Annotated in this window: 124 protein-coding genes, 2 tRNA genes and 3 pseudogenes (1 of these 129 running past the window's edge); 37 read left to right on the top strand and 92 right to left on the bottom strand. The window is 43.5% G+C overall.

From position 1 onward, the window contains the following. The 12 genes from FTT73_RS09710 to FTT73_RS09655 form a co-directional block, all read right to left on the bottom strand. Positions 1–676, bottom strand: partial view of a M48 family metalloprotease gene (locus FTT73_RS09710; protein ID WP_218944592.1) — the 5' portion only. 767 nt of this gene lie to the left of the window's left edge; the window shows 676 of its 1443 coding nt (coding positions 1–676); it begins with the start codon at positions 674–676; its stop codon lies off the left edge, out of view. Positions 677–762: 86 nt separating this feature from the next. Further along, positions 763–1731, bottom strand: coding sequence for a D-glycerate dehydrogenase (locus tag FTT73_RS09705; protein ID WP_005096586.1), 969 nt, complete (start codon positions 1729–1731; stop codon positions 763–765). Between the two features lie 21 nt (positions 1732–1752). Continuing rightward, the gene (locus FTT73_RS09700) at positions 1753–2394 is read right to left on the bottom strand and encodes a hypothetical protein (protein WP_100329781.1); all 642 of its coding nucleotides are present in this window, start codon (positions 2392–2394) and stop codon (positions 1753–1755) included. Positions 2395–2599: 205 nt separating this feature from the next. After that, positions 2600–4489 carry a M48 family metalloprotease gene (locus tag FTT73_RS09695; protein ID WP_100358068.1) on the bottom strand — a complete coding sequence of 630 codons (1890 nt, stop codon included), beginning with the start codon at positions 4487–4489 and terminating at the stop codon, positions 2600–2602. Positions 4490–4579: 90 nt separating this feature from the next. Then, the gene (gene purF, locus FTT73_RS09690) at positions 4580–6115 is read right to left on the bottom strand and encodes an amidophosphoribosyltransferase (protein ID WP_005096582.1); all 1536 of its coding nucleotides are present in this window, start codon (positions 6113–6115) and stop codon (positions 4580–4582) included. Positions 6116–6139: 24 nt separating this feature from the next. Then, on the bottom strand, positions 6140–6721 hold the full coding sequence (locus FTT73_RS09685) for a CvpA family protein (RefSeq protein ID WP_005096581.1): 582 nt from the start codon (positions 6719–6721) through the stop codon (positions 6140–6142). Positions 6722–6726: 5 nt separating this feature from the next. Then, entirely contained in the window at positions 6727–7728 is a 1002-nt protein-coding gene (locus FTT73_RS09680; RefSeq protein WP_005096580.1) for a quinone-dependent dihydroorotate dehydrogenase, read from the bottom strand. Between the two features lie 90 nt (positions 7729–7818). Further along, positions 7819–8298, bottom strand: a complete 480-nt coding sequence (gspM, locus tag FTT73_RS09675) for a type II secretion system protein GspM (RefSeq protein ID WP_005096579.1) — start codon at positions 8296–8298, stop codon at positions 7819–7821. After that, entirely contained in the window at positions 8298–9437 is a 1140-nt protein-coding gene (gene gspL, locus FTT73_RS09670) for a type II secretion system protein GspL (protein WP_100534937.1), read from the bottom strand. Before gspL ends, gspM begins: the two co-directional genes overlap by 1 nt. A gap of 30 nt (positions 9438–9467) precedes the next feature. Continuing rightward, a complete protein-coding gene (sixA, locus tag FTT73_RS09665) occupies positions 9468–9923 on the bottom strand; it encodes a phosphohistidine phosphatase SixA (RefSeq protein ID WP_180191355.1) in 456 nt (151 codons plus the stop codon). A 76-nt stretch (positions 9924–9999) separates the two neighbouring features. Continuing rightward, positions 10000–11073 carry an NAD(P)H-dependent glycerol-3-phosphate dehydrogenase gene (locus FTT73_RS09660; protein WP_180191354.1) on the bottom strand — a complete coding sequence of 358 codons (1074 nt, stop codon included), beginning with the start codon at positions 11071–11073 and terminating at the stop codon, positions 10000–10002. A gap of 33 nt (positions 11074–11106) precedes the next feature. Further along, entirely contained in the window at positions 11107–11688 is a 582-nt protein-coding gene (locus FTT73_RS09655) for a nitroreductase family protein (RefSeq protein ID WP_074382970.1), read from the bottom strand. Between the two features lie 264 nt (positions 11689–11952). Here FTT73_RS09655 and FTT73_RS09650 point away from each other — a divergent pair, with 264 nt between their 5' ends. Further along, a complete protein-coding gene (locus FTT73_RS09650) occupies positions 11953–12330 on the top strand; it encodes a hypothetical protein (protein ID WP_005096572.1) in 378 nt (125 codons plus the stop codon). A 59-nt stretch (positions 12331–12389) separates the two neighbouring features. Here FTT73_RS09650 and rhlB read toward each other — a convergent pair whose 3' ends face one another. Together rhlB and FTT73_RS09640 are read right to left on the bottom strand one after the other, a co-directional pair. Then, positions 12390–13541 carry an ATP-dependent RNA helicase RhlB gene (rhlB, locus tag FTT73_RS09645; RefSeq protein WP_005096570.1) on the bottom strand — a complete coding sequence of 384 codons (1152 nt, stop codon included), beginning with the start codon at positions 13539–13541 and terminating at the stop codon, positions 12390–12392. 101 nt (positions 13542–13642) lie between these two features. Next, a complete protein-coding gene (locus FTT73_RS09640) occupies positions 13643–13858 on the bottom strand; it encodes a cold-shock protein (protein ID WP_004280099.1) in 216 nt (71 codons plus the stop codon). A 385-nt stretch (positions 13859–14243) separates the two neighbouring features. Here FTT73_RS09640 and FTT73_RS09635 point away from each other — a divergent pair, with 385 nt between their 5' ends. The 5 genes from FTT73_RS09635 (at position 14244) to FTT73_RS09615 (ending at position 16998) form a co-directional block, all read left to right on the top strand. Then, positions 14244–14477 (top strand): sulfurtransferase TusA family protein, encoded by a 234-nt coding sequence (locus tag FTT73_RS09635; RefSeq protein WP_227523968.1) that lies wholly within the window; start codon positions 14244–14246, stop codon positions 14475–14477. Positions 14478–14613: 136 nt separating this feature from the next. After that, the gene (gene rpoH / locus FTT73_RS09630) at positions 14614–15483 is read left to right on the top strand and encodes an RNA polymerase sigma factor RpoH (protein ID WP_005096567.1); all 870 of its coding nucleotides are present in this window, start codon (positions 14614–14616) and stop codon (positions 15481–15483) included. 119 nt (positions 15484–15602) lie between these two features. Beyond that, positions 15603–15968 (top strand): DUF423 domain-containing protein, encoded by a 366-nt coding sequence (locus FTT73_RS09625; RefSeq protein ID WP_005096565.1) that lies wholly within the window; start codon positions 15603–15605, stop codon positions 15966–15968. A 35-nt stretch (positions 15969–16003) separates the two neighbouring features. Beyond that, entirely contained in the window at positions 16004–16201 is a 198-nt protein-coding gene (gene thiS / locus FTT73_RS09620; RefSeq protein WP_004280105.1) for a sulfur carrier protein ThiS, read from the top strand. A gap of 14 nt (positions 16202–16215) precedes the next feature. Beyond that, positions 16216–16998 carry a thiazole synthase gene (locus tag FTT73_RS09615; protein ID WP_005096562.1) on the top strand — a complete coding sequence of 261 codons (783 nt, stop codon included), beginning with the start codon at positions 16216–16218 and terminating at the stop codon, positions 16996–16998. Between the two features lie 64 nt (positions 16999–17062). Here the strand turns inward: FTT73_RS09615 and FTT73_RS09610 are convergent, their stop codons facing one another. The 3 genes from FTT73_RS09610 to FTT73_RS09600 all read right to left on the bottom strand — a co-directional run bounded on the left by FTT73_RS09610 (position 17063) and on the right by FTT73_RS09600 (position 18762). After that, positions 17063–17548 (bottom strand): YiiX/YebB-like N1pC/P60 family cysteine hydrolase, encoded by a 486-nt coding sequence (locus FTT73_RS09610; RefSeq protein ID WP_180039377.1) that lies wholly within the window; start codon positions 17546–17548, stop codon positions 17063–17065. Between the two features lie 118 nt (positions 17549–17666). Continuing rightward, positions 17667–18077, bottom strand: coding sequence for a DUF4878 domain-containing protein (locus FTT73_RS09605; RefSeq protein ID WP_100329791.1), 411 nt, complete (start codon positions 18075–18077; stop codon positions 17667–17669). Positions 18078–18150: 73 nt separating this feature from the next. After that, positions 18151–18762 (bottom strand): glutathione binding-like protein, encoded by a 612-nt coding sequence (locus FTT73_RS09600; RefSeq protein ID WP_005171574.1) that lies wholly within the window; start codon positions 18760–18762, stop codon positions 18151–18153. A gap of 215 nt (positions 18763–18977) precedes the next feature. Between FTT73_RS09600 and FTT73_RS09595 the strand changes: the two genes are divergently transcribed. Further along, positions 18978–20423: a SulP family inorganic anion transporter gene (locus FTT73_RS09595; protein ID WP_159137935.1), complete on the top strand. Its 1446-nt coding sequence runs from the start codon at positions 18978–18980 to the stop codon at positions 20421–20423. Between the two features lie 151 nt (positions 20424–20574). Beyond that, positions 20575–21291: a tRNA (guanosine(46)-N7)-methyltransferase TrmB gene (gene trmB / locus FTT73_RS09590; RefSeq protein ID WP_180083119.1), complete on the top strand. Its 717-nt coding sequence runs from the start codon at positions 20575–20577 to the stop codon at positions 21289–21291. A 92-nt stretch (positions 21292–21383) separates the two neighbouring features. Here the strand turns inward: trmB and FTT73_RS09585 are convergent, their stop codons facing one another. The 5 genes from FTT73_RS09585 to FTT73_RS09565 form a co-directional block, all read right to left on the bottom strand. Next, complete coding sequence (locus tag FTT73_RS09585; RefSeq protein ID WP_159138064.1) at positions 21384–22160, bottom strand: Rossmann-like and DUF2520 domain-containing protein; 777 nt, start codon at positions 22158–22160, stop codon at positions 21384–21386. An 82-nt stretch (positions 22161–22242) separates the two neighbouring features. After that, a complete protein-coding gene (locus tag FTT73_RS09580) occupies positions 22243–23040 on the bottom strand; it encodes a thioesterase family protein (RefSeq protein ID WP_005096553.1) in 798 nt (265 codons plus the stop codon). A gap of 63 nt (positions 23041–23103) precedes the next feature. Continuing rightward, positions 23104–23775 (bottom strand): class I SAM-dependent methyltransferase, encoded by a 672-nt coding sequence (locus FTT73_RS09575; RefSeq protein ID WP_005096551.1) that lies wholly within the window; start codon positions 23773–23775, stop codon positions 23104–23106. 368 nt (positions 23776–24143) lie between these two features. After that, positions 24144–25832: an AMP-binding protein gene (locus FTT73_RS09570; protein WP_180077329.1), complete on the bottom strand. Its 1689-nt coding sequence runs from the start codon at positions 25830–25832 to the stop codon at positions 24144–24146. A gap of 96 nt (positions 25833–25928) precedes the next feature. Next, positions 25929–26564 carry a TetR/AcrR family transcriptional regulator gene (locus FTT73_RS09565; RefSeq protein ID WP_035337915.1) on the bottom strand — a complete coding sequence of 212 codons (636 nt, stop codon included), beginning with the start codon at positions 26562–26564 and terminating at the stop codon, positions 25929–25931. A gap of 147 nt (positions 26565–26711) precedes the next feature. On the opposite strand from FTT73_RS09565, the gene FTT73_RS09560 reads away from it, so the two are divergent. The 8 genes and pseudogenes from FTT73_RS09560 (at position 26712) to FTT73_RS09525 (ending at position 36188) form a co-directional block, all read left to right on the top strand. Further along, positions 26712–27884, top strand: a complete 1173-nt coding sequence (locus FTT73_RS09560) for an isovaleryl-CoA dehydrogenase (protein WP_005096545.1) — start codon at positions 26712–26714, stop codon at positions 27882–27884. A gap of 35 nt (positions 27885–27919) precedes the next feature. Next, positions 27920–29521 carry a carboxyl transferase domain-containing protein gene (locus FTT73_RS09555; protein ID WP_100535526.1) on the top strand — a complete coding sequence of 534 codons (1602 nt, stop codon included), beginning with the start codon at positions 27920–27922 and terminating at the stop codon, positions 29519–29521. Positions 29522–29533: 12 nt separating this feature from the next. Then, a complete protein-coding gene (locus FTT73_RS09550) occupies positions 29534–30328 on the top strand; it encodes an enoyl-CoA hydratase/isomerase family protein (protein ID WP_005096542.1) in 795 nt (264 codons plus the stop codon). A gap of 19 nt (positions 30329–30347) precedes the next feature. Next, positions 30348–32342 carry an acetyl/propionyl/methylcrotonyl-CoA carboxylase subunit alpha gene (locus FTT73_RS09545; protein ID WP_180191353.1) on the top strand — a complete coding sequence of 665 codons (1995 nt, stop codon included), beginning with the start codon at positions 30348–30350 and terminating at the stop codon, positions 32340–32342. Continuing rightward, positions 32339–33241: a hydroxymethylglutaryl-CoA lyase gene (locus FTT73_RS09540; RefSeq protein WP_180077323.1), complete on the top strand. Its 903-nt coding sequence runs from the start codon at positions 32339–32341 to the stop codon at positions 33239–33241. The genes FTT73_RS09545 and FTT73_RS09540 overlap by 4 nt, the downstream gene beginning before the upstream one ends. A 93-nt stretch (positions 33242–33334) precedes the next feature. Next, entirely contained in the window at positions 33335–34039 is a 705-nt protein-coding gene (locus FTT73_RS09535; protein ID WP_180077321.1) for a CoA transferase subunit A, read from the top strand. Positions 34040–34041: 2 nt separating this feature from the next. Further along, positions 34042–34680, top strand: a complete 639-nt coding sequence (locus FTT73_RS09530) for a CoA transferase subunit B (protein ID WP_180077319.1) — start codon at positions 34042–34044, stop codon at positions 34678–34680. A 96-nt stretch (positions 34681–34776) separates the two neighbouring features. Continuing rightward, a pseudogene (locus FTT73_RS09525) lies at positions 34777–36188 on the top strand (short-chain fatty acid transporter). Positions 36189–36243: 55 nt separating this feature from the next. Here the strand turns inward: FTT73_RS09525 and FTT73_RS09520 are convergent. The 4 genes from FTT73_RS09520 to FTT73_RS09505 form a co-directional block, all read right to left on the bottom strand. Continuing rightward, a complete protein-coding gene (locus tag FTT73_RS09520; RefSeq protein ID WP_180077317.1) occupies positions 36244–37728 on the bottom strand; it encodes an OmpA family protein in 1485 nt (494 codons plus the stop codon). Positions 37729–37920: 192 nt separating this feature from the next. Continuing rightward, positions 37921–39156 carry a dihydroorotase gene (locus FTT73_RS09515; protein WP_180077315.1) on the bottom strand — a complete coding sequence of 412 codons (1236 nt, stop codon included), beginning with the start codon at positions 39154–39156 and terminating at the stop codon, positions 37921–37923. Between the two features lie 10 nt (positions 39157–39166). Then, on the bottom strand, positions 39167–40183 hold the full coding sequence (locus tag FTT73_RS09510) for an aspartate carbamoyltransferase catalytic subunit (RefSeq protein WP_100355094.1): 1017 nt from the start codon (positions 40181–40183) through the stop codon (positions 39167–39169). A 222-nt stretch (positions 40184–40405) separates the two neighbouring features. Beyond that, positions 40406–40750, bottom strand: a complete 345-nt coding sequence (locus FTT73_RS09505) for a hypothetical protein (protein ID WP_159137940.1) — start codon at positions 40748–40750, stop codon at positions 40406–40408. Positions 40751–40982: 232 nt separating this feature from the next. Between FTT73_RS09505 and rlmKL the strand changes: the two genes are divergently transcribed. Next, entirely contained in the window at positions 40983–43187 is a 2205-nt protein-coding gene (gene rlmKL / locus FTT73_RS09500; RefSeq protein ID WP_005096529.1) for a bifunctional 23S rRNA (guanine(2069)-N(7))-methyltransferase RlmK/23S rRNA (guanine(2445)-N(2))-methyltransferase RlmL, read from the top strand. Positions 43188–43277: 90 nt separating this feature from the next. Here the strand turns inward: rlmKL and FTT73_RS09495 are convergent, their stop codons facing one another. From FTT73_RS09495 to crp, 4 genes are all read right to left on the bottom strand, one after another. After that, positions 43278–44561, bottom strand: coding sequence for a DUF945 family protein (locus tag FTT73_RS09495; protein ID WP_074382984.1), 1284 nt, complete (start codon positions 44559–44561; stop codon positions 43278–43280). Between the two features lie 228 nt (positions 44562–44789). Then, positions 44790–47369 (bottom strand): ATP-dependent chaperone ClpB, encoded by a 2580-nt coding sequence (clpB, locus tag FTT73_RS09490; RefSeq protein ID WP_180191352.1) that lies wholly within the window; start codon positions 47367–47369, stop codon positions 44790–44792. A 578-nt stretch (positions 47370–47947) separates the two neighbouring features. After that, on the bottom strand, positions 47948–48997 hold the full coding sequence (locus FTT73_RS09485) for an NADP(H)-dependent aldo-keto reductase (protein ID WP_159515913.1): 1050 nt from the start codon (positions 48995–48997) through the stop codon (positions 47948–47950). A gap of 191 nt (positions 48998–49188) precedes the next feature. Continuing rightward, on the bottom strand, positions 49189–49896 hold the full coding sequence (gene crp, locus FTT73_RS09480; RefSeq protein WP_005171629.1) for a cAMP-activated global transcriptional regulator CRP: 708 nt from the start codon (positions 49894–49896) through the stop codon (positions 49189–49191). 147 nt (positions 49897–50043) lie between these two features. Between crp and FTT73_RS09475 the strand changes: the two genes are divergently transcribed. Beyond that, positions 50044–50466 (top strand): OsmC family protein, encoded by a 423-nt coding sequence (locus tag FTT73_RS09475; RefSeq protein ID WP_005171632.1) that lies wholly within the window; start codon positions 50044–50046, stop codon positions 50464–50466. Positions 50467–50554: 88 nt separating this feature from the next. Here FTT73_RS09475 and FTT73_RS09470 read toward each other — a convergent pair whose 3' ends face one another. Continuing rightward, positions 50555–51592 carry a metallophosphoesterase gene (locus FTT73_RS09470; RefSeq protein WP_180191351.1) on the bottom strand — a complete coding sequence of 346 codons (1038 nt, stop codon included), beginning with the start codon at positions 51590–51592 and terminating at the stop codon, positions 50555–50557. A gap of 616 nt (positions 51593–52208) precedes the next feature. Here FTT73_RS09470 and FTT73_RS09465 point away from each other — a divergent pair. Then, complete coding sequence (locus FTT73_RS09465) at positions 52209–52832, top strand: hypothetical protein (RefSeq protein WP_218955697.1); 624 nt, start codon at positions 52209–52211, stop codon at positions 52830–52832. A 202-nt stretch (positions 52833–53034) separates the two neighbouring features. On the opposite strand, the gene FTT73_RS09460 is transcribed toward FTT73_RS09465, so the two are convergent. From FTT73_RS09460 to FTT73_RS09245, 44 genes and pseudogenes are all read right to left on the bottom strand, one after another. Continuing rightward, the gene (locus tag FTT73_RS09460) at positions 53035–53409 is read right to left on the bottom strand and encodes a hypothetical protein (RefSeq protein WP_180191349.1); all 375 of its coding nucleotides are present in this window, start codon (positions 53407–53409) and stop codon (positions 53035–53037) included. After that, positions 53406–53981 (bottom strand): lysozyme, encoded by a 576-nt coding sequence (locus FTT73_RS09455; protein WP_180191348.1) that lies wholly within the window; start codon positions 53979–53981, stop codon positions 53406–53408. Before FTT73_RS09455 ends, FTT73_RS09460 begins: the two co-directional genes overlap by 4 nt. After that, positions 53981–54235 carry a hypothetical protein gene (locus FTT73_RS09450; RefSeq protein ID WP_180191347.1) on the bottom strand — a complete coding sequence of 85 codons (255 nt, stop codon included), beginning with the start codon at positions 54233–54235 and terminating at the stop codon, positions 53981–53983. The genes FTT73_RS09455 and FTT73_RS09450 overlap by 1 nt, the downstream gene beginning before the upstream one ends. After that, a complete protein-coding gene (locus tag FTT73_RS09445; protein WP_180191346.1) occupies positions 54219–54791 on the bottom strand; it encodes a DUF1640 domain-containing protein in 573 nt (190 codons plus the stop codon). The genes FTT73_RS09450 and FTT73_RS09445 overlap by 17 nt, the downstream gene beginning before the upstream one ends. Positions 54792–54852: 61 nt before the next feature. Next, positions 54853–55824: an acyltransferase family protein gene (locus FTT73_RS09440; protein WP_180191345.1), complete on the bottom strand. Its 972-nt coding sequence runs from the start codon at positions 55822–55824 to the stop codon at positions 54853–54855. A 21-nt stretch (positions 55825–55845) separates the two neighbouring features. After that, positions 55846–56730 carry a hypothetical protein gene (locus FTT73_RS09435; RefSeq protein WP_180191344.1) on the bottom strand — a complete coding sequence of 295 codons (885 nt, stop codon included), beginning with the start codon at positions 56728–56730 and terminating at the stop codon, positions 55846–55848. Next, positions 56723–59449 (bottom strand): phage tail protein, encoded by a 2727-nt coding sequence (locus tag FTT73_RS09430; RefSeq protein ID WP_180191343.1) that lies wholly within the window; start codon positions 59447–59449, stop codon positions 56723–56725. The genes FTT73_RS09435 and FTT73_RS09430 overlap by 8 nt, the downstream gene beginning before the upstream one ends. Beyond that, positions 59442–59672: a hypothetical protein gene (locus FTT73_RS09425; protein ID WP_180191342.1), complete on the bottom strand. Its 231-nt coding sequence runs from the start codon at positions 59670–59672 to the stop codon at positions 59442–59444. Before FTT73_RS09425 ends, FTT73_RS09430 begins: the two co-directional genes overlap by 8 nt. Before the next feature lie 7 nt (positions 59673–59679). After that, positions 59680–59895 (bottom strand): hypothetical protein, encoded by a 216-nt coding sequence (locus FTT73_RS09420; protein WP_120375889.1) that lies wholly within the window; start codon positions 59893–59895, stop codon positions 59680–59682. Next, on the bottom strand, positions 59895–60944 hold the full coding sequence (locus tag FTT73_RS09415; RefSeq protein ID WP_180191341.1) for a DUF2163 domain-containing protein: 1050 nt from the start codon (positions 60942–60944) through the stop codon (positions 59895–59897). The genes FTT73_RS09420 and FTT73_RS09415 overlap by 1 nt, the downstream gene beginning before the upstream one ends. Position 60945: 1 nt before the next feature. Further along, positions 60946–62127, bottom strand: coding sequence for a hypothetical protein (locus FTT73_RS09410; protein WP_218955696.1), 1182 nt, complete (start codon positions 62125–62127; stop codon positions 60946–60948). Continuing rightward, the gene (locus FTT73_RS09405) at positions 62124–64742 is read right to left on the bottom strand and encodes a phage tail tape measure protein (protein ID WP_180191340.1); all 2619 of its coding nucleotides are present in this window, start codon (positions 64740–64742) and stop codon (positions 62124–62126) included. The genes FTT73_RS09410 and FTT73_RS09405 overlap by 4 nt, the downstream gene beginning before the upstream one ends. A gap of 62 nt (positions 64743–64804) precedes the next feature. Then, positions 64805–65458: a hypothetical protein gene (locus tag FTT73_RS09400; protein ID WP_257232868.1), complete on the bottom strand. Its 654-nt coding sequence runs from the start codon at positions 65456–65458 to the stop codon at positions 64805–64807. A 64-nt stretch (positions 65459–65522) separates the two neighbouring features. Further along, positions 65523–65693 carry a hypothetical protein gene (locus FTT73_RS09395; protein WP_373686441.1) on the bottom strand — a complete coding sequence of 57 codons (171 nt, stop codon included), beginning with the start codon at positions 65691–65693 and terminating at the stop codon, positions 65523–65525. Between the two features lie 41 nt (positions 65694–65734). Continuing rightward, positions 65735–66184: a hypothetical protein gene (locus FTT73_RS09390; protein ID WP_180191339.1), complete on the bottom strand. Its 450-nt coding sequence runs from the start codon at positions 66182–66184 to the stop codon at positions 65735–65737. Further along, positions 66181–66663 (bottom strand): phage tail tube protein, encoded by a 483-nt coding sequence (locus FTT73_RS09385; protein ID WP_180191338.1) that lies wholly within the window; start codon positions 66661–66663, stop codon positions 66181–66183. Before FTT73_RS09385 ends, FTT73_RS09390 begins: the two co-directional genes overlap by 4 nt. A gap of 67 nt (positions 66664–66730) precedes the next feature. Further along, entirely contained in the window at positions 66731–67105 is a 375-nt protein-coding gene (locus FTT73_RS09380) for a DUF3168 domain-containing protein (protein WP_121979687.1), read from the bottom strand. Next, positions 67102–67584, bottom strand: a complete 483-nt coding sequence (locus FTT73_RS09375; protein ID WP_121979688.1) for an HK97-gp10 family putative phage morphogenesis protein — start codon at positions 67582–67584, stop codon at positions 67102–67104. Before FTT73_RS09375 ends, FTT73_RS09380 begins: the two co-directional genes overlap by 4 nt. Then, positions 67566–67922: a phage head closure protein gene (locus tag FTT73_RS09370; protein WP_180191337.1), complete on the bottom strand. Its 357-nt coding sequence runs from the start codon at positions 67920–67922 to the stop codon at positions 67566–67568. The genes FTT73_RS09375 and FTT73_RS09370 overlap by 19 nt, the downstream gene beginning before the upstream one ends. Continuing rightward, positions 67923–68396 (bottom strand): head-tail connector protein, encoded by a 474-nt coding sequence (locus FTT73_RS16350; RefSeq protein ID WP_257232867.1) that lies wholly within the window; start codon positions 68394–68396, stop codon positions 67923–67925. Positions 68397–68405: 9 nt separating this feature from the next. Beyond that, positions 68406–68738: a hypothetical protein gene (locus tag FTT73_RS09360; protein WP_180191336.1), complete on the bottom strand. Its 333-nt coding sequence runs from the start codon at positions 68736–68738 to the stop codon at positions 68406–68408. A gap of 49 nt (positions 68739–68787) precedes the next feature. After that, entirely contained in the window at positions 68788–69996 is a 1209-nt protein-coding gene (locus FTT73_RS09355; RefSeq protein ID WP_180191335.1) for a phage major capsid protein, read from the bottom strand. 64 nt (positions 69997–70060) lie between these two features. Then, complete coding sequence (locus FTT73_RS09350; RefSeq protein WP_180191334.1) at positions 70061–70906, bottom strand: head maturation protease, ClpP-related; 846 nt, start codon at positions 70904–70906, stop codon at positions 70061–70063. After that, positions 70875–72140 (bottom strand): phage portal protein, encoded by a 1266-nt coding sequence (locus tag FTT73_RS09345; RefSeq protein WP_180191333.1) that lies wholly within the window; start codon positions 72138–72140, stop codon positions 70875–70877. The genes FTT73_RS09350 and FTT73_RS09345 overlap by 32 nt, the downstream gene beginning before the upstream one ends. After that, the gene (locus FTT73_RS09340) at positions 72140–73633 is read right to left on the bottom strand and encodes a terminase large subunit (protein WP_257232866.1); all 1494 of its coding nucleotides are present in this window, start codon (positions 73631–73633) and stop codon (positions 72140–72142) included. The genes FTT73_RS09345 and FTT73_RS09340 overlap by 1 nt, the downstream gene beginning before the upstream one ends. Positions 73634–73865: 232 nt before the next feature. Next, entirely contained in the window at positions 73866–74357 is a 492-nt protein-coding gene (locus tag FTT73_RS09335) for a phage terminase small subunit P27 family (RefSeq protein WP_180191332.1), read from the bottom strand. 100 nt (positions 74358–74457) lie between these two features. Then, positions 74458–74760, bottom strand: coding sequence for a hypothetical protein (locus FTT73_RS09330; protein ID WP_180191331.1), 303 nt, complete (start codon positions 74758–74760; stop codon positions 74458–74460). After that, positions 74753–75112: an HNH endonuclease gene (locus tag FTT73_RS09325; protein ID WP_180191330.1), complete on the bottom strand. Its 360-nt coding sequence runs from the start codon at positions 75110–75112 to the stop codon at positions 74753–74755. The genes FTT73_RS09330 and FTT73_RS09325 overlap by 8 nt, the downstream gene beginning before the upstream one ends. After that, complete coding sequence (locus FTT73_RS09320; protein ID WP_180191329.1) at positions 75109–75348, bottom strand: hypothetical protein; 240 nt, start codon at positions 75346–75348, stop codon at positions 75109–75111. The genes FTT73_RS09325 and FTT73_RS09320 overlap by 4 nt, the downstream gene beginning before the upstream one ends. A gap of 5 nt (positions 75349–75353) precedes the next feature. Next, the gene (locus FTT73_RS09315; RefSeq protein ID WP_180191328.1) at positions 75354–75575 is read right to left on the bottom strand and encodes a hypothetical protein; all 222 of its coding nucleotides are present in this window, start codon (positions 75573–75575) and stop codon (positions 75354–75356) included. 29 nt (positions 75576–75604) lie between these two features. Further along, positions 75605–75823, bottom strand: a complete 219-nt coding sequence (locus tag FTT73_RS09310) for a hypothetical protein (RefSeq protein ID WP_180191327.1) — start codon at positions 75821–75823, stop codon at positions 75605–75607. Between the two features lie 4 nt (positions 75824–75827). Further along, positions 75828–76115, bottom strand: a complete 288-nt coding sequence (locus FTT73_RS09305) for a hypothetical protein (protein ID WP_180191326.1) — start codon at positions 76113–76115, stop codon at positions 75828–75830. A gap of 365 nt (positions 76116–76480) precedes the next feature. Further along, a tRNA-Arg gene (locus FTT73_RS09300) sits at positions 76481–76557 on the bottom strand. Between the two features lie 446 nt (positions 76558–77003). Beyond that, on the bottom strand, positions 77004–77405 hold the full coding sequence (locus FTT73_RS09295) for an antiterminator Q family protein (protein ID WP_180191325.1): 402 nt from the start codon (positions 77403–77405) through the stop codon (positions 77004–77006). Between the two features lie 13 nt (positions 77406–77418). Beyond that, a pseudogene (locus tag FTT73_RS09290) lies at positions 77419–77853 on the bottom strand (hypothetical protein). Continuing rightward, on the bottom strand, positions 77846–78136 hold the full coding sequence (locus tag FTT73_RS09285) for a hypothetical protein (RefSeq protein ID WP_257232870.1): 291 nt from the start codon (positions 78134–78136) through the stop codon (positions 77846–77848). The pseudogene FTT73_RS09290 and the gene FTT73_RS09285 overlap by 8 nt, the downstream one beginning before the upstream one ends. Positions 78137–78141: 5 nt before the next feature. Continuing rightward, complete coding sequence (locus tag FTT73_RS09280; RefSeq protein WP_180191324.1) at positions 78142–78312, bottom strand: hypothetical protein; 171 nt, start codon at positions 78310–78312, stop codon at positions 78142–78144. After that, positions 78309–78530: a hypothetical protein gene (locus tag FTT73_RS09275; RefSeq protein WP_180191323.1), complete on the bottom strand. Its 222-nt coding sequence runs from the start codon at positions 78528–78530 to the stop codon at positions 78309–78311. The genes FTT73_RS09280 and FTT73_RS09275 overlap by 4 nt, the downstream gene beginning before the upstream one ends. Beyond that, positions 78527–79039: a hypothetical protein gene (locus tag FTT73_RS09270; RefSeq protein WP_180191322.1), complete on the bottom strand. Its 513-nt coding sequence runs from the start codon at positions 79037–79039 to the stop codon at positions 78527–78529. Before FTT73_RS09270 ends, FTT73_RS09275 begins: the two co-directional genes overlap by 4 nt. Further along, positions 79036–79281: an HTH domain-containing protein gene (locus tag FTT73_RS09265; RefSeq protein WP_159137981.1), complete on the bottom strand. Its 246-nt coding sequence runs from the start codon at positions 79279–79281 to the stop codon at positions 79036–79038. Before FTT73_RS09265 ends, FTT73_RS09270 begins: the two co-directional genes overlap by 4 nt. Then, complete coding sequence (locus tag FTT73_RS09260) at positions 79278–79892, bottom strand: restriction endonuclease (protein ID WP_180191321.1); 615 nt, start codon at positions 79890–79892, stop codon at positions 79278–79280. Before FTT73_RS09260 ends, FTT73_RS09265 begins: the two co-directional genes overlap by 4 nt. After that, positions 79892–80668 (bottom strand): replication protein, encoded by a 777-nt coding sequence (locus FTT73_RS09255; RefSeq protein WP_180191320.1) that lies wholly within the window; start codon positions 80666–80668, stop codon positions 79892–79894. Before FTT73_RS09255 ends, FTT73_RS09260 begins: the two co-directional genes overlap by 1 nt. After that, on the bottom strand, positions 80665–81336 hold the full coding sequence (locus FTT73_RS09250) for a phage antirepressor KilAC domain-containing protein (protein WP_180191319.1): 672 nt from the start codon (positions 81334–81336) through the stop codon (positions 80665–80667). The genes FTT73_RS09255 and FTT73_RS09250 overlap by 4 nt, the downstream gene beginning before the upstream one ends. 33 nt (positions 81337–81369) lie before the next feature. Then, complete coding sequence (locus FTT73_RS09245; RefSeq protein ID WP_159137985.1) at positions 81370–81588, bottom strand: helix-turn-helix transcriptional regulator; 219 nt, start codon at positions 81586–81588, stop codon at positions 81370–81372. 123 nt (positions 81589–81711) lie between these two features. On the opposite strand from FTT73_RS09245, the gene FTT73_RS09240 reads away from it, so the two are divergent. The 9 genes from FTT73_RS09240 (at position 81712) to FTT73_RS09195 (ending at position 85981) form a co-directional block, all read left to right on the top strand. Further along, a complete protein-coding gene (locus FTT73_RS09240; RefSeq protein WP_159137986.1) occupies positions 81712–82422 on the top strand; it encodes an XRE family transcriptional regulator in 711 nt (236 codons plus the stop codon). Between the two features lie 200 nt (positions 82423–82622). Then, positions 82623–82865 carry a hypothetical protein gene (locus FTT73_RS09235; RefSeq protein ID WP_180191318.1) on the top strand — a complete coding sequence of 81 codons (243 nt, stop codon included), beginning with the start codon at positions 82623–82625 and terminating at the stop codon, positions 82863–82865. A 39-nt stretch (positions 82866–82904) separates the two neighbouring features. Then, positions 82905–83279: a hypothetical protein gene (locus FTT73_RS09230; RefSeq protein ID WP_005103684.1), complete on the top strand. Its 375-nt coding sequence runs from the start codon at positions 82905–82907 to the stop codon at positions 83277–83279. Positions 83280–83297: 18 nt separating this feature from the next. Further along, positions 83298–84197, top strand: a complete 900-nt coding sequence (locus FTT73_RS09225) for a DUF2303 family protein (RefSeq protein WP_180191317.1) — start codon at positions 83298–83300, stop codon at positions 84195–84197. 52 nt (positions 84198–84249) lie between these two features. Beyond that, positions 84250–84546, top strand: a complete 297-nt coding sequence (locus FTT73_RS09220) for a hypothetical protein (protein WP_180191316.1) — start codon at positions 84250–84252, stop codon at positions 84544–84546. After that, the gene (locus FTT73_RS16345; RefSeq protein ID WP_257232865.1) at positions 84546–85139 is read left to right on the top strand and encodes a hypothetical protein; all 594 of its coding nucleotides are present in this window, start codon (positions 84546–84548) and stop codon (positions 85137–85139) included. The genes FTT73_RS09220 and FTT73_RS16345 overlap by 1 nt, the downstream gene beginning before the upstream one ends. Further along, entirely contained in the window at positions 85132–85407 is a 276-nt protein-coding gene (locus FTT73_RS09205) for a hypothetical protein (RefSeq protein WP_180191315.1), read from the top strand. Before FTT73_RS16345 ends, FTT73_RS09205 begins: the two co-directional genes overlap by 8 nt. Before the next feature lies 1 nt (position 85408). Beyond that, on the top strand, positions 85409–85696 hold the full coding sequence (locus FTT73_RS09200; RefSeq protein WP_180191314.1) for a hypothetical protein: 288 nt from the start codon (positions 85409–85411) through the stop codon (positions 85694–85696). Then, complete coding sequence (locus FTT73_RS09195; protein WP_062034575.1) at positions 85697–85981, top strand: hypothetical protein; 285 nt, start codon at positions 85697–85699, stop codon at positions 85979–85981. Positions 85982–86037: 56 nt separating this feature from the next. Here FTT73_RS09195 and FTT73_RS09190 read toward each other — a convergent pair whose 3' ends face one another. The 8 genes from FTT73_RS09190 to efp all read right to left on the bottom strand — a co-directional run bounded on the left by FTT73_RS09190 (position 86038) and on the right by efp (position 94818). Continuing rightward, positions 86038–87048, bottom strand: a complete 1011-nt coding sequence (locus FTT73_RS09190; protein WP_180191313.1) for a site-specific integrase — start codon at positions 87046–87048, stop codon at positions 86038–86040. Positions 87049–87223: 175 nt separating this feature from the next. Continuing rightward, positions 87224–87300 (bottom strand) — tRNA-Val (locus tag FTT73_RS09185). 47 nt (positions 87301–87347) lie between these two features. After that, positions 87348–89339, bottom strand: a complete 1992-nt coding sequence (locus FTT73_RS09180) for a DUF3488 and transglutaminase-like domain-containing protein (protein WP_180191312.1) — start codon at positions 89337–89339, stop codon at positions 87348–87350. 13 nt (positions 89340–89352) lie between these two features. Next, positions 89353–90258: a DUF58 domain-containing protein gene (locus FTT73_RS09175; protein ID WP_005171639.1), complete on the bottom strand. Its 906-nt coding sequence runs from the start codon at positions 90256–90258 to the stop codon at positions 89353–89355. 12 nt (positions 90259–90270) lie between these two features. Then, positions 90271–91233: a MoxR family ATPase gene (locus tag FTT73_RS09170; RefSeq protein WP_005096506.1), complete on the bottom strand. Its 963-nt coding sequence runs from the start codon at positions 91231–91233 to the stop codon at positions 90271–90273. A gap of 431 nt (positions 91234–91664) precedes the next feature. Further along, the gene (locus FTT73_RS09165; RefSeq protein ID WP_005096505.1) at positions 91665–91967 is read right to left on the bottom strand and encodes a YbdD/YjiX family protein; all 303 of its coding nucleotides are present in this window, start codon (positions 91965–91967) and stop codon (positions 91665–91667) included. Between the two features lie 10 nt (positions 91968–91977). Further along, entirely contained in the window at positions 91978–94077 is a 2100-nt protein-coding gene (locus FTT73_RS09160) for a carbon starvation CstA family protein (protein WP_005171642.1), read from the bottom strand. A 171-nt stretch (positions 94078–94248) separates the two neighbouring features. Continuing rightward, positions 94249–94818, bottom strand: a complete 570-nt coding sequence (gene efp / locus FTT73_RS09155) for an elongation factor P (RefSeq protein WP_005171644.1) — start codon at positions 94816–94818, stop codon at positions 94249–94251. Between the two features lie 381 nt (positions 94819–95199). Here efp and epmB point away from each other — a divergent pair, with 381 nt between their 5' ends. Genes epmB through FTT73_RS09140 form a run of 3 tightly spaced genes read left to right on the top strand, consistent with a single transcriptional unit; the run spans position 95200 to position 100124 of the window. Further along, positions 95200–96222 (top strand): EF-P beta-lysylation protein EpmB, encoded by a 1023-nt coding sequence (gene epmB / locus FTT73_RS09150; RefSeq protein ID WP_180072109.1) that lies wholly within the window; start codon positions 95200–95202, stop codon positions 96220–96222. Positions 96223–96231: 9 nt separating this feature from the next. Further along, on the top strand, positions 96232–97977 hold the full coding sequence (locus FTT73_RS09145; protein ID WP_180191311.1) for a GTPase: 1746 nt from the start codon (positions 96232–96234) through the stop codon (positions 97975–97977). After that, positions 97959–100124, top strand: a complete 2166-nt coding sequence (locus tag FTT73_RS09140; protein WP_005171650.1) for an EAL domain-containing protein — start codon at positions 97959–97961, stop codon at positions 100122–100124. The genes FTT73_RS09145 and FTT73_RS09140 overlap by 19 nt, the downstream gene beginning before the upstream one ends. An 84-nt stretch (positions 100125–100208) precedes the next feature. Here FTT73_RS09140 and rpmE read toward each other — a convergent pair whose 3' ends face one another. From rpmE to FTT73_RS09120, 4 genes are all read right to left on the bottom strand, one after another. Then, positions 100209–100433, bottom strand: coding sequence for a 50S ribosomal protein L31 (gene rpmE, locus FTT73_RS09135; protein WP_005096496.1), 225 nt, complete (start codon positions 100431–100433; stop codon positions 100209–100211). 195 nt (positions 100434–100628) lie between these two features. After that, the gene (locus FTT73_RS09130; RefSeq protein WP_180077305.1) at positions 100629–101609 is read right to left on the bottom strand and encodes a bile acid:sodium symporter family protein; all 981 of its coding nucleotides are present in this window, start codon (positions 101607–101609) and stop codon (positions 100629–100631) included. A gap of 144 nt (positions 101610–101753) precedes the next feature. Then, a complete protein-coding gene (gene gloA / locus FTT73_RS09125) occupies positions 101754–102155 on the bottom strand; it encodes a lactoylglutathione lyase (RefSeq protein WP_004279741.1) in 402 nt (133 codons plus the stop codon). A gap of 1 nt (position 102156) precedes the next feature. Continuing rightward, positions 102157–104322, bottom strand: a complete 2166-nt coding sequence (locus tag FTT73_RS09120) for an MFS transporter (RefSeq protein ID WP_180077303.1) — start codon at positions 104320–104322, stop codon at positions 102157–102159. A 197-nt stretch (positions 104323–104519) separates the two neighbouring features. On the opposite strand from FTT73_RS09120, the gene FTT73_RS09115 reads away from it, so the two are divergent. Further along, positions 104520–107147, top strand: a complete 2628-nt coding sequence (locus tag FTT73_RS09115; RefSeq protein WP_180191310.1) for an ATP-binding protein — start codon at positions 104520–104522, stop codon at positions 107145–107147. Between the two features lie 89 nt (positions 107148–107236). Here the strand turns inward: FTT73_RS09115 and grxD are convergent, their stop codons facing one another. After that, entirely contained in the window at positions 107237–107578 is a 342-nt protein-coding gene (gene grxD / locus FTT73_RS09110) for a Grx4 family monothiol glutaredoxin (RefSeq protein ID WP_004279738.1), read from the bottom strand. A gap of 160 nt (positions 107579–107738) precedes the next feature. On the opposite strand from grxD, the gene FTT73_RS09105 reads away from it, so the two are divergent. Next, the gene (locus tag FTT73_RS09105) at positions 107739–108950 is read left to right on the top strand and encodes an aspartate aminotransferase family protein (RefSeq protein WP_180191309.1); all 1212 of its coding nucleotides are present in this window, start codon (positions 107739–107741) and stop codon (positions 108948–108950) included. Positions 108951–109007: 57 nt separating this feature from the next. Here the strand turns inward: FTT73_RS09105 and FTT73_RS09100 are convergent, their stop codons facing one another. The 3 genes from FTT73_RS09100 to surE all read right to left on the bottom strand — a co-directional run bounded on the left by FTT73_RS09100 (position 109008) and on the right by surE (position 111743). Beyond that, entirely contained in the window at positions 109008–109937 is a 930-nt protein-coding gene (locus FTT73_RS09100; protein ID WP_005096486.1) for a LysR family transcriptional regulator, read from the bottom strand. A gap of 91 nt (positions 109938–110028) precedes the next feature. Continuing rightward, entirely contained in the window at positions 110029–110859 is an 831-nt protein-coding gene (locus FTT73_RS09095) for a peptidoglycan DD-metalloendopeptidase family protein (protein WP_005171673.1), read from the bottom strand. A gap of 95 nt (positions 110860–110954) precedes the next feature. After that, the gene (surE, locus tag FTT73_RS09090) at positions 110955–111743 is read right to left on the bottom strand and encodes a 5'/3'-nucleotidase SurE (RefSeq protein ID WP_005096484.1); all 789 of its coding nucleotides are present in this window, start codon (positions 111741–111743) and stop codon (positions 110955–110957) included. Positions 111744–111854: 111 nt separating this feature from the next. Between surE and FTT73_RS09085 the strand changes: the two genes are divergently transcribed. The 4 genes from FTT73_RS09085 to FTT73_RS09070 all read left to right on the top strand — a co-directional run bounded on the left by FTT73_RS09085 (position 111855) and on the right by FTT73_RS09070 (position 114688). Beyond that, positions 111855–112226, top strand: a complete 372-nt coding sequence (locus FTT73_RS09085; protein WP_005096482.1) for an MCR_0457 family protein — start codon at positions 111855–111857, stop codon at positions 112224–112226. A gap of 162 nt (positions 112227–112388) precedes the next feature. After that, complete coding sequence (locus FTT73_RS09080; RefSeq protein WP_005096480.1) at positions 112389–112769, top strand: MCR_0457 family protein; 381 nt, start codon at positions 112389–112391, stop codon at positions 112767–112769. A 128-nt stretch (positions 112770–112897) separates the two neighbouring features. Continuing rightward, a complete protein-coding gene (dacC, locus tag FTT73_RS09075; RefSeq protein ID WP_005096478.1) occupies positions 112898–114046 on the top strand; it encodes a D-alanyl-D-alanine carboxypeptidase PBP5/6 in 1149 nt (382 codons plus the stop codon). A 111-nt stretch (positions 114047–114157) separates the two neighbouring features. Beyond that, the gene (locus tag FTT73_RS09070; RefSeq protein ID WP_005096476.1) at positions 114158–114688 is read left to right on the top strand and encodes a gamma carbonic anhydrase family protein; all 531 of its coding nucleotides are present in this window, start codon (positions 114158–114160) and stop codon (positions 114686–114688) included. 544 nt (positions 114689–115232) lie between these two features. On the opposite strand, the pseudogene FTT73_RS09065 reads toward FTT73_RS09070, so the two are convergent. Continuing rightward, positions 115233–115343 (bottom strand): annotated as a pseudogene (locus FTT73_RS09065) (IS701 family transposase); the annotation flags it as partial.

Raw genomic sequence — 115343 nt, 5'->3', positions numbered from 1 at the left:
CGAAGAAGTCAGCCATACTATGCGGGTTATAGCCCGAACGATACATATATTGCATGCCAATTCGGTCTGCTTCACGCTCCTGATTACGACTATAAGTCAGCTGTTTATCCATCAACGCGGCTTGCGAACCCATCATCACCGCAGCACCCGCATCACCATCCGCCTGAGAGGCCACCAACGCCCCGACCAAAATTCCGGCCAATGCCAGCAAACCCTGCCCTTTAAAAGCATCTTGAGAGCGACTGTAATGACGTTGTGTGACATGTGCAATTTCATGCGCCATCACCCCCGCCACTTCATCCATATTTCGGGCTGAATTGATTAAACCAGCATTAAGAGCAAACAGCCCTCCCGGCACAGCAAAAGCATTAATTTGTGGATCATTAATCACCAGTAAACCAATGGGCTGTTGTAACTGAGTCTGACTGAGAATATGAGAAAATACCGACAGCAGCTGGTCTTCCAGCCATGGATTCTGCATGACTGGCATTTGCTTATGCACTTCGCGATAGACTTTTTCACCGATCATTCTTTCTTTTTGCTGATCGAGTAAACCCACGCCTGTACCAATATCAGGCACAGAAAAGTGTGCAGTCGCTTGATTAAAATCATGGCTAGAGCTATGCCCTGTCACCATGCACATCGTTAAGCCACACGCCAACGCCAATCGTTTCAATGAAAAATCTCTAAATCTATTGTTCTAAGCTGCCTTGAATATAGCATTGAAAAATGGGCATATACGCAAGAAAATGTTATTTAATATTATTGAAACTCAGGATTAACCACATAGCGTGGCACTCGCCCTTCTAAAGCATCCACCAGATTCTGATAGGCCAATTCGGCCATTTTTTTACGGGTTGCAGCCGTCGCAGAACCCACATGTGGCAATGTAACCACATTGTCCAACTGAAATAATTCAGATTCTTTTAAAGGTTCTTTCTGATAGACATCGAGACCGGCAGCAAAAATCTGCTTGGCTTTTAAAGCGTCAATTAAAGCCTGCTCATCAATGACTGAGCCACGTGAAATATTCACCAATACCGCATGTGGTTGCATTTTTTCCAACTCAGCCGCTGCAATCAGCGCTTTAGAATCAGCATTTAAGTCAACCGCAATAACGACAAAGTCGGAACGCTGTAATAGTTCATCTAAGTCAGAATACTGTGCATTCAGGCCTTGGGCCAATTCTGGTTTTTCACGGCGATTATGGTACAGAATATTCATATTGAAACCATAAAAACCACGACGTGCAACTGCAGCTCCAATATGACCCAGACCGATAATACCTAAAGTTTTTCCAAAAATATCCAGACCAAATTGTGCTTCACCGACAGTACGCTGCCATTGTCCTTGTTTGGTCCAGTGATCCAGATAAGCCACTTTACGTGCCGCAGACATCAACAATGTAAAAGCCAGATCTGCCGTGGTTTCAGTCAGTACATGCGGGGTATGGCTGAGATAGATATTTTTTTCATTTAAATAATCAAGTTCATAGTTGTCATAACCGACACTGACACTAGAAATGACTTTAAGCCGGGTGGCAGTCGCCAGATTGTCACGATTCAGCAATCGACCTGCACCAATCATGCCATCGGCATCCTGAACCTCCTGCAAAAGCTGCCGGTTCACATCGCCTAACTTGGGTTGTATATAAGCGACATCATAATGTTGTTCAAGTTTATTTTGAATATCAGCATCGATCTGACTAAATACAACCACTTTTTGTTTCATATTTTTTATTCCAAACTCATATTATTTCAAGCTGGCAGACCTATTTTGCATAAACTGCCATAAACGTTTTTTCAGAATTGGCTGATCTAGCATTTCCTGTAAAGAAGCCAACTGGATTATTTTACTATTTGAAATATAAGGTACAGTTCCCAAAAAAATAATATTTTTCTCGGCACTCATCCCATCGAGAAAACCCTGAATATAAGAGTCCACACCGCGCCCATCCTGAACATTGGCCCAAGGAAATGGCCAGTTCAGCTCACAAAACTCGCTGACCACTGCACGCTGGATATTCGTCCATAAATTCTGGGTTTCTTCAGTCATTGCAGTCGCATCAATCACAATACTGCAATGGGCCAGACTTAAAATCTGCAAACTAAATGGCAGAATTTGTATGATTTCACGCTGTTCCTGAACCAGTACTGGCGTGGGCACTGATACCACAGGCATGACTTCAGCTTCGGGCTGAATAACCGGCTCAGGAATTGATAGATCTGTAAATACCTCGGGCTGCTTGGACTGAGGCAAGACAATGTCACTGTGAAATTCTGGTGCAGCCTGATCACGCCAGATCGAGACCTGATGTGGCTGACATGCGCTGTCCCTAGGAATCCAGAGATCAATTCCTAATGTTGCCAGTATGTCACGCTGATGCCCTATCATCTTTTCATCATCACCAATTTCAGGCTGAACATTTTAGCCGGATTGCCTCTACTTTGCCGAACTTTTTCCGCTTTTCTTTTTTATCCTGATGGATTCTAATACAAAGTCGATCTGCCTGCTAAAAACTGTACTTTTAATACTCAATTAAATCACTACCTCTGTTATAACAGATGCAGTTTCAAACTGTGAATTGTTGTCTTCTTTTTTACATAATGGTTAAACTGTTTTTCTTCAACATTTGTTGAATAATCTGCTCTGCCTCAAAACCCAAGCGCCAATAAAGCAGTTCCATCACATCCAGTTCGTCCTGAGTCACAATACGGTCGCTCCACAAACAGGCTTCTGCGATACCCAAAATCCCGAGACGTTCACGCAGTAAAAGTCCCGCAATATCATTCAGAATTTCCGCCAGATCAATCGGCTCATCAGAAATTTCATTGTATAAGTCCAATTCTCGAGCCGACAAAATCCGGTTTAAAATGCGTTCGCGAACCTCAAGCTGGTTTCCGCTATTAATCTGCTGCACATGCAACAAGGCATCAATCAGACGCACAATCTGGGGCTTAACTTCATCCAAAGCTGTTGGAATATGTGCGGGCAATAGATTCAGTTCATATTTGACACATTCCAGCAATAAGGCATCGAGCAAGCCAATTTCACCATCTTCCTGAATAATTCGTGCCAGTTTCATCAAAAACTGACGTGCAACTGTGGTGGGCATCCCGCCAATATTCTTACAAGCTTGCTGGAAAATCGAAATATGCACCCGCCCATCCAGATTCAGCAGTGAATCTACAATGGCGCGGCTCACCTCAGCCTCAGTCGGAATAAATTCACGATATTGACGAATCATCAAAATGGCAACCATGACTTCACGCGAGCCGGTCGCCGTCTGCAATGCACGTTCAAGCAACTCCGGACGCGGCATACTCAGCCGCAGCTCTGGATTCAGTGGCTTGATCGCATCTTTAATTGCAAAGCTGATTGGAGATAGACGCAACAACGGCAGAGGCTGTGGCGAACTCCAGCTCATCGCAGTCTCGGGCACCACTTCTTCCAGAGAACGAAATAAACTGAATAAAGGCTGATTCTTGAGTTTCTTCAAGTTCTCGAGCTGCAAATCCTGAATCAGGGCAGGATTTAATTCATAAATTCGTTGATTAATATTTGGGTGAATATTCAACCAGTTTTGCGGACTCAAGGAATTGGCAAAACACATATGGGAAATGGATTCGGCATATTCACTATAGATTTGCGAACCGGAATGATGCACATGAATTCTGAGTAAAGTCTGGATATTGGCATCATTTTGAATCAGGCGGCGAGTTTTCTGGTCATTCTTAAAAGTGCGTCCACCCAGTGAAATATATTTAATAAAGCGTGTGATCAATACCCCCAAACTGCCAATCAGCCAGATTACTGCGCCAATTGCGACATAAAAGGTTTCAAACTTATTTTCACGTCGAATATCAGTTCGATAGAAACCAGATTTGGCAATTTTGCTGCCCCACTGGCTAAAGGTGGTTAAACTGCTATACAAAATTTTTAAGCGGGTATTTTCCGCAGTTTCACCCGACAGAATTTTATTAAATTCGTGACTGAGTAAACCATACAGCTCGACTTTATCCAGAGTTTGTACCGCACCCCAAGTCAGAATAATCGCGGTATCTCGCGGGCTAAAACCCGCCGTCAGCGTATTAACTCCAACTTCATCGGGCAGTACATACACCGCCGGAGGTTCAATTAAAAAGGTATCGGCCAGCTGCTGGGTAATTTGCAGTGCCGCACTTTCCTCAGGAATACTTTCCATCGGGCTGAGACGGCGCGCACCCATCTGTTTTGCCAGCGAATAACCGCCATTCCGGAAAAGATAAAATTCATAGATGACCGAGATCAGCATCACACATAACAGCAACGCAATCAGATAAGGACTGAGCATATGCCAGAAAATAGACTGGGTAGAATCAACATAAAAAACGAATAGACCAACAACGGTATTGATAATAAAAATAGTTAACAGCACAGCAATCAAGCAGAAGCTTACAGGCAATACGATATTCTTGTTTTTTATAAAATCATATCCTACGTTGCGCAATGTAGAACCCTAGTTAAGATTATTTTCAATGGGTTCATCATAAAACAAAAAAGCGGGAAATTCCCGCTTTTTCATGATGATTTTAAGCGCTTAGACTTCACGTACGCCAGTTAAATCCACAGAAGCTGCATCGATATTCACATCGATGTAATTCCCTTCTTTCATGGCACTGTCACTACGTTTTTGCTGTAGATCATCCAGATACTGCGCATCAATACCACCCGCGACATAAACGCCGTCAAATACCGAACAGTCAAAATCTTTCAGATCTGGCACTTTGGTGGTTCGAACTGCATCTTTTAAATCTTCCAGATCCTGGAACACCAAACGGTCTGCACCAATAATTTCACGAATTTCTTCAACGCTACGATCTGAGGCAATTAGCTCTGATTTTGCCGGCATATCGATACCGTACACGTTTGGATATTTCACCATCGGTGCTGCGGAAGCAAAGAAGACTTTTTTCGCACCAGAATCACGTGCCATCTGGATAATTTCATTACAGGTCGTACCACGCACAATCGAGTCATCGACCAATAGTACGTTTTTACCCTTAAATTCAAGCTCAACCGGGTTCAGTTTTTGACGTACCGATTTTTTACGTAGTTGCTGACCTGGCATAATAAAAGTACGACCGATATAACGGTTTTTCATGAAACCTTCACGGAATTTCACACCCAGCATATTGGCAAGTTCCAATGCAGAAGTACGTGAAGTATCCGGAATCGGAATCACCACATCGATATCATGCTCTTCACCCCACTCGCGCAGAATTTTTTGCGCCAGCTTCTCACCCATTTTCAGACGTGCTTTATACACCGAGATTCCATCAATAATGGCATCCGGACGGGCAAAATACACATATTCAAAAATACATGGACGATATTCAGGATTGCTCGCACATTGCTTGGTAAAGAAATTACCTTGTAAATCGATAAATACCGCTTCACCTGGCTGAATATCACGCTCAACTTTGAAGCCCAGCGCAGTAATCGCAACCGATTCAGAAGCTATGATATATTCCATGCCCTGTTCAGTTTCACGTGAACCGTAAATCAGTGGACGGATACCATTCGGATCACGGAAGCCCACCAGACCTTGTCCGGTAATCATTGCTACCACACCATAAGCGCCTTTACAACGCTCATGCACACGTGTTACCGCATGGAAAATATCTTCCGAAGTCGGCACCAATTTGCCATGTTTTTGCAATTCATGCGCTAGCACGTTTAGCAGCACTTCTGAATCAGAATCCGTGTTCATATGACGCAAGTCAGTTTTGAACAGGTCATCGTGAATTTCTTCGGCATTGGTCAAATTACCGTTATGCGCCAAGGTAATTCCATACGGCGAGTTCACATAAAATGGCTGTGCTTCTGCACTGCTCGATGAACCGGCTGTTGGATAACGCACATGACCAATCCCGTAATTTCCTTTCAAGGCACGCATATGACGGGTATGAAATACATCACGCACCATCCCATTGTCTTTACGAAGGAACAGACGCCCTTCATCACATGTCACGATCCCAGCTGCATCTTGTCCACGATGTTGTAACATCGTTAATGCATCAAACAACATTTGGTTAACGGGTGATTTACCAGCTATACCAACTACTCCACACATAGCAACCTCGCAGACAAGCTAGGATTAATAAAAAGGATTATTTGTAGACTCATCTGCAGCTCCAGATTTGGACGATGTTTCAGATGATACAGCTGAAGGTTTCGATGTCCCTTCAGGCTTGATATGTTGTAGTGCGCCATTCGCGGCGTCTTTCGACATTTGAGTCGCCCAAGGCGCATAAGGCAATAAGGCTTGAATAAACTTGGACTGTTTCCAGTGCGGTGAGCTTTCTACCCATGGGCCAATGCCTTGCATGGTAATCAGTACAATCAGCAAGCCTTTCAGGCTACCAAAGACACCACCCGCCAGACGGTTAAGCGGACCCAGTTTAAGACTCTTTAAAATACGGTTTAAAAGCGCAGTGACGATCCAGGTCAGAACCACAATTAACAGGACGATAAAGGCGAAGGCTGCTATCTTTTGTACGACTGGATCTGTACTCAGAGCAACCATAGACGGCGCAAGTAGCGTTGAATATTTTGCCGCAACAATCAGGGCAAAGATCCATCCCACTAAGTTCGCAAAGGCTTTAATAAATCCTTGACGCAAACCGTTGAGCCCTCCAATGAGCAAGATAATCAGCAGAAAGATATCAATGGCATTCATAGGATTTAAAGTGCGTCTACACAATCTTTTACAAGTTCAGGTCCAGTATAGATGAGGCCACTATAAACTTGTACAAGGCTGGCACCTGCCTGTTTCTTGGCAACAGCATCTGCGCCTGAAAGAATACCACCCACACCAATCAAGGGAATTTGTCCTTTTAACACCTGAGCAAATGCAGCCAGACATGCGGTACTTTTCTCAAAGACTGGCGCGCCAGATAGACCACCTGCCTCCTCTGCATGCGCCAGACCTTCCACCCCTTCACGTGACAGTGTGGTATTGGTCACGATCAGACCATCAATCTTGAATTGCAGTAACTGCTTGGCAATAAAGGCAATATCGGTTTCGTCCAGATCAGGCGCTACTTTAAGGACCAAAGGTACATAATGCTGGTATTCCTGCGCCAATTCAAGCTGACGGTTTTTCAATGTTTCAAGCAGTTCGGTCAGTGCATCACCACTTTGTAAACTGCGCAGATTTTTGGTATTGGGAGAAGAAATATTGACGGTAATGTAAGACGCATAATTATAGACTTTTTCTAAACAGATAAGGTAATCATCTACTGCTTTTTCTACCGGAGTATCAGCGTTTTTACCGATATTGATGCCGAGAATGCCTTTAAATTTGGCAGCTTTGACATTTTCCACCAGCTGATCTACACCCTCATTATTAAAACCCATACGGTTAATAATGGCTTTGGCCTGTGGCAAACGGAATAACCGCGGATGGGGATTGCCGGCTTGCGGTCGCGGGGTAATGGTGCCAATTTCAATAAAACCAAAACCTTGACCAGCAAGGGCGTCAATATAAGCACCATTTTTGTCTAAACCTGCCGCAAGACCTACTGGATTGGGAAATTCGATTCCCATACAAGTCACAGGTTTCGCAGCAACATTTTGACGCATCAAGCCCATTTTATGGGATGATTTTAATAGTGATAGTGTCAGCTCATGTGCACGCTCTGGTGCTAAAGAAAACAACAAAGGGCGGGCTAGAGAATACAACATATCTAGAAAAGTCTACTGCTTTTTAAGTCGGCATATTATAGGCATAGGCTGACAAAAAAACCATGCTTTGCAAATCTTTATTTTTACCGTTTATTGCACGGTCGCGGTTAATTTAATCTGTCCTGCTTCATTATTTAGTTCCATTTTCTCAACACTTAGACCCATTTGTGCCAGTTGAGTCAGGAAGTTTGCCAATACTGCATAATTTTCATGCATGACTGCCAATTGAATTTTCCCATCTATTTGCTGCGATGCAACCGAAAGACCTTGTTGCTGTGCCACCCGCTGTACTTTCTCTGCGGCATCCAGCTGCATGTCTCCAGCAGGTTTCATGGTGACTGCATTACTTTGCATCCAGACAATGGTATCTTTCAGCTGATTTAAACGTTTCTGCTGGGTGTCTGCTGCCTGATGCATATACCAGAGTGCTGAACTGACCGCAGCCACAACTACAAAAATAGTGGTAAAAATCACCAATACCCGTTCACGTGCCGAGAGACTGTCCAGATAATCCCTCAGTTTTTCAAAAGACTGATCCATGCGATTTTGTAGCGCTTCGATGGCTTTCATTATTGCACCCTCACCAGCCCAATGGCACCTGTTCCGCTGGCCTGAATATTCCCCAGCTCCACTTTAAAGCCTTGCTGACTCAATTGCTTGGTCAATGCATTTAGCATATCTGATGAATTGGCCTTGAGCTCCATACTCAACACAGACGCATCATAATTGATCCGTTGTGCCACAATCTGGTTCTGCATCAAGACTGGCCCCACCCGGCTAATCAGCTGCAATGCCTGTGTATCGGCAATCTGGCTTTGACGCAACTGCCCTTCAAACTGGCTTTTGATATTCTGCTCAGTGACCGGATAATTTTGCCCAAACCAGTACTTGAACTGATCAACGGCCTGTGCAGCGGTCTGATTTGCCACTTTTTTGTATTGATACCAGCGCACCGCATCATAACCAAACTGTAAGACTAATATGCCCAGAAATACAGCTGCACATGCTTTCCAGTAACCGGAAATGGCACCTTCAGATTTGGCTTTGGGCAATACATTAAACGCATGCTGTTTAGGTTTTTTCAATACAGGAAGGACATACTGAAAAGATTCTAACTGCTCCTGTGTGACCAGTGCTTCTAGGCTACTTAACTGATCCTGACTCAGATTACTGACTTTATAATGCAAATCTTTGGGCTGATAATCCAGATACAGACTCAGATCATCCAGTGACTGGCCGATATATTCTGCTTCTCGTACCAACAAGCGCCCACCAATTTGGGTAATCATCCGCTGATTGGCTTCAGGAACCGGCAGCACCAAAAAGTCTGGCAGCAAAGCCGCCAGCTTGACGGGAATCAGGTTGAGAGAATACTGCAAGGTCTCGAGGGTCGAATTCGCAACCCCCATAATACTGACCTGATCAGGCTGCTGAAAATGATGCAGCACTTTCATGGCATCGACGGGCAGCACCACATACTCTTCAAGCAGATACTTGATGCCCTCATTGCCCATTTTTTTATATTGGCTCTTGGGCAAAGTCTGCTGCAAAATTTGCACATGACGGCTCGGGAAAAACACTACTGCTTCTTCGCCATGATGAGCCTGAATCTCCTGAATCAACTGCTCAAGTGTGGCCGCAGTGTTCCAGAATTCCCCAGTTGACCATTGCCAAACCCCATTGGCTTCTGGCATCCATAAATACAACATTGATTGTGTTCTGCCGTTTTAATTAATTTTTTATAGTGTAGGAATAAAGCTTTTTATCTGTGTGGATAAACCCGGGGCAATCACCGCCTGATCATAAATACGCGCTTCTGCCAATGCATAAGGATGAAAAGATTCAGCCAGCAGAATGGAAGACATATGTGCCACCACATTCATATGACACACCACTGCAATCGACTCATAAGGCAGTTGCGACAACCATTCCACTGCAACTTTGGCATCATCATCCGGTTTAATCGTATTACAGATCACCACCGGCACATCTTTAAAATACTGCTGCAAATGTGCCAGAGTTTCCTGCGCGCGCAATAAGGGACTCACCACAAATACTTCAGGCTTAATCTGATCTTTCAAGTACTGTGCAGTTTGCTCAGCCTGTTGATGGCCACGCTCCGTCAATGGTCGCTTGCTATCATTACCATTGACCGGTGGTGCGGCCTCGCCATGTCGGACTAAAGTCAGTTGCATTTGATTTCCTTATATTCTTTTGCCTGCATGTTAACCCGCTGATATGACAATTCGCAGACAGTCCCTGTGTTATAGATCAGACTTGATGATGTGGCAAGACAAATTCGACATCACTGCGATGCCCGTTTTTCATCAATGACAATGCAATATTGAGTGGTGGCGCACCTTCAAAAATCACATCATACAAAGCCGAGGTAATTGGCATATACACATCGAGCTCTTCCGAACGTGCCTTCACCTGCACAATGGTATTAATCCCTTCTGCCGTTTGCCCCAATTCAGTCGTTGCTTGCTCCAAAGTCTTACCCTTGCCAAGCGCGTAGCCCACCTGATAATTACGGCTGAGCGGACTGCTACAGGTTGCAAACAAATCACCAACACCTGAAAGCCCAAGGAAAGTCAGCGGATTAGCACCGAGTTTTACTGCAAAACGGCTCATTTCAGCCAAAGCACGGGTCAGGATCATACTCTTGGTATTTTCACCCACGTTATATGCTGCTGCCATACCCATCGCGACAGCATAAATATTTTTTAATGCGCCCCCGAGTTCTACCCCATGCACATCATCACTAGCAAATACGCGGAACAAGGCACTATGTAAGGCTTGTTGTACGGCATAACGCACCAGCTCGGATTGGCTGGCAATCACGGTTCCTGCTGGCTGTCCTGCCACAATTTCTTTGGCCAGATTCGGTCCTGATAACACACCATAAGGCACTTCAGGCAACACTTCACGAATGATATCGCTCATGAAACTAAAGGTTTTGGCTTCAATCCCTTTGGTGAGTGAAATCACGGCTTGTGAGGTGATAAAAGGCTTGATTTGTTGCAGGACATCCCGAAAAGAATGACTTGGAATCGCGACTAAAATAATATCACGATCACGCACAGCCAGTTCCAGATCCGACACAGCCAGTAAGTTTTCTTCCAGCTGGAAATCTGGCAAATAACGTTTATTGATATGCGTGGCATTGATATCTGCCGCAACAGCTTCATCACGAATCCAGATCATGGTATTACAACCATTACGCACTGCGGTATTGGCCATTGCGGTACCAAAACTACCCCCACCCAACACCGTGACTCTTAAAGCGGTCTTATGATCGACTGCAACCGGCTCGACCAGTGCTGAAAAATTTAATTCTGACATGTTATTTTTTAATACCCTGTTATACCGTGCAAATTAACCGTTCTGATTCCAATAACTTACAAAATTACTGGTCTGAATCTCTGCGCGTGCTGGAATTGCTTTTGCTGCAGTGCCAATATAAATAATACCCGAGACCAGATCGTCTTTTGAAATTCCTAATGCCTGCTTAAACAGGCCAGATTCGACTACAGCACCACTGCGCCACATGGTCGAGAAACCCTGAACCTGGAGTGATAACAGAAAATTCTGTATGGCGGCACCTGAACTGAGAATCTGTTCAAAATGTGGAACTTTAGGATGATCTTGCAAACGCGTTAAAGCCAGCACCAATAGTGGCGCACGGAATGGATGATTCTTGACCCGTTCAATCTGTGCCGTTTCAGTTTCACCCAGATCGACCAGTGCCTGAGACAACAGCTCCCCAAATGCTTCACGCTGTGCATCAGGTATCACCACAAAGGTGGTGGGTTTCAACCGATGATGATCCGGTGCTGTCAATGCCGCCTGAAAAGCCAGCTCCAGCTGTTCTGCATTCGGTGCCGGTGCCAGCAAATGTCCTATTGATTGACGTTGGTGAATATTTTGATGAACGATGTCGACCACGGATTCCGTCATTGCTTTGTAGATCTATACTTAAAAACTGTTTTCAAGATTAGCATATTCCAGCTGTAATACTCTATAAACTTCACCGCGACTTAGCCGCAAAAATTACTCAAGAACATTACAATATTTTTATTTTAATCAATGAAATACTCAGTTGAATTACTTTTTTAGCATAGAGTCACACTAAAAATTTCCAAACTTATACAACAGCTCCAAATTCTGTGCGCTTTACTATGCTCAAATAAGCTTAATTCTGTTTTCACCCGAGATTTTATCATGAAAAAAACAATTGCGATCAGCGGATTAGCAGCTTCAGTTCTACTTTTAACTGCCTGCGCTTCCAACCCAACCTCACTGGCAATTCAGAAAGAAAATAATCAGTTTGAGGTCACCGGATTAGGTAAAAATCAACTAACTGCTAAAAATAATGCCATTAATGCTGCCAGCAAAACCTGTGGTTCGAAAGCTACTGCGATTATTATCGATGAAAAGACGGGTTATAACGGGGCATTAAAAGGTGTCGTTGATGATCAGACTGGACAAATGATTCAGGCAGCAGCTACCGTTCTCGGGAATATCGCAGGCACCAATACTGGTTTAAACCAGAATGATGACTATCAAACCATTTTGACTTTCCGTTGTCAGGCCAAATAAGTCCAGATCACATGGTCATAAAAAAAACCGCTCTTGAAGAGCGGTTTTTTTAATCTGGATTAGCAATAACCTTCCAGACGAGTTAAAGGCAATTTCTGTCCAATCGCCTTCTCAATTTCTGGTAGATAGAACGCATCATCTTCGGCAAGGAAACTAATACTCACACCACGTGTTCCCGCACGGCCAGTACGTCCAATACGATGTACATAATCATCTGACTGTTCAGGTAAAGTGAAGTTCACCACATGTGAAACACCATCCACATGAATACCACGACCCGCAACATCTGTTGCAATCATAATGTTGTGCTTACCATTTTTGAACTGGTCTAGCATTTTTAGACGCTTGTCTTGAGCAATCTCACCAGACAGCATGACCACCTTATAACCATCACGTTTTAAATGATCATAAAGCTTACGCACCTGATCACGACGGTTGGCGAAAATCATCACCTTTTCAATCGGCTCATCACGCAAGATTTCTTGCAACAGTTTATATTTATCGGCCTTAGCCACCATATACACCCGTTGCTCGACATCGGCATTGGTTTTCTTTTCCGGTTCAATTTCAACTGTGACCGGTTCAAATAACCATTGCTGTGCCAAATTTAGTACATCATAGCTAAATGTTGCAGAGAACATTAAAGTCTGACGTTGCTCCTTACGCGGCGAAAAACGCACAATGCGTTTCACTGAAGGAATAAAGCCCATATCGAGTAGACGATCCGCTTCATCAATGACCAGAAATTCAATCTGATCCAGCCAGACTTCTTTTTGCTCGACAAAATCGATCAAACGACCGGGTGTCGCGACCATAATATCGACAGGTGCTTTATTTAGTTGATTCTTTTGCTTGTCAAAATCTACACCACCCAGCAAAGTCACGACATTGAGACCGGCATATTTGGCCAGATCCTGTGCATCGCTTTCAATTTGCAGTGCCAGTTCACGGGTCGGTGCCAAAATCAGGGCACGCGGTTCACCACGATAACGCTGCTCCTGAATTGGGTTATTTAATAGATCATTCATGATACTAATTAAAAAAGCTGCAGTTTTACCTGTACCTGTCTGTGCGCGGCCAATGGCATCATGTCCTGCCAGCGTGAATTTTAAAACCTTCTGCTGGATAGGCGTCATGGTGGTAAAGCCTAAAGCATCAATCGCTTTTTTTAGATTGGGATGTAAATTTAAGGTTTCAAAACCAGATGACATAAAGCGGTGCTCTACTTGGGTAATCACTAAGATGGGGATAGTATAAACAAAAAACGCCCCAAGTTATATTGGAGCGTTTTCTTTTTAGCTTAATCCGAAGATTAGTCTAATGGTTGAACTTCTTCAGCTTGAAAGCCTTTTTGGCCTTTAACAACACTGAATTCAACGCGTTGACCATCACGAAGTGAACGGTGGCCGTCACCTTGGATAGCACGGAAATGAACAAATACGTCATCACCGCCGTTACGTTGAATAAAGCCGAAGCCTTTAGTATCGTTAAACCACTTAACTACGCCTTGTTCGCGAGCAGCTGTCATAAGTTAATCCTCATTGAAACTAAAAGAAGGACCACCCGGTGTTGCAAACAGCAGAGCAAACAAGTTTGAAAATATTATTTTTAAGCTTGTAATCATTCTGTAAAACTATCAACAAAATCCCGGTTACATCCATTTATGTAATAGGGTGAAAAACAATCACTTTGTTTATTCAAAGTCCCAAATACGCAACGAGCTTAACATGGGTTTATCACAATTAATAGATTTTTTTTAGCATGTTCTGTTTGATTTAGTTATTTTTTTCATGAAAATTGTCAAAAGACTTTATATCTTCTTTTAGATTGTGATCTTTATTAAAGCAGTTTGGTTCCATGCGCTTCTTTGTTACTATTTATTGTCATTTTTTTGCTATATGAATGAAACCCTAATGTCGCAAGATCCAGAGCAATATTGTCTTATCGATGCCATGGGAAAACCCTGCCCGATGCCGCTATTAATGTTAAAACGGGCACTAAAGGCCGGTAATCAGAAAACTTTCTTGCTGAAATCCTCTGATCCACATAGTCAGACGGATATCAGCCGTTATTGCCAGATTCATCAACTCAAGCTTGAATCAAGAAAAATTTCTGATTCAGAGTTTCACTACTTGATTGAATCTTAAAAATTTTCAATTAAACTGTTTATCTTAGTTTCGTATACTTTTTTACATTTCTCTACCCAAATATCCATTATTTGCGGAGAGATTGGATTAAGATAAAACCTATGTTTAGGGTTATCCCGCACTTCAAGGAGAACACATGAGTGACAGCCGCAATCAGTTGATGCCCCTGTCATTATCGGCGCCAGGGGTCAACCTCGGTGCTTATATCAGCACTGTCAATCAGATTCCGATTTTAACGGCCGAACAAGAAAAAGAGTTGGCTGAACGCTATTACTATGACCAGGATTTAGATGCAGCAAAAATGCTGGTCATGTCACATTTGCGTTTTGTGGTGCATATTGCACGCAGTTATGCAGGTTATGGTCTGCCACAAGGCGACCTGATTCAGGAAGGCAACCTGGGTCTGATGAAAGCTGTAAAACGTTTTGACCCGAATATGGGCGTACGTTTGGTGTCATTTGCTGTGCACTGGATTAAGGCGGAAATTCATGAATATGTGATCCGTAACTGGCGTATTGTTAAAATCGCCACCACCAAAGCGCAACGTAAACTGTTTTTTAATCTGCGTAGCCTGAAAAAATCATCGAAAAAGTTGACCCTCGCAGAAGCACAGTCGATTGCCAATGATTTAAATGTCACACCAGAACAAGTTCTGGAGATGGAAGGCCGTTTGACGGCATATGATGCTGCTTTTGATGCTTCCGGCGATGACGATGATGAAGGTTCAACTTATGTTGCACCGGCTTTATATCTTGAAGATAACCGTTATGATCCGGCCCGTCTGATTGAAAATGAGGATTATGAGGAACAAAGTACCTCTGCTCTGCACGAAGCCATGGATCAGCTCGATGATCGTTCACGTAATATCTTGCAGCGCCGCTGGCTAGATGACGAGAAATCAACCCTGCATGAGCTGGCCGCCGAATATAACGTTTCCGCGGAACGTATTCGCCAACTCGAAAAAAATGCCATGGAAAAAATTAAAGTGGCGATGTCCTCCAATTAATACCAAATTCTGTTATTGATTTAATCTGAAAAAGCCTTCTTTGATGAAGGCTTTTTTATGTCCGAATTTTGAATTTATGCTAAGGTTGAGCGCAAACTTTATCAGGAAGATCAATTCAAATGTGGATTGCGATTTCAGCACTCAACTTGGCGCTTGCCGTGATGCTCGGTGCCTTTGGTGCACATGGTTTAAAAGCGCGCGCGACTGAAGCCCAGCTCGGCTGGTGGCAAACGGCAACGGATTATTTTTTCTATCATGCCTTAGGTTTGCTTATTCTGGCCTTGCTCGCGAAAGTCATTCCGACACTCCCGATTCAATGGAGTTTTTGGCTAATTCAGGTCGGTATTTTATTATTTTCTGGTTCACTGTATATCATGGCCTTGGGTTTACCACGTGGATTAGGCGCAATTACGCCAATTGGTGGTGCTTTAATGATTGCAGGATGGTTAATTCTGGCTTGGAATGCTTTAAAATACGCCAGATAAGTCTGAAAATCACTTAATCATGGAGGGTAGCTAGAATGATGATTTATATCAATGGCGAACAACAGGAAACTCACTGCAAGAATCTGCTGGAACTGATTCAGAGTATGGCGCTTGAGGGTAAGCGTTTTGCAGTTGAAGTCAATGAAATGATTATTCCTAAAAGCAGATTAGGCGATACGCCGATTTGCGATACAGACAAAATAGAAATTATTCACGCGGTCGGTGGCGGCTAATACTCGGGACGATTATGCAAGATTTATTACAGATTGGTTCACGCCAATTCCAGTCTCGCCTTTTGGTAGGCACAGGCAAATATAAAGATTTAAATGAAACTCAGCAAGCCATTGAAACCAGTGGCGCAGAGATTGTTACTGTCGCGATTCGTCGGGTCAATATTGGACAGCATCCAGATCAGCCGAATCTGCTGTCAGTCATTCCTCCGGAAAAATATACCATTTTGCCGAATACCGCAGGTTGTTTCGATGCCAATAGTGCCGTTCGCACCTGTATGCTGGCACGCGAACTCCTTGATGGCCATAATCTGGTCAAGCTTGAAGTTTTAGGCGATGAAAAGACCTTATATCCGAATGTGACTGAAACCTTGAAAGCTGCACGTACCTTGATTGACGATGGCTTTGAGATCATGGTCTATACTTCGGATGATCCAATCGTGGCGCAAGAACTGGAAAGCATGGGCTGTGTGGCAATTATGCCTTTGGGCAGCCTGATTGGTTCGGGCTTGGGAATTCTCAATCCACATACCCTGTCGATTATTAAAGAAAATGCCAAAGTGCCTGTACTGGTCGATGCCGGTGTTGGTACTGCAAGTGATGCCGCAATTGCGATGGAACTGGGCTGTGATGGTGTACTGATGAATACGGCGATTGCGGCTGCACAGAATCCGGTACTCATGGCCTCAGCCATGAAAAAAGCAGTCGAAGCTGGCCGTGAAGCTTTTCTGGCCGGCCGTATGCCACGCAAACGTATGGCCAATGCCAGCTCGCCGGAAACTGGTTATTTCTTTAAATAAATCTCATCGTAGTCAAAGGATTGTATGATTCTTTGACTATCATTTAGCTTTTACTCATCCTAAATTATCTATTTTTATAAATCAGCTCGACGGATTCAAGCTTTAATAAAGCATCAGGAAAAAGCAGCTCCCCCTGCAAGCCTGGCAATTCAATCTTGCTCCAGACCAGTTTATTACGTAAAGACAATGGAAGTTTCTCTGCAATAATCGTAGTGCAATAACGATGCGTCTCACCTCTTGATCCTAAAATAAATTGCTCTCCTACCTGCCTTGTCACGGCCCTAGCAATATCTTTTCTTTTATATGGCTCTAAACTGCTTTCTCTATAAACTGCCCACTTTTTTGCTCGTTTTGAGTCAATAAAATCACTGATATCTGATTGAATCACTTGATTTACATGTGAGGGATCATCATCTGTGGTCGCATGCACCACCAAAATATTCGGTTGAGTTTCTGCAATCACGCCAATATGTGAGTATTCACTCCCACTCAGTTTTTTGATTAAAAAACTTTCGTAACCCACCCCTTCCCGAACAATCCAATCACCCACTTGAAATGCGTGCTCGGGCATATAAATCTGTTTATCTTGCTTTATAGTATCTTGGGGGGGAAACCCAATAAAAAGGCAGATTAGAATAACTAATCTGCCCAAAATCAAACTAAACCGATTATAAATCAACTTTCCATTTATCTTCATTTTTGATAAGTTTTACTCGATCTGTTACAGAATTAGAGCCTTCATTTTTAAAGCTGACTCCGATAGTCACCCGTCCTTTTCCATTTGCTTCATCGATATTTTTGTCTACCACACTAATTTCTTTGACTCCGCCTTTACGTTCAGCTTGCTCTTTAGCCTTTGCCGCGCCAGCTTTTATTTTGCCTTGAATCATTTCTTCAGAACCTGCTTGGGCTTTAACATTTTCAGGTATATAAATATAAGAGAGCATTTTTTCTGAATCGCCTTTATAGGCTGCTGTAACATATTCTTGAGCTACATTTTCTGGATTTTTAACACTACTACATGCAACCAGCATTCCCGTTAAACCGAAACTTAATACTAAATTCAGTATTCTCTTCATCTTATTTATTCCAATAGCAATTATTAAATGAAAGTCAAAAAAAAAGCATAATAATTATGCTTTTTTTTAAATTTTATGGAATTAGACCTTCATCTCGCATTGCAATCTGTACAGACTGACGCTCTGCGACTTTATTGCGGATATGAATAATATTCTTATACGGACTTAAATCATGCTCAATATGATTCGACCAATTGGTCAACACAAACAGATAAGCATCGGCTGGGCCAAAGTTATCATCAACCAGATAGTCATTGTCTGATTCAGCAATCGCTTTGTCGATATAACTTAATAGACGATCGACTTCTGCATAGGCTTTTTTCTTTTCATCATCGGATAACTTGCCACCAAAGAACACCGCATAAGCATCATGCAATTCTGAATTGAGATAACCCAGCCATTCCAGAACTTTGGCACGTCCCATACCAGATGGCGGAATCAGATCTTGTTTTGGATCGTGTTGAGCCAGAAAAGGTAAAATGGCTACGTTTTCTGTCAGGATCAGACCAGGATTAATTTCTAAGGCTGGTACATAGCCTTTAGGATTAATTTCGTAATAATCCGTACCTTTCTCTGTTTTATGTGTTTTTAAATCAACACGTTCCAAATCAAAATCGACATTAATTTCATTTAAAATAATATGAGCTGCCAGTGAGCATGCACCCGGCGAATAGTAAAGCTTCATTTCTGATCCTTGTTATACACTTCTCTATGTTTTAAATCGCTTCTGTCAAACTTTCAAGTGATCAAACCTGTAAATTGCAAAAAAGCGTAACTGCCCCTCAGGACATTTACTCATTCAATATTCAGGAAATTAACGGCTTTTTCAAGCCCATCTCTGTAGATTTTTGACCGCATCTGTTTAAGATACCCAGGTTTTCCAAATTTAGATGATATTTCGTGATTAGCCTTAAAAAAGAAGAATGGTTTTCCAATGTCCGGACTGATGTACTCGCAGGTTTGGTGGTTGGACTGGCCTTAATTCCCGAGTCGATCGCCTTCTCTGCAATTGCTGGCGTCGATCCGCAGGTCGGTCTCTATGCTTCGTTTTGTATTGCTGTGACGATTGCTTTTTTTGGCGGCCGCCCTGCCATGATCTCAGCGGCTACGGGTGCGATGGCACTGCTGATGATTACGCTGGTAAAAGACCATGGACTGCAATATCTGCTGGTAGCGACTATTCTGACCGGAATTATTCAGGTCATTGCCGGTTATTTTAAAGTGGCCAAGTTGATGCGCTTTGTTTCGCAAGCTGTGGTGTATGGATTTTTGAATGCATTGGCAATTCTGATTTTTGTCGCACAGCTTCCCGAGATGCAAAAAATGGATGGGATGGGCTATCTGTTTATTGCCATGGGTCTGGCGATTATCTATCTATTTCCTTATCTGCCTAAAATTGGTAAAGCCATTCCTTCTCCGCTAATTTGCATCATCGTGCTGAGTGGACTGGCGCTGTTCTTGGGTACAGATATGCGAACCGTGAGTGATCTGGGGCAATTTCCGGACACCTTACCAGTGTTCCTGCTGCCGGAGATTCCGCTCAATCTGGAAACCCTACAAATTGTACTGCCTTATTCATTGACGCTGGCGACTGTCGGTTTGCTGGAAAGCATGATGACCACGACTGTAATTGATGAAGTCACCGGAACTGAAGGTGACCGTCATCAGGAATGTCGTGGTCAGGGTATGGCCAATATTGTCAGTGGTTTTATGGGTGGCATGGCCGGTTGTGCCATGATCGGTCAATCGATTATTAATGTGTCTTCCGGTGCACGAACCCGTTTATCGACGCTGATTGCCGGTGTATTTTTGCTGTGCCTGGTGGTGTTTCTGAAAGACTGGCTGGCTTATATTCCGATGGCGGCTTTGGTGGCGATTATGGTGATGGTCGCCTTTACCACTTTCCAGTGGGGTTCAGTCAAACAATTCAATAAACATCCGCTGGAATTTAATGTGGTTATGATTGCGGTGGTGCTGGTGGTTTTAGCCACCCATAATCTGGCACTGGGTGTATTTGTTGGCGTGCTACTTTCTGCCCTGTTCTTTATTAATAAACTGGAAAGAACCGTGCATGTATCTACCCATTTAAATTCAGCTCACTCCCGCAGCTATATTATTTCCGGACAGATTTTTTTCAGTAGTTCAGAAAAATTCTATCAGTTCTTTGACTTTAAAGAAAAGCTTGCACATGTCGAGCTGGATCTGACCCATGCACATATCTGGGATGTGACTTCAGTCAATATGCTGAATAACGTCATCCAGAAATTTAAAGCTCAAGGTATAGAGGTGACCGTGATTGGTTTAAATGAAGCCAGCAGCACCTTGATTGACCGTTTTAGGAGCTGAGGCATGATGATTAATAAAAGAGCCTCGCTTGGCTCTTTTATTGTATCTGGGAGATCTTGCCGATTTTTATGGAGAAATACCGAGAAAAGTTTGACTTGCTCGGCTCAGGACTTAAAATACCGCATTCTGAATTTTTAGATTTGCCAAAGTTATGTCGAACGATCAATTAGACCAGCAAGTCGTGGAGCTGGACAATTTAAGCGAGCACCGTGAAATCGTGACGTTTATGCGCCGCTCAATGCCGCTGAACACCTCTCAACGTACTGCGCTTGAACAATATGGTCACTTAATTTTGGAATATCCGGTGGGCGATTTACGTCAACACTTTGAACATCCTGAGCGTCCTTTAACGGTAGAAATCGGTTTTGGTATGGGCCGTTCTCTGGTGCTGATGGCCAAGGCCAATCCCGAGCGTAACTTTGTCGGGATTGAAGTTCATGTACCAGGCATTGCGCAGTGTATCTATGAAGCAGGTATGGCCGGCGTAACCAACTTACGTGTACTGGATGCTGATGCGATTCAAGTGCTGCGTGAAATGCCGGACAATAGTATCAATACGGTTCAGCTTTACTTCCCTGATCCATGGCAGAAAAAACGTCATTTTAAACGCCGTTTTGTTTCACATGAACGTATGCCACTGGTTGAGCAAAAGCTGGATCTGGGCGGCACCTTCCATGCTGCAACAGATTGGGAACCATATGCAGAATGGATGCTTGAAGTTTTGGAAGAACGTCCACGTCTGGAAAACCTCGCAGGTAAAGGCAACAGCTATCCTCGTCCTGACTGGCGTCCACAAACCAAGTTTGAGCGTCGCGGCATTGAAGCCGGTCACAAGATTAATGACTTTATCTTCAAGAAAATTTCTTAATCTAAGACTCACAAAAGCGCTGATTATTCAGCGCTTTTTTATAGAGAAAATTTGTCTTTGAACCCTGCTCTGTAGATAAATCATTAGCTTCTTCATTTCTGATGACGCGTGAGAATCTGCTGGCTCAACAACTGATAGACATTTTGTAAATCTGCTCGCTGCCGATTCGCCAGCATCTGCTGATGCATATTTAGGATATTTTGATCACCACGCATGGCGGGGCCAGTCTGCATTTGCCTTGGATCATTTTCGGTAGCTTTATGGGCAGTTTCTAGTATTAAGGGATACAGCAGACTGAAATCGACCTGCTCAGCATCTACAATCTGTTTGGCCATATCATAACAATAATTACTGAAATTACAGGCAAATACTGCGGCCAGATGCAAACTTAAGCGTTGTTCAGAGCTATAGTGATAGACTCTATTGCTTAGGCTATTCGCTAGATCATGCAGTTTTTCTTGATCTTCAGCATTATCCGCTTCAATAAATAAAGGCGTATTCGACCAGTCGATGTCACGTTCCAGACTAAAAGTCTGTAAAGGGTAAAATACACCTGAACGTGGGTGAACATCCTGCAAAACGTTTAAGTGGGTACTGCCAGAAGTATGTACGATCAACACATCAGGAAGATAGGCATGTACCTGCTCGATGACAGATCGAATGAATTGGTCACTGACGGCAATGATTAAAAGATCAATTTCGGAATGCAGTAATTCAGGAGCGTTGATCGCCTGAGCCTTAAATTTAGATGCCAGCTGTTCTGCCTTGGCAAAACTGCGGCTATAGATTTGTACAAGCTCATGCTGTCCATTTAAGCCTTGGGCAAGATGAAAGGCAACTCGACCTGCCCCAATAATACTAATCCGCATCTGCTGATCTTCCTGAATAATTGCGCACAGCATGCCAATAAAAAAAGGACGAAGCAATTCGTCCTTTTGTGTAAATCAGATTTTAAAATTTACGTAAGGTTAAAATCTGCTCACTGCGACCAAAAGGCCCATGAAGATCATGTAAAATTCCACTGGTTAAACCAATGCCATCTTCACCATATTGCTGTAGCACTTCTAGTCCTAGCCATGTGCCTTTAGGTAAACGATGCAAATGAATCTGCAAATCCAGATTTGGGAAACCCCATCCCGCATTTGGATCCTGACGCGGCACCACGCCATTGGCTGTATCCACCATTCCCATCAAACGGCTAAAGTCGCTGGTCGTCTGACCTTCTACCATTTCCAGGGCATTGGATAACCAGACAATACCTTTGCCCGCACGATGATCGACATGGGCACGGGTATTAATACTTTGAATATAACCACCTGGCCAGCAGCGCATCCCTTCCCACACCGGCAGGTCTTCAGGGTGCTGAACCGGAAAATCTTCCAGACCGGCGATCGCACGGGTATCCGAAGTCATCATTTTCCAGGCACGTGCCACAATACAGGTTTTCCCGTTGGCACACATTTCTGCTTCAATAAGCTCGATGGTTTTACCCGGACGAATCATGCGCGTAGTAATGGAAAATTCACCAAAAGCAATCAGTCCAAAGATATCCAGACTCACCCGGCCAATGCGCATCTCTGCACGTGGCTGAAACTGTTCCAGTTCTGCACAAATAATGCCAGTCGCGGGCGCCATATGCTGCTCATGCGGATTCCATGCACCTTGCGCATGAATATTAGATTCATAATAAGCAGTGCTGCTGCCATCGGCATGCTGTTCGCGGTTGATGAAACGATAGTAGGCTGACATTGTTTTTACACTTCCTTGAATCTTATATTTAAATTTCTAGTTAACTGTTTCAGTTAGCTATGCTTATTTCTGTATAAAAAAAGCATAATAATTCATGATTTGACAGTAAATTTTGCTATGTTTAAATCCGACTTTGGTTAAAAGCGCTGCTAAATCTTGGGCAGAGATTAAATGAAAATCCTGCTGTAACCGTTCAATCATTTTTTCGCTTTGTTGAATACTGAGTCCTGTCTGCTGTGCCATTTTTTGCAAGATTTTTAATTCAGTTTTATTTTCAGGTTGCATCAAGTCATAGGTTAACAGGATTCCATCGGTCTTAAGACTATCGGATATATCCTGAAAAAATTCAGTTTTATTTTCTGATGGAATAAAATGTGCCACCAAAATTGCTAGAGCCGCATCAAACTGATTATCTTGATTTAAGCTTTGTGTATCTGTCTGAATAAAACGAATCCGCTGCGATTCTAGGCCTAACCCAATATTTTTCTGCGCCTGTTCCAGCATAGTCGCCGATGGATCAATTGCAGTAAATATCCAGTTTGGGTGGCGTTGCAACAGATAAGATAGCTCATAGCCTGTCCCGCAACCAACGACCAATATATGGGCAATTTCGGGTAAATGAGTGGTTAGGATGGCATCAATTTGCTGATGTACCAGTTCATAGCCGGGAATCAGTTTACGGATGTGCTCATCATAATTAGCGACGACGAGTTCACTATGAAAGTTTTTTGCCATATTTTCACTTTACCTCACACCATTCAACAGACTAAAGAGCATTCGGTTTATCAGTTATTACAATATTGATAAAGATTCCATCTAAAGGTTTTAAATTTTCGACCATTATCCTAAATCTAATCACATGACAGGCGACATGAATGTCGCCATTTTGCTGAAGGGACATGGATGTCCCTTCAGCAAAATAAAGGGCTTTTGTTTACTTTTAGCCCATCGAAAGTCAAAGCATGGCCTACACGTTAAAATTAAAATCTTTCTTTCTAAGTGAGGCTGTGCAGATCTTTCGCTTTTTCTTAATAGTTTCTCTTCAACTTTTTTTAATGATAAAAAAGTTGAAGAATTCACCAATCTCAAAAACTAAACAATACTTAAGCTATTTCCTTTAAGTTCAACTCTTCACGCATAAATTCACGTAATTTAAACTTCTGCGCCTTACCGGAAGCTGTCATCGGGAACTCATGGAAGAAACGCACATAGCGCGGCACTTTATTGTGTGAGATATGCTCGGCACAATACTGGCGAATAGTTTCTTCAGTACACGGATCGTTTTCATGCAAAATGATGCAGGCACAGAGTTCTTCACCATACTTATGATCTGGCACACCAATCACCTGAACATCTGAAACCGCAGGATGGGTATAAAGGAAGTCTTCAATTTCTTTGGGGAACAGGTTTTCACCGCCACGAATGACGACATCCTTGATTCGCCCCTTGATTTTGACAAAGCCTTCATCATCCATTTCAGCAATATCACCCGTATGCATCCAGCGCGCATTATCAATTACTTCTGCAGTTTTATCCTGATCTTCCCAATAACCGAGCATCACCGAATAACCACGCACACAGAGTTCACCGAGTTGTCCGCGCGGCACCACCTTGCCATCTTCATCGACAATTTTCACTTCCAGATGCGGATGTACCCGGCCGACTGTCGTAACACGCTGTTCAATGGAGTCTGCGGTAGAGCTTTGCGCACTGACCGGTGCGGTTTCAGTCATGCCATAGCAAATGGTGATATCTGACATATGCATCCGCTCAATCACACGCTGCATGATTTCCTGTGGACATGGACTGCCGGCCATAATGCCGGTACGTAAACTGCTCAGATCAAATTCATCAAACTGTTCATGCTCAAGAATGGCAATAAACATGGTCGGCACCCCATAAGCCGCGGTACATTTTTCCTGCTGAATGGCTTTCAAGGTTTCCAGCGGATTAAATACAGCTGATGGATAGATCATGGCAGAACCATGCGTAATACAGGCCAGATTACCCATCACCATACCAAAGCAGTGAAATAAAGGAACTGAAATACAGACGCGGTCTTCTGGACCTAAATGAATCGCTTCACCGACAAAGTACCCGTTATTTAAAATATTATTATGGGTCAGCATGGTGCCTTTCGGATTACCCGTAGTGCCCGAAGTAAACTGGATATTAATCGTTTCATCGAACTGCAATTCACTGGAGATCTGTTGCAGTTGTTCCAGCTCTTGGGCGCTTGGCGAGCTTAGTAAATCCTGAAAACGGTGGATACCGGTATGCTGCTGATCATCAATTTTAATCACATGCTTTAAATGCGGCAAGCGCTCTGCATTGAGGAATTTACTTTCAGTCTGCATCAGCTCAGGTGCAATTTTAGTCAGAATTTCCTGATAGTCAGTGGTTTTAAACTGCGCTGCAATCACCAGTCCCTTACAGGAGACCTTGTTTAAGACATATTCCAGTTCATTACTTTTATAAGCTGGATTCAAGTTCACCAGAATAATTCCCGCCTTAAATGCAGCAAACTGGGTAATGGTCCATTCCACACAGTTCGGCGACCAGATGGCCAGACGGTCACCTTTTTTCAGGCCCAGTTTTTGCAAACTACAGGCAAAAGCATTCACTTGCTGCTGCAACTGCTGATAGCTCAGACGCACATTCTGGTGCAAGCTGACGATTGCATCAGAATGTGCATACTGTTCGCATGCCTGATCAAATTTTTCGCCAATTGTCATGCCCAATAAGGGTTGGCTGCTTGTTCCGTAGGCATAGCTTAACCGTACTTGTGTCATTGAATCGATCTCCTTGATTCTTTGTAATTCTGATTTTCAACTCTATTAATTGTTTTTGACCACGACAACCCTGTCTTCCTGCCTGTTTTTTGTGTTTTATGCTCCTGCTACTCCCTCCTGTCGACGTACTGCGTTGACACAAAAATCGGCAATCTGTTTGACAAAGTGATCCTTATAATTTTGATCAAACCTGATATTCCGAGATGGATTCAAAGGTTCAATTACCACAAAGGTCATGGAACCAACCACACCCAGTGCTGCGGTATTTAAATCTTCAAATTCAAACTCGCCATTGACTTTTCCTTCAGCCAAAATTTCCTTAATGCTTTGCTTGATTAGCTGTTTACTGTGAAAACGCTCATGTTCCATTTCCGGATCGACCGGTTCGAACATCAGCGAATACGCCAACTGTGGGCTGTTCATGGCTCGCTTCACAAAAGTTGTAACAGATTTTTGCAATTTCTGTTTTGGCGATAAATCCGAGGCAGCAATGTGATTTAAAATCTCAATCTCAAGCCGAATTGCTTCTGACAAAACCTGAATCAAAATCTGATTCTTGTTTTCGAAATATCGATATACCAAGCCTGTAGAAACGCCTGCACGTTCTGCAATCGCCTGAATCGACGCCTCTTTAAAGCCCCCTTGAGTAATCAGCTCACGAGCAGATTGCAAGATCGCCAAGCGATTTTGCTCCATTCGTTCCTGCATCAATGATGATCTTTTATAACTCATAAAATTAATCTCAACAAGATAAAATGAATTGTAAATCATTTTGTGAATATTGATTCACTTTTTTAAATTTTCGATGTATGTTAAATAACAAGCACAACAAAAATGCTTTTTTGGATACAACAAATAGAACCACAGGATGGATGAAGAATGAATTTACAAAGCTTGGATTTCGGTTTGGACGAAACACTTATTGCACTTCGTGATTCAGTGGCTGCATTTTGCGCCAAGGAAATTGCTCCAATTGCTCAACAAGTGGACCGTGACAATGAATTCCCTGCTCACCTTTGGAAAAAATTTGGCGAGATGGGCCTGCTCGGTCTGACGGTCAGTGAGGAATATGGCGGTTCAAATTTCGGTTATCTGGCGCACATCATTGCCATGCAGGAAATTTCCCGTGCTTCAGCATCGATTGGTTTGTCCTATGGCGCACATTCTAACCTATGTGTAAACCAGATTAAGCGTAATGGCAGCGAAGAACAAAAGCAGCGCTATCTGCCCAAACTGGTATCTGGTGATTATGTCGGTGCCTTGGCCATGTCCGAACCCAATGCCGGATCCGATGTGGTCAGCATGAAACTCAAAGCGGAAGACAAAGGTGATCATTACCTGCTGAATGGTTCGAAAATGTGGATCACCAATGGCGGCGATGCCGATGTACTGGTGGTCTACGCAAAAACCGATTTACAAGCCGGTGCCAAAGGCATGACCGCTTTTCTGGTTGAAAAAAATATGCCGGGGTTTAGTCACGGTACGCACCTAGACAAACTCGGCATGCGTGGCTCAAACACTTATCCACTATTTTTTGACAATGTCGCAGTGCCAAAAGAAAACGTGCTCGGCGGTGTCGGCAATGGCACCAAAGTGCTGATGAGCGGTCTGGACTATGAACGTGCTGTTTTAAGTGCAGGCCCACTCGGCATTATGGATGCCTGTATGGATACCGTGATTCCGTATATTCATGATCGTAAACAGTTTGGTCAGGCGCTGGGTGAATTCCAGTTGATGCAGGGCAAAATTGCTGACATGTATTCCACCTGGCTGGCCTGTAAAGCCCTGGTCTATGCAGTTGGCGCAGAATGTGACAAGGCAGAGCATAGCCGTAGCCTGCGTAAAGATGCCGCCAGTGCGATTTTATATGCAGCTGAAAAAGCCACCTGGATGGCGGGCGAAACCATTCAAACCTTGGGTGGCAACGGTTATATCAACGAGTTTGCTGCGGGACGTCTATGGCGCGATGCCAAACTGTATGAAATTGGCGCAGGCACCTCAGAAATTCGCCGCATGCTGATTGGCCGCGAACTGTTTAATGAAACTGCCTAAAAAATAAATCACAAGAATAGACAAGGATGTTCGGCATGAATCAATTAAAGAGCAAAATTAATATTCGCAGCGACGAATTTAAAAACAACCAGACGGCGATGCAAAATCTGGTCGAAGACCTGAAACAGAAAGTCCAAAAAATTGCCTTGGGTGGGGGTGAAACTGCCCGTCAAAAACATTTGGATCGCGGTAAATTACTAGCCAGAGAACGTATTGATCATCTGATTGATCCTGGCACGGCATTTATTGAAATTGGACAACTGGCTGCCTATCAGGTCTATCAGGACGATGTGCCTGCTGCGGGCGTGGTCGCTGGCGTTGGTCAGGTCAATGGCGTAACCTGCATGATCATTGCCAATGATGCGACTGTTAAAGGGGGCACTTATTATCCACTGACCGTAAAAAAACATTTGCGTGCTCAGGAAATTGCCGAGCAGAATCATTTGACCTGTATTTATCTGGTCGATTCTGGCGGTGCCTATTTGCCGCTACAAGATGAAGTCTTCCCGGATCGTGATCACTTCGGACGTATTTTCTATAATCAGGCGCGTATGTCGAGCCAAGGCATTGCCCAGATTGCCGTGGTAATGGGCAGTTGTACGGCGGGTGGTGCCTATGTGCCTGCCATGTCGGATGAAACTATTATTGTACGCAATCAGGGAACCATTTTCCTCGGTGGCCCGCCACTGGTCAAAGCTGCAACCGGTGAAGTTGTTTCCAGTGAAGACCTTGGTGGTGGTGATGTGCATACCCGCCTCTCCGGTGTAGCCGATCATCTGGCTGAAAATGACCAGCATGCCCTGGAAATTGCCCGCAATATTGTGGCCAATTTAAATAAAAAACCAAATCCGTTGCCTGAACATGTGGAAGCGCCTTTGTTTGATGCTTCAGAGCTATACGGTATCGTGCCAACAGATTCGCGTAAACCTTTTGATGTCCGTGAAGTGATTGCCCGGATTGTCGATGGTTCGCGTTTTGATGAATTCAAGGCTCGATTTGGTACTACCTTGATTACCGGATTTGCCAGCCTATACGGTATGCCAGTCGGGATTATTGCCAATAACGGCATTCTGTTTTCCGAGTCAGCACAAAAAGGTGCACATTTTATTGAGCTGTGCTGTCAGCGCAATATTCCCCTGCTATTTATCCAGAATATCACTGGCTTTATGGTTGGCCGCCAGTATGAAAATGAAGGCATTGCCAAAAATGGCGCCAAACTGGTGATGGCTGTGGCCAATGCCAATGTGCCTAAACTGACCATGGTGATTGGCGGCTCATTTGGTGCCGGCAACTATGGTATGTGTGGCCGCGCGTATTCACCACGCTTTATGTGGACTTGGCCAAACTCACGTATTTCAGTGATGGGCGGTGAACAGGCCTCCAGCGTATTGTCGACCTTAAAACGTGATCAGATTGAAGTCAAAGGCGCTAACTGGTCTGCGGAAGAAGAAGATCAGTTTAAACAGCCAATTCGTGATCAGTACGAACGCCAAGGTCATCCTTATTATGCCTCTGCACGTTTATGGGATGACGGTGTCATTGACCCTGCCCAATCTCGTGAAGTGTTAGGTCTTAGTTTAGCTGCGGCACTGAATGCGCCAATCCAGCCGACCAAGTTTGGCGTGTTCCGCATGTAAGAGGTGAAAAAAATGACATATCAATTTTTACAGCTCGAACAGCAAAATCAAGTGGCAACTGTCTGGATTAATCGCGCTGAACTGCACAATGCCTTTAATACTCAGGTCATTGAAGAATTGTATCGCTGCTTCCAATCTTTAAATAGCCGTGATGATGTACGTGTGGTGATTCTGGCAGGGCGCGGCAAAAGCTTTTCGGCTGGTGCCGATCTGAACTGGATGAAACAGGCCGGTCAGGCTTCTCAAGCAGACAACGAAGCAGATGCATTAAAACTGGCGAAAATGCTGCAAAGCCTAGCGACTTTAAAGCAGCCAACCATCGCCCGGGTGCATGGCATTGCTTTTGGCGGTGGTATGGGTCTGGCATCAGCTTGTGATATTTGCGTGGCCAGTACCGATGCCAAGTTTGCGACGTCGGAAGTACGCCTAGGTCTGGCGCCTTCGACCATCAGCCCGTATGTGATTCGTGCGATTGGTGCGCGTCAGGCTTCACGTTACTTCCTGACTGCCGAGCGAATTTCTGCGGAACAGGCCAAAACCATTGGACTGGCGCATGAAGTCACTCCACCGGAACAGCTCGACAGCAAAATTGATGAAATTGTTGAAGCCCTGTTACTCGGTGGCCCTGCTGCACAAAATTCCTCAAAACAACTGATTCAACTGGTCGACCAACAGGTTTTGACCGAAGATTTACTGCTCAAGACTGCACAGCATATTGCCTATATTCGCCAGGGAGATGAGGCGAAAAATGGACTAAATGCATTTTTAAACAAACAAAGCCCGGCCTGGATCAAGACCACGGCATAACAACAAGAAGGATGCTACGATGTTTGAAAAGATTTTAATTGCCAACCGTGGTGAAATTGCCTGCCGTGTGATTCGTACAGCAAAAAAACTCGGTATTGCCACCGTTGCCGTATACTCCGATGCCGATGCACAGGCACAGCATGTCAAACTGGCGGATGAAGCGATCTATATTGGTGAATCTCCAGCAGCACAAAGCTATTTACAGATCGAACGTATTATTCAGGCGGCCAAAAACACCGGTGCGCAAGCAATTCACCCAGGTTATGGCTTTTTGTCGGAAAATGACCAGTTTGCCCTGGCCTGTCAGGACAATAATATTGTCTTTATTGGCCCGCCTGTCGATGCCATTTTGGCGATGGGTCTCAAAGCCACCTCTAAAGCGTTGATGGAAAAAGCTGGTGTGCCTTTAACCCCGGGCTATCACGGTAGCAATCAGGATGCCGACTTTCTGAAACAGCAGGCCGACAGCATTGGCTATCCGGTACTGATCAAGGCCAGTGCTGGCGGTGGCGGTAAAGGCATGCGTCTAGTGGAACGCAGCGAAGATTTCCTGAGTTCACTGGCTTCATGTAAAAGCGAAGCACGTTCAAGTTTTGGCAATGAAGACGTTCTGATTGAACGCTATGTAATTCAGCCACGTCATATTGAAGTGCAGGTGTTTGGTGATACGCATGGCAATTATGTGCATCTGTTCGAACGCGATTGCTCGGTACAGCGTCGCCATCAGAAAGTGTTGGAAGAAGCGCCTGCACCGAAAATGCCGGAAGACAAACTGGAGGCGATGCGTCAGGCGGCAATCGATGCTGCGCGTGCAGTAAATTATGTCGGTGCCGGTACAGTCGAGTTTATCGTGGAGCAAGACGGCACAGCTTACTTCATGGAAATGAACACCCGTCTTCAGGTTGAACATCCTGTCACTGAAATGATTACCGGACAGGATCTGGTGGAATGGCAACTGCGCGTGGCCTTTGGTGAACCTTTACCGAAGCAGCAGCATGAATTGCAGATTCATGGACATGCACTCGAAGCCCGTGTTTATGCCGAAGAACCGGAAAAAGGCTTTATTCCTGCGATTGGTCAGATCAGCTACCTGCATTATCCGGAGCAAAATGACCATGTCCGCGTTGATAGTGGCATTGTCGAAGGCGATGAAATCAGCACCTATTATGATCCGATGATTGCCAAACTGATTGTCTGGGGTAAAAATCGTGAAGCAGCCTTGACCCAAATGCATCATGCACTGGGTCAGTTCCATGTCGATGGTCTGGGTAACAATATCGCTTTTCTAGATCGCTTGGTGCTGTGTGACTCTTTTAAAAATGCACATTTAGATACTGGCCTGATTCAGCGTGAAGAAGAATCTCTGCTCAAACCTTCTGCGGATATCAGTGTCGAACTGGTAGTTAGTGCCGCACTGATTGAACTTCTGTCACGTCAGGCACAGAATCCCGTTCCAAGCAATCCGGTATGGCAGCAAAAAGCATTCTGGCGCCTAAACCAGCAAAATAGCCATACAGTGCAATTACAACGCAATGGCATCAGCCTGAAAATTCAGTTCAGTACCCAGGATCAAGGTTTTGTTGCCAGCTATAACGGTCAGCAGATTGAGATTCAAGGAAAACTCGTCGAGGCCCATACTTTAGCGTTACAACTGGCGGGCAAACAGCAAAAGCTGGCTTTTAGCCAGACTGAGCAAGGCATTACCCTGTTCCAGAATGGTCAAAGTTATAAGTTCAATTACCTGAAGTCTGATTTTAATAATCAGGATGAGCAAGGCACGGAAAATAATCTGATCGCACCAATGCCAGGTGTCATTACCCAGGTGCTGGTCGCAGCCAATGACAAAGTCAAGAAAGATGATGTGCTGATGACGCTGGAAGCCATGAAAATCGAATATTCGATTCGTGCACCACATGACGGCATCATCGCCAGTTCCTATTTCCAGAAAGGTGATCAGGTCAAGGCCGGTGATGAGCTGGTCGAGTTCCAGCCGCTGGCGGAGGAAGTGGCATGACGGATTTCGTTAAAATTGTCGAAGTCGGGCCACGCGATGGCCTGCAAAATGAAAAAACACCACTGACAATGGATGACCGGAAAAACCTGATTCTGGACCTGATGAAAACCGGTTTACAGGCGATTGAAGTCGGCTCCTGCGTTTCCGCGAAATGGGTCCCGCAAATGGCCGACAGCGATGTGCTGTTTGCCGGATTGCCCAAAGACCCAAAGATTCAGTTCAGTTTGCTGACGCCGAACCTGAAAGGTTTTGAATCTGCCTTGGCCGTGGGTTGCAAGGAAGTGGCGGTGTTTACCGCTGCGTCTGAAAGCTTTACCCGCAAAAACATCAACTGCTCGATTGATGAAAGCCTGGAAAAGTTTGCCGATGTCATGGCCGCTGCCCAAGCCCATGATATCAAGGTACGTGGTTATGTCTCCTGCATGGTGGACTGCCCCTATGAAGGTGCGATTGATCCGAAGCAGGTGGTCAAAGTCACCCAGCGTTTGCTGGAGATGGGCTGCTACGAAGTGTCATTGGGTGAAACCATTGGTACAGCAACACCGGATCGGGTGAAAAATGTCTGGGAGGCCTGCTTGGCTGAAATCGATACCAAGGTTCTGGCGGGACATTTTCATAATACCTATGGCATGGCCATCGCCAATATTTATCAGTCTTTACTGCAAGGCATTCGCGTATTTGATTCATCCATTGCTGGCCTAGGTGGCTGCCCTTATGCCAAAGGCGCTTCAGGCAATGTTTCAACTGAAGACCTGTATTACCTGCTCTCCAAGATGGGCTTTGAAACCGGTATTCAGCTGGATGCCTTGATGCAGGCCAGCCGTAATATCAGTGACGTCTTGCAGCGCAACAATCCATCCAATTATGCCAATGCCTATTGGCAAAAAGCCTGTGCTTGAAAATAAACTTGCTTGAGCAAAATGACCTTAAGCAAGCCATAAGGATATAAGCAGCAGATTGAAGTCTGCTACAACAATAATAGAGGTGACAAGATGTCAAACAAGGTTTATGACAGCGCTCAATCCGCCTTAAAGGATGTGGTGCAAGATGGTCATACTCTGGCCGTTGGTGGTTTTGGTTTATGCGGTATCCCGGAAGCTTTGATCGCAGCTTTAAAAGAAACAGGTACTAAGCAACTAACCTGTATTTCCAACAATGCCGGCGTAGACGGCTTCGGTCTCGGACTCTTGCTGGAAACAAAACAGATTAAAAAAATGATTTCATCTTATGTCGGTGAAAACAAGGAATTTGAACGTCAATATTTAAATGGCGAACTGGAAGTTGAACTGACCCCACAGGGTACACTGGCAGAAAAATTACGTGCTGGCGGTGCCGGTATTCCGGCTTTCTATACGGCGACGGGTGTCGGAACCGTGATCGCTGAAGGTAAGGATGTCCGTGAATTTAATGGCAAGTCTTACATTCTGGAAGAATCTTTAACTGCCGATGTCGCCTTGGTTAAAGCCTATAAGGCCGATAAAGCCGGCAATCTGATTTTCCGCAAAACTGCGCAGAACTTTAATCCGGTCTGTGCCATGGCGGGTAAAGTTACCATTGCTGAAGTTGAAGAAATTGTCGAGATCGGTGCGCTGGATCCGGATGACATCCATCTTCCGGGCATTTATGTGAACCGGATAGTCCTGAATACTCAACCGGAAAAACGTATTGAACAGATGACCTTAAAGGCGGAGGCTTGATCATGGCTTGGACACGTAATGAAATGGCGCAGCGCGCGGCACAAGAGCTTGAAGATGGTTTCTATGTCAATTTAGGAATTGGCTTGCCGACGCTAGTCGCAAATTATATTCCGGAAAATATCAATGTCTGGCTGCAGTCTGAAAATGGCCTGCTGGGGATTGGCGAGTTTCCAACCGAGGAGACAGTCGATGCCGACCTGATCAATGCCGGTAAACAGACGGTTACCGCGCGTAAAGGTGCTTCATTTTTCTCAAGTGCCGACTCCTTTGCCATGATCCGTGGCGGTCATGTCAATATTGCTATTCTGGGTGCTATGGAAGTGTCTGAAACTGGTGATCTGGCCAACTGGATGATTCCGGGCAAAAAGGTCAAAGGCATGGGCGGTGCCATGGATCTGGTCGCGGGTGTACAAAAAGTCGTGGTCTTGATGGAACACTGTGCCAAAGATGGTACACCGAAGATTGTACAGCAGTGTAGCCTGCCGCTGACTGGTCAAGCGGTGGTGAACCGGATTATTACCGATCTCGGTGTACTGGATGTTAGTCCTGATGGAATTCGATTGGTTGAACTGGCACCAGAAGTAAGTTTTGAAGAGATTCAAAAAGTCACTGGGGTAGCGCTACTACGTAACGCTGCCTGATCCAGCCAGCCCTTAAGATGCTTCATTCTTAAGGGCTTTTTTATATATAGCCGTTTCATTTCAAAATAATAATCGTAGAATAAATGGATTTTAATCATGCAAACTCAACAAAATACTTTGCAGCGCTTCGCCATGCGCGTCAGCGACTGGTCTGAAAAATAGTTTCCGGATTCTTATATTTTTGCGCTACTCGGCGTCATCATTGTGGCGATTGCCGCCATCGGAATTGGTGCACCGGCACAGGATGTCGCGATTTCCTTTGGAGACGGCTTCTGGAGCCTGATCCCCTTTACCTTGCAGATGTGCATGCTGATCGTGGTCGGTTATGTGGTTTCCGTATCCAAGCCTGTCCAGCTGCTGATTCAAAAAATGGCACGCCTGCCGCATTCCGGTCGTGGTGCGATTGTCCTGGTCGCCACGGTCAGCCTGTCAATTTCCCTGATTAACTGGGCCATGAGTACTGTACTGTACTGACTGCACTTCTAGTGATTGCACTGGCACAGCGTAAAGAACTCAATATGGATTATCGCGCTGCTGCGGCTGCCGCGATTATCGGGATGGGTGCGACTTGGGCACTGGGGATCAGTTCTTCAGCTGCACAGTTACAGGCCAATAAAAGCAGTCTGCCTGAACCAATTTATAATCTGACGGGCGTGATTCCGTTTACTGAGACTATTTTCTTGCCGCAGTCTATGATCATGACGGCGGTACTGATTGTGGCTTCAATTGCTTACTGGTCAGCACCTAAAGGTTCAGCCATTAAAACCATTGAGCACTTCCCGATTCAGATTGAAGAAGAAAAACCGGAAATATCTGCTGAAAAAAGACCGGGTGACTGGCTGGAAAATTCACCCATTTTAAGCATTCTAATTGTGATTCTAGGTACAGTCTGGATGTTTAACGAATTTTCCAAAAGTAATCCGATTCTGGCCATTTCCAGCTTAAATACCTATAACTTTATCTTCCTGATTTTGGGCGTGGCCTTGCACGGTACACCACGAAATTTTCTGAATGCAGTTTCAAAGGCTGTTCCGGCTATTTCAGGGGTACTGATCCAGTTTCCGCTGTATGGCAGTATTGCCTTTATGATGACCAATGCGCTAAACCCGGCCAATCTGTCGCTGTCACATTATATTGCCGAGTTCTTTGTTTCCATTGCCTCGCAGGAAACCTTTGCCATCGTGATGGGCTTATACTCGGCGATTCTGGGTTTCTTTACTCCATCCGGTGGAGGTAAATGGATTATTGAAGCCCCTTATGTAATGCAGGCTGCGCATGATCTGAAAGTTCATCTGGGCTGGTCAGTGCAGATTTATAATGCTGCCGAAGCCTTACCTAATCTGATCAATCCTTTCTTTATGTTGCCGATGCTGGGCATCCTGAAGTTAAAGGCCAAAGATGTGATCGGTTTTACCGTGACCCAACTGGTTTTTCATATCCCGCTGGTGCTGTTTTTACTCTGGTTCCTCGGCCGAACTTTGACCTATAGTCCACCGGTCTTTTCTTAATTTAAGCCATATAAAAAGGACGAATCATTCGTCCTTTTTCATCTGGAAAATTATTTCAGCTGGCTTTCTTTTCTACAACACCCTCGCTATCCACTTCACGCACAATACCTGTTTCAGTATTAACCACTTCAAAAGCTACGCGGCGGTTCTGAAACTGTCCCGCAGATGTTGCATTTGGTTCAACAGGCTGGTCCTCTCCCACGCCTACAGCCTGCAATTGCGCAGGATCAACCCCCTTTTCAATCAGATAGCCCACAATTGCTTGCGCGCGTTGCACAGACAGCACTTTATTCTCGGCCTCACTGCCCTGTGCATCGGTATGTCCTTTGACTTTAAGAATGACATGCGGTGCGCGCTGCAATAATGCGGCAGCCTGATCCAGTACCGATTTATTCACTTCCGGTACGGCAGTCGATGCGCTATCAAAATTAATAATCTGCAAATTCAGTGCAGTCGCAACATCTAAGGCCTGAACATGATCAGTTTTGATACTCGCCAATGCTTGTTCTGCATCGCTATTGGCAGCCTGAATCGCCTCACTCCTATTGACCGGCTGTTGAGCCACAACAGTGACATTTTTGGCCAGATTACGAATTTGTGTTGCCAGACGTTCTGCTTCTGCATTACTCGCTGCACGTATAGCAACCTGATTACCAATCCAGTCCAGTGAGACATTTGGCATGCCTTGAATCAGTTTCAAAACGGAAGGAATGCTATCCTGATCAATAAATTCCGAATGATAAACCTCACTGCTGAGCGCCCCACAACCAATATTATAATTAAAGATCTGTTTAATCTCGGTTTGCAAAATTTGCATATATTGGGGATTATTCAGCTGTAACTGACAACTGATAATTTCACCATTAGTGCCGGTACTCAACTGTAAAGAAGCCGGTTGGGCTGCGGCAATTTCACGGGTCGTTTGGGTGTTTGCCGAATCCTCAGCATCATCCTGCATACAGCTACGAACAAAAAACAGGATTAAAGCTGCCAGAATCAGAAAAATAATAAACGGCCATAAAAAACCGCTTTTTTTCTGTTGCTGTACCACAACAGTATATTCTGGTTCTAGTTCAGGCGCCTGATTCAAATGCTGCCCTGCCAATGGAGAAACACCTAATGCCGCTAAAATTGATCCGGCCCAAACAGGTAATGCACGCTGGATCGATTCGGCGTGGGTTTCCAGCAAATGACTAATCGCTTCTGGACTTGAAGCACCGGCTTCGGTCTGTAAAAAATTGAGGGTCGGTACAATGGCCCGATTCAGGGTTTGCTCTATTTGATCTTGTGGTGCGCTCTGATCAAGTTGATCCAGAAACTGCTGCTTGAGTGCCGAATTTCCATTAAACAGTTCATGGATTTTTGGATTGAGTTGCTGGCTTAAACTTTCAATCCATGCAGGACGTGCACGCAATATACTTAAGAATATGGGATAGAACTGACTCAGTGCCTGATCTTTGGCAAATAGATGTTCGGTTTCGCCTTGTAGCACAATCGCTGTAACATCGCTTTTTAAGCGTTCCATCAGATCTACATTCATATTGTCACCATTCTTTTGATTTTTCTAATGTTTAATATTCAATCAGTGTAACGATGCCAGTTTTTTGAAAATGTAAATAATTGTATGAATATCATAAAGTTTCACTGTTTTTGTTGAGTACTCATTTTACTGACACAGAATTCAAAAACAAAAAAAGCCAGCCGAAGCTGACTTTTATAAAAGCTGGATCTATTAAGCGAGGAACGTTTTTAAAACTTTAGCTCGCACTTTTTGATTGATCAGCGGTGTATTTTTACCTTGCGACACGATGCTTTCTTTGTTCAGCGTCCATTCTAGCTCTGGATCTACCAGCACCCAACCCGCCTCTTTTGTCCAGCGATCTGCCATTTGTGCAACACGTGCCGGAGCCAAAGTCACTTTTTCTACCCATTCCAGTGGTGTAAACAAACCTTCATTGACCAGTTGAATCCCAAAAGGTACATAAGTATCAAAAGCGCTAAAGCCAGGCTGGGTTTCAGCAAATGGCGCCATTTTCGCAGAGCTGCTCAGCGGTTCATGATGGGTACAAATCGCATCAATCACCCCAGATTTTACTCCTTGGCGTAGCAATTCTTTGTCTTGTTCAGCACGCAGTGGCGGACGTACATGTGCCAGCGAATTAAAACCATCAATTAAGGCATCAGTCAGATGTAATTGGTGCATGGCCACATCACAGGTGACAGGCAAGCCTTTTTCTTTGGCAATCCGGATTAGCTCTACTGACGCACCACAAGATAATAAACCGAAATGCGCGCGAACTTTAGTCACTTCAATCATTAACAGGTATTTGGCAATTGCCACGGTTTCCGCCAGTGCTGGAATCATCGGCAAGCCCTGACGTGAGGCAATAAAGCCTTCATGCACACAGCCATCTTTGGCAATTTGCGGCTCTTCTGCATAGAACACCACAGTCAGATCTAAACCTGCAGCATATTCCAGGGTACGTAATACCACGTCATCATTGGCAAAAGGCGCACTGGCATTGGACACCGCAGTACATCCGCCTTTTTTCAAGCCGGCCATATTGGCAGGTTGCTGGCCTTGCAAGCCTTGGGTTTGAGCACCAATCACTTCAAGATAGATACCACCGTCCAGTATGGCTTTTTCAACCAGACCATGAATCAGTGCGCCATTGTCCTGCACGATCGGCTTTGAATCTGGTGGCGTAAACACGTGCAAAATCCCATTTTCACGTGCTGCTTTACCTTCAGATTTTAAGGTGCCATGTTGCTGCTGACCCGGTTCACGTAAACGTGCACACAGATCGACCATGGTGGGCATCAACCATTTGCCCTGACCATCAATGGTTTCAGAGACAGCAGCCGTTTCCGCAACGAACTTACCATTTTCCAGATACACGGTCTGAACAGAATCAGTGTTTTGGATTGGATCGAGCACACGAACATTTTCAATTTTTACAATAGTCATGACTTATTCCTTAACCCGCAATCGCTGCAATCAAACCCTGTTCCTGAAGCTGGCCCTGCATTGACAAAGCCAATACCGCCATACGTACCGCAATACCATTGGTCACCTGATTCAGAATCACCGACTGCGGTCCATCGGCAATACTGGAGTCAATCTCCACCCCACGGTTCATTGGACCCGGATGCATCACGATACAATCCGGTTTGGCCATCGCTAAACGTTCTTTGTTCAGGCCATACATCTTGTAGAATTCAGCTTGCGATGCCAGTGCCGGAGAATCAATCCGCTCATTTTGAATACGCAGGGTAATGATCACGTCGCAATCTTTGATGCCATCTTCCATGTTATTAAATAGACGAACACCATCACCATATTCTTCAAAACCGTATGGCAGCAAGGTATTTGGTGCAATCACCCGAATATCTTCGCAGCCTAAGGTTTGCAAGGCAGCTACATCTGAACGCGCGACACGTGAATGTTTGATATCACCAATAATGGCAATCGACATCTCTTCAAATTTTTTATGGGTTTCCCGGCGAATGGTGAGCATGTCCAGCATCGCCTGGGTTGGATGGGCATGACGGCCATCACCGGCATTAATAATCGCCACCGTCGGACAGACATCTTTGGCAATAAAATGCGCCGCACCTGAAGATGAATGACGCACCACGAAAATATCGGCGGCCATCGCTTCAAGGTTCCATAAGGTGTCACGCAGGGTTTCACCTTTAGAGGTACTCGAACGGGCAATATCGATATTCAGAACGTTGGCAGAAAGGCGCTTGGCAGCGGCTTCAAAAGTAGTGCGGGTACGGGTAGAGTTCTCAAAAAACAGGTTCATCACCGTTTTGCCTTCCAGCAAATTATTGGTAATGAGCTGATTTTGGTCATTAAAAAAGGACTGCGCAGTGTCCAATATTTTTGTCAGGGTTTCTTTGGAAAGACCTTCGATGGTCAAGAAGTGTTTTAGATTACCTTCTTTATTGAGTTGAATCTGGCTCGGTGTATGCAATGCCGCCAAGTGCATGAGAGATTCCTTATGCGTTAAGTCAACATATTATACAGAGATTGGCCAGTCTGAGTAGTTGGCAATGTGACTACTTGTACAAAAACCACCTCGATAATAAAAATAGAAATTGAAATTCCTATGTATTTTTTCAATAAGATAATTTAACCATTTTTCCATCCTGCTGACTTTTAGTACAAAATTATGGGGCTTCAGTCTGGCACATTCACACCCATCTCAGGTTTAACGCAGTGCACCGATATAATGATGTGCAACCTGTGCACGGTAGATATCGTCCTGATCGGGTTCAACCGAGACCAATACCTCCTGCTGTGGCAGATGTGCAGATTTTTCAAACTGTTGCTGCCGAACCACAGGCAGATCCCAAACCTGTTTTAAACGCTCGATTAAACGCTGCAACTCTGGATCTTGGGTCTGTTCTACCAGTTCAATCACATGCCGTGCATAGTCCAGATTTTCTGCCAGATAAAGCGCATCCACGACCCGGCCTGACACACGTCTCAAACGTGTATAAATTAAAGTGGCCACTGAAAAAGCGTCATGGTTGCGTAACTGATTCTCTAACATTTTAACCCCCATTATAAAATTGAAAAATCAGGCAGCCATCGCTCTCCTCCGACTGACTGCCTGATTTGCTGTGTATAGAGCAAAATACGTACCAGTTCATCAATTTATCATGTGAATATTATTTTTCACTCGTACACGGCAAGGCCTTTCAGAGAATTTAAAAAGCTTTCAATATAAAAATACGGTAAACTTGGCGCAGTTTTTTATTTATCTTTTTTGGTCTCTCTATTATATGAATACCTCTCCACGTTTAAGCAATTATTGGGTCACCTGTGCCGATGGTCTGGAAACCTTATTAGAAGAAGAACTACAAGGCTTAGGTGTTCAGAATATTGAGCGTTTTCCCGGTCGTTTAATCTTTAAAGGCAGTCTGGAAAATGCTTATCGGATTTGTATGTGGTCACGTCTGGCTTCACGTGTGCTCATGCCAATTCATACCCATGAAATTGAATTTTCTCACGATGCCCGTGATGTGGCAGAAGAGCTATATGAAGGTGCAATCAGCTTTGACTGGTCGCTCATTTTTGCACCACAAAGTACCTTTGCCATTCGCTTGCATGTCGAGCGTGACATCAAGGTCAATACCCAGTTCGCAACTTTGCGTGCCAAAGATGGTGTCGTAGATTCCTTCATGGAAGCTGTGGGTAAACGCCCAAGTATCGATACCAAACAGCCAGAAATTACCATGTATATTCTGGCTGGGAAGAAAGAACATACCTATTGTCTGGACTTGTCCGGCGACTCATTACATAAACGTGGTTATCGCCACTTTATGACCGATGCACCAATCAAGGAAAATCTGGCTGCTGCAATTTTGCAAAAAGGTCAGCTTAAACAGATTAATCCGGACATCATTGTCGATCCAATGTGTGGTTCAGGTACCTTTATCATTGAATCACTGATGATCCTGACCGACCGTGCGCCGGGTCTGGTGCGTCGTTTCGGTTTTAATGGCTGGAATGGCCATGACCATGAACTCTGGATGGGCATTAAAGCTGAAGCAGCTGAACGCCACCAAGCGGCAATGGAAAATCCATTACCGCAATTCTATGCCTTCGATGCAGACTGGGAAGCTGTAAAAGCGACACGTCAAAATATCATCGCGGCAGGTTTTGAAGCTGCTCTCGACAATATCATGATCGAAGAGCGTACTTTAAATGACTGGCCGGATTTTCAGGCTGAAGGCAAGAAAGTCTTCTTCGTAACCAACCCGCCTTATGGTGAGCGTCTCGGTGATAAAGCGCAGAACCGTTCTTTATATCTTGGTTTATCGGCTTTACTGCAAAAGAATTTCCCGAATCAAAAAGCGGCGGTGATTGCCTCTCAAGTCGAACAGGCTGACGTGCTGGCCTTTAATGATCCGCAAATCCTGCGTTTGATGAATGGTAAATTGCCGATCTATATCCGCTTTGGTACGGTTAAACCTGCGGCTGTGGTGCGTCCGTTTCTGGAAGGTTGGCAGCCGCAACAATTCGAACCAATCGAAGGTGCGATGGAGTTTGCCAACCGTCTGACCAAAAATATGCAAGCCCTGAAAAAATGGGCAGTCAAAGAAGGCGTACACTGTTTACGTCTGTATGATGCCGATTTACCAGACTTTAATGTCGCGGTGGATCTGTATGGTGAGCGCCTGCATGTGCAAGAATATGCTCCACCTAAAACGATTGACCCTGAAAAAGCCAAGAAACGCTTTAACCTGGCACTGCAAGCCATTCGCGCTGTGACCGGTCTGGGCCGTGATGCGATCTTTATCAAGACCCGCGCACGTCAGGAAGGTAAAAACCAGTACACCAAACAAAGTACCGCATCGAAGCGTTTTATCGTACAGGAAGGTAAGGCCAAGATTCTGGTTAACCTGACCGATTATCTGGATACCGGTCTGTTCCTGGATCATCGTCAAATGCGTTTGCGTATTGCCCGTGAGGCCAAAGGCAAACACTTCCTGAACCTCTACAGCTATACCTCTACGGCGAGCCTACATGCTGCCTTGGGTGGTGCTGCAAGTACCACCAGTGTCGATCTTTCCAATACCTATTTGAACTGGTCGAAGGAAAACTTCGTGCTGAACGGTTTAACCGTAGATCACGCCGATGAACAACATCAGTTCTTTGCATCTGACTGTTTTGAATGGCTCAAAGAAGGTCATGAGCAATATGAGCTGATCTTTATTGATCCACCCACTTTCTCAAACTCGAAAAAATTCTACGGGACGTTTGACGTACAGCGCGACCATCTATCCTTGCTTAAACGCGCCATGAACCGTTTAACCAGCGATGGTACCCTGTACTTCTCGAACAACTATCGTGGTTTCGAGATGGATGAAGAAATTCTGGCGTTCTATGATGTCGAAGAAATTACTCAAGAAACCATTGGGCCTGATTTCAAGCGTAACCAGAAGATTCACCGTGCCTGGAAAATCGGCCATCCTAAAGTGTAATCACTGGTATTAGATTGTGATAAAACAAAAGCCTGTTCAGTTGAACAGGCTTTTTCTTCTTAGATTCGCTGTTAAAAAGCGACTTACAACTTATTGTGCAGTTAAGAACTTCTTTTCACCATACAGATAATGCATGGATAGTTTAAACACATCACCATCTCGCTGAATTTGCTGATTAGCTTGCATCGCACTCAGCATTTGCTCCAGCTCTTGATCGGACATATTTTTACCTGCGGCACGCATATAATGATGAGTGAAGGTTTTTACTACCTGTTTATTGAAACTGATATTGGTTTGCACTTCTAACAGATTTGGGAACATTTTTGCCAAGCTTTCCAAGGTGGTTTGATGGCCTGGCATTACTTTTCCGACTAAATCTGCCTGAATACTGCCTGTGCCTAACTTTAACTGATTCTGCTTCGATTCAAACTTGAAGCCATCATTAATCACCGCCAGCATGGCTTGTATCGCATCTTTTTCAAAATTTCCTGCTTCCAGACAAGAGTTATTTTGCTTTTGCAGAATATCAAATAATATCTGCATTTTTTGACGCTGTAAGTCTTTGAGCTCCCAATTGAGTTCTAAGTCTTGCATCGCAGGGACATTATTTAAGCCCATTTCGGCAATTTTAAATTTTGATTGAACATCTACTGTACGCTCATGCAGTTGGGTATCCATACGCCAGCTCAGGTCTTTCAGTTGTCCTGAGCCTTCTGCCTTAGCATCCTGGCGCTGCATTTTGACAATATTGAACTCGAAATAACCCGGTTCTAAATACTGCGCATTCAGAGCCTGATTGGTTTTAAAATGCACACCCTTGAGTTGTGTATTTCCAGACTGATCACGAATAGACAATTCTGGCACATCAAAACTCATATTTAAAATTTTATGTTGTCCCTGACTCTGTTTTGCCTGAAACTTGATCTGTATAGGGTCAATTCTGGTATATAAACCTGCTTCTTTTTTTTCGATGACAGGGGTTTGTAATTGTGTGGTCGATACACCCAACCAGTTGACTTGCGTCGTCACTTTTAAAGGTTGCTGAAAAAATTCAGCATATGCGCCCTGTCCTTGTGCTAAATCGAGTTGAGAATGAATGGTATAGCCTTTCCAGGTACGCTGAATTTGGTCTTGACCATTAAATACTAATTTTTCTTTGGCATTACACGCGTCTGGCACAATGCTCATGCTCCACTTGGCCGTGCCTTGTAGAGCCCCCATAGCGTAGTCAGTATATTGCACACTAATGTTCGGCGCTGGTTTTAAGTTTTGTTGATAATGCGCTTTCAAGCTCTTATCTGCATATAAATTACCCGTGCTCACAGCCCCCGCCAACACCACGACACCAATTCCACCCCATACTATTTTCGACATAGTTTTTGCTCAGAATTTATCTATTTTTATTGAACATAAATTATAGTTAATCTTAAAAAATAAAGATAATTGTTTTGCAAATAAATCACTTAAACATAATATTCATCACAAAATATTAAAAATAGCTGTCACTTTTAAGCAATTTTTTTACTGATATGACCTGAATTGTCAGCCATTAAAAAACCTAGCCGAAGCTAGGTTTTCTGAAAATTAAAAGGACAGGCAATATTAGCTAACTTTCATTTTCTCGAAGATTAAATCACCCGCTTCGGCCTGGACCAGAATCGTATCACCCGGCTGGAATTCCCCTGCAAGGATTTTTTGAGCCAGGCCATTTTCAATACGTTGCTGGATCGCACGTTTTAACGGACGCGCACCATACAGCGGATCGAAACCGGCATCAATTAACTGATCGAAAGCACTGTCATCTACCGACAGACGCATATCACGCTCTGCCAGGCGCTGACGCAAGCGATTCAACTGGATATCGGCAATACCGCGAATCTGGTCTTTTTCCAGCGCATGGAAGACCACCAGTTCATCAATACGGTTAATAAACTCCGGACGGAAATGTTCCGAGACCGCATTCATCACTACTGTACGAACTTCATCACGTGTTGCATTAACGCCCAGTTCACGCACATCCTGCGAACCCAGGTTCGACGTCATAACGATCACGCTGTTTTTAAAGTCCACTACCCGGCCTTGCGAGTCAGTTAAACGACCATCATCCAGCACCTGTAGCAAGATGTTAAACACATCCGGATGCGCTTTTTCGACTTCATCGAACAAGATCACGCTATAGGGTTTACGACGTACCGCTTCCGTCAGCACCCCGCCTTCTTCATAACCCACATAGCCCGGAGGCGCACCGACCAAACGGCTCACCGAATGTTTTTCCATGAATTCAGACATATCAATACGAATCATGGCATCGTCACTATCAAACAAGAAGTTGGCTAATGCTTTGGTCAATTCTGTTTTACCCACACCCGTTGGACCCAGGAACAGGAACGAGCCACTTGGACGGTTCGGGTCTGACAGACCTGCACGTGAACGGCGTACCGCATTCGATACTGCCACCACGGCTTCTTCTTGCCCCACCACACGGTTATGCAGGAACTCTTCCATATGCAGCAGTTTGTCACGTTCACCTTGCAACATTTTCGCCACAGGAATACCGGTGGCCGCACTGACCACCTCGGCAATTTCATTGTCGGTGACTTTGTCACGCAGCAGTTTCGGTGCTTCACTTTCTTCAGCAGCTTCAATACGTTCCAACTGTTTTTGTAACTCTGGAATGACGCCATACTGATAACGTGCAGCTTCAGCCAGATCACCTTCACGTTGTGCCTTGTCCAGTGCAATACGGGCCTGATCCAGTTTGATCTGTACATCCTTATTGCCTTCGACCAGCGCCTTGTCGGCACGCCAGATTTCTTCTAGGTCCTGATATTCTTTTTCAACCGTGGCGATCTGGTCAGACAGATATTGAATCTCAGCTTTGGCACCTGAGTCTTCATCTTTTTTCACCGCTTCCAGCTGCATTTTTAACTGAATCAGACGGCGTTCCAGTTTATCCAAAGCTTCTGGTTTGGAATCGAGTTCCATTTTAATGCGTGATGCTGCTTCATCAATCAGGTCGATGGCTTTATCCGGCAACTGGCGATCGGTGATATAACGATGTGACATTTTCGCTGCAGCAATAATCGCAGAGTCCAGAATCTGTACCCCGTGATGCGTTGCATAGCGGTCTTTCAGACCACGCAGAATCGCAATGGTGTCTTCCACACTCGGTTCATCCACCAAGACTTTCTGGAAACGACGCTCGAGCGCTGCATCTTTTTCAATATACTGACGATATTCATCCAGCGTAGTCGCACCGACACAGCGCAGCTCGCCACGTGCCAGCGCCGGTTTCAGCATGTTACCGGCGTCCATCGCACCATCACCCTTACCGGCACCCACCAAGGTATGCAGCTCATCGATGAATAAGATGATTTCGCCTTCGTGTTTGGCAATATCTTTCAGAACGGCTTTTAAGCGTTCTTCAAACTCACCACGGTATTTGGCACCGGCCAGTAAAGATCCCAGGTCCAGCGATAAAACACGTTTACCTTTCAGTCCTTCAGGTACTTCACCATTAATAATCCGCTGTGCCAGACCTTCGACGATTGCCGTTTTACCCACACCCGGCTCACCAATCAGTACCGGGTTATTTTTGGTGCGGCGTGACAGAACCTGAATGGTACGGCGGATTTCATCATCACGGCCAATCACAGGATCAAGCTTGCCTGCCAAAGCACGTTCAGTTAAATCAATGGTGTACTTATTCAGTGAATCACGCTGATCTTCATGATTATTGCTCATGACTTTTTCATCGCCTCGAAATTGATTAATGATCTGGCCTAAGGTTTCTGCCTTTAGGCCAACACTGTTTAATAAGGTTTTTGTGTTACCTGTTTCTGCCAGCGCCAACAGTACCCAATCTGTAGATAGAAACTCATCTCCGGCTTTTTGCGCGAAGCTGTCTGCCAAATGTAATACTTTTGCCGCTTCAGGGCTGAGATTGATATCCGCGGAGGGATTGCTCAGGGTTGCTGCATTACTTAGGGCCGTTTGCAGCTTGGTTTGCAATTCACGCAGATTGGCGCCGGCCTGCTGCAGCAAGCTGACATTGGATGCTTCATCCATCAAGGTGGCCAGAATATGAATCCCATCAATCGAGCTATGGTCTTTAGTCATGGCCAATGATTGTGCATCGGAAAGGGTTTGCTGCAGGCGATTGGTAAATTTCTCAAAACGCATTTTTGTTATTCCTCACAACAAATTTTCTACTTGATGGATATATGGGTGCGATTAATCAGATTTCAAATTATTTTTGTATATTTTTCAAAAACTTATTATCAAAAAATATACAGATTTCAATTATAATATTGGTGTAGTCAAATCATATTTCAAGTAAGCGAAAGAGAATTTTTAATGAGACCCCAAGACTAGCGCTAACTCATCATCTTGATTAAGCTATTTAGTTGTATCGGGATAATTTAAAACAAAATTGGCTTACATATGCTGTCCTAACCCTTCTACCAAATGAAGAACTTCAGAGAGTTTCTGTTCAGTTTGAATCAATACTCGAGGTGATTAATGGCCTTATCACTGATAAAGAAAAATTAGTTCAGCAACTTCCGTATGGCTTTCGCTCATACTTTTGTTTGGGACAAAGTAGTTTCATGATTCATTTTTATAAGAGCATCTTTTATGGATGATGTTTTAATTATGCGGATTTGACGATCCTTTCCCATACTCTTTTTCATTAAAATAAGCGTGTAATCAACAATAAAAAAACACCCTCAATCAAGGGTGCGTCTAAATAACGATAAAAATTATGGAGCCGGATTTGGCTGCTGACAGTGAATCGCTTCAATACCTTTCAGTACGTCTTCAGATAAATCGATTTCAAAGGCCTGAATATTTTCTTTTAACTGATCCAGATTGGTGGCCCCAATAATAGTACTGGTTACAAAGAACTGCTGTTTGATAAAGGCCAAAGCCAATTGCGTCAAAGTCAGACCATGCTGCTCGGCCAGTTGTGCATATTGTTCGGTCGCCCATTCACTTTCCGGATTGCTATAGCGGCTAAAGCGCGAATATAAAGTAACCCGAGCATTGGCAGGACGCGCACCATGACGGAATTTACCGGTCAGATAACCGAATGCCAAAGGTGAATAAGCCAACAGGCCTACACCTTCGTATTTGGCAATTTCTGACATGCCCATTTCATAAGTACGATTCAATAAGCTATAGGGATTTTGCACACTGACAAACTTAGATAAACCAAGTTTTTCAGCCAGATGTAAAAATTTCATGGTGCCCCATGGGGTTTCATTGGACAGGCCGATATAACGAATGCGGCCTTTTTGAATCTCTTGATGTAAAGCGGTTAAGGTTTCTTCCAGACCTGTTACTGCACGATCTTCTGCCGCTTCTACATTACCATAGCCCAGCTTGCCAAAGAAATTGGTTGGACGTTGCGGCCAGTGCAGCTGATATAAATCGATATAATCGGTTTGCAGACGTGCCAAGGACTGGTCAATCGCTGATGCAATTTCATCTGCAACGAAACGGGTTCTGCCATCCCGGATATGACTGCCGCCTTGTGAAGGACCGGCAATTTTTGAGGCCAGAAAAAGTTGGTCACGGCCACCGCGAGAGGCAATCCAGTTACCAATCATACGCTCGGTTGCACCTTGCGTTTCAGGTTTTGGCGGTACCGGGTACATTTCAGCAGTATCCCAGAAATACAGTCCCTGATCCAAAGCATAATCCAGTTGCTGAAAAGCCTCTTCCTGTGTGTTTTGCTCACCAAATGTCATGGTGCCCAAACAAATTTCCGGCAAAAGAATGCCTGTATCTGCCAATGGTCTGAACTGCATAAAAAAATATCCTTAAAATTTATCGGTCGTTTATTGCGATCACATGCGCTATAGCCTATCGGAATGATAAGGGGACTTAAATTATCTTTTCTAAAAAGCTTGTGCCAAATTGTTATGTTCGAATGAATTTGTGCTTTTAAAGTAGGGATAAAAAAAGCAAATCAGAAGATTTGCTTTTTTTTATTTTTGACTTATTCGTCTTCGAGCTCACCGGCACTGACCGTTTCTGGCTCCTCCAGAGAAACATCGAAAATCAGAATGGCTTTACCATCAGTTTCAATCATACCCTGTTCTTCAAGTGTCTTCAGTACACGGCCGACCATTTCGCGGGAACAACCGACAATACGGCCAATTTCCTGACGGGTAATACGAATCTGACGGCCATTTGGTAAAATCATCGCCTCAGGCTGAGAAGACAAGTCGATCAGGCAACGTGCAATACGGCCTGAAACATCAATGAATGCCAGATCAGTCACTTTACGTGTGGTATTTTTCAGACGGCGTACCAGCTGAGCAAATACCGCATAGCTCAGATCAGGATATTGCTTGCTGATTTCATGAAAATTTTCATAGGTGATTTCAGCAATTTCACACACATCACGTGTACGAACTTCTGCAGTACGTTGTGGATTTACCTCAAATAAACCCATTTCCCCAAAAAAGTCACCTGGATTTAAATATGCCACGACAATCTCACGATCATCATCTTCACGAAGAATGATGGATACAGACCCCTTCAAAATCAAATACAAAGATTTAGATTCTGATCCTGCATCAATGATCGTAGTACGTTTTGGATAACGATTAATATATGCACGTTTTAACAGTGCTTTCACGGATTCTGGTAATTGCCCCGGAGAAAGCGCATCTGTGCTCAATTGTGAAAAGTTTGAAGTCATGCTTACGGTTCCGAATATGGATAATGTATAGATCGCACAAGACCTAATGTGAACTTGTCACACAGTGGGATTGAAATTCCGTATCAACCCAATTTATGTTAGTGTACAGTTACTTGACAAATTTATAGCTTTTTTTAGGTAGTTGCAATGCAAACAAGCGTTCATTGGTTAGAGAATGTTGCTTTTGAAGCAAAAACTCAAAGTGGTCATACCATCATTATGGATGGTTCAGCGGAATATGGCGGTGAAAACCGTGGTCCCCGTCCAATGGAACTCCTTTTAACCGGTCTGGGTGGCTGTGCATCTTTTGATATTGTGACCATTTTGAAGAAAGCCCGTCAGGATATTAGCGATGTACGTTGTGAGTTAAAGGCTGAACGTGCGGATACAATTCCGGCAGTTTTCACGAAAATTCACTTACATTTTGTCGTGACAGGCAAAGCCATTAAAGAGAAACAGGTGGCAAAAGCCGTAGAACTTTCTGCAGAAAAGTATTGCTCTGCCAGCAAAATGCTTTCGGATGGCGGCGTTGAAATTACCCATGATTATGAAATTATCGAAGCAGAATAAACTTGCAATCTTCTAAAAATAGCAGCCTGAATGGCTGCTTTTTTATACCAACAAATTGCCGAGCAAAACTTCTGAAGACTCTATCTGATTAAGTCCCTTGAACCAGGTAATGGGTGCTATCTTCAAAGATCAGAATATTGTCTGGAAATCTTAAAGCGCCCAGCCGGTGACGAAATGCCACTTGCTGCTGACGATCGAGATATCGTTTACCCACTGAATAATCCACACAAAATACATTTTGTTGCTGTCCATACCATTGCAATGCATCGATCGATTTAAATAGTCCGGCCTTTTCTTCAGTAGTTTTAAAGTTTCGCCAATAATGCCCAGTAATCACTGGAATTTGATCGGTATAGCTGTCCCACCATGGCAAACGATCGATCATGCGCCATCGGCCACCGGCGTAAATGGGTTGCACCGCGATCTGTTCTGCACCTGAAGTGATGACCCGAATTGGATTATGCATCTGCTCACGCAGCTCTTTTTCTGCGAGGTGTTGCAATAAAGGTAAAGTTGCAGCTGGGTCTTTGAACTGGTGTTGGTATTGTTGCTGTTCATTCTGTATTAATTCATTAATACCTAAGGCTTGCAAATCCAGCGCTGTATGCTCAACGAATTTAGCATAGGCTTCTCTGAGCGAATTGAAATGAGAATCACGTAATCGATCAATGGATTGCTGATGCCAGCAGGCATGTACCACACGCAGCTGCTCAGACTCGAGCGCCACCGGCAAGCGATTTAAAAAATCCAGAATCCACTTATGGTCTGTGGCTGAAGCCTGTATGGAGTCAAAAGGTTTCAGATCATCCTGATGCGGTGAACCAAAAAACCAGCCATTGCCTTCCCGAAAAGTATCGGTCAACAGGTTCAATTCATGATTACCCATCACACATTGTGCATAGCCTTCATCTACCAGTTGTTTGACCCGTTTAATCACCGCAACACTGTCTTGCCCCCGATCACACAGATCACCAACAAAAATCAGTTTACGCTGCTCAGGATGACGACCGTGTCGGTCATAACCCAACACATGAATCAGTTGTTCCAGTGCTGCAATCTCGCCATGAATATCCCCAACGATATCCACGGGGCCAGTGAAAGCCTGTTGTATAAATGAATATTTCACTTATGCATCCTGAGTTAAAATGAAGCCAGATGAACATCCTTGGAGTATGCTTTAAATTTTTTTAGATCGGAATACAGAACACTAGATACTTTAAATAGTTCAGTTAAAATATGTCAGGTTTAAATAAAGATTTTTTATAAAATATATTTTATCTTGATTTTAAAATGACCTAAAAAATACCAGACATAATCCTTATATGCTTTAAGAGTTTAGTCCTGCTATTTTTTGTATTTTTGAGGGCAGGCTGGACTTTATGAAACAATTAAATTTATTACATTAAAATTAAGTCATAAAAAAGCCCATTCTTTGAATGGGCTTTTTTGAATCTTGGTAGGTATATCCAGACTCGAACTGGAGACCTCTACGATGTCAACGTAGTATCTTTATAGCAAAAACAATAGCTTATTTTAATATGGGAAAATCTTGGTCTAAACGTGACTTTATCCACAAGTCTTTGAATCCTTGTGTAAGTAGATTATATCATCTATTTTGAAATAAAAAGCGTGAGAGATAAAAATGAAAACATGGACCTACTTTTACATAGAGCACATGATAAAGAATGGAGGGATTTTTAGGCGAGAGTCTGGGTGGGGTTTGGGTAAATTGGAGATTAGCAGTGAATAAATTTTTTAGTTTTTTTGATCGCGGTTTAACTTGGGCTGATCTGCTTTGGAGATTGGTTACATTTATCATTGTTCTTTTTGGTGGCACTACAGCGGCTTTACTTGCAAAAGCATCTGAGCTATTTAAAGGAAGCTCACCTTTTGTTTGGCTGACAATAGGGATATTTTCCACTCTTATTTTATCTTCAGTTTTTTGCTTAATAAACATTTCTCGCAAGCAGGCTGCTAACGCAAAATACTTGGCCTTGTTGTCTTCGCCTATTTCAACTATAAATCCGCTTATGAATACTTTTGAGGACAAAATTATTAAACTCTCGGATTTGCAATTACCCTTAAATCAAATTCATAAGTTTAAACATTTTAGGCGTTGTAAAATTGTTGGACCTGGAACTATTGCAATGCTTGGAGGAACCTATAGTAACTCAGGCTTTATAAATTGCGGGGATATAATTATGGTTCCAGAAGATACCTTTTTGACAGGCGTTATTGGTTTAGATAGTTGTACCATAGAATCCTGTGAGTTAATCGATATAACAATTATTACTCGGTCCAGTCCGGAAAATATTGCAGCATTTAAGGGGTTAAATTCAAGAATTATAGTTGGAGAATTTAGGTAAATACCCCTCAAAAAGCCTTCACGCAAATCCCCCACATTCACATTCGTCACAATAGAATGAGCTGTGTAGCCCTCACTTGAGGGCCTTCACAATAGCGCCATGACGTGCCTTACAGTCGTTATATTTAGCCACTACATCAATAGACCAGACCAAAGCAACCTTACCCTGCCCTGATTCTAACTTTTGCAAATCAGGACAGGGCTCAAGGAGGTTTGCTGGCACCGCTGGCGATAAGTGAGTTGAGTTGCTGCAGGCCATCATCATCAAAGCAATGCTGCTGATACACAGGACGATCAATGATCTTTTGTACTTCACGTGTAACTGTTTCGACTTGCAAGCGCTGCTCTGATTTTGCTGCTTCATAATCCGCACTCACCTGGTTAATTTGATTTTTTTTTTCAGACAGAGCCTTGAGATGCTTTTGTTCTATCTCTTGAATTTTTGCTGTGCACAGCTCGCTGGACTTACGCAGCTTTCCGCTCAAATGATTGGTATAGGCAATTTGCCCCACCCATAAAACAAAAAAGACCGCAATTGCGATCCAGTGTTTGTATTTCCATAATAGGTTTAGAGTCATTTTAAAAATAACTCCATTTCAATTTTCCTGCGATTCACCAGACCTTGCAGGCGTTTACCACGAGCATTTACCCATAAGCCAAATTGATCAGCTGCCGCCTTATAATTTTTCTCATTCAGTCTTTTGACCAAAGTGGATTCTTCAAATGCGGTAGGTCCAATGTTATAGGCCAATGAAACCAAGGCATCAAACTGGTTCTGACTAATCGGAACATTGACCGCATTATTTACAGTCCGTTCAAATTTTTTCAGGTCATGTTGCATATAACTTTTGGCTTGTTCCAATGTGCATATATCCCCTTTTTTGACACGTATACCATTCGGGTATTTAGTGGTGCCATAACCAATAGTCCATACACCCACACCATCATCGTACGCATTGAGCCTTAGGCTTTCGAAATTACGGATCAGATCAATACCACTTGGGCTGATGTGCATTTCATCTGTGGCGATACCCAGCATGTCGTTCAGGTCATCATAAGCAGTTGCAATCAGCTTATCTGCAGCATCAACCTGTTTCTGGGTAAGTTTGCCACCACTGATCTTTCGCAAGAAATCAAAAATATGTTTCATTAGACCTCACCCTTTTTAACCAATTGTGGCTGCTTCACCAGTCGAGCCAACTGCCCCGCAATCACCAATAATAAACCAATCCATTTGATTGTTTGTGGGCTTAAGAATGGGAAATATTCTGCTGCATAAATCATCCACCAGGTGGTAATTTCACTACCATACGCAAACCATACAGACAATAAAAAAGCGCCTAAAGCGCTTAATCGGATGGACCAGAATTTATACCACTGTCGGGCATTATCTACTAATTTCATTGTTTCCTCTCACATAATTGCGTTCATAAAGTTTGTTGCGGATTTCTTCAGTGGTTCTTAAGAGTTGGTCAGATTGTTTTTCAAGAACCTGGATTTTTTGACTGTTGGCCATGGTTAAGGCATTTACAGTGTCAGTTTTAGCAGTCTGATTATTCCAGGCAGCTGCAAAAACACCGATGATTGCAATCCCACCCCATCGAACTAAATTAGTCACACTATCGATTTTGGTTTTACTTTCATGGAGTACCCGGATCTGCAGATCGACTTCTTTATGCTTTACCTCGGCATCGAGCCTGATTTGCTTAATCTCAGATCGCAGACTGGTTTTAGTGCGATCCAGATCTTCTTCCAGATTTTCCCGAATCTTCTGCAGGTTGTGATCAAGGTTCTGTTGTTTCTCTTGAAGCTGATCAAACTGCATACTCATTCGGTCGATTTTCTGAGGTAGATCTGCCAACTTCTCCATACCCTGCCTCAGCTGATTAATATTGTCTGAAATTGCGTAAAGCTGGCTGGGTGTTATGGGTGGTGGATCAGTCGAATAGTCATTTGACATTGTGCCCCCTAAATTTTGGTAATAAAAAAGCACCCCGAAAGGTGCTTTATGGTTGAAAATTTTATTTGAAAACTTTCGAAATAGGCTTTGTAAGACTTGCAATAATCGATGAAAAAACATGTTCTTTAAAAATCATGCATGTTGCTATCGATGCAGCAAAACATACCAAGACCAATACGTATGCAGACTGCGTGAATTCAATAAATTGTGCAACCAACAAGATGATAAATCCGTGGAACAAATATATCGACAAACTGTTATTTCCCAATATTTTCAGAAAATCAGGTAAAAATACAGACACTCGAATTAATGAAATAACAGCTAAAAATGAAATAACTAATAAACATAATTTAATGAAAATTGCATAAATATAATTGTGACCAAAATCATTAATATTAGAAACCCCAAACAACCACTTCGGATTTATTTCGACAAAATAGCTAGCAAAACAAATAACTGTCAAAATAAATAGCGATAGAAAAAGAGTTGTCTTCTTAGCCCTTACAACGTTGCACAATTCTTTACCATAGAGCGCACCAGCAATAAAAAATGGTAAGAAAGACAAAGTACGCCCAATTGAATATGGATAATTATCTGTACTAACCAATCCTATATAAACAGATAAAATTATAGATGCGATCATAGCTTGCTTATATTGCATAAGAATTGGTGTAATCAAACAATAAATACTTAATGTGAACATAAACCACATGATCCAGTACGGCCTATTGACCCACTTTTCAAAACTCCCCCCCCCTGAGATTAATAAATCAAAGATGATGTATAAGATTTGAAATACAATAAAAATTGCAAAGTATCTTGAAAAGCTGTTCTTCCAATTTTCTGCTTTAAAAAACATTCCAGAGATAAATATAAAAGCTGGCATATGAAACAAATAAATAGATCTTAAAAAAAATCCTGATGCTTCATCATCCCAACCTGCGTACTGCTCTAGAAAATGACCAAAAACAACAAAAAATATAAGTATTCCCTTCGTTTTGTCTATCACGTCATCTCTAGCAACAGTACGCATAATCACCTCATATTCTTTAAATTATCTTGTCAACCACTTAATAGTCTCATTAATTGTATCCTTCGTCACCTGAGTAAACTGATTAAACATGGCACCAATGAACGCAATTTTTGCAGGGAAAGGACTACCATCTAAGTTCAAACTGCCCTTTTCAGCAACAACAATTGAAGCATGCCCATCTGTTTGATTTCTATAAGCAAGTATCACGGCACCAGGTGCGACACTGCCTGTTGTGTAACAACTATAATCGACACCAGTGTATGGCGGGCTAGAATCAGGCAAAGTAATCCCGACTTTTGCAAAGATATTTGCATAATCAGCAAAACGATAAATTGAATTGTCGTTTTTCCCTGTTGTAAGCATGCTCGGTAAAAGCCGAAGTCGAATCGACCATGTATGCGGAGCCTGGTTAATTCCTGCATGATTGGAGCAAAGAACTGGTATGCCTGCATTAAACGCTGCCACTATTACGTTAGACGCTGCTTCGGATGCTTTTACTCGAGACCCGATTAACAAGTCATATTGCAATGCGGATTCCAAAGTAAATGTCCCACTTGCAACTATTGTCACAGTGTGTCCGTATGTCTCAAGAACACCTTTCAGCGCAACCGGTGATGCATTCCCAACTACATCAGTAACAATAGCAATATTTCTTGGGCCATCAACCATTGTATTTACTGTAGATTCAGCACTTATTTTTTCAACTCCATTTTTCACAGAGCCAATTCGCACATAATACTTTTTACCAGTCTCAATTGTAGTATCAAGATACGTTCTCACATCTGCAGACAGAATAGCTTTAGCTGTAGGTAAGTCATTTACATCTATCGGTGTTTCAGAGCAGTAGTAACGCTGCTCATCAACAAAACCATCTAATTTCCAATTTAGTTCTAAACGATTAGTCATTTTTAAACTCAACTGCTAGATCATATGGTGCTGAGAAGAATTGCGATAACTCAACAATGTATTCAAATGGTTGTAAGCAATCGTAATCATCCCTGACCGTTTTCAGCGTGATTTTTAAAAAGCGAGTATCAGCTTGCATTGTTGAAATTGCCATCGTGTAACTCGTTGCACCTGTTACATTCGCATTTGAAGTCGCAAGCTCAATTTGATTTTCATCAAGTTGCGATAAAATTAAATGCGTCTGTGTATTTGCTTCGATCAAGACATCATTATCAAAGAAACTTAATGGTGTGCCCCCTGTTTCTTGCAAACGATTACGATCAGACCAAGTCAAAATTAAGTCTGTCTCAATTTCTTCTGGATAATACTCGCCATTAATTTTTACATTCGCAGGTGGATACGGACGAATTGCACGCGCAACACAAGTCAATTCATGCGCAGTTGCATTATTAAGCTCAAGAACATCAGATCCGGTTAGAGTAAGCGCTTTGAGAGATAGAAACTCCCCACTTAAATACTCTAAATCATCAATACCTGAATAATTATCCCAACCAAAGACAAAAGATCCAGGAACATGCTTTTGTGGCACCGTATCAAAACAACCTCGTTTAACAGTCAGCATATTTGTTACTGTGTCAAAACTAACAAAAGCCATGATTTCATCATCTACTTGAATTCGATGATTGACTTCAAGCAATTCAAACTCAGATGCATTTTCTAGCTCAAAGTTAGAATCGGTGTAACCAATTGCTGTTTTTAAAGTAGCGCCTGGGCAAAAATCCAGCGTTGTTCTTTCGTCGTAACCTGCACCTGAATCCACATATAAACTTGCATTGACATGCTGATTATTTGGACGTATTGCTGCCATTCCGACATAGCCAATATCTGGATAATTTAAAAGTTTTGAATCAACTTCATCTTGGCCGTACTGCTCAACAAGCTCGATGTATGGCACTTCAAATGCAATCGCTGTCGAATCTTTCGCAGTGCTATCACCACTTGTGATTGGTGGTACATATTCAACTACGCTTTGCATCGGACTGCTAAAAGAGTCCTCAATTGCTTCGACATAAACAGTATTATTAATACCGTCACCACGCTTAATCGTTCGAATGCGCATTACAGCTTCAGATAATCCATAACTTTCATCAGATAGCTTAAATGGCATCCCTTCGTGCCAAGACTCTGAAAAACTTTCATCAACATCAAAAGACACTGATGCCAATGTACTTGAAAGTGTTTTTAAATCTCGTAATGCAACACGACTCGCTAAATCACTATTGGTAAATCCCTTGTAATCAATGGATTGTGAAATAACACCGCCCTGTTGTGCGATCCGCGCAATATCCTGAACTGTTACAGTTGAATCTTTAGCACGCTCACGATCCCAGTAAGTTACAGTGACTGAATTTACGCATTCAGCTAAAGTACGACGCTCAAAATCGAGATTACGAATATTACTTTCATCAAGGGAAATTAAATCTGCAACGTCATAATCATCTCGAATCAAATAAAGCTTCCACTTATTCGTGACTCGGTCTAGATATAGCTGTGCGTTAATGTGCTCTTTAATGTTATCAACAAACTCATTGATTGAAGTCGAGTCAGTCCATTTAATCGACATACCCATATTTTCATCAAAAAGTGTATCTGCTGCTTTTTTAAAAGAGACATCATCAATGTTTGATTCAGAAACACCAATACCCCAAACCTGATTTGTTAAACACTCACGGATAATGTGAGCCGGATTTATATCACGATCAAGACCACTGGCAGCATCAAAACGCATATATTGGTAGTATCCAAGTTTTGCTCCTTTAGCCATCTGAGCATCTACAGGATCACAAATACACGTTACTCTTGCCCCATTTCTAACTTTCACTTTTATAATTGCAAAACGTTCACTGTCATCGTAATTTTGCTGAGACACCCCGTGATTAAAATAATACGTTTCAGGAGGATCACTGATTTGAATCATATAGCGGTTATAAGAAGCACTAGCACCGTATACACCTCCTTTTCTTATCCAACTGTATTGTCCAACTTGCTCACCACCGACAACGTTACGGAATTCTGTTGATGCTGTAATCGCAATGCTGATTTCAAAAATCTCATTTGCAGGAATGTTGGCTGAGCTTATGATAAAACTAGACGTTCCAAAATTGCCGACCGGTCGATCAGAATTACCATTCGCCCCTGCGGCACCAACCATTTCCCAATTTAGCTTTGAAAAATTGTAGGCTGGATTATCAACACTCGGCGGGGGTAGAATTTCAGCTTTAGCGTCATACCACTGTTGTTCACCATCATGACGTGTATGAATTCGCTTAACACGCCATTTCGAATCGGGCATATTCGGTGCTGTGCCAATGTAAACATTATCAAAAACAACAGAACATACACCCCGATATGCTGAGATCAATCCACTAAACGCATTAGAAATTTTTGCGCAAATTCTCTGCAAAGTGCTACTTTTTTGCTGAGTCGCATGCCCAAACAAAAGTTCAATATTGCCCTGAATACCACCTTGCTGTTCATCACCACCGAATAAGCTTGGCTTATTGACATAGATCGTTTTATTTACATTTTCCTCTGCTAAATATGCATCTTTGTCCTGAAATGAAATCTTAGTGATTGCATCAATCGGGCCATGACATAAAACAAAATGGCCACTGGCAAAGTATTTGTAGCCAATCGTTTGCTTTTTCTTTTTAGCCATCTTCTTTAGCCCTCATAATCACTTGCTGCGCCATTGCATCATGGCCAAACAGTTTCTCAAAACGCTCTATAGCCATTCCGTTATCAAAAAAATCCTGTATCTCGGCATTGGTTAAGCCGTGATTCAAAAAAAAGCGTCTTGCTTTGATCGTACACATGCTGCAAGCACGTATATGATGGACAAAAATAAAGCCCGCTTTGTGCGGGCTATTTTGTGATTCCATGACTCACCTATTTTTTGATGGCTTGTGGCGTACCGGCTAAAAATGCTGTGACGTTTGGTGCAACATCACAGGTCCCAAAAATGACAGGAATTGATCCACCTTCATCTGCAGAGGTCACATCAAGTTCACCAGGTGTCAATCTGGATTTTTGACCTTTACGCATCTGAATATATGAAAAGACAGCAACCGCAACCGCAACGACTGCGGCAATAATGGCAAACATTACACAATCCTCGTTGTTGTCGGATTATCCTCTGGCATATATGCAAAGCCGAGAAAATTGTCCGTGTTATTGAATCGATGACATGCTGTTAAAGACTTCATACAGCCAGGATAAACTGTCACAAAAAACACTGATTCAGATGCCACATCAAATGCATTTTGCGCATCTTGTGTCTGTTGATGAGCGTTATCGAGTTCGCTTTGTTTCTGATCGACAATTGCTTGAGCATCCAATAAGTCCTGCTCATAAGTCGGACTCGCTGGGTCTAAAGCATCACGATCTGCAATAGCTTCAATCAAGGCTGATGTTGCAATCGTTTCTGCATTTATAGCTTGCAGCCAAGTCTGCTTTGTCGTGTTATATGCCAACAACGCTTCATCAGTCGTCACTTGGTCAGCCAATGTATCTAAGCGACGAATCAAAGTGACTGATTGCCCAGAACTCGACTCAATTGCTACATTTACACCTGTACTGCTCTGCAACATACCAAGTCTGAAATAATTGTCATCAACAGCTAAATCCCGAAGTTGCACATTCAATTTGTCCACTGATTTAACTGTTGTTTGAATACCCCATTGTGATTTATCTAGCTTACAGCCACTGCCATACAGATCATGACAACAAGTTCGCTGATACTTATAACGCGCACCGGCACGCCCCAAGCTTGTATAGTCCGTTTCACATTTCAGTGTAATTTCTACACCATCAGGCTTAACTGCAGTAACACGCCCTTGCCACAAGGTTGATATATTGCCAAATTGCAACTTGCTCACTTTAACCAGGATATTTTCTTCAAGTGCTGAACGCAGGCAGTCTTGGGCAAATTTACTATTCAGTGCAAAGGTAATATCAATCGAGTTTTTTTCTAAATCTGAACTTGAATCAATTGCCGATCTCGTTAATGTGATCGCTTCATAGATTATTTCGCCATCCTGAACAGACTTATCGCTCGACGTGTAATAAAACTTTGCATCACCTCGTGTAAATTCATAAAGCTCACGGCGAACAGCAGAGTTGGTGAGTGATTGAAAAAATTTAGCTATACCCATTTCAAACCCCAATTTCTAGTATTGGCACAGACACCTCAACAAGACCTGCGCCCTGATAATTTAAATCTACTGAATCTGCATCGAGTCGATGTAATCCTAGATATGAAATCAAATTAATACTCGATGCATTTTTATTGAGTGCTGGTGACAGTGTGACTTGAACAGTGCTACCCGACACTATGGCCGATGCTGTGACGGTATGTGCTGTCCAAACTCCATTGCTTTTAATTGCAATATGCTTGCGCTGATCTGCAAGCTGTTTGTATTGATCAGACTCAATCAGCAGTACCGACGAAACAAACCCAGTGCTTTTACAGCGCATATTGGATTCATATGTCGGCAACCAGAATGGTCTATACTTTCCACGGCGGCGAAATAGAAATTGCCGATATACATATAACTCTTCTGGACCACGTAAAATGGTTCGATACTGCTTGCTATAGCGCGCAAAATCCCAATCAGTACCTTGATAAATAACACCAACTTCGTTATTGATGATGCTTTGCTGTTGAGAGATTGTGGCTTCAAGACTGCTGCCATCAAGCATCAAGCAAAATTTGTGTAGATCATTTGCAAGAAACTGCTCCGGCACACTTTCAATAACTTCTAGCTCGTCAATCACAATAAATGTGATAGATGATTGTGTATGCAATCCACTGATCTGCCGCGAAATATCACCATTAATAAAACACACACGCACCGGATAGAGTTTTGCATTAGTAATATTCACAGCATTCGCAAGTACCAAGCGATCACTTTCAACTTTTTGTACTTCAACTAAAATTTGCTCAGTATCATTCTTTAACAGTACAAGACAACCATCATAAAAAGAGAAAATATCAGTTCGACATAAAACCGACGTTTGCTCTACTTCTTGCTCGTCAATCACAACTGTTTCAGAAACAACATCACCAACGAATTGAGATTCTTGAAATAATGGAACAGCCCAGTTTTTACGAATACTGCCCCATTGCACATTAAAGTTTTTTGCAATTTCTTCTTTAAGCACAATGGAAGAAAAGCCCAGCGTTTGCCGGGCTTTATCTTTGAGTGGAATACGTGTCTCAGTGCCATTTTTCGATTCGAAAACATCGGTTTTAAACCCAATACTTTCAGTGGCACCAACCAGTGCAGGCGAAGTTAATAAAACCACTTCACCAAAATTCTCAGTGGTTATTTTCATGCAATCATCGCCTTAATTGAAGATCGATTGTTTTTAATGAAGTTCATGAATGTTTTTGTACCCGAAGACGTTCCCATAAAATCACCAACAATTGAAGGATCCAGAATGTTGTTGATTTGAAGGTTTTGGGGTGTAGATTGCTGTGAATTACTGTTTTCACGTGCCTGGCTCAAATAATTGTTAATGTCTTTGTTTTGGCTCGGGTTTAAAACCTTTGGTGCATCCAAAACCAAACCACCATCCGAGAAACCATTTTTAATTGACTGGCGAAGAGCGTTAAAACCCGAAGGACCGCCCAATGCCGCAATCTCTTCTTGCGTTAATACCCCTTCACCTTTATGCACAATACCAGCAGGATCATACTTCCCACCGTATCCAGTAAATCCACCGTCAGCATAACCGGTAGGACTTAAGGCTGATACTGCTGCCTGAAGCAGTCCTGTTTCCATTGTAGCCATAGCAACGGCTGGCAAATTATACGGGAACGGCGAGGATGCCCAAGCGGCTGAAATAGCTGCATAACTATTCATGGCAGTTGAGAATAAAGCTGCACCTTTTTGAATACCTCCAAGTACGGCGTACGCTGTACTTGAAGAATCAACTAAGCCCATCATCATTCCGGCAAAGTCAGCTCCATACTGTGATCCATAAGACATTTGCATCCCTAGTCGCTGCTGTTGATACTCTTCCTCCGTTATCAACATTTGGGCACGTGCTTCAGCCAATAACTCCATATCTTGCTGGTATGGCGACTTATCTAAACCCATCATATCTTGATAATCCGCCCAAACATTTTCACGTTCAGCATTTTGCTCCATGCCTTGCTGCATGTTTGCCTGCTTGATCATCGCGTCTTTAGTTTCAGGGGAATAGCTTGCTGTATTAAGAATTTCTTCCCGCACTAAGGCGTAATACTGTTCAGCATATTCAGATGCAGACATCCAGAGCTGCTTGGTTTGAAGTAGCTCCTTTTGTTGTGAAATACGAAGCATGGTTAGGTTTTGGCTATATACCTTATCAAGTGCCTGCTTTCTTAACTCGATCTCATTCTTGTTAAGGCCACGCTGAGCATCCAGACGCAACTTGTTAATGCGAAGTTCATCAGCAAGCTTCCGCTCCTCCGTAGAATTATGCTCGTTTAATTCAAAATCCAGCTCTGCGATATATAGTTTTTTACGAGCATCCGCCTGCATCTGCGCTAGCGTTGCATAGCGTGCTTTTGCATCTGGCTTTAATGCTGCTGACTGAATATCTGCAAGGTCTTTTTTCAAGTCTTCCGAGATGCGTAGCTGCTCATCACCAAAGTCATAGATCAGCCTATTGCCCAGCTCGATAGCCTTGTTTAGCTCATTCTGAGCTTTTGTGTTTTCCTTAGTGGCTTTGGCTGCTTCGTTTTGCTTTTTAATCCATTCGTCAGAGCCTTTCGTTACGCCAACTTGACTATTTTGGATTTTCGCCATAGCTGACACAGACTGATTAACAGCATCGTTGTAAATACGATTAATAGAGTTTGCTACATCATCAGCAACCTGAGCATTATCCTGAGCTGCCATCTGAACAGCACTATCTGGATTTGTGCGAGCATTAGCCACACCTAAAACCAATGCTTTAACAGCCTTTACCCCCGGAAGATTAGCAAGAACCCCTTGACCATCTGCTGCCTTATCCACCATCTGTTTTGACTGAACAGCTTGGGCTGCAAGACCCGCAATAGAGTTGGAAAGCATTTTTACAACCGCATAAACACCCATTCCTGTTGCTGCAACACCCTTAAACACCTCGCCGAGTGTTTCGCCAGCATCTGACATTAAATTGGTTTGCAATGTAGCATCAGAAAGACCATCGCCAACCGACACAAGTGCAGGCATCAGACCTTGAATAAATTGATTTTTAACGCCTTGCAACTGAAGATTAAGCAAATCCATTTGAACACGAAGCTCATTTGCTTTTTCTATGGCGTGCTCATCCATGATTACACCAGCACGCTCAGCCGCATCAGCCCAATATTCAAAACCTTTACCACCATCTCTTAAGAGCGGGATAAGATTGGTTGTATCGGATGCCATGCTTTCCAAATAGAAAGACATTTGTTGCTGAGTAACACCCGCCTCTTCTAATTTGTCCACATAAAGCTGAAGCGCTTTAGGGCCAGATAGGTTTTGCATTTCAAGTGCAAGTTTTCGCGCACCTTCTGCCGACCCTTCAGTTTTAATCGCGATCTGCTCAAAGAAATCAACCGCACCACCAGAACCAATAGTGATGAACTCACCCAACTTTTCATTAAAGTCTTTTAACTGGTCGGATAGTTTTTCCGAACTGATACCCATGGTCTCAGCGCCCACAGCCATCTTTTGAAATTCTTGGGTTGTGGTATTAGAGATAGAGGCAAAGATTTGAAGCTCTCGGGCCGCGTTAGTATACTCATTCGCCATGGCAAGCACGCCTGCGCCCACAGCCACTGCACTAGAAATCGCCATAGTGCCATAACTATTTACGTGCTTCCGCATTTTTTCAAAACTGGTCTGAGTTTGTCTTTCCGCGTCCCTGATCGGGCCTGTAAAACTCCCAATGCGTGCGATTAAATCTAATGTGAGTGTCCCGAGTCTTGTAGACATATAAACCTCTAGGCAATAAAAAAGCGCCCTTTCGGACGCTTTGATGGTTATTTTTTAAATCATTAATTCCATTCCAAGCCACTCACATCAAATGTAAATTGCTTTTTACCTTCCTGATAAAAAGGAACCTCAATTACTAATTTTTTACTATTTTTAAGCTGATTAATAACATTACTTTCAGTTTTATCATATGACACGAATAACATGTCTGAGGAATGGTTATCAGGCCCAGACATGGTTATGGATTGCACCGCACCATTATCGAATTTGAAGGCAGCCTCGCAACTCCGAATACCGCAAAGGATTTGACCCTTTGTGATAGTTACCATGACATCCACTTCCGATCCGCGCTCTCTCAGGGTTAGTATTAATTTTGATCCTCCATTATAAGGAAAATCAAAATTAACCGTGTTGGTGCTGACCGTAGTTGCAAACCTAGACTCAACACCTCGCATCTCATCTTTAGAGGTTTCGTATTGCCAGTTTTTTGGTTTTACATTTTCCGTTTCTGTTGCTTGAGTTGTCGATGCTACCCGCGATGATGCACTAGTGGTCTTATCGGAATACATCCAGATTATGGCAGCCAGCCCTAAAATACCCACACATATCCAAGTTAAAACACTGGTGTCCTTTGGCTGTTTTGCCCCACACATTGGGCAGCTTTCAGCCTTATCGCTGACTGGTGCACTACATTCCTTACAAGGCTTAATCGCCATACCCCACCCCAAATATTTGTTATTCAGGACAAGATACTAATTATTAGGTGAAAAAGAAACCAAGCTAACCTGATTTCTTCTTAATGGCTTGTAAGCGCTGTTCTTCAAAGGTCAGTTCTGGAATATCCTCATGTGGCATAAAGATACGAGCATCAACACGCTTGTCTTCTTCAACTTTACCATTGAAATAAAGCGCATATAGATTACCCACACCCTGCTCTATGCGACGACCCACATTAAATGAGCCATACTTGTTTCGATAAGCCTGCCAGATTCTCAGCTCTTTTGGGGTGATTTTCTTTTTGGCTTGCTCGATGGTTCTTCCACCGATTCCGTTGAGGATGAGTTCGCACCAGAGTTCGTGTTCTTCAACTTCAACTTGTTCTTTCCCAAAAAATCATTCACTTCATCAGCTGAATCATGGAGCGCATTTAGAATGGCTGGGTGAGTTTGACCAACTGCATCCAGATCAGGGTATAGCGGATCTTTCGTGTCAGCATTATAAACTGTCAACAAAACGCGCTTTTTAACCACATCAGCAACAGTAATTTTCTCCACTTCCTGATCTTTGAACATACTGGTCACTTCATCGTAACTCAATGATTTGATCAGTACATCAGCCTCCATTGGCTCATCATTAATAATGAACTTTGGGGACTTTGACACCAAGCCAGATAAGGCAGCGCCCGAAAATGCCAGTAGTGCGGCAGAGTTTAATTTCTTCATGGTGCACTCACCTTAAATTCATCAGTTACTTCAGTCTGGCGCTTCATTGGCACAGTATGGTTCACAAGTGCATCAGCATCAAATACAGCCGAACCTTTACGCAGAATTGCGCGGAAAGACGACCATGTGCGACTTGTCGGCAGAGTTACGGAACTACTCGCAACTGTCGGCGGCGCATCCCCATCTGACCAACCTACATACACGCCAACTTCGGCACGATCTGCTGCAAGCTCAAGCAAAGTCATGTGAGTTGCGTTTTTAGGATCAGTATCAATCTGGATCGAACCCTCACCCGGAGTGGTTAAACCCCAATCCGAAGTTGCTGTGGTTTCTTCTTCCAGACAGGTTGTACTGATTTCCGTGGTACTGTCATCGCCTAAAACCAAAGCCTTGATACAGTTCATTTTTGTTAGTGTTGGGGTTTCGCCATGCAAAATCCATACATGCGTACCCTGAGATAAAACACCTTTCTTCGCCATGAGTAGCTACTCCTCAATTTTAGGCATAAAAAAAGCACCCGGTTGGGTGCTATGTGGAAAATTCTTTTTATCGATCTACAAACCAGTTTGAATCGAAACCGGTTCGGTACATCTTGCTGTCTGGATCACGCTCATTGCCACGCAGACCGGTTACAGTGCACGAGTTATCAAGCTCAAATGCTTTACGAACTGCTTCACGGATATTTCGCAGGTCATCAGCATTCGTCGTATAAATATCAACTTGGATCGTCACATGATCGATGTTTGCCGGGCAATCTAAATGATTTTGCGGAATACCAGATATATCCTGCCATACCAGATACGGCGGCTTTGGTTTATCTGGTGCAAGACCAAATTCAAATGCACGTAAAATCCCGCCAGATTCCAGATAAGACTTAACTTCATCACTCGCATTAAGTAATGGGAAAATAGGTGCTGTCATGAAATTTTGCCCTTTGCAATCGCTGCCTCAATTGACTTCATAAATGTTTTTGCAAATTCACCGGTGACTTTCTGAATGTTTTCAGATAAAGCTGGACGCATAAACGGCGTTGCAGGAATTTTACTTGTGCCAAATTCAATATAACGCCAGTAGACCGTTTCACCACCTGGTAAAGCAGCCAGCTTAGCCCGATCCGATTTGGCATTTACTGCAGCGCCTCCTCGAATACCAACACGCATGCGAATGGTTGAAAGAGATTTCGTTTTTCCAGCTCGAATGGTAATGTTTTTCTGGATATCTTCCCGGGTTGCAGGGTCATCGATATAAGCGGCACCTATCTTTGCCGAGAGCTCAACAATTTTCATTGCTTTACGGGCAGCTGCCATACCCTTTGATCTAACCTTTTTGATGTCTTTCAGCTCAGCTATTTTCTTATTGAACTCATCCAAGCCTTCAATATTTAAATCGACTGCTGCCATTCTGATTCACCTTCTGCAAGGTTGAGCGTCAACCACTCAAGACCGCCTTCATTATCTGGCACCGGATCACCGTCAATCTTCCAGTACTTATCCCGGAAATATAGACGCATGGTTGAATCAATCTGACTTGCCTTTGAGCTGTAACGAATGCGACAACGTGCGGTCATGCTTGAATCAATCGCTTGGGCTTGCAGCTGGTCGCGTGTAGATAAGGCCTCATGTTTCCCCCAAACCGTACAAAACTCTGTCCAGGCTTGAGTAATACGGCCTGTGGTTTTATCTTGGGTTTCGGTAAAGGCTTCAATACGGATGCGATGTCTTAAAGGGCCTGCTCTCATCTATACCCCCAGATCTAAACGGTATGGATCGAGCAACCACAAAGCGCCTTTTGGCAACTCATTTATCGTGGTACTGGTTTCATCTTCTCGATTTTCATAAAGACTACCTAAGATCAATAAAACGGCAGCTTCAATAGATGGATTGATAACAATGCCCTGCATGGCCATTTTGGTATTGCGCTGAGCTTCTTTTTTAAGGTTTTCAGCCGCAGATAACAGCATATTTCTTGAGACTGGATCTGTAACCAGATTAGCTGCATCGCAACTCTCTTTGTATTTTACAAGCTCATAATTGAGCTGGTCCAAAGTGAGATAAATCGCCTCTGTCCATACAGCTGAAGTGGCATAAAAAAAGCGGTTCAAATATTGAGCCGCTTTATCTTCTGCTGAATTCAACTTAGCTAGGACATCACCGCCAGTATCGTCATCTACTCGCAAATGAACCATAGCTTTTTCAATGTTAATAACTGGCATGATATGACCTTACTTTGTTTTAGTTTCTTTAGCTTTTTCTTCTGCAGCAGCTTTGGCTTTCGCCTCTTCTTCTGCCTTTAACTTTTCCTCTTCAGCTTTCGCCTCAGCCTCGGCTTTTGCCTTAGCTTCTGCGTCCGTTTTGGCCTTAGCCTCTTTATCGGCTGCGGCTTTGGCTTTCTTTTCCGCATCAGCTTTGGCTTTATCAGCTGCTGCCCGTTCAGGGTCAATCGCTAATTTTTTCTTGATGAGTTCGCCGGCCGTAATATCTGGAATCTCAGCCTCATCACCTTTGACATAAACCTTGTTTCCAAGCATTGCAGCATCTAAGAATTTAATTTTCATGTTCTAAACTCCAAGGTGAAAGGGCCGACTGGCCCCTTCAGGATTTTAATTAAGCTGGAAATGCACCTTTTACAAATGCTTCTGGGCGATACACAGCCAATGCCAGACGCTCTTCACAACGAATCGAGATCATGTTCTTCTCGAAGTCATCAGCATTTTCGGTTGAAATCACCACGTTTGCATCTTCACGGTCAAAGATTTGAGCTGCGTCCGCGAAACTACCGGTAAGGAAGTTTCCAGCCATTGCAGCGTGATTTGTGTCTGCTACCGGCAACCCCCAAAGACTTGGCGTATTAGGTGAGAATGGGTTGGTAAACAAGTATGCACCGGTGGTGTCTTTCTGTAATTCAATTGCAGTCCAATCATTCATATGCATCACATGACCTGTTGCAAATACATCTGCCAAAGCAGCTTGCAGCATGGCCAAACGCATAGTATCTACGCGAGTCGGTGATGCAATCGTAATTGGAGCTGAATAAGCAGTTGCCTGAGTATAAATACCATGCAGGTTGTTACCAGTGCCTGAACCAAATAACAGTTGCGCATCTTCAACACGCTTAAGGCCATTAAGCAAACGACCATTGATGAAGCTCTGCAGTTGTGGCAGATCATCAAGAATTTGTTTCGATGCTTTAAGCAAGTGGGCAATCGTTTTCACACCTTCCAGCACTTCTTCGAATGTTAATTCTGAATATGGCTTGGTGGTGTTTTCAGCTACTGGCGCAGCGTTATTGGTAAATCCAGTTTCACGTAAGTAAGCAATCGCATTACTGGCCGTTTGACCTGGAGCTAATAGGTCACGGATGGTCACGCGCTGATTTGGCGCAGTCACAATACGAGTCGAACCATCAACAGGGTTTACTGCAAATGATGTCAGTGCATTACGGGGAACGGCTACACTGATACGTTTTCCAGAAGTTGCATTGCTTGCAAACGAAATAATTTGCTCATCTTTTACAGCAAGATCACCAGCACGAGCATCTACTTGTGCACCTGGATTACCAGTGCCACCACGTGCAAATAATTGCTCAGCTTCACCCAACTTCACCTGTAGGTCATTTTGGGCTTGGCGCAGATTATTTAGGTCTGTAAGTGCTTTATCCACTGCCGCTTTAGTTTCAGTAGACAGTTCACCAGCTTTTTTTGCTTCATTTAAAGCATTTTCAGCCATTGGTTGAACTTTTTCAGTCAGATTCTTTAAGCCAGTGTTTACGTCTTTAAGGGCCTGAGCTGTTTGGTCTTTAGTTTGATCAGTCATGATTTTTCATCTCTCAAAAATAAGAAAACCGCCATATAGGCGGTCATAAAATTGCTATCAGGTTTTAAGTGCTAAATTTCTCAGTAGCGTTACGCATACTTTGAAGAACACTTTCGAGTACATCATTGCTAGCGCTTGGCGTAGCTTGGTTGGTAGCGCCAGGCGTACCCTTTAAATCTTGAATAAGTTCCCGTCGTGAGCTTCGAGACATTCCTGCTTTGGCAAGCAAGATATCTGCCTTATGAGCAGCGACTTTTTCTTTAGTGAAGTTCTTTGTATCTTCAACAACCACGTCAGATGGCAGGAAAGCATCAGCAAAGCCACTATCAATAGCATCACGCCCATTGATCCAGCGCTCTTTATCCATATCAGCTTTAAGCTCATCCATACCAAGGCCGGATCGCACATGATAAATATCAGCAATCGTATCATCGATCTGCTCAAGGAAATCTGCAGTTTCACGCAAGTCGTTGCGATTCCCCCAAAGCCCTGTCCAAGCATTGTGAATCATAAAGAATCCAGCACGGGCAATCTGAATCTCATCAGCTGCCATGGCAATAAACGATGCTGCTGAAGCTGCTACCCCTAAAACACGTACAGTCACATGACCTTTGTATTCACGAAGCAGGTTATAAATAGCCAAGCCTTCAAATACATCACCACCTGGTGAATTGATATTGACCACAACATCAGCGCCATCAAGTGAGCGCAATGCAGTACTGATCCGCTTAGCAGTTACACCAGAATCATCCCAGTAGTCATAACCAATCGGATCGTAAATACCAATCGTGTTTTCATTTTCATCTGATGCTTTAATTGCAGGATTCCAACGATCAAAAGCTAACGGTGAAACACCACCTTTTTCTTTTGCATTAAAATTAGCGACTGGCAGCAGGTTTCGTTTGCTCATTATTATCACCTTTGTAATTGGTCCCGACTTTATCAAGCGGAATTAATGCCGATTGAATTGTATAAATTTCCCCGCCCGGAATAGGTGCTTCATTTTCTTTGCGTCTGACTTCATTACGGTTATACCAACCATGATCAAGTGCAGATGCATAGTACTCAGCACGGCCTTTTGAATCTGCTCGGAGTAAACCTTCCACACTAAATTCAACATAGTAAGTTTCAAACTCTGCAGCACCAATCAGGCACCGTGCAATTTCCTGCTCAATATTGACCAGTAGAGGGCGTAAGGTATTGGTTAGGAATTGCATATTCATGCCTTCTGTACTTGAAGCCCATGAACTTTGTTTATCTAAATGCCCGACCATGAATGGCGGTACCCGGAACCAGCGGCAAATTTCCTCAATCTCAAATGTCCGAGTTTCTAACATCTGAGCCGCTTCAGGATTCATGGTGATGCCGTGGTATTCCATACCGTTTTCAAGCACCATCATTTTTCCGGCATTCTTGGATCCCATGAATTTATTCATGTTGTCTCTAAGTGATTCACGCTGATCCGGTGTTAATTTCCCCTGGGCAGATAAAAGACCTGATGTCTGCAACCCGTTTTCAAAGAACTTGGCCGCAGCTTCTTCAGCAGCCTGTGCAGCCCCAATGGTTTCACGCGCTTTCTGGACCTTAAATAAGCCCATCACCCCATCGATACCAAAACCACGAACATGCATCATGTTTTTTTCAGTGATTTCACGCTTAACACCACTTTCGGTATAAGTGTATTTCAGCATTCCATTGGTCTTGTTCCTGGTCACCACCATGTTTTGGGGTAGCAATGGATTCAATGAAATAATCCGGCCTGATGCACTGCGAATAATCTCAATGTATGAATTCCCCCATAGGCAGATACTGGCCACAATCATCAGCATGAACCGGCTAGGTGTCATTTCATAGTTTGGTGACCGGCAGAGAAGATTGTAGAGCGGATGCTTAACTGCAACATCCCGACTACCGTCCGCTTTTCGCTGGTAAATCTTAAGAGGCAGCGTTGATACAGTTTCTGAAATCAAACTCACACATGAAAAAACGGCGCTCAATTGAAGCGCCGAATCTACAGTTACATGCTTGCCACTCGATGTGGCCAATAATGCCCTTAATAATTCAGGCTCCAGACTCAGATGCCCATCCAGCCCAAGGAAGCGCAAAGCTGCTTGAGCAAACCGACCCGGCTTCTTTGTACTCATTAAACACCTACCATAATTGGATCATCATAAAATTCATCACCTGTAGGTTCCCCTGCAAGCACCATTGCCCGACTGATGCCCATTAATAACGCTACAGCACCATCAATTTTCTTAAACTTCTTTTCCTTATCCGGGAACTCGGTTTCATTTTTTCCTGTTTTAGAAATAACATTACCGATCATCCAGCTAAGAATTGGATTTCCATCATGATGAAAACGACCTGCAGCAATAGCAGCTTCAAGCTCCTTCATTGCTGGTGAGAATGTCTTTGTGGTTTTGGGCATCTTGATTGAGGTATATCCGGCATCATCCACAGTTTTTGCAATCTGGAATCCACCCCACTCATCGTAAGGAACCTCAGTCAAAGACACTCGCTGAGCATCTTCGATTAATTCCTTTGCAATTTGATTCAGGTCATTCTCATAGCCATCACAGACATTCAGCAGACCTTTGTTGAACCATTTCTGATACCGCTCAACCACCTGCTTTTCATCACCGCTATAAACCGTGTCTTCAGGTAGATAGAACTGCGGATCTATACAGTAGTAATGCAGTCGACCATCATCTTCTATTCGATAGAACAGGTTGATACGTGCTGCAATATCGATTTTTGATGATAGATCCACACACATCATGCAAGGCGTTGCTTCAAAGTCATCAATGTTCAGGTCTGGATTACCGCAGGCCTTCCACTTTTCCATGTTGAAAAATGCAGATTTTGCTGATACCCAAACGTTTAAGTGCTTAGTTTTAAAAGCACCTTGCTTTGATGCGTTCTGAATTGCCCGGCGTTGCTGAGATTCCAGGTAGTCAGAATAAACAGAAACCCCATAATTGGGGTTTGCTTTGGCCAGTACTGCCGGATCTGTCCAGTCATCTCCCTCATCAATGGTCCATATCCAGCCAAACAGCTCATCATCTGGTACGGTATCCAAGAGCATTTCCTGAACACGTGCACGTAAATCATAACAAGGGCCTTCAATATTGAAGCCAGCTGTTGTGATTGTGAAAATCATAGGCTGTCGACGTGCACCCATACCGGTCTGCATGGTGTCATACAGCGCAGATGTTGGATGCTCATGGAATTCATCGACTACAGCACAATGCGGTGACTGGCCATCAGGTGGATCACCAATGATAGGCTCAAAGATAGAACCTTCATCTGGAATCTCTAAGCTACCGGCATTAATCAGTACGCCAGCTGCTTCAATGAAGTCTGGCGAACGTACCGCCATTAAGCGTGCAGGTTTAAAAACTTCCCAAGCCTGCTTCTCGGTGGTAGCACCAGCATAAACTTCTGAACCAAATTCACCATCATTGGCAAACATGTTGAGAGCAACACCAGCGGCAATCGCAGACTTACCGTTTTTACGCGGCACCTCCCAATAGCTTTCACGGAAGCGGCGGTACCCATCTTTTTTACGAACCCAACCAAATGTGCAACCAATACCAAACTTTTGCCAGGGCTCAAGCGTGATACTCAGACGCTTCATTGCCCACTCACCCTTTGTATGGGGCAGCAACTCAATAAAAGCGATCTTCTTTTCTGCTAGTTTTGGCTCAAATTTATAAGGAAAATCTTTATTTTTTGACTTAATCAGGTCATCTAAGTGGCGTTTACAAGCAAGTCTTACCCACTTACATGCAGGTATTTTTCCTGAAACAACCTGCTTTGCCCATCTATTTGCAATGCCAACGTTTGGGAAAGCTGTCATTTCGGCCTCGCTACATATTCAGCACCTGCGCAAATTTATTTGTTTTAGGTTTATTACCCCCACCACCTAACCGCCCCCGGGAAGATGGATCCAGACCCAGCATTGCTCCAAAAGAAGCCATCTGTTTTGATGCTTCATTCACTGCAGTCAAGGCTGGATTTTTAATCGTACTGCCTTGCGCTGTTTCCAGTGTTGGTCCTTTTTGGACTACTTCTTTTTGGGCTACGCGCAAGTTGTGGTAAGCCATGCAGAACATTTCCACGTTGTGCATATCTGTAATTTTAAGAACTTTATTTTTTAACAGCTCTGGAATAACCGAACGCCACATCATGTCCGCGTACTCCATTGTCGAAAAATATTCCGGCACATCAATATCAACGACATCAGCAAATTCAGGCACATTGGTATTGAGAGGACGTCTGCCCGGGTTGCCAGCTGCCCGTTTTGCTTCCTGCGGTTTTGGCTTTCGGCCACGCCCAGGAACAGAAGAAACTCCACCCATTTGTCAACACCCTGAATTTTTAATTTCGCGCACGTAAAAATGAACGGAGGGGGGCGGTCATTTAGGCTAAGGCCCTGAACTTTCGACCTACCCCCTCCCCCTAGAAGCTTGTAGGCTGAGCAACGGCGCGTACCAAATACATCAAACCTGTTTGTAAATCGGTCTTGGCCATAGCAGCAAAGCGTTCTGGTGTTGCTGCATCAAGACGGCGATCTTCTTCAACATCACACACTTGCATATTTGCATCACAACGACAGTTGTAGCGCTGTGTTGCGATATGTTTCTCAACCTTCTCAATCACAGTCTGGATTTGTGGGCCAAGTACTTTGATTTCGTTCATGAGATTAATTTCTTCTTGAGATAGATCGCGATAGCCTTTGATTTTTTGATGTTGATTATCCATTTTGTTTTCCTTCGTTTGCTGTTTTCTCTTTATGGCATGGTGCACACAACGACTGTAGATTGTCTGGATCATCTGTACCACCGTGAGCCTTAGCCTTGATGTGATCGACGTCTGTAGCCTCTGCTACACGACCACTGGCAGCGCACTTAACACAGAGATAGTTATCACGCTTCAAAATGCTTTCACGCAGTACTCGCCAAGCATGGCCATAGCCGCGCGCCGTAGTTGATCCTGATCGATCTTGACGTGCTGTCCAGTTGCTACGCTTATGTGCATGCTCATCACAATAACCTTGTTGTCTTGGTGACTTGGTTAGATTTCGACACCGGAACTCACGGCATGGCCTGCTCATTGATTGCTACCACAATCAGCACGAATCAAACCCAATTCCCTTAACTGCTGGTCATCTAACTCTTGAATATTGGCTCCACATGGCAAAGCAATAAAGGTCTTTCCAATACGCTTACTCATGATTGACATTTTCTGTTGAATTGATTCACGAACATGTGGATTGCCGAACATGGTTTGATTAAAGAAAACTACAACAGCAACACTATCTGGGCTCAGCTCTTTAATAATTGCTTCCATATCCATTAATCCAAATAAGGTGACTTAGGTTTATCTTCATCATCTTCGGTCTGCATCATCGCTATCAGCTCATTGTTCTGATCAACGATACGAGCCATGACTTTATTCTGCTCTGCCAGTAGATTGCTTTGAGCTGTCATCGCCTGGCTTTGGTTGTTCATTGCTTGAAGCATCTCGACCAGTAAGGCGTTCGATACACAGCCGCATTCTCTCTTTTGCTCGTTCACTTTGCTTCCTTATCCATTCACGGTTTCTTTCACACGATGCACATGTCATCTGAATCACCTAAGATCACATTGATTTCGTTAAGCAGGTATTGATTGACTTGATCTACAGTGGAGACATTCACAAATACCAACTCAACATCTTTGATTGCCAAACCAGTCTCAGCCTCAAACAATCGCTTACGATCAGCTATGTCCTGGTATAGATCCCGCTTAAAGGCATCGAGTCGTTCTTGATCGCTTGTACCCACGGCGCTATCTCCGACTTAAATTGATTTGAATGTTCTTCATGCGAGTACGGATGTTTGCCATTACTTCATCAATAGCCATCATCTGTTTGCTATTCATGAATGCCCGGCTCAGGTTCTGATACTTCACCAGTTCATCATGCAATTCATTTAGATTTTTTTGGGCTTCTTTGACATCCATACGCACCACCAATAAGAAAAGAAAAACCCCACTCAAATCTCCAGAATTGAGTGGGGTCTTATGTGCCGTAATACGTTCGGCTAATTCGTGTAATTGTCTCGACGCTTTCCACACTTACGACATTCCACCTGAATGAAAATATCAGACTCGTAGTCATAGTGATGAAAGCAGAATAATCGTTTTAGAAATTGGAGCATGACTTCTACCCGGACAATCAAGCAATCATATAGCAAGAAATTTCAGTTACTTTTACTTATAAAACATAAATTTAGAATATTTACTACCGAAAATAATGTCGGTAAATTTGTCGAACTAAGCAAGATTTCTACCCGGTTAAGCAAGCAACGATCAAGCAAATTCTTAGTCCGATATTTGTAGTTTTAAAGGTATCGAATTCGAGGGAATTAAAAACCAAACTGTCAATATTATTTTGAGCATTTAAAATAGTATTTTGCTAGCTTGAAATAGTATTTTGATTTTGGCACGCCATGTAGGATTCGAACCCACAACCATTGGTATAGAAAACCCATGCTCTTTCCAGTTGAGCTAATGGCGCATTAAAAAAAGGATGTGGTGATCTGCCACACCCTTGCCTTTAGTTTTCGACAGAATCAGCTCGGCAACTGATCTAACGCTACTCACAATCACACACACCTAACATGCACGGTCTGCTTTACTTGCTTTCAATCCTCTTTAGGTCGGGACGCTACTCCCTAGTCTGGATTCCCGAAGGAAGTTTACTCGATGGCATGTTCCACTGGTCAGCACTCCAGCAGGAATGGGCTGCCTTTTTACAGGCAACAAAAAAGCCCGATCATTTGACCAAGCTTTGATGTATGTAAAATCTGGGTGGCGGCATTAATTTAAAAACCACCAGAAATTAATGAAACCACCATAACGCAAAAGCCCACCATATGGCGAGCCTTTAAGTTCTATGTAGTCGATCAATGCAACTACAGCGACAATAACACAAATATAGTAGTTTGCTGTATACAATGCAAGTCAATTCACACTCGCAACCAAATCATTTAATCGGCAATCTAACCAGCTCTCAGCTGCCAACAAATACCCATCAATTTTATATCGAGCCACCTTGGTCTTACTCGCCAAAACGGCGATCGAATACCCTTTCAAATAATGGAACTCAATCCACTGGTACAGATCTGGCCGTGAAAAGCGCAACTGCGTCACCAGGTGATCAACAGCAACCAAAGCATCATCATCTAGCATCACCTGAATACCTGACGACTTCTGCCCCTCTTTCAAACGCATCAAACCATATGTAGGTGAGGTATAAGTCAATTCACTTGGATTGTATGAAGCATGACGCGCCCATTTACCCCACTGCGCCAATTCATTCTGCATCATTCGAACCGTTGGTTTTACTTCTACAATTGCGCTCATTTATATTCTTCCCTTAAACCTTCCAAAATCTTTTAAAAACCAACATTGCTGCATCACGTGCATGCTCATTCGTGCGGCCAGTCCAACCGGTAATCTTCTTAAATAGATCCGCTTTGGTTTTAGTAGCATTTGCTTTTGGGTGAACCATGATGTAATTGAACTCTTGTTCTATACACCAGTCCTCCCAGATCTGCGCATCACGCTTTACCGACCCCACGCCTTGAGCTTTTTCTTTACCACCAGTAAACCAAGTGCGTTTACGTGCATCTTCGATATACAGCTTTAAATTATCTTTCCCATGAATTGCTTTTATTTCCTGAACAGCCTGCATTGCCTTGGTGATGCTTAAGCACTCCACCTAGTGCAACTCCCCACCGGTGCCATGGTCCATTGCCACGGCGTAACCGGTATTTACCCCTGTATCGATACCAATGAGGATTTTAGTCATTGGCACCTCGCTTATTTTCAAATCCACACCAACGGCAAGGTTTTTCAATTTTATTGGTTAGTTCAGCAATCTTTTCCGCATCCTTTGCCATATCTTCTTTGTAGACAGCTAGTTGGGTTTTTAGGCTTTCAATCTGCTTCTCATACTTTCGCAAATCAGCGTCTTGAAGCTTGATGACTTCATCGCATTCTCTTAAGGCGGCTTGCATAGATTGCTGACCAGCTTTATAAGCCTCGATACAACTATCCTCTAAGTTCTTGCACAGTTTCTCTTCAAGACTCATTTCACTCACAGCACAAACTCCTTGTCATCTTTGCACCAGCACACATATGCGATTTGTACGGTTAAATTGCGGTACCCAATCCCCTGATCAAAATCAAATAAGCGATCCCCATGGATATATTTCAGTTGCAGATAGAAAGACTGAGCTATGAAGAAGTTTTCGAATTGTTCTTTCATCGCTCGATCACCTTTGTATTCGGGCTAATGTGGTTCTTGATATCACTACAATGGTCCGTTTCCTCATCCGACCACTGCTTTACATTCACATCAAAAGGCTCTGATTTTTGTTCTGAGCAATAGGTACAGATAAGTTGACGCTTGGCGTCCCCAATCTTGGAAATATTTTCCCAATCATGGTCACATTCCTTTAATTCTGTTTTCTCGATTAAGTTCATGCTGCTTTCCTTTTTTGATATCTTATTTTTTGTGTTGTTTTTTCTTTAAGCGCCTTCCTTTTAAGCACTTCATCGTCGCGCAATTTCTGCAATTCTTCGGCCTTCGATATCACCGCACAGATTTTCTTGTACTCACCCCGAGTTAAGCGGTTGCTATGACCCATCACCGTGGTGTGTCTAATTCGTTGAAGCGAAATACCAGTTAATTCAGACAAAATATTGCGCCTCGGGTTCGAATGTCCGCCCGAATTACACCAGTTCGCCAGGCGCGTTTTCTGGTACTGGGAAATATATCCATTTTCACTGCTTTCCACTGTTGACCGCTGTGGACGTGGTTTAAATTCCGTACCTGGTAACTGCTCAACCCAGCCACCACTCTTAAGAAACTTCTTAACGTCCCGGTTTAACTGTTTACGCAGCTTTTCTCTCTCAGTCGGAACCGCTGTTGATTTACGCGCTACGCTTTCAGCTTTTACGAGTTCTAAAAATTCTGATTTATTGATGTTCATGCTGCACCCCCAAATATTTCTTTTGTTTTATCTGTCAAAAAGTATCGTTTTTCATAACCAAATTCAGATGGCAGTGAGTGAACATAACCAAGCTGCTCAAGTTGCAGCATGTAACGCTGTGCGGTTCGCTTGCTCATGCCAAAAACACTAACCAGGTCTGATGTAATCACCATCTTGTTATCGCGGATAATCTGCAAAACCTGCATCATCCGGTCAAAGATGTGGATATTTTCCTTAATCACACCCCACCCCCTACACGCTTAAAAGCACCTTTCACTTTTGCAGCCAACTCGGGCGGACATGGCACACCTTTACGATTGCGCTCGTCATAAGTTAAAGACTTAGTCTTTTCCGACTTGTCTTCTTTCTTCCACATTTGCTGCACACGGCCTTTTTCCTTTGCACGTGCAAGGTAGTCCTGATAAATCGCATTAAAGGCGTAATGCGCTGCTTTCTGCCCCTCTACATTGAGGATATGGCGTACCTCATCCAGACTACGTTTTGCGAGAGTTGTAATTTCCATTTTTTTATCATTTTCAAACTGCAGTGCTTTTGCCCATGCCATGTCAGCAGTCCACCAATCACCGCCCTGCTCACACCAGCTACGGAATTTCGGAAGGTTTGGACACCACTCTTCAGAATTCATACGCAAGATGCCGCGAGTGATATCAGCCGGAGTTAGGCCACTCAAAACAGTGCATGCCAACTGAACAAGCTCTTCATCTGAATAACCTGCATATTTTTTACTGAACTCAGCGCCGTAGACATCACCAATGCGGTTTAAAACCATTTCAGCTACTTCAACTGGAAAGTTCACAGCAAAAGCGTTTTCGAATAATTGAATATTGCTCATTAGTTTGACTCTCCTACTGTGCGCATTTGATTTGGATCTGCCTGGTTGCCAAAGCGACGGCGTTGCATTGGCTGTTGGTTTTGAACTGGGTTTTGTTGTTTAGGTGGGTAAACACTTTGATAACTTCCAATGATTGAAGCTTCCAGTGACTGGTTTGCCTGATCACCAAAGCCAATCAATTTTTTAATCAAAAGGTTTACGGCGTTTTCAGTAAGTGGTTTTCTGATGCTGTTGCGCATATCAACAAATTGAATCCATAGATCACGATTTACGTTCACTGGTAATTCAACTGGTTTTGCATCGAATGCAGTTGGTTTTTTAGAAGAAGATTTCTCTTTTTCACCCTTATCTTTATTTGTTTTTGTATTAGTTGTTTTTGAGTTGTTATTGTGGGTCGAATCTTTAGAGTGCACGCTATCTAAAATATCGACTCCCCCCTCTATATTTTCGACGGCGTTTTTTTCGCTATCTAAAATATCGACTGCAAAAATACTGTCAGTTAGAACATACTTTGCCGGCTGATTTGAGAAGGATTTACGCTCAATAACACCCATTTGAACTAATTTTTCACAACCTTTTAGGACTGAGTCTTTGTTGTATCCAGTACCCGCCACCAGTTGAGAAACACTGATGCTATCGTCAGATTTATTCCAGCCACGAGTTTTACGCACAATGAATAGATAACAAGGCAAAGCTGGGCCTTTCATATGAGCCATATAACCTTTGTCAATTAGGTCATTAGGCAGCATGAAGGCGTTAGAAATAAAACTGCTCATTGCACCACCCCTTCACTTGTAAGCTTTTCAATTACCCATGCTTCGCCTTTTGTGGTGAACATAGGTTGAGAAAAGCCAAGCTCAGTTTGCTTAAGCTCACCAAAACCCTTATCGATAAACCATTGCTGGAATACACGCGCACGTTTGACACCACGGCTATACACATCGAATTGATCAAGGTATTTATTCATTGCCATGGCTGACATTCGAAGTTTCTGGGCCACTTGAGTAGCGTTAAGCAAGGTGTCACGCACTACGATTTTTTCGTAGTACTCCACTTTTGGCTTATCAATTTCAATTTTTCGCGCCTGATCGGCTGCTAATTGAAGTGCTTCTGCAAAAGTTTGAGGAAGTTGGACGGCGTTTTGGTTTTCAAGATCATACCAACGCTTGACCAGTGCTGCTGTGAACTCTGGGCAAAGCTGAGCGACTACAGTGATTGAGTCTAATTTGCCCTGTTCGCCAGAGAAAACATACACCTCAACATTGTAATTTCGACTATTGGCTTCTTTTTGCACAACCTCAATTTGAGGACATGCTATTACTTGCTGATTAACAAGGCTGTCGATAAGGCGCTTAACATTATCGTGACGTTTTTGACAAAGCTCTGAAATATCAAGACTTGTCATGCTCTGTTGATTATGATTAAATTGTGTCATCATATTCATGTTTGAATCTCCTGGGATTTAGACACAAAAGCCCTAGCTATTTGCGGTAGCTGGGGCTTTCTCGTTTCTGGTGGTTTCAATTTCATGAATTACGCAAAGAGAAATAAGTTTCTGCCCTGTTTCATAATCCACATTCTTTCGCTGACCAGATGACAGCAAAGAGATAAACGGCTGAGAACAACCAGCCAAAGCCGCTAATTCCTTTTGGGTCATCTTTTCCAACAACTGATTAATAATCGATTCCCAATTCATAGAACGACCTTCCTTATAACTTAGGTTATAATTTATAACTTTTGTTTTGACAAGTCAATAATCCATGTTATTTTAAATTACGTTAAATTATTACACAGGTAATTATTTGTTATGGGTCTTCTTATGGTTGGTTTAACTTGTGGTGATCGAGTTAGAGAGGCACGCACTAGATTGGGGTTGTCACAATCAGCACTGGCTAAAAAGTCAGAGGTGTCGCAAGCCGCTATCTCTAAAATTGAGAATAATGAGACCGATAACTCAAAATATATTGCTCAGGTAGCGAAGGCTTTAAATACCTCAGTGGATTACCTAATCTACGGGAAAGAGTACATAAAGAAGCAGTCTGGAAGCCTTAATGACTTTGTTGTGGTCGGTGGTGAAAACCCGGGTGAAAAGCCAAGCGTTGATGAATATGTTCTTGTTCCTCAGTTTGATATCTATGGCTCATGTGGCGGTGGCTCTATCATAGACAGCGTGGAGGTTAAGGGTGGTCTGGTATTTAGCCGACAGTGGATTAGAGAGCAAGGCTTACCTAATCCAGATGATCTGCGTGTGATCTATGCGAAAGGCGAAAGCATGTACCCTTCTATTGAAGATGGTCAGGTGCTTTTGGTTAATCCACACGACAACACGCCAAAATCAAATAAGGTTTATTTCTTGTGTATTGATGAGCAATATTATGTGAAACGCCTTATCAATATGGTGACGCATTGGGTGATTAGATCGGATAATCCAGACAAGGTTCAATACCCAGACATCATACTTTCACTAGAAGAAATTAGAGAAAAAATAGAAATTGAAGGTCGCATCTGCTGGAAAGGCGGATCAATGTAAATACCCTAAATTATAAAGGCGCTCATGTAGCGCCTTTTTTATTACAACCGTTATAACAAATATTATAAATAATATTCCCTACGTTATTGACACATCTTTATAACTTAAGTTATATTAATTTCATCGAAGCAACAAAAAGCCCCAGCGTTGCACGAACAACCTGAGGCCTGACCCACACTCTCTTTGTGAGTAAATAAATTATGAATAAAAACCCTATCCAAAGCAACCTGCCAGAGTTCGGTCAATCCAGCATGACCTCTGAGTGTTTGTATCAACACCCAAAGCCTAAATCTGTAGCGAAAGAAGTCGCTTCAAATGTTGCAGCTTGGTCTTTAGTTTTCTCAATCCTTTTAGGTCTTTCGGCAATGTTTATCGATCAGGCAGACAAAACGTCTAATCGCCAGGTTGAAGCAATTGCCACTTCTGTTGGAACAAACAACTAATTCAACACGGCTTACACAAGTAATTTCTGGAGAATACCCATGTCAAAAAACAAAACCTCTTTCGCTCAAACACTTGAAAATTTACGTCACGGTACTGTGGCTGAAGAAATTGACGAGTTGCTTACTGAAGCACTTCAGGCAACGGCGGATACCGGCAAGCAAAGCAAGGTCACTATCTCTTTGACCATTAAGCCAAACGGCAACGGCGTCTACAAAATTATGGATGACGTTAAGTCGATTCTTCCTAAGTTCGATAAAGAACCAACGGTTCTATTCACCGATGGAAAACAGCAGCTTGTTCGTGAAGATCCACGCCAACAGAAATTGAATCTTGAACAGATCCAATCAAGCGGCCCAGTAGATGTGAAAGCACTGCCGGAAACCAAAAAACCAACTTTCAAAAACCTCAGCTAATTAAAAGGCCTTAACAACATGAATAACTCTGAACAAAACAATCAAGCAGGTACAACAGTGCATAAAGATGCTTTCGTAATTGGTCAAACTTCTCTACAGGAAGCTGGCGGCGTTTTACCTTTCGTAGTTACATCTGACGATAGCAGCGTACACACCTTTGAAGAAACATTGGAGCGTCCGCTTCAACTTAATCAAGCAACAATCTTGCATACAGCAAAAGACCTGATTGCCTACGTTAATCGTTTTGCAGACGAAGACTCAATGGTTTTTGTAGATGTATTGGGTGGAAAAATTCAAGCGGTACTGGACTTTCACCAAGCCGAAAAAGTTGCAGGTTATGGTGCTAATGCTTATCAACGCCATTGCAAGCACACTGCCCATTTCATTGTTAGTAAAACTCCTGAATTTGAAAAAGTTGTAGCGAACTCTGGCCGAAAAATGTCACAGATGGATTTTGCATTATTCCTTGAAGATGTAATGCCATATGTGAATCAGCCTGCTGCAGCTGAGCTTTATGAAATCGTGAACACCCTTCAGGCCAAAACCAATATCGATTTTAAATCTGGTACTCGTACTGACAATGGCCAAGTGTCACTGACCTACAACGAAAACATTGAAGCCAGTGCTGGGCGTCAAGGCAACTTGAATATTCCTGAACAAATCGTATTTGGTATTCAGGTTCATCGTGGTGGTGAACACTATGCCCTTCCAGCCCGTTTCCGCTACCGCATCAAGGATGGAAATATTGCTTTGTGGTACGACTTGGACCAGCTCGAAAAAGCGATTGAAAAGTCTATGGAAGATACCGTGACTTATATCCGCGAAGGCAAAACCGTTTTCAATAATGATGATACTGAAACGGCGTTACCAGGTGTCCCTGATTTTGTGACGATCCTTGAAGGCTCTGCAAATATCTAACCATTAGACCGAATGGCCATGCACTGCGCATGGTCATTTAAAGGATAGTGAAATGAATTACCCACCTATTGACCCCAAAGGCACCAAGAAAATTCATTTTAGCCTGGCTGCACCTTTTGAAAACTGGCTATTGAATGACGGGTATCAACCAAAACTGGTCAAGAATGCAGCCTTGGTTCGATACAGCAAATCAAATAAACCTACGCTTGAAATTGATAGCACTGGAAAGATGAGTGAAGCCACCCAAAAGCGCTATGCCATTTTTCTTAAGCAGTATTTGAAAGTTGGTAAGCCCTTACTGGTTTCTTTACGGGCTCAGGCACCAAAAGTATTAAGGATGGCAGCGTGATGGATATTTCAGAAAAACAAGTTGTATGGCTTGAGCAAAAACCATTATTTGAGGCTGAGTTTATTCACTCTCATCTTCTACCGTTTTTCAATTTCAATGAAAACACTGGTGATTATGAAATCAAAAGTGAATGTGTAAACAACACAGATGATGAAGATCGAAAGGTTGCTTATGAGACTTTAAATACCGGTTGGGTTATGTGGTTACGTGCAAAACGTGATGCCAAAGCCCAAGCGGTGCCGGAACAAGTTTTAGAAAATAACTGCATGATTGGTCAGGCATGGTTTATGAGGGGTACACCAGTATCAGCATTAATTAAGCATGCAGAAAAAGCTTATCAAGCCGAAGTTGTAGCTCAAAATTCCAAATTAGAATTTGGTACTGACGATAATAAACATTGGTTTGCTCATGACGTTCCATTCTATGGAGCTGTTCAAATAGACCTAATTGAGGAACACGGCCTTGTTGAATGGGATATTCACTTCAATGGCTGCTGGCAAGGGCCTTTCGACTCTAAGTCTGAATGTATTAAGCATTTAGAGGAGTGTATTGCTGAAGAACGTGAAGCAGCACGGGAGCCAGCTAATGACTAATAAACCTATGCTGGTTATCAACCATATCGAACCTGTCGGCTTGATTGCTGAAAGTGGATCGGAGTTAGCGAAAGCGTTTAGCAATACTTATTTCAACCAAGCAGCAAATGAAATTGCTGATCAAGATGAAATTGAAGCATTGCACTTTATGGGTAGTGTAGCTGGTCATGCTTTATGTCAAATGTTCGGCCAGAATATTAATATCAAGGAGCTTGATTCTATTTTGGCCCAAATACGCAGCTATGTAATCCAGGCACAAGGATCTTGATATGAATGAAACCCAACAAAAAAATATTGCCGTAGCAACGTACATCATTGACGAGCTGCACAAAGATAAGCCTTTCAATTTGGTTCTAGACCGACAACAAGCTGATGTTTTCTTTTTGGCATCAGAAGGATATCCGGGTGATTTGCGACTATCCATATCTCACAAATCTGGAATCACTAATATTCTAGTTGATAACAGTAATGCTGATGCAATTGATCGCATGCTTTCGATCTTTATCACGAAGCATGACCGGTTTGGAGTGGTTCAAAGTTTAAAGGAGGTGTCTTAAATGGGAATTTTTCAAATAACCGTACAAGGTGAAGCACCTCAATTATTCGTAGGCTCTGAAGTTGGCGGTGCAAAGATCGTATCGATCAAGGATGTAAGCCCAAAACTGGTATCGTCTACTGAATTGGCTCAGTACTATGGCATTAGTCCCGACGCTGTCCGTGACCGCTGTGCAGCAATCAACAAAGGTACTCGAGGGAAATGTCTTTACGATCCAGAACAAGCACACGCTATTTTGACAGCTAAACCTATCGCGAGACGCGGGCGACCAAGGAATAATCAATGAAAAAGGCCATACAAACTATATTTAAAGAAAAAGCCCCAATTTAAGGGGCTTTAATTTTATGCATCCATCATATCCGCAATATCTTCAACATCCGGGTTGTAATAAGTATTCACCAGGACTTTAATATTTTTATGACCAGTGACCTTTGCCAGCACTTCAACCGGTAATTTTTGGTTATTCACAAAACGAGTAATAGCCTCATGGCGTGTGTCATGAAAGTGAATATCTGCCAGTCCTACTTTTGCCTTGCGACGCTCCCACATTAACCTGAAAGCATTTTCATTTTGTGGAATCAGCTTAGGCCCATCATGATCAATCAGATCCAACAAAGCCAAGGCCTTTTTAGTTAGTGGCACATTACGAGCATCACCGTTTTTGGTTTTAGGTAAATGCACATGCCGATCATAAATTTCTGACATGGTAATACCAAGAATTTCACCACGGCGCATTGCAGTCTCTAGAGCAAATAGAAACGCCCATGCAACATAGTGCTCTGGTAATGTCGGTGTCTGCCCTTCACGATAATTCAATCCTTCTAAAATGAGCTGAATTTCCTCATCACGAATACGGCGATTACGGGCTTTAGGTTTGGCCGGTTTTTTAATACCCATCCATGGATTAGTTTCCAACAAGAAAAGCTCTTTGACTGCATAGCTAAAAACTGAAGAGTACAGCGCAATCTCTCGAAGCACGGTATTTGCTCCAACCTGTTTTAAGCGTTTATTACGCCAGGCGGTTAAATGCTTTGGTGTGATGTCATGAATCGACATATCTGCCAGTGCACCAAACTTTTCATCAAACGGCGCTAACTGCTCTTTGACGTATTTGGATCCACGAAGCTTTCGCCCATGCTCATCATAATATTTATGAAAAAGGGTTTTAAAGGGATAGTGTTGCTTTACACCTAGATTCTCAGAAAGTTTATTTGCTTTTGCCTCAAGCATCTTTTGCGCAGCCCATTGCTCGCATTCTTTTACTGTGTCTTTGGTTACTGAATATGTTTTTCCAGCAATCATTATTTTAATTCTGTAGCTTTCACCGCGCTTGACCGCTTTAGGCATTTTCATGATCTATAACTCTATATTCTTGGTCTAATCTTGGTCTAAATTTAACGGCCATAACCGCCAAAAGGGCGGATATGGCGGATATGGCGGTTAAGGGTAGACTTTATTCAAGACAACAAAAAAGGGTTTTAAGCTACTGTTTTCGCTTAAAACCCTTATAACATAACGTTTAGAATCTTGGTAGGTATAAGCAGACTCGAACTGCTGACCTCTACGATGTCAACGTAGCGCTCTAACCAACTGAGCTATACACCTAGAATGCATGGCATATTATAAATTTTTCTGACTGAAGACAAGTCTTTTCATTTGATTTTTAAACTATCAGCACAAGTTTTAAGCAAATACTTGAATTTTTTCAATTCTTGATCAGTAAGTTCTGCTCCTGAATAAAGATATTTTTCAAAAATCCGGATTGCCTCTATAAATGCAGACTGATTTTCGACCTTAACCTGTTGGGATAAACGCTGCATCCAGTGATGAAAAGTTTCAGCAGGCTGTTTTTTGAGATCGTCAGCTAAAGATTGATTCAACTGTTGGATAGCACGATCAAATGGGGATTGAGCCTGTCGGGCTTTTAGATAAATTCTGAGTCCATAGGCTAGAATCAGTAGTGCAATACTGCCGAGCAAAACGATAATACTCGAATAAGCCGAACTCAGACCTAATTTTGATAGCCAGTTCTGTTGCGATTCTGCATTATAACCCACCACCTTGCTTTGCCACTGGTAGCTGGCATAATCGCTCCAGACCCGCATCTTGGTCATCCACTGATTATTCTGCGATGTCCAGGTCGAATTATTTGACCAAACTCTTTCATCTTGAGACATCAGGTTTTGCATTCCGCCATCTATACGTTGTGGCGCAATCATGGCAGTCGGATCAAAGCGCTGCCATTTCTGATCTAACCAGACTTCTGTCCAGGCATGAGCATCCAGTTGCCGGACCTCCCAACTCTTACGATCCGGTGCCAGTTCTCCACCCTGATAACCAGTCACCACACGTGCAGGAATCCCGACATAACGCATCAGCATGACGAAACTCGATGCATAATGCTCACAAAACCCTTGCCGGGAGTTAAATAGAAATTCATCAATCCGGTTTTGTCCCAACTGGCCCGGTTTCAGGGTATAAACAAAGTTATTCTGCTGATACCAGTTGAGAACGTTCTGCACATAACGGCGTGGATCTTCAGCACTTTGCATATATAGGCGTTGTGCCAGCTGCTGCGCTTGAGGATCCAATCTGCGCTGTACCTGGCTATTGATTCGCGCAAGATATTGACCTACAGCCTGAGGATCATATTGTGTCCCAATCCACTGCAGCGGAATCGGTTCAACACGTTGCGTGAGTCGTCGCGGCACAATACTCCAGTCCTGACGGTTATAATAACGGCGCTCCACAGGTATTGATTTTTCCAGCCCCATGATCCAGAACACCGAAGGATCCGCAGCCAGATATTGATAGTTCCATCCAACCGGCACTGGCGAGCTATCCATGGGCTGTCGCATTAAAGGTTGCTGATTGACGAAACTGCTGGTCCAGCGTTGACCATCATATTCATCCAGTACCAAGGCGCGCCAATACAGCTCTGAACGCGGTGGGAGTTTACTGACATCACCGATAATCCGGAAAGCCAATGCACTAGACTGCGATAATTCAGCAATATCACCGGGCGACATGCTGTCGCTAATACCGGTCACACCTTTATTTTCTGGGATGGGAATATGCCAAAGTGGTGGCAAACGCGGGAAGAAAATAAACAGCAGGATAAAAAATGGAATGGCGTACAGGATAAACTTCGCTACATGCTTGGCATCCTGTTGTAAGGCGGCACGCTGGGTGGTCGGCTCCTGCTCAAACTCGCTGGTCTGAATCCGGTACAGGCCAATCAGACAGCTGATTAAACACAGCACAATCACGATCGCCATGCCAAATGACTGACTGTATAAAAATGAACTGGCAGCAACAAACAGGGCAAAATTAAACAGAATAATCAGGTCACGTTTATTTTTACTTTCCAGTGATTTAGCAAATAAAAAAGTAGATAAAACTGCTACCCCAGCCTCGACACCAATAAAACTATGATAGCTCAAATAAATACTGCCGAGTGCCAAAGCCGTCAGCAGGAAAGTACCCGTTTTAGGAAATGGCTGCTGACGTTTCAGGAAAATCCAGATACACACAATACTAATCGCAAAAATAATACTGAGTAGAACCGGAATAAATGCCATCTGGGCGATGAGAATCAGGCTCAAGGTCAGTACAATCGAAGTACGGATTTTTGCATTGATCATTGCTTTATCTGCCTTAGGCCTGTGCCAATAACTGTTTGGCTTTACGCAGTTGCGCTTCACCTGCACCCTGTGGCAATTCGGCTTGGGGCAAATGCAGTGCATAAGCACATTGTTGTTGCTCGCATTGCTCGATCAGTCCCATCATAAATTCAAGTTTTTCTTCATGTGATTGCGTCGGCATATGTTCATAATGAATCTCGATACTGTGTTCATCCTGATACTGCTCAAAAACCTTGACATATAAGCCCTGTCCTCGGGCAAACTGCTTCCAGGATACCGACTGCAAGGAATCGCCAGTCTGGTAATTTCGCAGCTCGCGAAATTCATCCATATCTGGTTCAAAGCGGTTCAGATGGTATCTATTTTCTGCGCTAAAAACTTCTGCTTTGGGCGCAACCCAGGCAGTATGCTGATGATAAAGATAAGTCCAGGCCCGAACCAATCCAAAAGGATAAACCGAATATATTTGAATGACGGGATAATCAAATTTACCGCGTTGCTCTGCATAAAATGGCAGGATAAACTGCTGCTTCTGTGCATTCAGATAAACTTTGTGTAGCTGATTTCCAGCTTTAATATACAAATAATGTGGTCGAACTTGCTGCTGCTGAAAATACATTTGCAGATTCAGACTGTGTCCGACCTGCCCCACTTCATCCGCGATTAATTCAATCTTCAAGCCATGCAGCTGCTTAAACGTCAGATAAAAACTGATACACAGCACAGCACTGATTAAAAAGCAGAAACCTAAAATCAGATTGTTGGCATAATTCACCCCTGCCACAAAGGTGATCAAGATCAACACCAGGTACAGATAGCCCTGCTGATAAATAAATACCAAGACGTCTTTCTGCGAGAGCTGTTTCTGCTGTGAAAATTGAAAGCGTTTGGCCAGCCATTCTTGCCAGGTTTTATCCAAGAGAGGACTCCTTTAGCTGACCGCAACCTGTTGCATGACATTCAAAGTTTCAGCTTCACTCAAACCCAGACGATGTGAAGTCACCGCCACAAATACGGCCTGTACGTCATCCGCTGTGACAAAGGCACGTTGCTGAATCAGCGCATGCGCTTGTGCTGCACGCTTGAGTGCCAATAAACCACGGGTGGACAGGCCATGACGGTTCTTGCGGGTTTCTTCCGCCAGATCCAGCAGATATTCCTGAATCGCTTCACTCATAAAGACCTGATGCGCCAGACTTTGCAGATCCAGAATTTCATCTTCAGTAAAAATATGCGCCAGACTGGCAATCAGGGCAAAACGGGATTCCTGCTGTAATAACAGCTTCTCGGCATGACGCGATGGATAACCCAAAGACAAACGCATCAGAAAACGATCCAGCTGCGATTCCGGCAAGGCATAAGTGCCGCTTTGAAACAGCGGGTTCTGTGTGGCAATCACCCAGAATGGTTTTGGCAAGGCATAGCGTACGCCATCAATGGTGGCATAACCCTCTTCCATGGCTTCAAGTAAGGCACTCTGGGTTTTGGGGCTACAACGGTTAATTTCATCTGCCAGTAAAATCTGGGTGAAAATCGGGCCTTGTTTAAACTCGAACTGATGTTCTTTCTGGTTAAACATATTAATACCAATGACATCGCTGGCCAGCATATCGTTGGTAAATTGAATCCGCTGGAACTTCAATCCTGCCAGATGTGCCAGACTACTCGCCAATGTGGTTTTCCCGAGACCCGGTAAATCCTCAAATAGAACATGACCACCTGCAATCAGACAGCACAGCGCCAACTTGGTCTGGGCCTGCTTGTCCAGTACGATGGCATTGACCTCTTCAAAAAAATGCTGGATCTTGGGTGCATAACTTGCAATCTTTTGTTCAAGCACAGTATTGAGATGTGCAGTATCGTTATTTTCCTTTTGTTTCATGCCCCAGATCACACTAATTTTCCTAATAAAACATGGTCTAGGATTAACATACACTGAAATTTTAATTTCCCCAAAAGATCAATTCTCTATCTGTGTAACTGAATGAGAATACCCGCGACAAAATGGCGAAAATTCAAATAAAAATAGGTGGGTTTTATCAAGTACGGAGAAAATGGCAACATAGAAAACAGGCAAAAAAACCGGTTCAAGAGGAAATCATTTTTTTCTTCTAGTGCGAGTATTAATCCTCGCATACATTTTATTTATGATAGTTAAAACACCATACTTAAAAGGTATGCAGATTTATTTTTATCCTGGATTTGAATCAAGAATATTCTGAAACAACTGAGTGAATGAAATGAGAGGTCATTCGCTCGGCCATTTTTAAGACCGATATTTAGGCATAAAAAAGCGCCCCGAAAGGCGCTTGTTTTACTCAATGATTAACACGGACACTTTTTCATCCCGCCGCCTGCTGATGGATAACGCGAATCCACACAGTGACGATAAAATGTTTTCGGGTCCATCGCTTCCAGATCTGGATGATGCTTGCGCATATGCTCCACATAGGTCTGGTAATCTGGCACCCCAACCATCAGGCGGAAACTTTGCTGCAAGCGTTGCCACAAGGTCGCAATACGTGACCAGTTTTTCGGATTCAGAATCAAATCCTTTTGTGACATCACGGTCATTTTGATGATTTTATAAATCATGGTTTTTCCGCTTTTGGCAAATTTCAGATTCATAAGACTCTCCTTAATGACCTTTCGCTGGCTGAATGTCTTCAGGATCGCGATAGATGGCTTCCGCTTCATGCACAGAAGGATTCGGATCTGCTAAAGCACGACGAATCACGCGAATCGCGGCGAACAGCATCACAAAAGCAACGATCATAAAAAAGGCACAAAGTGCGGCATTAATCTGATTCGACATGGCCACAGTCTGCATTTCTGCAATACTTTTAGCCGGCGCCAGGATTTCATTATTGGCAATGGCCGTATTGAAACGATCAGCTTGTGCCAGGAAACCAATCTTCGGATTTTCGTGGAAAATCTTCTGCCAGCCGGCAGTCATGGAAGTAATGAACAGGAAAACGGTCGGGATAATGGTGACCCAGACATATTTCTGTTTTTTCATTTTGAACAGAATGACTGTACCGAGAATGAGCGCCATCGCAGCCAGAATCTGGTTACCAATACCAAATAGCGGCCATAAGCTGTTAATGCCGCCGAGTGGATCGACCACGCCCTGATAGACGAAGAAGCCCCAACCTGCGACTGCAACCGCAGTACCCAGCAAGTTACCAAAGAAATTATGCGAGTTTTTCACCGCAGGAATCACGATGCCGACTGTATCCTGCACCATAAAGCGACAGGCACGCGTACCGGCATCTACCGCTGTCAGAATGAATAGAGCTTCAAACAGAATCGCAAAGTGATACCAGAACGCCATCATTTCACGGCTATTAAAAATTTCCGTGATGATATGCGCCATACCAATCGCAAAAGTCGGTGCACCACCTGTACGTGACAGAATCGAGTTTTCACCGACTTCTTGAGCCAATAAAGTCAAGGCTTCAGGAGTTACCACAAAACCAAGGGTACGCACTGCTTCTGCCGCACTTTCTGCGGTAGTCCCGAGTAAGGCGGCTGGCGAGTTAATCGCAAAATAAATTCCCGGATCCAGAACTGCGGCACAGATCAAAGCCATGATCGCCACAAAAGATTCCATCAACATACCGCCATAACCGATCACACGGATATCGCGTTCGTTATTGACCAGTTTCGGTGTCGTTCCCGAAGAGACCAGGGCATGGAAACCGGAAATCGCACCACAGGCAATGGTAATGAACAGGAATGGGAACATGGAGCCTGCAAATACCGGGCCTGTACCATCAATAAACTTGGTCACCGCTGGCAGTTTCATTTCAGGCATGGCAAACAGAATACCAATCGCCAGACCGGCAATTACACCAATTTTCAAGAAAGTGGATAGATAATCACGTGGCGCAAGCAACAGCCACACCGGCAATACTGATGCAATAAATCCATAGATGATCAATGCCCAGGTCAGCTCAGTTCCCGATAGTGTGAAGAACGGCCCCCAGTAAGGATGTTGCGCGATGTTTTCACCGTAGATGATCCCGAGCATCATCAATACAAAACCAATAATCGACACTTCTGCAATTTTACCCGGACGGATAAAACGCATATACACGCCCATAAAGATCGCAATCGGAATCGTGGCAGCAATACTGAACACGCCCCACGGACTATTGGTCAAGGCTTTGACGACCACCAGTGCCAACACCGCCAGGATGATAATCATCACACCCAAGGCACCCAGCATGACGATAATACCGGCAAAGGTGCCGAGTTCCTGCTTGGCCATTTCACCGAGTGAACGACCGTCACGACGGGTCGAAATAAACAGCACCAGAAAATCCTGTACCGCACCGGCCAGTACTACACCGACCAAGAGCCAGATGGTTCCGGGCAAATAACCCATTTGCGCGGCCAGGATCGGACCGACCAGCGGGCCTGCACCGGCAATTGCAGCAAAGTGATGGCCAAACAAAACACTTTTATTGGTTGGCACATAGTCCAGACCATCGGCCAGACGATGCGCAGGGGTTAAACGGCGCTCATTCAGCTCGAATACTTTGGTGGCAATAAACAAGCTATAGAAACGGTAAGCAATGCTATAGACACAGGCAGCTGCCAGTACCAGCCAGACTGCATTGACATGCTCACCCCGACTCAGGGCCAGCACTCCAAAGGAGACTGCACCCACTATGGCTACCAAAAGCCAAATTATTTTCGAAGTCAGCGTGGACTTCTTTTGTAAAGTTTCCATTCAATCCCTCATATTGTGATGCATACAAATCAGCGCGGTTGTTGTTGTTCGAAGTACTGCTGTTTTCCCTTGCGACTTTACGCCTGTTCTTTTCACTTTCCTCTAAGACTTTGGCATAAAAAAAGGGATGATCTAGATCATCCCTCTCGATAATAGTCTATTTTAAAACCATTATGCACGTTCTAAATAATCACCAGTACGGGTATCTACACGAACGCTTTCTTCTTGCTGTACAAATAATGGAACACGTACCACAGCACCTGTTTCAAGTTTCGCCGGCTTACCGCCACCGCCAGAAGTATCACCACGAACGCCTGGATCAGTTTCAACGATTTTAAGTACCACGAAGTTCGGTGGAGTCACGTTTAACGGCACGCCATTGAACAGCATAATGGTACATTTTTCATTTGAATCGTCTTTTAACCATTTTGCAGCATCGCTCATCGCTGTTTTATCAGCTGCGATCTGTTCAAACGATACAGGATCCATAAAGTTCCACATTTCGCCATCGTTGTACAAGTATTCCATTTCTACTTCAACGATATCAGCCGCTTCTAGGTTCTCGCCTGATTTGAATGTTTTTTCCAGAACTTTACCTGATTTAAGGTTACGTAATTTTACGCGGTTGAAGGCTTGGCCTTTACCTGGTTTTACGTATTCGTTTTCCATGATTGAACATGGGTTACCATCAAGCATAACCTTAAGGCCTGACTTGAAATCATTCGTAGAATAATAGGCCATGACTGGCGCTCTCCAAACTTACTAACTTTAATCTATCGATGCTAAGGGCTGTTGCAATGTCATTTAGCAAGTCTGACACGAACATTAAGTTGCCACATGCACATTCATTTAATGTTACGTATTCTAAATGAGCAATGGCGCTCGCCGCAATGAAAAATTCCGCTTTCAGCCCTTCACACTGCCTAAGTTAGCATCAGGCATGAAAATCCTTTGTTTATTCATGTCTTGCTGGACGCTAAAATGCCATCCGGCTGTCATCATTTTTGACATATAGTCATGACGACAAATTTTATCGCACAGCAGATTATTCTGGTTCTCGACAAACTGTTAAACTGCAACCCTCTGGCCTTGCCCTCCCACTTCTACTGTTAATCTTCCAGCATGACGAATTATTTATATCAAGAACAAAACTGGCAATCACAGCTTAGCGACCTGATTACCGATCCGCACGAACTGCTTGAACTGCTGCAACTCGCACCGGCGCAGCTGCTCTCAGGTGCCATTTTGGCTAGTGAACAGTTCAAATTACGCGTGCCACGTGCTTTTGTCGGCAAAATGCAGCCAGGCAATCCTTTAGACCCGCTACTGTTACAAGTCCTGCCGCATCATCTGGAGCTGGAAGATCATCCGGGATTTGTTACCGATCCCTTGGGCGAAGAGCAGGCCAATCAGCAGCCCGGCGTATTACATAAATATAAATCACGTTTCTTGCTGACGCTGACCGGTGCCTGTGCCGTGCATTGTCGTTACTGTTTCCGCCGGCATTTTCCTTATCAGGACAACCTGCCTAAAAATGAAGACTGGATCAATATCAAGCAATATCTGGAAAGCCAGCCTGATATTAATGAAGTGATTCTGAGCGGTGGTGATCCACTGACCTTATCCAACCGGAAATTGCAACTCTGGATCGAGCGGCTAGAATCTCTACCACAGCTCAAATTTTTAAGAATACATTCACGAGTTCCCATTGTGATCCCTAACCGGGTGGACGAAGAGCTACTTAGCATGTTAAAAAACAGTAGGCTACGTATTATTCTGGTGGTACACTCCAACCATGCATCGGAGCTGGATGACTTCACCTGCAAGCGTTTGAACCAGTTGGTTCAACAACAGATTACTGTGCTGAATCAGACAGTTTTATTAAAAGGTGTGAATGATTCTGCTCAGGTTTTGACAGATTTAAGCTATCGCTTGTTTGATGCCGGGGTGATGCCGTATTATTTACATGTACTTGATAAAGTAAAAGGTGCACATCATTTTGATTTACCACCTGATGACATTTATGAGATTTATACTGAAGTTTTAGCGAACCTTCCGGGGTATTTGGTTCCTAAACTGGTTCGAGAAATAGCGGGCGAGAACAATAAGACACCGCTTTTTGGGGTTTCAACATTTTTGAGTTAAATAATAAAGATGAGCAAGCATACGTCCGACATTTTTCAGACACCGACGGAACTCACACGGGATCAGCTGAGCTTTTGCCCGACGACTGCCAAAGCTTTGCAAGAGTGGGTTTCCGGTATTTCAATTTTGCAACTGGGAAATTCATCCAAATCCCTGTTTAATGCCTTATTAGAAATTTCTGAGCTGAAATGCACAGAAACCCTGCGCTTTGACCTGATTCAGGTCTTGCATCCGACCCTTGAAAATGTTCTGACCAGTCTGGAAAAGCATTTTGTCAATCAGGGGCTGATTACTTCGGATCGTAACGATCAAATCATTGAACTGGCCATGCTGCTGCGTAGCCATTTTGCCAAAATTTATATTGATATCGTCAAACGCTGTAATCATCAACTAACCCATCAAAAATTTTCCCTGTTTTCTCTGGGTAAAAAGAAAAGCATTCAAACCGCGCGTATGGTGTCGATTTATTATGCTTTGCAACAGCTCAGCCTGCTGTTATATCAACAACATATGTTATATAGCACACCGGGTATGGGACAATGGTTGGCTGCACATCAACTGCTTGAATGTGCAATCGAAAATAATTTCTACCAAAGCAATATCAATCAGGTTTTAGGCACCCAGCACGAGATCCAGAATATTGTACATGCTTATGCTCAACTGATTTTACTGGATATTTTTAATACCCATCAGATTCGCCCTGCAGAAATTCAGGGGCTGTACCTATGCAGTTTTGACTGGGCCAAACTGGTGCAGATTCTGCCGAAAGAAACCACACTTTCGCGCTATGTAGTCGACGCCAGCAAAGATCACCCCCCGATCTTTAATTCGCATCAGGGTGAACATTTTCAGCCAAGCTTCTATATTTCCACCCAGAATCTGATGGAACATTTGACCCATACTCAAAGCAAAAATGCCCAGTATCTGTCGCGTAATGAAAAACTGTTCCTGACCCCTGCACTACATTTTCATATCTATAATCTGCTCTCGAATAATATCGAACGCCGTCACGAACGTTATGAATATTCAGCCCAGATCAATATCTGCTTTGGCTTGATGGTGGCACATTTTTATCTATCCAAAGGTAAAAACTTTAACGAGACCCTGGAACTTGAGGCCAATTATAATTTCCAGAGTGAAAGCAGTTTTGTCAGCTCAATGGAAAATGCCATTCCAAGTGGTTTTAGCAGCATCAAGGCCCTCGATCGCGAAACCAAACAGATTCATAGTGCTGAAGTTCTGGATATTAGTGTCAATGGTTACCGGATTAAATGGACTGGTATTACCCCTGCCAATCTGAAAACCGGTGAATTTATTCTGGTTCAGGAAAAATCACAGCGTCAGTGGCGTGGTGGTGTGATTCGCTGGATCAAGCAATCGACCGACAAGAGTCTGGAAATTGGCCTGGAAGTTCTGGCTCAGGAATTATTCCCTTGCGCGGCTTATAGCCGTACCGAACGCCATCATGTCAATTATCAGCCTGCACTGCTGGTAAAAATGACGCAACTGGATCAGGTCACGACCAGTGTGATTGTCTCTGGTTCACAGATGTTTAGGGAAAAACAAACCATTCATTTACGCCTCGGTCAGAAAGAATTAAAAATCTATCTGACCAAAGCACAACTGATTACGCAGAGTTTTATCCGTTTTGATTATGAATTATTGAATGATCAAGAAGAAGAAATGATAGAAAACTTTATCGGTCAGCACATGAATGAAAGCAGAAATCATGATTTATGGGAAGCATTGAAGTGAGAAATCCATTATTGTCTAAAAAGTTAAAACGTACCGAAACACGTTTACTGATTATTGATGATAATCAAATTAGATATAACCAAATCCGTGATCTTCTGACCAGCAATGACTATCAGGTTGATGCTGTCCTGCTTGATGATTTGCAATCTTTTGAAAAACAGTTAAATTTTAACTGGGATCTGATTATCTTTGGCCGTGCTTATGATCTGAAATATGAACAGGCCTTAAGTCTGGTGCGTCTTTCCCAGCAGCCTCATCTGCCGATGATTTTGCTTAAACCGGATGACTATCAGGCTGAACACTATGCCCAGTATATTCATAAAGGAATTTATGACATTCTCAATTTTGACTACCTGGAACGCTTTTATGTGGGACTGGTTCGGGCATTGTCATTTAGCCGTGTATCGCAGACTCAGCAACATTTGCTCAATGAACTGGAAGCAGCACAAAGTCAGACACAATCCTTAGTCGAAGATAGTAACCGTGCCATCGCAACCATTCAAGAAGGGATTCATATTCAGGCCAATGCAGACTATCTGAAACTGTTTGGCTTACAAAGTGAAGACGAGATTATTGGCCTGCCGCTGCTAGATCTATTACAACCTTCTGATCTAAACGACTTTAAAACACGTTTCAAAAAGATTTCTCAAGGCCAGGTCGATTTAGGCCGGGTTGAAATCCACTCTCTTAATCCGCGTGTCGCCGCATCTAAGCCATTAAAACTGGAATTCTTGCCATCCAGCGCTGAAGAAGATGCACTACAAATTACTATTGATACTCAGGCTCAAGCAGGCAATACCGAGAAGCCGGCCGGAAAACCGAGTACTTTCCAGCTCCTTAAACGTGAAATAACCAAACAGTCCGCACCTGTAAATGCCATGGTAACTTTCTCTTTAAGTTCCTATGAACCAGAAGTTCTACAGTCTGAGTGGACGACGTTTAGTGGATATTTCAAAGCTGTTAAAGAATTCCTCAAAGAACAAACCCATGTTCCATTATTTAAGCTGGAATATGACGTCCTTGTCGGTCTGTTCCAGGCAGATTCCAAAGCAATTCTTGAATCCAAACTGATCGGATTAAATGCGCTCAGCAAGCCGCAATTAGTGACAGTGGGACAAAATTCGTTCCCGCTCAATTTACGCATGGGTTATGTGGTTCTGGAACAGGGTTTAAATGATGAAGCGCACTGCAATGAACTGATTGCACGAGCCTTCTCTACGTCTTTACCTCAAGCAGAAGTAGCACCTGAATTTGTACTAGATATTCCTGCTTCACTGAGCAACCAGCCATCTCTAGAAATGCCGCAGATCGATTTTAGTGTGGCTGAAACACCAATCGAAAGCCCAACAGTTGCGGCGATCAGTCCAGCAGTCAGCTCTATTCCTGCGGCGACACCTCATATCCTGAAAGCTTTGAGTGAATGTCTGGATCGTGGTGAAATCCATTTAAAATATCAGCAGTTGTATGATAAAGAAGATACCCGCCTTTATACTTATGAAGTGACCAGCGGCTTCATTTATGAGAATAAATGGCAGGATATTTCTACACTCCTTGAACTGCATGAAGATGATGAGCTGTCGATTAAACTGGATCGCTGGATTCTGGTTGAAGCCAGTAAACAGTTGCACAACTTTATTACCCAGTATCCGGATGCGACCTTAATCGTGAATTTGAACCGTGCGGTACTCTTTAAAGACCGTAGCTTCCCGGAATTTATTTCCAAGCTGATTACGATTATTCGCAGCAAAGTCCGACATCCGCTGATCCTGCAATTCTCTGAAGAAGATATTCTGCTGAATCAACAGGATGCGCAGAAATATCTACGTGTTCTGCATGAACATGGCGCGCTGATTGCGCTGCGTGATTTTGGTCAATCGATGTATGGTCCGAATTTGCTGCGTGAGCTGGAAATAGATGGTGTCAGCTTGCATTCCAGCTTGACCCAGATGCTGAATAACGAGACTGGAGTCGAGCAGCTGCAGGAAAAAATCACCAGCTATAATGATATCAAACCGCTGAATATTCTGGTCCGCGAATTAAATGATATGACCCTGTTCGCCAATGCCTGGAATGTTGATGCCCGCTTTATTCAAGGGGATTATTTCCAGAAAAAACTCGATCACCTGATTGATGTACAAGAGCATTAAATAGTTATATGCCTGCCATGCGGTTATTTTCCAAATGGCAGGCACAAAAAAACGGGCTTGAGGCCCGTTTTTTCATTTTGGGTATTAACGTTTAACAGAACGTGACATACCAGCAAAACGTTGTTTGAACTTGTCGATACGACCGCCAGTGTCAACGTTCTTTTGCTTACCAGTGTAGAATGGGTGGCAAGCTGAACATACGTCTAGGTAAAGTGTTTCTTTACCAGCAGCTGAACGAGTTTCGATTACGTTACCACATGAACAAGTCGCAACTAAAGTTTCATATTTTGGGTGAATATCGGCGCGCATGGTCGATTACTCCATTAGATTCAAGAAGGTTTAGCTGTCATCGCTATTGATCACTCTCAAATGAGGAAGCAGGAACAAAGTTCATGCAGATCAACACCACAACAGACCATTCTTTTGGCCCACCGAGACGGATACCGTCAGAGCTAAGCACAACAAGTGGGCATTATTATACGTGAAAAAAATTCAATATGCGAATTATTCTTCTGCTTCTGACTCAGCCTCTTTGGCCCACACATTGGCAATAATCCCGCAAACCATCAATTGAATCTGATGAAAAATCATGATCGGCAAAACAATCATGCCCAGTGGCTGGCCAATAAATAGAATTTGTGCCATCGGCACGCCACTGGCCAGGGTTTTTTTAGAACCGCAGAAAAATACCGTCTTCTGGTCAGCGCGACTAAAACCCAGCCAGCGGGGGATATACAGCGACAACAGCATCACCAGGGTCAAAAGCACCGAACAGGCTAGCAATAACAGCAATAATGTACTGAGACTGACTTCATTCCAAAGTCCCGCTACTACGGCGCTACTAAAAGCACCATAGACCACCAGTAAAATTGAGCCTTGATCGAAGACCTTGACGATTTTTGGCATTTTCATCATTTTTGGATAAATCCAGGGACGTAAAATTTGCCCCAAGATAAAAGGTACCAATAACAACAGCGTAATCTGGATAATCGAAGCGGTTGGGTCAAACCCGTGCTCAGATTGACCTAAAATGAAAAATGCGACCAATACCGGGGTGATAAACATGCCGATAATATTGGAAAAAGATGCACTACAGACAGCACCGGCCACATTCCCATGTGCGACGGAAGTAAAAGCAATCGAAGACTGAACGGTAGATGGCAGGAAGCACATAAACAGGAAGCCCCAGTACAGCTCCTGCCCGAGCATTGGCAATAAAATCGGCTTGGCTAGCAAACCTAGAATAGGAAACAAGGCAAAAGTCAGTGCAAAGACCAAAGTATGTAATTTCCAGTGCATGATCCCCTCCATCACCGCTTCGCGGGACAGCTTGGCACCGTGCAGGAAAAATAGAATGGCAATCGCACCTGTCGTGATCCAGCCAAAGACTTCAGCCGCCTGCCCCGAAACTGGCAGCACACTGGCCAGCAAAACCATCACAAACAACAGTATCGTAAACCGATCCAATGCCAAGAACTTAAGCATATCCCTATAATCCCTCAGATTTTATTGTTTGATATAAAAATGCCCGGCTATCTTAACAGATGCCGGGCCCATGCTATGCACTCAGATTGATGTAATATTTTCATCTATACATGAATGCATTTCATATATCTCGCTACGTCACACTTAGTTATTACGTGCATTGTTGTCTTGCTGGATCAGCTCGATCTTGTAGCCATCTGGATCTTCAACAAATGCAATTACAGTCACGCCACCTTTCATTGGGCCAGCTTCACGCACCACATTACCGCCACGCGCTTTAATCTCTTCACACGCCTTGTAAGCATCATCGACTGCAATTGCGATATGACCATAGGCATTACCCAGTTCATAGCTGTCTGTATCCCAGTTATGCGTCAGTTCAAGTACGGTGTGATTCTCTTCATCGCCATAACCGACAAAAGCCAGGGTAAAACGGCCCTCTTCGTAATCACGCTTACGAAGCAAAGTCATGCCCAGTACTTCAGTATAGAACTTGAGAGATTGTTCTAAATTGCCTACACGTAACATGGTATGCAGCATGCGCATATTAATCATCCTTCTGTACAGATTGTTGTTGGTGTTCACCGAGCAATTTTGCCACCCAAACCACCAGAATCAGAATGGGAATTCCAATTAAAGTGGTCATCAGGAAGAAATTCGGATAACCGATATTGGTCACTATAGTACCCGAATATCCGCCTAAAATCTTAGGGGTCAGGGTCATGAGTGAGCTAAAAATCGCATATTGAACTGCGGTAAATGACACACTGGTCAGGCTCGACAAGAATGCAATAAATGCAGCACCCGCAAGTCCGGCAGCCAGATTATCGACAATAATGGCAAAATAAAGCCACTTGTCGCTATAAGGTTTGATGACCTTACCACTGACTTCGATCATGTCGGAACTACTGCCATCTATCACCGCCAAAGGCTGAATATCGACATCCAGATTCTGGCCAGGGATGAGCTGATCATTGACCTGATAAACATGTGTGGTTTGCTGAAGCGCCTGGCTATCTTGCATCAGGACTGCACTGACAATATGTGCGGGTGACTGAATCAGTTGCTGCGCAGGAATCGCGGCAGTAAATACGCCTTCACTTTCTAATTTTGCCTCAAGATTCTGATCATTGATTTGTAAAACAATCTTTTGATTCGGTTGCAGCGCTGCACCGACATATTGACCACGTACCACAATGGTCTTGTCCTGTTCAGCGACATTGAGGGTATTGTCACTGGTGATCGGCAGGATCTGTAACTGGGTGCTGCCCTGTTGTGCAGTCAAATACGGCATGCTGACCTGTACAGGCTGAGTAGCATGATCTGAATTTAGATAGCTGGCTGTCACTTGCAGTTGCTTACTCTGCGCTAAAACATCACTGGGTACATTCAGCTTCCAGTAACCGACTTCATCGGTATCGGCCTGATAAACCTGATTAGCGACCCTAACTTCGACAGCTGCCAGTTTTTCACCAGATTTGACCAGTCCAATAAAAATCAGGTTGGTGGAACAGGCCAGCACGGCACCGACAAACATCAGTTTCATGATGTTCATTTTCTGGGCCAGTAAACCACCGAGAAAACCACCAATTAAAGAGAAAATCACCCCATAGACTTTGACCGCTTCGGCAATCTGCTCTTTACTGAAATTCAGGTCTTGATAGAAGACGTTGGAAATGACCCCGGCGATGATATCGGAAACCCGATAAAAACCGATCAATAACAACAGCACCAATGCCAGTTTTAAGCCATAGCGCCTAAAGAAGTCTGCAACCGGATTAACCCAGGTTTCATAGGCCATCTGCTTGTTGACTGCACCCATTTTAACCAAGCTTGCACCAATGGCAAAGGCAATCGCACCAGAACCAATAAAGCGTAAGGCTTCAAAGCAGAACAAGGCAAAAGTATCTTGAATGGTGAACTGTTCGGTAATACTGGCGACCAGATTGCCTGAATAGATATAGCTCAGTACAAAGCTGATCACTGCGACAAAAAACACTGCGACTAAACGGAAATAATCACTGCGCAGATAATGTTTAGGCACACGGTCAACCTGCGGTTCCCGAATGCAAAGCGTGGTGACAATCCCGACCAGCATTACCGCGGCCATGGCCAGATAGGTCCATTTCCAGGCATCGTAGATATAGTTGCCTTTGGCTGTGCCCAAATAAGCGGCCAGAAACAAGGCGCCAGCACCCGCCACGATCATTCCGATCCGGTAACCGGCATTATAGGTCGCGGCCAAGACGGTCTGCATCTGGGTTTCCGCCAGTTCAATCCGGTAGGCATCAATCACAATATCCTGCGTTGCAGCAGAAAAGCCAAGCAGGACTGCACCCAGCGCCATTTGCTGTAAATGAGTTACGCCCAAAGCCGGATCAGAAAAAGCCATAATGGAAATGGCGCAGACAATCAGAATCTGTGCAATCAGCAACCAGGCTCGACGGCGTCCCAGAGCCTTGGTCAGAAAAGGCACTGGCAGTTCATCAATGAGCGGCGCCCAGACGAATTTAAACGAGTAGCCCAATGCTGCCCAACTAAAAAAAGTGACTGCACTTTTGCTGATTCCGGCCTCACCTAACCATAAAGACAGACTGGAAAAAATCAGAAGAATCGGGACACCGGCCGAAAATCCCAAGAACAGCATGATCAAGGCACGTCGATCTAAAAATGCTGTAAATGCGGATTTCCAACCCGTCGTTTGTGTTGTCATTGCTTTATTATTTTCCGCGGAAAAACCAATTGCTGCTATTCAATCCTGTAATAGCGCATCTTTCAACAAGATTTATATATTTATCACATTTCCGGTTTTTTATTTTCTGGCAAAAGCCACATGTTCGCTTGAATTTTCCAAGCAAATCTGTATACCTTAACGCTTATCAACGTAATATTTCGTTTTGGATTTCAACAGTGACCCAGAGACTCGATCAAATTAATTCTTCTATCGCCAGCAACAATACGACAACACCAGAAAATATCCGCTCAGATTTACTTATCTCGGCATTTGAACAAAGCGAAATTCACAACACCCTTGAGCATACCCGCTTAAAATCCACCCAACTGACACACATTCCAAACCTAGAAAAAATTCCGGCGTCGACCAAACGGATCAAGCCCCTGAATAATTTCTTGGGGCAAGACCGCGCACGGGCTTCGGTAGAGGCCGGGATTGCCTTACCTTATTCAGGCTATAATATTTTTGCCGTGGGTACGGCTGGCCTGGGCAAGCGCACCATGGTGAAGCGCCTGCTGCAACAGCATGCCAAAACCATGGAAACACCCAATGATTGGGTTTATGTCAACAACTTTCAAAACCAGCGCCAACCAATAGCTTTGGAGCTGCCTGCCGGTCAGGGTCCAAAATTTCAGGCCATGTTAAACCAAAGCTGGCAAACCATTCTGAAACAGCTTGAACGCCGTTTTACCGCGGAAACCTATCACAACCGCATTGAAATGATTCGCCAGGAAACTGGCGATGAACAGCAACAGGCGCTGATCGAACTCACCAAAGAAGGTGCAGAACTCGATCTGAAACTGATCTCGCGACACGATGAACACTGCTTTGTTCCCGTACATCTGATTGATGACAAATTACAGGAAATGACTCAGGAAGATCTGAATGCGCTGAGCAGTCAGGATCGGGCCGAATTGGCAACCAATATGCGCTATATGGACAAAAAACTGGAGCGTCTGGGTTTGCATCTGGGTGATCTGGAAGATGATGCACGCGACCGTGTTCAGATTCTGAATCGTGATATTGCCAAACAGGTGGTGGTGCCACGTGTAGAACAGATTCTCTCCAAGTTCAAACATGTGCAAGGCTTGGAACATTATCTAAAATATTATGCCGAAGATATTATCAATAATGTCGAAATCGTGCTGGAACAGGAAGAGGATGATTTCACCCCGGCACTATTCAGCCGCGTACCGGCACGTTATCAGGCCAACGTGATTATTACCCACAAGCCGAATAGCGGTGCGCCAGTCATCTTTGAAGATTTTCCAACACATTACAATTTACTCGGTCATGTGGAACAGCTAACCCAAAATGGCACGATCACCACGGACTTCACCCTGATTCGTCCGGGAACGTTGCATAAAGCCAATGGCGGCTTTCTGATGCTGGAAGCGGAACAATTGCTGGAACAGCCTTATGCATGGCAAGGTTTGAAGCGTGCGCTTAAATCCGGGCATTTAAAACTGTCTTCGCTTGAGCATATGATCACGCTGACCGGCAGTATTTCAATTGAACCGGCATCGATTCCATTGAACATTAAAGTGATCTTGCTGGCCGAGCCTGAAATTTATTATGAAATTCTAGAGCTTGAACCGGAGCTGGGCAGCATCTTTAAAATCCGTGCTGATTTTACCGATACATTACAACGTAATGACGACAACGAGCAGGCCTATATGCAGCTGATTGCCGACTATGTGCAATCGGATAAATTATTGCCTTTTGACCGTTCTGCTTTGGCTGCACTGCTCACAGATTCCAGCCGTCAGGCCGAAGACCAAAGCTCACTATCATTACATGCCCTGACCTTGGGTGACCTGATTCGTGAAGCGCATCATCATGCCTTTCAGGCCGGTGACAAGATGGTCTCGGAAAAACATATCAATACTGCACTCGATCATCGTAAATATCGCTTAGGCTATTTGCGTGAGTTATACTGGCAGGATCTGACCCGTGGTACACAGCTAATCGAAACCCGTGGCCATCGTCTGGGACAGATTAATGCTTTGTCGGTAATTCATTATGCCGATGTCGAATTTGGCCTTCCTTCACGCCTGACTGCTTCGGTGTATCAAGGGGGTGGTGACATTCTCGACATTGAGCGCAGTGTGGAACTCGGTGGCTCCTTGCATGCCAAAGGCGTGTTATTGATGTCGTCTTTCCTGAAAGCACATTTTGGTCGTGAACAGACCCTGCACTTCTCTGCTGCGCTGGCCTTTGAACAAAGCTATGGTCAGGTCGATGGAGACAGTGCCACAGTCGCGGAACTGTCTGCCCTGCTCTCTGCGATTAGCCAGTTACCGATTGATCAATCCTGGGCCATTACCGGCTCTATGAACCAGTTGGGACAAGTACAGCCAGTGGGCGGTGTCAATGCCAAAATTGAAGGTTTCTTTGATGCCTGCAAGCTGCAAGGTCTGACCGGCAAACAAGGCGTGATTATTCCACGTCAGAATATGCAGCATCTGATGCTGCGTAAAGATGTCACCATTGCTGTCGAAGAAGGTCAGTTCCATATTCACGCGATTGATACCATTGATCAGGCGCTGGAAATCCTGATGGCGCGTCCGGTCGGCACCTTGGATAAAAAAGGTCGCTATAGCAAAAATTCAATCTATGCCGCGGTGATGGCACAGCTGGATTACTGGCAAGCGATTGAAGATGGTGGTGAGCTGGTCGAATTACCGAAGAAAAAGAAAAAAAAGAAGAAGAAAAAAGACAAGAAGCAAATTGTTGAGCCACACACTGAACTTGAAGCAGGTCATGCAATAGCTCAAAAGGCAAATGCAGCAACAGAAGATTAATCCGGTCGTTGCTCTATCTTTAAAATAGCAATAAAAAAGCGCTTCTCAATGAAGCGCTTTTTTAACATCTGGCCTAATTTAAACCTTAATTAAGCATCAGCTGCCGGGCTGTACTGTTCAACCAAAGGCTTTAATTCACCTTTTTGGAACATGTCGAGCATGATATCGCTCCCACCGATCAATTCACCATTGATCCAAAGCTGTGGAAATGTCGGCCAGTTGGCGATTTGTGGTAACATCGCACGAATGTCCTGATTTTCCAGAATGTTTACATAAGCAAACGGACGACCAATCTGACTGAGTGCTTCTACTGCACGTGCAGAAAAACCACATTGTGGAAATTGCGGTGTGCCTTTCATATAAAGAAGTACTGCATGTTTAGCAATTTGGTCACGAATTAACGCTTCGGTATCGCGTGCTTGTTCAGTCATTGATAAATCCTCAACTCATCTGTCTGGCATTATACCCAAATCCAGACAAAACAGTATGTCTAAAGCAATAATTCCAATTTTATTTACAATTACCCTTTAAATCTGAGCGGGTTTTTGCTTATATAAGTTTTTCTTTCCACCTAACAGTTAAGAGTTAGTCATGAATAATATTACCCTCGCACCGGTACAAACTGATCAACCGTCTCATTTGATGCCTGTTTTTGGCCGTCAACCGATCAGCTTTGTCCGAGGACGAGGTGCATATCTTTATACCGAAGATGGTACAGAGTATTTAGATGCATTAACCGGCATTGCCGTATGTGGTTTGGGCCATGCACATCCAGTCATTGCCGAAGCGATTGCTGAACAGGCAGCGACCCTGATTCATACCAGCAATCTATTTGAAGTGCCTTGGCAAACGGCTGCCGCACAAAAACTGGCTGAAGTTGCAGGCATGGAAGAGGTATTCTTCTCGAACAGTGGTGCAGAATCCAATGAAGGTGCAATCAAAATTGCACGTAAATTCGGTCATATGCAAGGCATTGCTTCACCAAAAATTATTGTGGCGGATCGTTCTTTCCATGGCCGTACCATGGCCACCCTCTCTGCAACAGGCAATAAAAAAGTTCAGGAAGGCTTTGGTCCGCTGGTCGAAGGTTTTATTCGTGTACCTTTTGGTGATCTCGAAGCGATTGAAGAGGCAGCGCTTCATCATCCGGATATCGTAGCCATTTTAGTTGAGCCCATTCAGGGTGAAGGTGGTGTAAATACCGCACCTCAAGGTTTCAGCTATCTCGAAGAGATTCGTCAAATCTGTAACCAGCACAACTGGTTGATGATGCTAGATGAAGTGCAAACCGGGAATGGCCGTACGGGCAAATATTTTGCTTATCAGCACACCAGCATTATTCCTGATGTACTGACCACAGCCAAAGGCTTGGGTAATGGTTTCCCGATTGGTGCCGTCATGACTCAAGGTCGTGGTGTAGGTGTATTAACTGCCGGTAATCATGGTTCGACTTATAGTGGTACAGCTTTGGGTTCACGTGTGGTCTACACCATTCTCGATATTATGCAAAAAGAAAATATCGTCGCCAATGCTGCGGAAAAAGGCGCTTATATCGTGGATCAGCTACGCAACAAACTGGCCGATCAAAATGTGAGCGTGCGTGGTTTCGGTCTGATGATCGGAATTGAATTACCGAAAGAATGTACTGAGCTGGTCGCAATTGCACGTGATGAATACAAAACCATCATCAATGTGACTGCCGGTAATGTAGTTCGCCTGTTGCCTACCCTGAACATTACTCAGGAACAGGCTGATCAGCTGATTGAGCGTTTAGTGAAAATGATCAACGCTTTTTTGGCCTAAACCCTGCGCTTAAAAACAAAAAAGCCGCTTGAAAGCGGCTTTTTTATATTCTGTATCTTATGATGCGGCTTGTAAAATACGCCCACCAGAAATCTGGTCAAAATATTGTTTCAATGTATCTAGGCAACGAAGAATTTTTGTCGGTTGTTGCTCACGTTTCGGCATGACTGCATATAGTGTAATCGGTGGAAGTCGCCATTCAGGCAAAACTTCAACCAAAGTGCCATTCAGTAAGTCTTTTTTCGCATCGAGATATAAAATCTTGGCAATCCCATTGCCCTGCAAGCACATCGATTTTGCCACCAGACCATTATTGGTACTGAAACGGGATTTCAATTCAAAATCGGCTTTTTCTGCAGTATTGACATTTTGAAACTGGAAATACTGATGATTTTTGATATGGGTCAAAGGCAGCACATCATGATTTTTAAGATCATCAGGACGTGAAATAATGGTGCTCTGATTAATATAACTCGGTGTCGCCACCAGAATTTGCTCAATCTGCATCAATGGCACCACCTGAAGATTGTGCTCATCATTTTTCTGTTCAAATCTTAAGGCGATATCGATACGCCCATCGAACAAATCAACCTCATGATTATTGGTTTCCAGATGTACTGCCAGGCCACGATGTGCGGACATCCAGTGAGAAAGTGCAGGAATCACATGATTCGCGCACAATTCTGGCAAAGCGACAATGCGCAGTTCACCCACAAGATCATCGCGTAATTCATTGATTCGGACTTTACCGCGCTCTGCAGCAGATAGCATTTCCTGGCAACTGTAGAAAAAAGCTTGTCCCGCTTCCGTCAAACTTAACTTTCTCGTTGAACGATTTAAAAGTACCACTTCCATATCATGTTCTAATGAGCGAATTTGTTGACTCACGGCGCTGGTCGTAATCCCTAATTCACGGGCAGCACCGCTAAACGAGTTTTTTTCTACAACACAAGCAAAAACACCCATTGCTCGAAGTTGATCTAACATAAATTTCCCTCTAAACTTATGAGATGCCTCATCATTTGATAAAAGCAACTTATTGTATTATACGGCGAAATTCACGTTTTGCATTATTTATTTAATTGTTTGGTAAAACTGTAGTTGGATTAATCGGTTTGCCGTCTAAGCGCACCTGAAATTCAAGCATGGTTCGCGTTGTACCAGTTGAACCCATTTCTGCAATTTTTTGCCCCGCTTTTACATTCTGTCCGCTTTTTACATCCAGTTTGCTGTTATGGGCATAAGCCGTAATATAGCCATTAATATGCTTCACCAACACCAGATTGCCATATTCTTTCAGGCCATCTGCAGCATAAACAACCTGCCCGTCTGCTGCTGCAAACACCGGATCACCGACATTGCCGTTATAGCGTGTGCCTTTGATATTAGATGCCAGATTATACTGCTGCAAAACTGGGCCATTAGACGGTTTTACCCAACCTAAACCCGCGGCAGTAGAGACGGGTGTCATTGGCGCCGGCGTGCTCACACGCGGTGTAGTCTGCACGGTGGTCGCTGGTGTAACTGGTGCCGGTGTTGGTACTGCAATCGTTTGACGCTGGATAGGGGCTGCCTGAGTCACTGCCTGCGTGCTGGTACTGCGACGTACGGTATTATTTTTCAGGCGGATCGACTGTCCCACATAAATCCGGTAAGGTGCAGCAATATCATTCATCTCGGCAACACTGATATAGTTCAGTCCATAACGTGCTGCGATCCCACTCAATGTATCTCCTGAACGTACCGTATAGAAATCAGGAGCTGTCGCATAACGCGTCGCATTATTTACTTGAGGTTTGGTGGCACAACCGGTGATTACTCCTGTAGAAATAACAACGGTTGATAAAACTAGGGTTTTAATCAGGGCTGCAGGCGAAGCAACAACACATTTCGGTAACACCAAGAACATTATCTTCCTCTCTAAGATCTATACGGTTGCAAAATCCCGTTAAGATTAGCAAAGTTTTACTGCAATATACTTGCAATCGCGAGTTTTTCACAAAGTTATAACACTGAGAACGCATTTTCTGCCAATTGTGTTTGAAGATTCCGCAAAACCTCATAGTTGGTGGCATCCATCTGAATCGGAGTAATGCTGACATAGCCATTGGCCACAGCAAAGAAGTCCGAGTCAATCTCGCTCAACCCTTGCTTGGGTTCTGCTACTGCTTCTCCAGACAGTCCAATCCAGTACACCTGACGACCACGTGGGTCAACATGACTGGTGATGGGCTTCGACTGACGGCGGCGGCCTTGATAAGTCACTTTTTCACCCTGTAATTCAGCCATATCCGGAATATTGATATTGAAAATATGACGCTCAGGAAGAACCGGCAAACCGCGTGCAATAAAATCATGCACCCAGTTGGCAGCCAGCTGATAATCCTGAGGGTGTTGATAGCTGCGTACATTCGGCCCACTCAATGACACCGCAATAGCAGGATGTTTACTTAAGCGACCTTCAAAGGCTGCCCCGACTGTACCGGAATACAAGACATCATCCCCCAGATTGGCACCACTATTAATACCGCTGACCACCAGATCAAATTCAAAGTCAAACAGGCCGTTCATAGCCAGATAAACACAATCTGCCGGAGTACCATTGACAGCCCAGACATCGGGAGAAATCTGAATCGGGCGTAAAGGTCGGTCCAGAGTCAAAGCACTGGAGTAACCACTGCGCTCACTTTCTGGCGCTACAATAACAATTCTCCCTAAAGGTTTTAGAGCCTGTGCCAATGCCTGAATACCCGGTGCAAACACACCATCATCATTTGAAACTAAAATATTCACTGAAAAATCTCGTCGCGCTAAAAAATGACTGGTTAGGACATTTAATTGTATTAGTGCTGGAATTATATATATTTACTGCTCGACATCCATCTTTAAAATATGTGGCTCAAGATGATTAAAAAATTCTCTTTATTTAGTGCTTTCGCTTTAAGCCTGGCAGTATCTGTCTCTCCTTCAGTTATGGCGAGCGAGCTGACTGTTGACGAAAACAATACCATTGTGAAAGAAGACATCGCATCGGCACAAGTCATGGCTGAGGTTTGCCCGGCTATGATTGGCCAAAATGCAAAATTAGACAGCATTATTCAGACTCTCATCCAGTCTTATCTTGCAGACTACTCAGATAAAGGCATGAGCTATCAAAAACTACAGGCAGATAGCGAATATAAATCTTTACTGGAAGAAGCGCGTCAGGGTGCCAAACAAACCAGTACTGACGAACAAAAAACCGTATGCGAAGAGATTCTGGATTACCAGGGCTAAGCTAGATAAATCTTCAAATAAGACGGTGTAAACATCGTCTTATTTTCTCTTACAGATTTCTTCATAATTCTACAGCTTCGCTACATTTTCCCACTTTTCAATTTCAAAAATAAGTTTAAGCTAGGCAAATTATTGTTCTAAATCTATTTTTTGAGTTTTTTAATGAAATATCCATTACTTCAAGCCATGACACTTTGTGCAGCTTCTGCCGCGACTCTTTTAGGCACCTCTGCATTTGCAGCCAATGAAAATATCAATGTCACACCAACCCAGCAAGTGACCAAGCAGGAACTGGCTGCGATTTATGTTCTTTCAGAAATCTGCCCGAGCATGGTTAAAGACAAGTCACAGTTCAATCAGGGCTATACCAAGCTGGTGACTGAATATATGCCAGGTCAGCGCAATCCGGTTGCAAGCTTAAACCAGATGGTTCAACAGAACGATTTCCGCAGTATTCTGGCTGAAGCACAATCTGATGCCAAGAAAGCTGGCAAGAAAAAAAATCAGGTGATTTGTAATGAATTAACCACCTATAACAATTAACCTGCTTTTCTGCCGATTACTTACAATACTTTTGAAATAAGACCGGGTTTCCCATAGAAGTCCGCCTAGCTTTATCCTAAAATGCTAGGCTCTTCGTGCTTACATCAAGATATAGGAACCCACTAGAAATGACCCAAAAAACTGCCCTTGCTGCATTATTATTAGTTCCTAGTTTTAGCTTTGCAGCAACTGTCCTATCTGCACCACCAGAATTGAATAATAAATCCTACGTGCTAATGGACTATGAGACAGGGCAACTTCTCGCTTCAAAAAATGAAAATGAAAAATTAGCCCCTGCTTCAATGACCAAGATGATGACCAGCTACATCATCGAACAAAAACTATTGAGCGGTGAACTCACTGAAGATGAACAGGTTCGCATGAATGAGTCAGCATGGTGTCGCGGTAGTAGCGCGGAATCATGTATGTATGTGCCTTTAAACGGTACGGCCACTGCACTTGAAATGCTGCGCGGAATTATTATTCAATCGGGTAATGATGCATCTAAGGCCATGGCTGAACATATTGCAGGGAACGAGGGTACCTTTGCACATATGATGAATCAGGAAGCCAAACGTATTGGCATGACCAATACCAGCTTTATCAATTCAACCGGTATGCCTGCTGAAGGTCATTATTCGACTGCCAAAGATATGGCAACGCTGGCACAGCACATCATTAAAGACAGTTCCAAGTATTATCCGATTTATGCTGAAAAAGAATTTACCTTTAATGGCATCAAGCAAGGTAACCGTAATGCCCTGCTGTATACCGACCCAAGTGTAGATGGCTTAAAAACAGGTCATACCAATGAAGCAGGGTATTGCTTGACCACGTCGTCTAAACGTGGTCCTACTCGCTTGATTTCAGTTATTTTTGGTGCACCTACCATGCAGGAACGTGCAACGCAGACACGTGAATTGCTGGCTTGGGGTTATGCGAACTTCGAAACCAAAAATGTTCAACCAGCTAAACAGGTACTTGCTAAAGCCAAAGTCTGGTTTGGTAAGGAAGATGAAGTTCAAATCGGACTTGCTGAAAACTTTAATGTGACCATGCCTAAAGGTCAGGCCAATGCGATTAAAACCCAGCTGGTGGTTCAACCGAAACTGACTGCACCATTACAACCGGGGCAAGTTGTCGGTAAATATGTTGCGACTCTGGATGGTAAAGTCATTTCAGAAAAACCTCTTGTGGCTTTGAATGCAGTGGAAGAAGCGGGTTTCTTCGCGCGTATGCTCGACCATATCAAACAGTTCTTTAGCAACTTGTTCTAAGTCTAAATAGACCATTTCAGTCTTGGACTAAGACCAAAGCACTCATTCAGATGGGTGCTTTTTATTTTATACTATGCACATGATCCTTCATCATTTATCGGACAGATCGTTATGAGCCAAAATATTCGTTCTTATTTAGATATGACCCCACAGATTGATGCTTCCTGTTATGTCGATCCGATGGGAATTGTGGTCGGCGATGTGGTTTTGGCTGAAAATGTTTCGGTATGGCCTTTTGCCGTAATTCGGGGTGATGTGAATCATATTCGGATTGGTAAAAACTCAAATGTACAAGATCACTCGATGTTGCATGTCAGCCATAAGAAAGCCGATAAGCCTGAAGGTTCGCCTTTAATTATTGGTGAAGATGTCACCATTGGCCATCATGTCAAACTACATGGTTGTACCATTGGCAATCGTGTTTTGGTCGGTATTGGTACGATTATTCTGGATGATGTGATTGTTGAAGATGATGTAATGATTGGTGCAGGTTCGCTTGTTCCACCGAATAAGGTTTTGGAAAGTGGTTATTTGTATGTGGGCAGCCCTGTGAAAAAAGTGCGTCCGCTGACAGATAAAGAAAAAGCATTTTTGCCTTATTCAGCGCAGAATTATGTGAAGGTTTCGGGGAATTACAAGTAAAATAAGAGTTAAAAGCTAAGTTTCGGTTTAAGTCGATGTGTCTAATTCACAACATCGACTTAAATAAAATTGATCAATTCGGCTATTTCAAAGCTTTCTAAATGGGTCAACATTCCTATTCCTGTATTCAAGGAAAGTAAGACCTCCAGCAATAAAAAATAAACAAGATACTCCGAAAAAAAATTTATCATTAAAATTAATCCCCAGACCTATAAGTCCCGCACTTATAAGTGCAAATAAACAGATTAAAAAGCGATAGAAATTTAAAAGCATATAAAAGTCTCAAATAGATAAATTCAAAGCCGCTTATTAAGTAGCTACAAACTCATAAATCAAATTAGAAGAGAATGAATTACGTTAAAATCACATAAATTATACAATAAATATTAATTAATTAATATTTTTTATTAAAATCTCCGAAAAATAAGTATAATTTAAAAAAAATGTGTCCTAGTCGTTGTTTTTGTTTTTATATTATACTCAATAATATATTATTAAGTTTACATTCATAACGCTTAAAAAATATTCTAGGACTTACGCACTATTATTTATAGATTCTCTGTGGTAGCAGATGATTTTTATCGAGAATAAAGTCATCAATGAAGTTTTTGATAACTGGTCTAAATAATTTCTTCTGCCAACGATATACATTTTC

Origin of the sequence: Acinetobacter sp. YH01006 (assembly GCF_013420445.1) — a bacterium.
Classification (GTDB): domain Bacteria; phylum Pseudomonadota; class Gammaproteobacteria; order Pseudomonadales; family Moraxellaceae; genus Acinetobacter; species Acinetobacter pseudolwoffii.
The sequence above is the reverse complement of the archived record's forward strand: the minus strand, read 5'-3'. Positions and strand labels throughout refer to the sequence as shown.

Coding starts and splice junctions, on each gene's coding strand:
- FTT73_RS09550 (WP_005096542.1), top strand. CDS start 29,534: ATGACATATCAATTTTTACAGCTCGAACAGCAAAATCAAGTGGCAACT.
- FTT73_RS09475 (WP_005171632.1), top strand. CDS start 50,044: ATGCAAACAAGCGTTCATTGGTTAGAGAATGTTGCTTTTGAAGCAAAA.
- sixA (WP_180191355.1), bottom strand. CDS start 9,923: ATGCAACTGACTTTAGTCCGACATGGCGAGGCCGCACCACCGGTCAAT.
- FTT73_RS09405 (WP_180191340.1), bottom strand. CDS start 64,742: ATGTCTACAAGACTCGGGACACTCACATTAGATTTAATCGCACGCATT.
- FTT73_RS09340 (WP_257232866.1), bottom strand. CDS start 73,633: ATGAAGCGTCTGAGTATCACGCTTGAGCCCTGGCAAAAGTTTGGTATT.
- FTT73_RS09585 (WP_159138064.1), bottom strand. CDS start 22,160: ATGCGGATTAGTATTATTGGGGCAGGTCGAGTTGCCTTTCATCTTGCC.
- FTT73_RS09335 (WP_180191332.1), bottom strand. CDS start 74,357: ATGGGTGGAGTTTCTTCTGTTCCTGGGCGTGGCCGAAAGCCAAAACCG.
- FTT73_RS09095 (WP_005171673.1), bottom strand. CDS start 110,859: ATGTTCTTGGTGTTACCGAAATGTGTTGTTGCTTCGCCTGCAGCCCTG.
- trmB (WP_180083119.1), top strand. CDS start 20,575: ATGTCGAACGATCAATTAGACCAGCAAGTCGTGGAGCTGGACAATTTA.
- FTT73_RS09495 (WP_074382984.1), bottom strand. CDS start 44,561: ATGTCGAAAATAGTATGGGGTGGAATTGGTGTCGTGGTGTTGGCGGGG.
- FTT73_RS09085 (WP_005096482.1), top strand. CDS start 111,855: ATGATTAAAAAATTCTCTTTATTTAGTGCTTTCGCTTTAAGCCTGGCA.
- FTT73_RS09570 (WP_180077329.1), bottom strand. CDS start 25,832: ATGACACAAGTACGGTTAAGCTATGCCTACGGAACAAGCAGCCAACCC.
- efp (WP_005171644.1), bottom strand. CDS start 94,818: ATGGCCTATTATTCTACGAATGATTTCAAGTCAGGCCTTAAGGTTATG.
- FTT73_RS09235 (WP_180191318.1), top strand. CDS start 82,623: ATGAATAAAAACCCTATCCAAAGCAACCTGCCAGAGTTCGGTCAATCC.
- purF (WP_005096582.1), bottom strand. CDS start 6,115: ATGTGTGGAGTAGTTGGTATAGCTGGTAAATCACCCGTTAACCAAATG.
- FTT73_RS09655 (WP_074382970.1), bottom strand. CDS start 11,688: ATGACGGAATCCGTGGTCGACATCGTTCATCAAAATATTCACCAACGT.
- FTT73_RS09440 (WP_180191345.1), bottom strand. CDS start 55,824: ATGCGTACTGTTGCTAGAGATGACGTGATAGACAAAACGAAGGGAATA.
- FTT73_RS09350 (WP_180191334.1), bottom strand. CDS start 70,906: ATGAGCAAACGAAACCTGCTGCCAGTCGCTAATTTTAATGCAAAAGAA.
- FTT73_RS09295 (WP_180191325.1), bottom strand. CDS start 77,405: ATGAGCGCAATTGTAGAAGTAAAACCAACGGTTCGAATGATGCAGAAT.
- grxD (WP_004279738.1), bottom strand. CDS start 107,578: ATGACTGAACAAGCACGCGATACCGAAGCGTTAATTCGTGACCAAATT.
- FTT73_RS09460 (WP_180191349.1), bottom strand. CDS start 53,409: ATGACTCTAAACCTATTATGGAAATACAAACACTGGATCGCAATTGCG.
- FTT73_RS09160 (WP_005171642.1), bottom strand. CDS start 94,077: ATGGAAACTTTACAAAAGAAGTCCACGCTGACTTCGAAAATAATTTGG.
- rhlB (WP_005096570.1), bottom strand. CDS start 13,541: ATGTCATCTGGTTTTGAAACCTTAAATTTACATCCCAATCTAAAAAAA.
- FTT73_RS09445 (WP_180191346.1), bottom strand. CDS start 54,791: ATGTCAAATGACTATTCGACTGATCCACCACCCATAACACCCAGCCAG.
- FTT73_RS09200 (WP_180191314.1), top strand. CDS start 85,409: ATGAATGAAACCCAACAAAAAAATATTGCCGTAGCAACGTACATCATT.
- FTT73_RS09575 (WP_005096551.1), bottom strand. CDS start 23,775: ATGGCAAAAAACTTTCATAGTGAACTCGTCGTCGCTAATTATGATGAG.
- FTT73_RS09375 (WP_121979688.1), bottom strand. CDS start 67,584: ATGGCAGCAGTCGATTTAAATATTGAAGGCTTGGATGAGTTCAATAAG.
- FTT73_RS09450 (WP_180191347.1), bottom strand. CDS start 54,235: ATGAAATTAGTAGATAATGCCCGACAGTGGTATAAATTCTGGTCCATC.
- FTT73_RS09560 (WP_005096545.1), top strand. CDS start 26,712: ATGAATTTACAAAGCTTGGATTTCGGTTTGGACGAAACACTTATTGCA.
- FTT73_RS09250 (WP_180191319.1), bottom strand. CDS start 81,336: ATGAATATGATGACACAATTTAATCATAATCAACAGAGCATGACAAGT.
- FTT73_RS09325 (WP_180191330.1), bottom strand. CDS start 75,112: ATGAGCAGGCCATGCCGTGAGTTCCGGTGTCGAAATCTAACCAAGTCA.
- FTT73_RS09615 (WP_005096562.1), top strand. CDS start 16,216: ATGCAAGATTTATTACAGATTGGTTCACGCCAATTCCAGTCTCGCCTT.
- FTT73_RS09370 (WP_180191337.1), bottom strand. CDS start 67,922: ATGAGAGCAGGCCCTTTAAGACATCGCATCCGTATTGAAGCCTTTACC.
- FTT73_RS09205 (WP_180191315.1), top strand. CDS start 85,132: ATGACTAATAAACCTATGCTGGTTATCAACCATATCGAACCTGTCGGC.
- FTT73_RS09270 (WP_180191322.1), bottom strand. CDS start 79,039: ATGAACATCAATAAATCAGAATTTTTAGAACTCGTAAAAGCTGAAAGC.
- dacC (WP_005096478.1), top strand. CDS start 112,898: ATGACCCAAAAAACTGCCCTTGCTGCATTATTATTAGTTCCTAGTTTT.
- FTT73_RS09415 (WP_180191341.1), bottom strand. CDS start 60,944: ATGGGTATAGCTAAATTTTTTCAATCACTCACCAACTCTGCTGTTCGC.
- FTT73_RS09640 (WP_004280099.1), bottom strand. CDS start 13,858: ATGACAGCTGCTCGCGAACAAGGCGTAGTTAAGTGGTTTAACGATACT.
- FTT73_RS09145 (WP_180191311.1), top strand. CDS start 96,232: ATGAGCAAGCATACGTCCGACATTTTTCAGACACCGACGGAACTCACA.
- FTT73_RS09420 (WP_120375889.1), bottom strand. CDS start 59,895: ATGTTTGCCATTATTGCCGCAGTCGTTGCGGTTGCGGTTGCTGTCTTT.
- FTT73_RS09455 (WP_180191348.1), bottom strand. CDS start 53,981: ATGAAACATATTTTTGATTTCTTGCGAAAGATCAGTGGTGGCAAACTT.
- gloA (WP_004279741.1), bottom strand. CDS start 102,155: ATGCGCATGCTGCATACCATGTTACGTGTAGGCAATTTAGAACAATCT.
- FTT73_RS09140 (WP_005171650.1), top strand. CDS start 97,959: ATGGGAAGCATTGAAGTGAGAAATCCATTATTGTCTAAAAAGTTAAAA.
- FTT73_RS09410 (WP_218955696.1), bottom strand. CDS start 62,127: ATGAAAATAACCACTGAGAATTTTGGTGAAGTGGTTTTATTAACTTCG.
- FTT73_RS09485 (WP_159515913.1), bottom strand. CDS start 48,997: ATGCAGTTCAGACCATTGGCAGATACAGGCATTCTTTTGCCGGAAATT.
- FTT73_RS09650 (WP_005096572.1), top strand. CDS start 11,953: ATGAAAAAAACAATTGCGATCAGCGGATTAGCAGCTTCAGTTCTACTT.
- crp (WP_005171629.1), bottom strand. CDS start 49,896: ATGACTTCAAACTTTTCACAATTGAGCACAGATGCGCTTTCTCCGGGG.
- FTT73_RS09680 (WP_005096580.1), bottom strand. CDS start 7,728: ATGTTGTATTCTCTAGCCCGCCCTTTGTTGTTTTCTTTAGCACCAGAG.
- FTT73_RS09635 (WP_227523968.1), top strand. CDS start 14,244: ATGTCGCAAGATCCAGAGCAATATTGTCTTATCGATGCCATGGGAAAA.
- FTT73_RS09330 (WP_180191331.1), bottom strand. CDS start 74,760: ATGGATAATCAACATCAAAAAATCAAAGGCTATCGCGATCTATCTCAA.
- FTT73_RS09425 (WP_180191342.1), bottom strand. CDS start 59,672: ATGGAATCACAAAATAGCCCGCACAAAGCGGGCTTTATTTTTGTCCAT.
- FTT73_RS09320 (WP_180191329.1), bottom strand. CDS start 75,348: ATGGAAGCAATTATTAAAGAGCTGAGCCCAGATAGTGTTGCTGTTGTA.
- FTT73_RS09345 (WP_180191333.1), bottom strand. CDS start 72,140: ATGAGTACAAAGAAGCCGGGTCGGTTTGCTCAAGCAGCTTTGCGCTTC.
- FTT73_RS09105 (WP_180191309.1), top strand. CDS start 107,739: ATGAATAATATTACCCTCGCACCGGTACAAACTGATCAACCGTCTCAT.
- FTT73_RS09120 (WP_180077303.1), bottom strand. CDS start 104,322: ATGACAACACAAACGACGGGTTGGAAATCCGCATTTACAGCATTTTTA.
- FTT73_RS09520 (WP_180077317.1), bottom strand. CDS start 37,728: ATGAATGTAGATCTGATGGAACGCTTAAAAAGCGATGTTACAGCGATT.
- FTT73_RS09515 (WP_180077315.1), bottom strand. CDS start 39,156: ATGACTATTGTAAAAATTGAAAATGTTCGTGTGCTCGATCCAATCCAA.
- FTT73_RS09190 (WP_180191313.1), bottom strand. CDS start 87,048: ATGAAAATGCCTAAAGCGGTCAAGCGCGGTGAAAGCTACAGAATTAAA.
- clpB (WP_180191352.1), bottom strand. CDS start 47,369: ATGCGTTTTGAGAAATTTACCAATCGCCTGCAGCAAACCCTTTCCGAT.
- FTT73_RS09275 (WP_180191323.1), bottom strand. CDS start 78,530: ATGAACTTAATCGAGAAAACAGAATTAAAGGAATGTGACCATGATTGG.
- FTT73_RS09130 (WP_180077305.1), bottom strand. CDS start 101,609: ATGCTTAAGTTCTTGGCATTGGATCGGTTTACGATACTGTTGTTTGTG.
- FTT73_RS09580 (WP_005096553.1), bottom strand. CDS start 23,040: ATGTCAGCCTACTATCGTTTCATCAACCGCGAACAGCATGCCGATGGC.
- FTT73_RS09230 (WP_005103684.1), top strand. CDS start 82,905: ATGTCAAAAAACAAAACCTCTTTCGCTCAAACACTTGAAAATTTACGT.
- FTT73_RS09280 (WP_180191324.1), bottom strand. CDS start 78,312: ATGAAAGAACAATTCGAAAACTTCTTCATAGCTCAGTCTTTCTATCTG.
- FTT73_RS09605 (WP_100329791.1), bottom strand. CDS start 18,077: ATGAAGAGAATACTGAATTTAGTATTAAGTTTCGGTTTAACGGGAATG.
- FTT73_RS09240 (WP_159137986.1), top strand. CDS start 81,712: ATGGTTGGTTTAACTTGTGGTGATCGAGTTAGAGAGGCACGCACTAGA.
- FTT73_RS09400 (WP_257232868.1), bottom strand. CDS start 65,458: ATGGCGATTAAGCCTTGTAAGGAATGTAGTGCACCAGTCAGCGATAAG.
- FTT73_RS09255 (WP_180191320.1), bottom strand. CDS start 80,668: ATGAGCAGTTTTATTTCTAACGCCTTCATGCTGCCTAATGACCTAATT.
- FTT73_RS09565 (WP_035337915.1), bottom strand. CDS start 26,564: ATGAGTTATAAAAGATCATCATTGATGCAGGAACGAATGGAGCAAAAT.
- FTT73_RS09245 (WP_159137985.1), bottom strand. CDS start 81,588: ATGAATTGGGAATCGATTATTAATCAGTTGTTGGAAAAGATGACCCAA.
- FTT73_RS09165 (WP_005096505.1), bottom strand. CDS start 91,967: ATGAATCTGAAATTTGCCAAAAGCGGAAAAACCATGATTTATAAAATC.
- thiS (WP_004280105.1), top strand. CDS start 16,004: ATGATGATTTATATCAATGGCGAACAACAGGAAACTCACTGCAAGAAT.
- FTT73_RS09390 (WP_180191339.1), bottom strand. CDS start 66,184: ATGAAGAAATTAAACTCTGCCGCACTACTGGCATTTTCGGGCGCTGCC.
- FTT73_RS09535 (WP_180077321.1), top strand. CDS start 33,335: ATGTCAAACAAGGTTTATGACAGCGCTCAATCCGCCTTAAAGGATGTG.
- FTT73_RS09530 (WP_180077319.1), top strand. CDS start 34,042: ATGGCTTGGACACGTAATGAAATGGCGCAGCGCGCGGCACAAGAGCTT.
- FTT73_RS16345 (WP_257232865.1), top strand. CDS start 84,546: ATGGATATTTCAGAAAAACAAGTTGTATGGCTTGAGCAAAAACCATTA.
- FTT73_RS09435 (WP_180191344.1), bottom strand. CDS start 56,730: ATGACTAATCGTTTAGAACTAAATTGGAAATTAGATGGTTTTGTTGAT.
- gspL (WP_100534937.1), bottom strand. CDS start 9,437: ATGTTGTATTTATGGATGCCAGAAGCCAATGGGGTTTGGCAATGGTCA.
- FTT73_RS09660 (WP_180191354.1), bottom strand. CDS start 11,073: ATGTCAGAATTAAATTTTTCAGCACTGGTCGAGCCGGTTGCAGTCGAT.
- FTT73_RS09360 (WP_180191336.1), bottom strand. CDS start 68,738: ATGAAAATTAAATTCTTAGATGCTGCAATGCTTGGAAACAAGGTTTAT.
- FTT73_RS09555 (WP_100535526.1), top strand. CDS start 27,920: ATGAATCAATTAAAGAGCAAAATTAATATTCGCAGCGACGAATTTAAA.
- FTT73_RS09700 (WP_100329781.1), bottom strand. CDS start 2,394: ATGATAGGGCATCAGCGTGACATACTGGCAACATTAGGAATTGATCTC.
- rpoH (WP_005096567.1), top strand. CDS start 14,614: ATGAGTGACAGCCGCAATCAGTTGATGCCCCTGTCATTATCGGCGCCA.
- FTT73_RS09380 (WP_121979687.1), bottom strand. CDS start 67,105: ATGACAGCACCTATTTTCCCATTACTTAATGCGAGTGATGAAGTTAAG.
- FTT73_RS09080 (WP_005096480.1), top strand. CDS start 112,389: ATGAAATATCCATTACTTCAAGCCATGACACTTTGTGCAGCTTCTGCC.
- FTT73_RS09430 (WP_180191343.1), bottom strand. CDS start 59,449: ATGGCTAAAAAGAAAAAGCAAACGATTGGCTACAAATACTTTGCCAGT.
- FTT73_RS09285 (WP_257232870.1), bottom strand. CDS start 78,136: ATGAGTCTTGAAGAGAAACTGTGCAAGAACTTAGAGGATAGTTGTATC.
- FTT73_RS09260 (WP_180191321.1), bottom strand. CDS start 79,892: ATGAGCAATATTCAATTATTCGAAAACGCTTTTGCTGTGAACTTTCCA.
- FTT73_RS09100 (WP_005096486.1), bottom strand. CDS start 109,937: ATGTTAGATCAACTTCGAGCAATGGGTGTTTTTGCTTGTGTTGTAGAA.
- FTT73_RS09070 (WP_005096476.1), top strand. CDS start 114,158: ATGAGCCAAAATATTCGTTCTTATTTAGATATGACCCCACAGATTGAT.
- FTT73_RS09540 (WP_180077323.1), top strand. CDS start 32,339: ATGACGGATTTCGTTAAAATTGTCGAAGTCGGGCCACGCGATGGCCTG.
- FTT73_RS09545 (WP_180191353.1), top strand. CDS start 30,348: ATGTTTGAAAAGATTTTAATTGCCAACCGTGGTGAAATTGCCTGCCGT.
- FTT73_RS09385 (WP_180191338.1), bottom strand. CDS start 66,663: ATGGCGAAGAAAGGTGTTTTATCTCAGGGTACGCATGTATGGATTTTG.
- rlmKL (WP_005096529.1), top strand. CDS start 40,983: ATGAATACCTCTCCACGTTTAAGCAATTATTGGGTCACCTGTGCCGAT.
- epmB (WP_180072109.1), top strand. CDS start 95,200: ATGACGAATTATTTATATCAAGAACAAAACTGGCAATCACAGCTTAGC.
- FTT73_RS09180 (WP_180191312.1), bottom strand. CDS start 89,339: ATGATCAATGCAAAAATCCGTACTTCGATTGTACTGACCTTGAGCCTG.
- FTT73_RS09220 (WP_180191316.1), top strand. CDS start 84,250: ATGAATTACCCACCTATTGACCCCAAAGGCACCAAGAAAATTCATTTT.
- rpmE (WP_005096496.1), bottom strand. CDS start 100,433: ATGCGCGCCGATATTCACCCAAAATATGAAACTTTAGTTGCGACTTGT.
- FTT73_RS09600 (WP_005171574.1), bottom strand. CDS start 18,762: ATGAAGCTTTACTATTCGCCGGGTGCATGCTCACTGGCAGCTCATATT.
- FTT73_RS09195 (WP_062034575.1), top strand. CDS start 85,697: ATGGGAATTTTTCAAATAACCGTACAAGGTGAAGCACCTCAATTATTC.
- FTT73_RS09355 (WP_180191335.1), bottom strand. CDS start 69,996: ATGACTGATCAAACTAAAGACCAAACAGCTCAGGCCCTTAAAGACGTA.
- FTT73_RS09705 (WP_005096586.1), bottom strand. CDS start 1,731: ATGAAACAAAAAGTGGTTGTATTTAGTCAGATCGATGCTGATATTCAA.
- FTT73_RS09225 (WP_180191317.1), top strand. CDS start 83,298: ATGAATAACTCTGAACAAAACAATCAAGCAGGTACAACAGTGCATAAA.
- FTT73_RS09510 (WP_100355094.1), bottom strand. CDS start 40,183: ATGCACTTGGCGGCATTGCATACACCGAGCCAGATTCAACTCAATAAA.
- FTT73_RS16350 (WP_257232867.1), bottom strand. CDS start 68,396: ATGCCAGTTATTAACATTGAAAAAGCTATGGTTCATTTGCGAGTAGAT.
- FTT73_RS09625 (WP_005096565.1), top strand. CDS start 15,603: ATGTGGATTGCGATTTCAGCACTCAACTTGGCGCTTGCCGTGATGCTC.
- FTT73_RS09685 (WP_005096581.1), bottom strand. CDS start 6,721: ATGAATGCCATTGATATCTTTCTGCTGATTATCTTGCTCATTGGAGGG.
- FTT73_RS09505 (WP_159137940.1), bottom strand. CDS start 40,750: ATGTTAGAGAATCAGTTACGCAACCATGACGCTTTTTCAGTGGCCACT.
- gspM (WP_005096579.1), bottom strand. CDS start 8,298: ATGAAAGCCATCGAAGCGCTACAAAATCGCATGGATCAGTCTTTTGAA.